The organism is Variovorax sp. 01N429, assembly GCF_056399425.1.
This window is the reverse complement of record NZ_JBFTRG010000017.1, coordinates 1-115,343: the sequence shown is the minus strand read 5'-3', so window position 1 is coordinate 115,343 and position 115,343 is coordinate 1. Positions and strand designations below refer to the sequence as shown.

The 115,343-nt window shown below is 64.6% G+C and carries 91 protein-coding genes and 3 pseudogenes (1 of these 94 running past the window's edge); 38 read left to right on the top strand and 56 right to left on the bottom strand.

All coding sequences use genetic code 11. The features are described 5' to 3' along the window. The 3 genes from AC1DSF_RS24610 to AC1DSF_RS24600 form a co-directional block, all read left to right on the top strand. Window positions 1-6,578, top strand: partial view of an autotransporter-associated beta strand repeat-containing protein gene (locus AC1DSF_RS24610; RefSeq protein WP_478183607.1) — the 3' portion only. Its footprint begins 328 nt before the window's first position; 6,578 of the gene's 6,906 nt are visible here — the last part of the coding sequence; the start codon falls outside the window, past its left edge; its stop codon occupies window positions 6,576-6,578. A 101-nt stretch (window positions 6,579-6,679) separates the two neighbouring features. Next, window positions 6,680-8,023, top strand: a complete 1,344-nt coding sequence (gene gdhA, locus AC1DSF_RS24605; RefSeq protein WP_478183606.1) for an NADP-specific glutamate dehydrogenase — start codon at window positions 6,680-6,682, stop codon at window positions 8,021-8,023. Window positions 8,024-8,085: 62 nt separating this feature from the next. After that, on the top strand, window positions 8,086-8,979 hold the full coding sequence (locus tag AC1DSF_RS24600; protein WP_478143631.1) for a DMT family transporter: 894 nt from the start codon (window positions 8,086-8,088) through the stop codon (window positions 8,977-8,979). 14 nt (window positions 8,980-8,993) lie between these two features. Here AC1DSF_RS24600 and AC1DSF_RS24595 read toward each other — a convergent pair whose 3' ends face one another. Then, the gene (locus AC1DSF_RS24595) at window positions 8,994-10,505 is read right to left on the bottom strand and encodes a nitronate monooxygenase (protein ID WP_478183605.1); all 1,512 of its coding nucleotides are present in this window, start codon (window positions 10,503-10,505) and stop codon (window positions 8,994-8,996) included. Window positions 10,506-10,544: 39 nt separating this feature from the next. After that, on the bottom strand, window positions 10,545-11,249 hold the full coding sequence (locus AC1DSF_RS24590) for a CBS domain-containing protein (RefSeq protein WP_478124277.1): 705 nt from the start codon (window positions 11,247-11,249) through the stop codon (window positions 10,545-10,547). A gap of 138 nt (window positions 11,250-11,387) precedes the next feature. Between AC1DSF_RS24590 and AC1DSF_RS24585 the strand changes: the two genes are divergently transcribed. From AC1DSF_RS24585 to AC1DSF_RS24575, 3 genes are all read left to right on the top strand, one after another. Continuing rightward, window positions 11,388-12,299, top strand: coding sequence for a LysR family transcriptional regulator (locus tag AC1DSF_RS24585; protein WP_478124278.1), 912 nt, complete (start codon window positions 11,388-11,390; stop codon window positions 12,297-12,299). 78 nt (window positions 12,300-12,377) lie between these two features. Beyond that, the gene (locus AC1DSF_RS24580) at window positions 12,378-13,352 is read left to right on the top strand and encodes a DUF2272 domain-containing protein (protein ID WP_478183604.1); all 975 of its coding nucleotides are present in this window, start codon (window positions 12,378-12,380) and stop codon (window positions 13,350-13,352) included. Between the two features lie 171 nt (window positions 13,353-13,523). Next, the gene (locus AC1DSF_RS24575; protein WP_478183603.1) at window positions 13,524-15,233 is read left to right on the top strand and encodes a uracil-xanthine permease family protein; all 1,710 of its coding nucleotides are present in this window, start codon (window positions 13,524-13,526) and stop codon (window positions 15,231-15,233) included. 35 nt (window positions 15,234-15,268) lie between these two features. Here AC1DSF_RS24575 and AC1DSF_RS24570 read toward each other — a convergent pair whose 3' ends face one another. Continuing rightward, window positions 15,269-15,952, bottom strand: a complete 684-nt coding sequence (locus AC1DSF_RS24570; protein WP_478183602.1) for a TetR/AcrR family transcriptional regulator — start codon at window positions 15,950-15,952, stop codon at window positions 15,269-15,271. Between the two features lie 149 nt (window positions 15,953-16,101). On the opposite strand from AC1DSF_RS24570, the gene AC1DSF_RS24565 reads away from it, so the two are divergent. From AC1DSF_RS24565 to AC1DSF_RS24555, 3 genes are read left to right on the top strand one after another with little or no spacing between them, the layout of a single operon-like run. After that, on the top strand, window positions 16,102-16,905 hold the full coding sequence (locus AC1DSF_RS24565) for an SDR family NAD(P)-dependent oxidoreductase (RefSeq protein WP_478143636.1): 804 nt from the start codon (window positions 16,102-16,104) through the stop codon (window positions 16,903-16,905). A 40-nt stretch (window positions 16,906-16,945) separates the two neighbouring features. Beyond that, window positions 16,946-18,079: a DUF5938 domain-containing protein gene (locus tag AC1DSF_RS24560; RefSeq protein ID WP_478124283.1), complete on the top strand. Its 1,134-nt coding sequence runs from the start codon at window positions 16,946-16,948 to the stop codon at window positions 18,077-18,079. 12 nt (window positions 18,080-18,091) lie between these two features. Then, window positions 18,092-19,651, top strand: coding sequence for an AMP-binding protein (locus AC1DSF_RS24555; protein WP_478183601.1), 1,560 nt, complete (start codon window positions 18,092-18,094; stop codon window positions 19,649-19,651). 7 nt (window positions 19,652-19,658) lie between these two features. Here AC1DSF_RS24555 and AC1DSF_RS24550 read toward each other — a convergent pair whose 3' ends face one another. Beyond that, window positions 19,659-20,957: an MFS transporter gene (locus AC1DSF_RS24550; RefSeq protein ID WP_478183600.1), complete on the bottom strand. Its 1,299-nt coding sequence runs from the start codon at window positions 20,955-20,957 to the stop codon at window positions 19,659-19,661. A gap of 69 nt (window positions 20,958-21,026) precedes the next feature. After that, on the bottom strand, window positions 21,027-22,349 hold the full coding sequence (locus tag AC1DSF_RS24545) for an amidohydrolase (RefSeq protein ID WP_478143638.1): 1,323 nt from the start codon (window positions 22,347-22,349) through the stop codon (window positions 21,027-21,029). Between the two features lie 359 nt (window positions 22,350-22,708). Between AC1DSF_RS24545 and AC1DSF_RS24540 the strand changes: the two genes are divergently transcribed. From AC1DSF_RS24540 to AC1DSF_RS24520, 5 genes are read left to right on the top strand one after another with little or no spacing between them, the layout of a single operon-like run. Then, window positions 22,709-23,827 carry an ABC transporter substrate-binding protein gene (locus tag AC1DSF_RS24540; RefSeq protein WP_478183599.1) on the top strand — a complete coding sequence of 373 codons (1,119 nt, stop codon included), beginning with the start codon at window positions 22,709-22,711 and terminating at the stop codon, window positions 23,825-23,827. Continuing rightward, complete coding sequence (locus AC1DSF_RS24535; protein ID WP_478183598.1) at window positions 23,817-24,872, top strand: adenosine deaminase; 1,056 nt, start codon at window positions 23,817-23,819, stop codon at window positions 24,870-24,872. Before AC1DSF_RS24540 ends, AC1DSF_RS24535 begins: the two co-directional genes overlap by 11 nt. Continuing rightward, window positions 24,869-25,669, top strand: coding sequence for an ABC transporter ATP-binding protein (locus tag AC1DSF_RS24530; protein ID WP_478183597.1), 801 nt, complete (start codon window positions 24,869-24,871; stop codon window positions 25,667-25,669). The genes AC1DSF_RS24535 and AC1DSF_RS24530 overlap by 4 nt, the downstream gene beginning before the upstream one ends. Beyond that, window positions 25,669-26,490 (top strand): ABC transporter permease, encoded by an 822-nt coding sequence (locus AC1DSF_RS24525; protein WP_478183596.1) that lies wholly within the window; start codon window positions 25,669-25,671, stop codon window positions 26,488-26,490. The genes AC1DSF_RS24530 and AC1DSF_RS24525 overlap by 1 nt, the downstream gene beginning before the upstream one ends. A 34-nt stretch (window positions 26,491-26,524) precedes the next feature. Further along, window positions 26,525-27,532 (top strand): isopenicillin N synthase family dioxygenase, encoded by a 1,008-nt coding sequence (locus tag AC1DSF_RS24520; RefSeq protein ID WP_478143642.1) that lies wholly within the window; start codon window positions 26,525-26,527, stop codon window positions 27,530-27,532. Window positions 27,533-27,536: 4 nt separating this feature from the next. On the opposite strand, the gene AC1DSF_RS24515 is transcribed toward AC1DSF_RS24520, so the two are convergent. The 4 genes from AC1DSF_RS24515 to AC1DSF_RS24500 all read right to left on the bottom strand — a co-directional run bounded on the left by AC1DSF_RS24515 (window position 27,537) and on the right by AC1DSF_RS24500 (window position 31,930). After that, on the bottom strand, window positions 27,537-28,478 hold the full coding sequence (locus AC1DSF_RS24515; RefSeq protein WP_478124292.1) for a LysR family transcriptional regulator: 942 nt from the start codon (window positions 28,476-28,478) through the stop codon (window positions 27,537-27,539). 74 nt (window positions 28,479-28,552) lie between these two features. Beyond that, a complete protein-coding gene (locus AC1DSF_RS24510) occupies window positions 28,553-29,734 on the bottom strand; it encodes an ABC transporter substrate-binding protein (RefSeq protein ID WP_478183595.1) in 1,182 nt (393 codons plus the stop codon). 168 nt (window positions 29,735-29,902) lie between these two features. Further along, a complete protein-coding gene (locus AC1DSF_RS24505; protein WP_478124294.1) occupies window positions 29,903-31,423 on the bottom strand; it encodes a tripartite tricarboxylate transporter permease in 1,521 nt (506 codons plus the stop codon). A 15-nt stretch (window positions 31,424-31,438) separates the two neighbouring features. Further along, the gene (locus AC1DSF_RS24500; protein WP_478124295.1) at window positions 31,439-31,930 is read right to left on the bottom strand and encodes a tripartite tricarboxylate transporter TctB family protein; all 492 of its coding nucleotides are present in this window, start codon (window positions 31,928-31,930) and stop codon (window positions 31,439-31,441) included. Between the two features lie 229 nt (window positions 31,931-32,159). On the opposite strand from AC1DSF_RS24500, the gene AC1DSF_RS24495 reads away from it, so the two are divergent. The 8 genes from AC1DSF_RS24495 (at window position 32,160) to AC1DSF_RS24460 (ending at window position 43,807) form a co-directional block, all read left to right on the top strand. After that, window positions 32,160-32,579 (top strand): MarR family winged helix-turn-helix transcriptional regulator, encoded by a 420-nt coding sequence (locus AC1DSF_RS24495; protein ID WP_478124296.1) that lies wholly within the window; start codon window positions 32,160-32,162, stop codon window positions 32,577-32,579. A 237-nt stretch (window positions 32,580-32,816) separates the two neighbouring features. After that, window positions 32,817-34,511, top strand: a complete 1,695-nt coding sequence (gene dacB, locus AC1DSF_RS24490) for a D-alanyl-D-alanine carboxypeptidase/D-alanyl-D-alanine endopeptidase (protein ID WP_478183594.1) — start codon at window positions 32,817-32,819, stop codon at window positions 34,509-34,511. Between the two features lie 17 nt (window positions 34,512-34,528). Then, on the top strand, window positions 34,529-36,622 hold the full coding sequence (locus AC1DSF_RS24485) for a hypothetical protein (RefSeq protein ID WP_478124298.1): 2,094 nt from the start codon (window positions 34,529-34,531) through the stop codon (window positions 36,620-36,622). A 64-nt stretch (window positions 36,623-36,686) separates the two neighbouring features. Further along, entirely contained in the window at window positions 36,687-38,372 is a 1,686-nt protein-coding gene (locus AC1DSF_RS24480) for a sensor histidine kinase (protein WP_478124299.1), read from the top strand. After that, window positions 38,345-39,010 (top strand): LuxR C-terminal-related transcriptional regulator, encoded by a 666-nt coding sequence (locus AC1DSF_RS24475; RefSeq protein ID WP_478124300.1) that lies wholly within the window; start codon window positions 38,345-38,347, stop codon window positions 39,008-39,010. The genes AC1DSF_RS24480 and AC1DSF_RS24475 overlap by 28 nt, the downstream gene beginning before the upstream one ends. Before the next feature lie 106 nt (window positions 39,011-39,116). Continuing rightward, window positions 39,117-40,997 carry a serine hydrolase domain-containing protein gene (locus tag AC1DSF_RS24470; protein WP_478124301.1) on the top strand — a complete coding sequence of 627 codons (1,881 nt, stop codon included), beginning with the start codon at window positions 39,117-39,119 and terminating at the stop codon, window positions 40,995-40,997. 40 nt (window positions 40,998-41,037) lie between these two features. Continuing rightward, entirely contained in the window at window positions 41,038-42,624 is a 1,587-nt protein-coding gene (locus AC1DSF_RS24465; RefSeq protein ID WP_478124302.1) for a serine hydrolase, read from the top strand. A 4-nt stretch (window positions 42,625-42,628) separates the two neighbouring features. Beyond that, on the top strand, window positions 42,629-43,807 hold the full coding sequence (locus AC1DSF_RS24460) for a serine hydrolase domain-containing protein (RefSeq protein WP_478124303.1): 1,179 nt from the start codon (window positions 42,629-42,631) through the stop codon (window positions 43,805-43,807). A 258-nt stretch (window positions 43,808-44,065) separates the two neighbouring features. On the opposite strand, the gene AC1DSF_RS24455 is transcribed toward AC1DSF_RS24460, so the two are convergent. From AC1DSF_RS24455 to AC1DSF_RS24440, 4 genes are all read right to left on the bottom strand, one after another. Further along, entirely contained in the window at window positions 44,066-45,409 is a 1,344-nt protein-coding gene (locus AC1DSF_RS24455) for a sigma-54-dependent transcriptional regulator (protein ID WP_478124304.1), read from the bottom strand. Next, window positions 45,402-47,354, bottom strand: coding sequence for a sensor histidine kinase (locus AC1DSF_RS24450; RefSeq protein WP_478124305.1), 1,953 nt, complete (start codon window positions 47,352-47,354; stop codon window positions 45,402-45,404). Before AC1DSF_RS24450 ends, AC1DSF_RS24455 begins: the two co-directional genes overlap by 8 nt. A 155-nt stretch (window positions 47,355-47,509) precedes the next feature. Then, window positions 47,510-48,466 (bottom strand): tripartite tricarboxylate transporter substrate-binding protein, encoded by a 957-nt coding sequence (locus AC1DSF_RS24445; RefSeq protein WP_478143973.1) that lies wholly within the window; start codon window positions 48,464-48,466, stop codon window positions 47,510-47,512. A gap of 131 nt (window positions 48,467-48,597) precedes the next feature. After that, on the bottom strand, window positions 48,598-50,895 hold the full coding sequence (locus tag AC1DSF_RS24440) for a DUF6351 family protein (protein ID WP_478183593.1): 2,298 nt from the start codon (window positions 50,893-50,895) through the stop codon (window positions 48,598-48,600). Between the two features lie 240 nt (window positions 50,896-51,135). Between AC1DSF_RS24440 and AC1DSF_RS24435 the strand changes: the two are divergent. After that, window positions 51,136-51,231 (top strand): annotated as a pseudogene (locus AC1DSF_RS24435) (nitronate monooxygenase); the annotation flags it as partial. Window positions 51,232-51,262: 31 nt separating this feature from the next. Here the strand turns inward: AC1DSF_RS24435 and AC1DSF_RS24430 are convergent. The 30 genes and pseudogenes from AC1DSF_RS24430 to AC1DSF_RS24285 all read right to left on the bottom strand — a co-directional run bounded on the left by AC1DSF_RS24430 (window position 51,263) and on the right by AC1DSF_RS24285 (window position 87,041). Further along, window positions 51,263-51,598, bottom strand: a complete 336-nt coding sequence (locus tag AC1DSF_RS24430; protein ID WP_478183592.1) for an IclR family transcriptional regulator domain-containing protein — start codon at window positions 51,596-51,598, stop codon at window positions 51,263-51,265. After that, window positions 51,510-51,854 (bottom strand): hypothetical protein, encoded by a 345-nt coding sequence (locus AC1DSF_RS24425; RefSeq protein ID WP_478183612.1) that lies wholly within the window; start codon window positions 51,852-51,854, stop codon window positions 51,510-51,512. Before AC1DSF_RS24425 ends, AC1DSF_RS24430 begins: the two co-directional genes overlap by 89 nt. Window positions 51,855-52,018: 164 nt before the next feature. Then, window positions 52,019-52,066 (bottom strand): annotated as a pseudogene (locus tag AC1DSF_RS24420) (hypothetical protein); the annotation flags it as partial. Between the two features lie 405 nt (window positions 52,067-52,471). Continuing rightward, window positions 52,472-53,971 carry a hypothetical protein gene (locus AC1DSF_RS24415; protein WP_478183591.1) on the bottom strand — a complete coding sequence of 500 codons (1,500 nt, stop codon included), beginning with the start codon at window positions 53,969-53,971 and terminating at the stop codon, window positions 52,472-52,474. Continuing rightward, window positions 53,968-57,627 carry a BadF/BadG/BcrA/BcrD ATPase family protein gene (locus AC1DSF_RS24410; RefSeq protein ID WP_478183590.1) on the bottom strand — a complete coding sequence of 1,220 codons (3,660 nt, stop codon included), beginning with the start codon at window positions 57,625-57,627 and terminating at the stop codon, window positions 53,968-53,970. The genes AC1DSF_RS24415 and AC1DSF_RS24410 overlap by 4 nt, the downstream gene beginning before the upstream one ends. Before the next feature lies 1 nt (window position 57,628). Continuing rightward, window positions 57,629-57,877 (bottom strand): hypothetical protein, encoded by a 249-nt coding sequence (locus AC1DSF_RS24405; protein WP_478183589.1) that lies wholly within the window; start codon window positions 57,875-57,877, stop codon window positions 57,629-57,631. A gap of 12 nt (window positions 57,878-57,889) precedes the next feature. Continuing rightward, window positions 57,890-59,014, bottom strand: a complete 1,125-nt coding sequence (locus AC1DSF_RS24400) for a prolipoprotein diacylglyceryl transferase family protein (RefSeq protein ID WP_478183588.1) — start codon at window positions 59,012-59,014, stop codon at window positions 57,890-57,892. After that, window positions 59,011-59,598 carry a HEAT repeat domain-containing protein gene (locus tag AC1DSF_RS24395; RefSeq protein ID WP_478183587.1) on the bottom strand — a complete coding sequence of 196 codons (588 nt, stop codon included), beginning with the start codon at window positions 59,596-59,598 and terminating at the stop codon, window positions 59,011-59,013. Before AC1DSF_RS24395 ends, AC1DSF_RS24400 begins: the two co-directional genes overlap by 4 nt. Further along, a complete protein-coding gene (locus tag AC1DSF_RS24390) occupies window positions 59,595-61,688 on the bottom strand; it encodes an eCIS core domain-containing protein (RefSeq protein WP_478183586.1) in 2,094 nt (697 codons plus the stop codon). Before AC1DSF_RS24390 ends, AC1DSF_RS24395 begins: the two co-directional genes overlap by 4 nt. A 2-nt stretch (window positions 61,689-61,690) precedes the next feature. After that, window positions 61,691-64,318 carry an eCIS core domain-containing protein gene (locus AC1DSF_RS24385; protein ID WP_478183585.1) on the bottom strand — a complete coding sequence of 876 codons (2,628 nt, stop codon included), beginning with the start codon at window positions 64,316-64,318 and terminating at the stop codon, window positions 61,691-61,693. Between the two features lie 35 nt (window positions 64,319-64,353). Beyond that, on the bottom strand, window positions 64,354-65,271 hold the full coding sequence (locus AC1DSF_RS24380) for a hypothetical protein (RefSeq protein WP_478183584.1): 918 nt from the start codon (window positions 65,269-65,271) through the stop codon (window positions 64,354-64,356). 11 nt (window positions 65,272-65,282) lie between these two features. Continuing rightward, window positions 65,283-66,068: a hypothetical protein gene (locus tag AC1DSF_RS24375; RefSeq protein ID WP_478183583.1), complete on the bottom strand. Its 786-nt coding sequence runs from the start codon at window positions 66,066-66,068 to the stop codon at window positions 65,283-65,285. A gap of 20 nt (window positions 66,069-66,088) precedes the next feature. Continuing rightward, window positions 66,089-68,194, bottom strand: coding sequence for a phage tail protein (locus AC1DSF_RS24370; RefSeq protein ID WP_478183582.1), 2,106 nt, complete (start codon window positions 68,192-68,194; stop codon window positions 66,089-66,091). Between the two features lie 5 nt (window positions 68,195-68,199). Further along, entirely contained in the window at window positions 68,200-69,192 is a 993-nt protein-coding gene (locus tag AC1DSF_RS24365) for a hypothetical protein (RefSeq protein WP_478183581.1), read from the bottom strand. After that, entirely contained in the window at window positions 69,189-72,017 is a 2,829-nt protein-coding gene (locus tag AC1DSF_RS24360; protein WP_478183580.1) for a hypothetical protein, read from the bottom strand. The genes AC1DSF_RS24365 and AC1DSF_RS24360 overlap by 4 nt, the downstream gene beginning before the upstream one ends. Window positions 72,018-72,019: 2 nt before the next feature. Continuing rightward, window positions 72,020-74,155, bottom strand: a complete 2,136-nt coding sequence (locus AC1DSF_RS24355; protein WP_478183579.1) for a putative baseplate assembly protein — start codon at window positions 74,153-74,155, stop codon at window positions 72,020-72,022. A 5-nt stretch (window positions 74,156-74,160) separates the two neighbouring features. Further along, complete coding sequence (locus AC1DSF_RS24350) at window positions 74,161-77,625, bottom strand: putative baseplate assembly protein (RefSeq protein ID WP_478183578.1); 3,465 nt, start codon at window positions 77,623-77,625, stop codon at window positions 74,161-74,163. Beyond that, entirely contained in the window at window positions 77,622-78,035 is a 414-nt protein-coding gene (locus tag AC1DSF_RS24345) for a GPW/gp25 family protein (RefSeq protein ID WP_478124323.1), read from the bottom strand. Before AC1DSF_RS24345 ends, AC1DSF_RS24350 begins: the two co-directional genes overlap by 4 nt. 4 nt (window positions 78,036-78,039) lie before the next feature. Beyond that, window positions 78,040-78,321 carry a PAAR domain-containing protein gene (locus AC1DSF_RS24340; protein WP_478124324.1) on the bottom strand — a complete coding sequence of 94 codons (282 nt, stop codon included), beginning with the start codon at window positions 78,319-78,321 and terminating at the stop codon, window positions 78,040-78,042. A 13-nt stretch (window positions 78,322-78,334) separates the two neighbouring features. Continuing rightward, entirely contained in the window at window positions 78,335-79,000 is a 666-nt protein-coding gene (locus AC1DSF_RS24335; RefSeq protein WP_478183577.1) for a phage baseplate assembly protein V, read from the bottom strand. 15 nt (window positions 79,001-79,015) lie between these two features. Next, window positions 79,016-80,209 (bottom strand): phage late control D family protein, encoded by a 1,194-nt coding sequence (locus AC1DSF_RS24330; RefSeq protein WP_478183576.1) that lies wholly within the window; start codon window positions 80,207-80,209, stop codon window positions 79,016-79,018. Next, complete coding sequence (locus tag AC1DSF_RS24325) at window positions 80,209-80,862, bottom strand: CIS tube protein (RefSeq protein WP_478183575.1); 654 nt, start codon at window positions 80,860-80,862, stop codon at window positions 80,209-80,211. The genes AC1DSF_RS24330 and AC1DSF_RS24325 overlap by 1 nt, the downstream gene beginning before the upstream one ends. Before the next feature lie 3 nt (window positions 80,863-80,865). Beyond that, window positions 80,866-81,606, bottom strand: a complete 741-nt coding sequence (locus AC1DSF_RS24320; protein ID WP_478124328.1) for a hypothetical protein — start codon at window positions 81,604-81,606, stop codon at window positions 80,866-80,868. 14 nt (window positions 81,607-81,620) lie between these two features. Further along, window positions 81,621-81,830 (bottom strand): DUF6760 family protein, encoded by a 210-nt coding sequence (locus AC1DSF_RS24315; RefSeq protein ID WP_478124329.1) that lies wholly within the window; start codon window positions 81,828-81,830, stop codon window positions 81,621-81,623. Next, on the bottom strand, window positions 81,782-82,153 hold the full coding sequence (locus tag AC1DSF_RS24310; RefSeq protein WP_478124330.1) for a phage tail assembly protein: 372 nt from the start codon (window positions 82,151-82,153) through the stop codon (window positions 81,782-81,784). The genes AC1DSF_RS24315 and AC1DSF_RS24310 overlap by 49 nt, the downstream gene beginning before the upstream one ends. A gap of 13 nt (window positions 82,154-82,166) precedes the next feature. Then, on the bottom strand, window positions 82,167-82,592 hold the full coding sequence (locus AC1DSF_RS24305) for a phage tail protein (RefSeq protein WP_431273008.1): 426 nt from the start codon (window positions 82,590-82,592) through the stop codon (window positions 82,167-82,169). Between the two features lie 9 nt (window positions 82,593-82,601). Continuing rightward, window positions 82,602-83,783 (bottom strand): phage tail sheath family protein, encoded by a 1,182-nt coding sequence (locus AC1DSF_RS24300; RefSeq protein WP_478124331.1) that lies wholly within the window; start codon window positions 83,781-83,783, stop codon window positions 82,602-82,604. Between the two features lie 39 nt (window positions 83,784-83,822). Next, window positions 83,823-84,653 carry a Pvc16 family protein gene (locus AC1DSF_RS24295; RefSeq protein ID WP_478124332.1) on the bottom strand — a complete coding sequence of 277 codons (831 nt, stop codon included), beginning with the start codon at window positions 84,651-84,653 and terminating at the stop codon, window positions 83,823-83,825. Next, window positions 84,643-86,805 carry an ATP-binding protein gene (locus AC1DSF_RS24290; protein WP_478124333.1) on the bottom strand — a complete coding sequence of 721 codons (2,163 nt, stop codon included), beginning with the start codon at window positions 86,803-86,805 and terminating at the stop codon, window positions 84,643-84,645. The genes AC1DSF_RS24295 and AC1DSF_RS24290 overlap by 11 nt, the downstream gene beginning before the upstream one ends. Next, entirely contained in the window at window positions 86,802-87,041 is a 240-nt protein-coding gene (locus AC1DSF_RS24285) for a hypothetical protein (RefSeq protein ID WP_478124334.1), read from the bottom strand. The genes AC1DSF_RS24290 and AC1DSF_RS24285 overlap by 4 nt, the downstream gene beginning before the upstream one ends. A gap of 322 nt (window positions 87,042-87,363) precedes the next feature. On the opposite strand from AC1DSF_RS24285, the gene AC1DSF_RS24280 reads away from it, so the two are divergent. Further along, window positions 87,364-88,395, top strand: coding sequence for a sigma 54-interacting transcriptional regulator (locus AC1DSF_RS24280; protein WP_478124335.1), 1,032 nt, complete (start codon window positions 87,364-87,366; stop codon window positions 88,393-88,395). A gap of 110 nt (window positions 88,396-88,505) precedes the next feature. Here AC1DSF_RS24280 and gcvA read toward each other — a convergent pair whose 3' ends face one another. After that, entirely contained in the window at window positions 88,506-89,411 is a 906-nt protein-coding gene (gene gcvA / locus AC1DSF_RS24275) for a transcriptional regulator GcvA (protein ID WP_478124336.1), read from the bottom strand. A gap of 93 nt (window positions 89,412-89,504) precedes the next feature. On the opposite strand from gcvA, the gene AC1DSF_RS24270 reads away from it, so the two are divergent. The 9 genes from AC1DSF_RS24270 to AC1DSF_RS24230 all read left to right on the top strand — a co-directional run bounded on the left by AC1DSF_RS24270 (window position 89,505) and on the right by AC1DSF_RS24230 (window position 98,092). Further along, the gene (locus tag AC1DSF_RS24270) at window positions 89,505-90,509 is read left to right on the top strand and encodes a Bug family tripartite tricarboxylate transporter substrate binding protein (protein WP_478183574.1); all 1,005 of its coding nucleotides are present in this window, start codon (window positions 89,505-89,507) and stop codon (window positions 90,507-90,509) included. A gap of 36 nt (window positions 90,510-90,545) precedes the next feature. Next, on the top strand, window positions 90,546-91,967 hold the full coding sequence (leuC, locus tag AC1DSF_RS24265) for a 3-isopropylmalate dehydratase large subunit (protein ID WP_478183573.1): 1,422 nt from the start codon (window positions 90,546-90,548) through the stop codon (window positions 91,965-91,967). 21 nt (window positions 91,968-91,988) lie between these two features. Continuing rightward, window positions 91,989-92,594 (top strand): 3-isopropylmalate dehydratase small subunit, encoded by a 606-nt coding sequence (leuD, locus tag AC1DSF_RS24260; RefSeq protein ID WP_478124339.1) that lies wholly within the window; start codon window positions 91,989-91,991, stop codon window positions 92,592-92,594. A 28-nt stretch (window positions 92,595-92,622) separates the two neighbouring features. After that, the gene (leuB, locus tag AC1DSF_RS24255; protein WP_478183572.1) at window positions 92,623-93,687 is read left to right on the top strand and encodes a 3-isopropylmalate dehydrogenase; all 1,065 of its coding nucleotides are present in this window, start codon (window positions 92,623-92,625) and stop codon (window positions 93,685-93,687) included. Between the two features lie 38 nt (window positions 93,688-93,725). Further along, the gene (locus tag AC1DSF_RS24250; protein WP_478183571.1) at window positions 93,726-94,631 is read left to right on the top strand and encodes an SMP-30/gluconolactonase/LRE family protein; all 906 of its coding nucleotides are present in this window, start codon (window positions 93,726-93,728) and stop codon (window positions 94,629-94,631) included. Window positions 94,632-94,649: 18 nt separating this feature from the next. Next, on the top strand, window positions 94,650-95,615 hold the full coding sequence (locus AC1DSF_RS24245; protein WP_478143675.1) for a Bug family tripartite tricarboxylate transporter substrate binding protein: 966 nt from the start codon (window positions 94,650-94,652) through the stop codon (window positions 95,613-95,615). Window positions 95,616-95,634: 19 nt separating this feature from the next. Beyond that, the gene (locus tag AC1DSF_RS24240) at window positions 95,635-95,928 is read left to right on the top strand and encodes a YciI family protein (RefSeq protein WP_478124343.1); all 294 of its coding nucleotides are present in this window, start codon (window positions 95,635-95,637) and stop codon (window positions 95,926-95,928) included. A gap of 173 nt (window positions 95,929-96,101) precedes the next feature. Beyond that, window positions 96,102-97,103 (top strand): Bug family tripartite tricarboxylate transporter substrate binding protein, encoded by a 1,002-nt coding sequence (locus AC1DSF_RS24235; protein WP_478124344.1) that lies wholly within the window; start codon window positions 96,102-96,104, stop codon window positions 97,101-97,103. Window positions 97,104-97,114: 11 nt separating this feature from the next. Then, window positions 97,115-98,092: a D-2-hydroxyacid dehydrogenase family protein gene (locus AC1DSF_RS24230; protein ID WP_478183570.1), complete on the top strand. Its 978-nt coding sequence runs from the start codon at window positions 97,115-97,117 to the stop codon at window positions 98,090-98,092. Window positions 98,093-98,124: 32 nt separating this feature from the next. Here the strand turns inward: AC1DSF_RS24230 and AC1DSF_RS24225 are convergent. After that, a pseudogene (locus AC1DSF_RS24225) lies at window positions 98,125-98,476 on the bottom strand (IS30 family transposase); the annotation flags it as partial. A 250-nt stretch (window positions 98,477-98,726) separates the two neighbouring features. On the opposite strand from AC1DSF_RS24225, the gene AC1DSF_RS24220 reads away from it, so the two are divergent. Then, window positions 98,727-98,915, top strand: a complete 189-nt coding sequence (locus AC1DSF_RS24220) for a hypothetical protein (RefSeq protein WP_478124346.1) — start codon at window positions 98,727-98,729, stop codon at window positions 98,913-98,915. Here the strand turns inward: AC1DSF_RS24220 and AC1DSF_RS24215 are convergent. The 3 genes from AC1DSF_RS24215 to AC1DSF_RS24205 all read right to left on the bottom strand — a co-directional run bounded on the left by AC1DSF_RS24215 (window position 98,912) and on the right by AC1DSF_RS24205 (window position 102,316). Next, the gene (locus AC1DSF_RS24215; protein WP_478124347.1) at window positions 98,912-100,870 is read right to left on the bottom strand and encodes a hybrid sensor histidine kinase/response regulator; all 1,959 of its coding nucleotides are present in this window, start codon (window positions 100,868-100,870) and stop codon (window positions 98,912-98,914) included. The genes AC1DSF_RS24220 and AC1DSF_RS24215 overlap by 4 nt on opposite strands. A gap of 532 nt (window positions 100,871-101,402) precedes the next feature. Then, complete coding sequence (locus tag AC1DSF_RS24210) at window positions 101,403-101,864, bottom strand: AAC(3)-I family aminoglycoside N-acetyltransferase (protein WP_478183569.1); 462 nt, start codon at window positions 101,862-101,864, stop codon at window positions 101,403-101,405. 128 nt (window positions 101,865-101,992) lie between these two features. Further along, window positions 101,993-102,316: a winged helix-turn-helix transcriptional regulator gene (locus tag AC1DSF_RS24205; RefSeq protein ID WP_478183568.1), complete on the bottom strand. Its 324-nt coding sequence runs from the start codon at window positions 102,314-102,316 to the stop codon at window positions 101,993-101,995. A gap of 72 nt (window positions 102,317-102,388) precedes the next feature. Between AC1DSF_RS24205 and AC1DSF_RS24200 the strand changes: the two genes are divergently transcribed. Together AC1DSF_RS24200 and AC1DSF_RS24195 are read left to right on the top strand one after the other, a co-directional pair. After that, window positions 102,389-102,943 carry a carboxymuconolactone decarboxylase family protein gene (locus AC1DSF_RS24200; RefSeq protein WP_478183567.1) on the top strand — a complete coding sequence of 185 codons (555 nt, stop codon included), beginning with the start codon at window positions 102,389-102,391 and terminating at the stop codon, window positions 102,941-102,943. A 105-nt stretch (window positions 102,944-103,048) separates the two neighbouring features. Further along, complete coding sequence (locus AC1DSF_RS24195; protein ID WP_478124351.1) at window positions 103,049-103,375, top strand: EthD family reductase; 327 nt, start codon at window positions 103,049-103,051, stop codon at window positions 103,373-103,375. A 667-nt stretch (window positions 103,376-104,042) separates the two neighbouring features. On the opposite strand, the gene AC1DSF_RS24190 is transcribed toward AC1DSF_RS24195, so the two are convergent. From AC1DSF_RS24190 to AC1DSF_RS24155, 8 genes are all read right to left on the bottom strand, one after another. Further along, complete coding sequence (locus AC1DSF_RS24190; RefSeq protein WP_478124352.1) at window positions 104,043-104,195, bottom strand: hypothetical protein; 153 nt, start codon at window positions 104,193-104,195, stop codon at window positions 104,043-104,045. Between the two features lie 723 nt (window positions 104,196-104,918). After that, window positions 104,919-105,407, bottom strand: coding sequence for a hypothetical protein (locus AC1DSF_RS24185; RefSeq protein WP_478183566.1), 489 nt, complete (start codon window positions 105,405-105,407; stop codon window positions 104,919-104,921). After that, window positions 105,400-105,750, bottom strand: a complete 351-nt coding sequence (locus tag AC1DSF_RS24180) for a hypothetical protein (protein WP_478183565.1) — start codon at window positions 105,748-105,750, stop codon at window positions 105,400-105,402. Before AC1DSF_RS24180 ends, AC1DSF_RS24185 begins: the two co-directional genes overlap by 8 nt. Before the next feature lie 386 nt (window positions 105,751-106,136). Beyond that, window positions 106,137-107,027 carry a TniB family NTP-binding protein gene (locus tag AC1DSF_RS24175; protein WP_478183564.1) on the bottom strand — a complete coding sequence of 297 codons (891 nt, stop codon included), beginning with the start codon at window positions 107,025-107,027 and terminating at the stop codon, window positions 106,137-106,139. Window positions 107,028-107,039: 12 nt separating this feature from the next. Next, on the bottom strand, window positions 107,040-108,959 hold the full coding sequence (locus tag AC1DSF_RS24170) for a Mu transposase C-terminal domain-containing protein (protein WP_478183563.1): 1,920 nt from the start codon (window positions 108,957-108,959) through the stop codon (window positions 107,040-107,042). Window positions 108,960-109,194: 235 nt separating this feature from the next. Beyond that, complete coding sequence (locus tag AC1DSF_RS24165; protein WP_478183562.1) at window positions 109,195-109,860, bottom strand: hypothetical protein; 666 nt, start codon at window positions 109,858-109,860, stop codon at window positions 109,195-109,197. 283 nt (window positions 109,861-110,143) lie between these two features. Then, complete coding sequence (locus AC1DSF_RS24160; protein ID WP_478183561.1) at window positions 110,144-110,665, bottom strand: hypothetical protein; 522 nt, start codon at window positions 110,663-110,665, stop codon at window positions 110,144-110,146. A 314-nt stretch (window positions 110,666-110,979) separates the two neighbouring features. Continuing rightward, the gene (locus tag AC1DSF_RS24155) at window positions 110,980-111,645 is read right to left on the bottom strand and encodes a hypothetical protein (protein ID WP_478183560.1); all 666 of its coding nucleotides are present in this window, start codon (window positions 111,643-111,645) and stop codon (window positions 110,980-110,982) included. 2,024 nt (window positions 111,646-113,669) lie between these two features. Between AC1DSF_RS24155 and AC1DSF_RS24150 the strand changes: the two genes are divergently transcribed. Then, a complete protein-coding gene (locus AC1DSF_RS24150) occupies window positions 113,670-114,503 on the top strand; it encodes a DNA adenine methylase (protein WP_478183559.1) in 834 nt (277 codons plus the stop codon). A 287-nt stretch (window positions 114,504-114,790) separates the two neighbouring features. After that, the gene (locus AC1DSF_RS24145; RefSeq protein ID WP_478183558.1) at window positions 114,791-115,339 is read left to right on the top strand and encodes an HAD domain-containing protein; all 549 of its coding nucleotides are present in this window, start codon (window positions 114,791-114,793) and stop codon (window positions 115,337-115,339) included. Window positions 115,340-115,343 lie beyond the last annotated feature (4 nt).

The following is a 115,343-nucleotide window of genomic DNA, read 5'->3' as shown; positions in this document are numbered from 1 at the left end:
TCGCGGGGAGCGCTGGCACCGTGATCCTTACCCAGCCGATCAGCGTAGGTAACGTTAGCTTCAGCACCAGCGGTTATGTCCTCAATGCTGGTCAATTGACGCTTGCTGGCACTGGCGGTTCCACCTTCACCACTGCGACCGGGATTACGGCCACCATCAATTCCGCCATAACAGGGACTGCTCCCCTCGTCAAATCAGGGGCCGGCACACTGAACATCTCCAATATCGGCAACAACTATTCCGGCGGCACCGTTGTCTCGCAGGGCACGGTCGTTTCCGGGGCAGGTGTGAACCCGTCGAGTGCGAACAACTATCTCGGGTCCGGCACGATTACCCTTGGCGATGCGAATACCGGATCCGGCAACGTCGCATTGCTGATGAACTACGGTAACTTTTTCACCAATCAAACGGTTTTCGGCAACAACATTGTTGTGAGCAGTCTGGCGGGTGGCCAAGTCACCATCGGCACAACGTTCTTCAGTCCGGGCACCAATGGATCTCAATACAGCGGAACCATCACATTAGGACGTGATGTGACACTGCAGGGAGGCAATGCCGACCGGACAACGTACATAGGAAAGATTACCGGCACCGGAAACCTCACTGTCACCGGGGGCCGCACGACCTTCCAAAACAGCATCAACGATTTTCTGGGTACCGTCACCGTGACGTCTGGCGCGACGTTACAGCTCAGCGCATTGAATGCCGTACCCAGTACATCTGATGTCACGATCAACGCGGGAGGCGTTCTGGACACGGCCGCTGCAGGAGCCCACCAGACCATCAAGTCGCTGAACGGGGCTGGTACCTTCTTGGGGTCGGTCACGGGACACGCGACGACGCTGACCCTGGGTGCCAACAATGGCTCGGGTGTGTTTTCTGGAGCGATTCAGAATGGAGGCGTGGTAAGCCTCGTAAAGACGGGCTCCGGCACGCAGAGCCTCTCAGGAACGGGCAACAGCTATACGGGCAGTACCACGCTCAGCGGCGGCACTCTCAGCGTCACGCGACTGGTTGATGGCGGTGCTGCCAGCAGCATCGGTCAATCGACAAATGCAGCGGGCAACTTGGTGCTCAACGGGGGCGCCTTGAGCTATGTTGGCGCGGCTACGAGTACCAATCGCCTGTTCACCATCAACGGAAGCGGCACGCTGGATGCCTCCGGCAGCGGAGCGTTGACGTTCAGCAACGCGGGCGCCATCGTGGGCAACGGCGTCCTCACGCTCAGCGGCAGCAGCACCAGCAATAACAGTCTGGCGCCAACGCTTGGCGGAACATCGTCGCTCGTCAAAGGCGGAAGTGGAACGTGGATAGTCTCCGGGAACAATTCGTATACCGGCGGCACCGCGTTTAATGGCGGCACTTTGCAGGTGTCCAGTGATGGCAATCTGGGTGCTGCCAGTGGCGCGATACGTTTCGACGGTGGAACTTTGCGCTTGGGCAGTAGCTTCGATCTTGCGATCGGTCGCGCTGTCGTTCTAGGCGCCGGAGGCGGCACGATTGACGTCCAGGGCTTTGATTCCGTGTGGGGCCAGGGCGCCAGTGGCAGCGGCGCACTCACGAAGGCCGGTGCGGGAACACTTGTTCTCACCGGTAGCAACACCTATGGCGGAGGCACGACCATCGCTGGCGGTACCTTGCAGATCGGCGCTGGCGGCACCTCGGGCGCCATCGTCGGCGATGTGACGGACAACGGCGCTCTCATCTTCAATCGCAGCAATGCGTTGACTCTCGAAGGCGCCATCTCAGGAGCCGGAAGCCTCTCGCAGATAGGCGGAGGAGTCACCACCCTGAGCGGCAACAGCAGCACCTTCTCAGGCAGCACCAGCGTCACGAACGGCACCCTGCTGGTCGATGGCGTCCTGGGTGGCTCCGGTAGCGCCATGAGCGTCTCCAATGGCGGCGCCCTTGGCGGCAATGGCACCGTTGGCGGAAGCGTCGCGATCAGCGACGGCATCCTCGCGCCTGGCACCATGCCCGGCAACGTGCCCGGGACGCTGACGATCAACGGCAATCTGTCGCTGACAGGCGCGTCACGGCTCAACTATAAATTCGGGCAGGTCGGCGTCGTCGGCGGTCCTCTCAATGACCTGACGGTGGTGGGCGGCAATCTGACGCTGGACGGCACCCTCAACGTCGCCACCTCGGCAGGCGGCAGCTTCGGCCCTGGCCTGTACCGCGTGATCAGCTATGCCGGCACGCTGACCGACAACGGCCTTGTCCTCGGCACGCAGCCCGTCGGCAGCACGAGCTTCGTGCAGACCGCCGTCGCCAACCAGGTCAACCTGGTCAACACGGCGGGCCTGACGCTGAACTACTGGGACGGCCCCGCCGTGCCGCGCAATAACGGTGTCGTCAACGGCGGCAATGGCACTTGGCAGACCTCAGCCGGCAACGACAACTGGACCGAGGCGACCGGCGCCATCAATGCGCCTTATGCGAACGGCGCCTTCGCGATCTTCTCCGCTGTGCCCGGTACGGTCCAGGTCGACAACAGCTTAGGTGCAGTGGTTTCCGGCGGCATGCAGTTCGCCAGCAGCGGGTATCGTGTGCAGGGCCAGCCCATCACACTGGCGGCCGGCAGCAACACGCTTCGAGTCGGTGATGGCTCGGGGCCGAGCGCGGGTTACGTCGCGACGATTGCGTCCGCGCTGACCGGTGCCGGCGGCATCGACAAGACCGACCTCGGCACCCTCGTGCTCACCGGCACCAACAGCTACACCGGCGGCACCACTGTCAGTGCGGGGACGCTGCAACTGGGCGCTGGTGGCGCGTCCGGGGCGATCGTCGGCAACGTACTCAACAACGGCACACTCGCCTTCAATCGTCCCGATGACGTCATCTTCGATCCCGTCATTTCGGGCGGCGGTGGTGTGATTCAGCGCGGTGCCGGCGCCCTCACCTTCACGGCTGACCAGAGCTATACGGGCGGAACGACCATCAGCAGCGGCGCGCTGAGCCTGGGCAACGGCGGCACGAGCGGGACCGTCGTGGGCAATGTGGTCAACAACGCGGCGCTGGTTTTCAACCGCTCGGACGATCTCAGTTTCGGCGGCGCCATCTCCGGTGCGGGCATGGTCGCGAAGGTCGGCGCCAACAAGCTGGTCCTGACGGGAGACAGTACGTTCACAGGCGGCACAACCATCGCGGGAGGAGGCACGCTTCAACTGGGTAATGGCGGAACCTCGGGCAGCATTGTGGGCGATGTCGTGAACAGCGGCACGCTTGTCTTCAACCGCAGCAACGACCTGAGCTTCGCCGGTTCCATCAGCGGCGCCGGAGCGCTGTCCCACATTGGCAGCAGCAGCACAACGCTCACTGGTGACAGCGGAGCCTTCGCAGGCAGCGCCAGTGTCACGAATGGGGCCTTGTGGATCGAAGGCTTACTGGGCAACGCCGCTAGCACGCTCAACGTGGCGACCGGCGGAACATTGGGAGGTACTGGCACTTTCGGCGGCAGCATGACCATCGCGGATGGCACCCTGGCGCCGGGCAACCCGCTAGGTACGCTGACCATAGGCGGCAATCTTTCGCTGGCCGCGCCGTCGGTACTGGCGTACGAGTTCGGACGGTCGAACGTTGTCGGCGGCGCGCTCAACGACCTCACCGTGGTCGGTGGCAACCTGACCCTGGACGGCACGATCAATGTCAGCGCACCAGGCGGAGGGGCGGCCGGTCCAGGCTTGTACCGCGTGATCAGCTATGGCGGCACGCTGACCAACAATGGCTTGGCGATCGGAACCCAGCCGGCAGGCAGCTCGCTGTTCGTTCAGACGTCCGTGCCGCAGCAAGTCAACCTCGTCAATACCGCGGGTCTCGCTCTGAATTTCTGGGATGCAGGCAACACAACCCGCAACAACGGTGTCATCAACGGCGGCAACGGGGTGTGGCAGGCGACGGGCGGGAATGACAACTGGACCGAGTCGACCGGCGCCATCAATGCGCCCTATGCGACAGGCGCCTTCGGGATCTTCTCGGCCACGCCCGGCACCGTGACAGTGGACAACAGCCTGGGCGACGTCGTATCGGGCGGCATGCAGTTCGCCAGCAGCGGCTATCGCGTGCAGGGGCAGCCCATCACGCTGGCTGCCGGCAGTAACACGCTTCGCGTGGGTGACGGTTCGGGACCGGGCGCCAGCTACCTCGCGACGATTGCATCCTCGCTAAACGGTGCCGGAGGAATCGACAAGACGGACCTGGGCACCCTCGTGCTCACCGGCGCCAACGGTTACACCGGCGGGACCACCATCAGCGCCGGCACTCTGCAAGTCTCGCTGGACACAAACCTCGGTGCCGCAACCGGTGCGCTCAATCTTGCGGGCGGCACGCTCCGGACCACAGGCGACATCGCCACGGCGCGGCCCACCACCATCAGCGCTGCGGTCGGTTCGATCGACACCGCCGCCGGCACAACCCTGACGCACACGGGCAACGTGGCAGGCGGCGGCGCCTTGCTGAAGCTCGGCGCCGGCACGCTCGTGCTGGGTGCCGATGCCACCTACCGCGGCGGCACCACCATCGCTGGCGGCACGCTGCGATTGGGCAACGGCGGCACGATGGGCAGCATCGTGGGCAATGTCTTGAACAACGGTGCGCTGGTATTCAACCGCAGTGATTCGCTGACCTTCGCGGCGGCCATCAGCGGCAGCGGCACGGTCACCAAACTCAACGGCGCGAATCTCACTCTCGCAGGTGCGAACAGCTACAGCGGCGGCACTGCACTAAAGGGCGGGCAGATCACTGTCGGCAACGACAACGCGCTCGGCAGCGGCGCGCTGTCGATGGACGAAGGAACGACGCTGGGCTTCGCGGCGGACAGACTGAAGTTGGGCAATGCCGTAGTGCTGACCGGCACGAACGATCCGGTCATCGACACAGGCTCCTTCACCGAAACGCTGTCGGGCGTCATCTCGGGCGGCGGCGCACTCACGAAGAACGGAAGCGGTACGTTGGTGGTGTCGGGTGCCAACACCTACAGCGGTGCCACCAACGTGGCTTTCGGAAGCCTGCAAGCGGGCGCCGCCAACAGTTTCAGCGCGGCATCTGCCCACACGGTCGCTGCCGGTGCCACGCTCGATACCGGCGGATTCAATCAGCGCGTGGCCGCGTTGACGAACAGCGGCACGGTCAATCTGGCAAGTGGCGTCGCGGGCAGCGCACTGACCGTTGCAGGACCCTACGTGGGCAAAGGCGGCCTCCTGCGTCTGGGCACGACTCTGAACGGCAGCGCCAGCGCGAGCGACAGGCTGGTACTCGACGGACCGACTGCCGTGGCGAGTGGCAGCACCAGCGTGCAGATCGTGAATCTCGGCGGCCTCGGCGGCTTGACCACGGGCAATGGCATCGAGGTCGTCAGCGCGACCAACGGTGCCACCACGACCGCGCAGACCACCCGCAACGCATTCAGCCTCGCAGGCGGTCACGTGGATGCGGGCGCCTATGAATACCGCCTCATCGCCGCGGACGCGCTGGGTGCCGGCGAGAACTGGTACTTGCGTTCAACCACCACGCTCGTCATTCCGCCACCCGTCGATGAAGTGCTGCCTCCCGGACAGCCAACGCCACCTGCGACGCCGCCCGTTCAGCTCCCGACATACCGCGCGGAGGTTCCATTGGTGGCCGCTTTGCCTTCGCAGCTCAGGCAGGCAGATCTGGCGATGCTCGGTAACCTGCACCGGCGCGTGGGCGACGAAGATCCAGCGACCCTCGCCAGCACCGCCGTCGGCACCGCCCCAGACTCGGCGAGCACAGGCGCGCGCCGCACGTGGGGCCGCCTCGTCTATGCCGACCTGGACATCCAGCAGCAAGGCATCGCTCAGCCGCACAGCGATGGCAGGCTGAGCGGCCTGCAGGTCGGCACCGACCTGTTCGCCACCGATGCATGGAAGGCCGGCATCTACGTCGGCTATCTCGACGGCAGCGTCGATGTCAGCGGGAATGCGCGCGGCCTCACGGCACGAGTCGGCAACAACGACCTGCGCTCGCGCTTCCTTGGTGGGTACGCGACATGGATGGATGCGAGCGGCTGGTACGTCGACAGCGTGCTGCAGGGCGCAAGCCAGCGCTATAACGTGAACCCCGACATCAACCCCCACGCCTCGGGCAAGGCCAGCAGCTTCTCGGCCTCGGTCGAAAGCGGCAAGGCCTTTACGCTGAACGAGCGCTGGAGCATCGAGCCGCAGGCGCAGCTTGCGTGGCAGCACAGCAGCTTCGATGACCTGGTGCTCGGTGGCGCGCGCGTGCGGCAGGACGCCGGCGACGGCTGGATCGGACGGCTTGGCGTGCGCGTCAAGGGCGATCTCGCAACGGGTGCGGGAAGGCTACAGCCCTATGGCCGCGTGAATGTCTACTACGCGAGCTTCGGCGATGACGTCGCCAGCTTTATCGGCCCTGCGGGCGTGACTGCCATCGTCAGCCCGGGCGGCTACAGCGCTGCCGAAGTGGCCGCGGGCGCGACGCTGTCGCTCACAAGAGCGACCAGTCTCTACGGGGAAATCGGCCACATGTGGAGCATCGGCGGCAATGCCAGCGTCAAGGCATCCGTGCAGGCATCGGCAGGGCTCAAAGTGCGTTGGTAGCGAAGCGCCATTGATAAGATTCGGTGGCGTCTCGTTGCGCGTGAGTTCGCAAGCTCAGGGCCGCATTCGGCCCTCTCACCACCCTCTGATCAACCCTCAAGATGAAATACCGATCGCCAGAAGATTTCCTGAACTGCGTTGCGACACGCAATCCCGACCAGCCGGAGTTTCTGCAGGCTGTCGGGGAAGTGATCGAAAGCTTGTGGCCGTATGTTCAGAAGCATCCCAAGTATGCGGACAACGGACTGCTCGATCGCCTTGTCGAACCTGAGCGGATCATCATTTTTCGCGTGTCCTGGGTGGACGACCACGGCGATGTCCAAGTGAACCGCGGCTACCGTGTCCAGCACAGTTCGGCCATCGGACCCTTCAAGGGCGGATTGCGTTTTCATCCCTCGGTGAACCTGTCGATCCTGAAGTTCCTCGCGTTCGAGCAGACTCTGAAGAATGCGTTGACGACGCTCCCCATGGGCGGTGGCAAAGGCGGATCCGACTTTGATCCCAAGGGGCGCAGCCCGGGCGAGATCATGCGGTTCTGCCAGGCATTCGTGAGCGAGCTTTTCCGCCACCTGGGCGCGGACCGGGATGTACCCGCGGGCGACATCGGTGTTGGCGCGCGTGAGATCGGATTCATGGCGGGCATGATGAAGAAGCTCAGCAACAGCGCAGACTGCGTCTTCACCGGCAAGGCATTGAGCTATGGCGGATCACTGATTCGACCGGAAGCAACAGGTTATGGCGTTGTTTACTTCGTCGAGGAAATGCTCCGGCAAGAGGGTCGCTCGCTTGAAGGGCTGCGGATCAGCGTCTCCGGGTCAGGAAACGTGGCGCAGTTCGCGATCGAAAAGGCCATGGCGCTTGGCGCCCGTGTGGTCACAGTGTCTGATTCGAGCGGCACGGTGTACGACGAGACGGGTTTCACGTCGGACAAGCTGGCTCAACTGATGGAAGTGAAGAACCATCTCTATGGCCGGGTGGACGAGTACGCCCGCCGGGTTGGCGCCGAGTTTCATGCAGGAAAGCGTCCCTGGATCTTGCCTGTCGACGTTGCGCTGCCCTGCGCCACGCAGAATGAACTCGGCGGCGAAGACGCGGATACATTGGTCCGCAATGGCGTGCGCTGTGTCGCCGAGGGCGCGAACATGCCCTCAACCATGGACGCCATTCGAACGTTCGAAAGCAGCGGCGTTCTGTTCGCGCCCGGCAAAGCCAGCAACGCTGGTGGCGTAGCCACCTCGGGACTTGAAATGAGTCAGAACGCGATGCGCATCTCGTGGCCGCGTGAGGAAGTCGACACGCGCCTGCACGGCATCATGCGCAGCATTCACGAGGCTTGCCGCCACCACGGGCGACGGGAAGACGGAACGATCAGCTACGTGAGCGGCGCCAATGTCGCCGGATTTGTGAAGGTCGCGGACGCGATGCTGGCGCAAGGGGTCATCTAACCGAAGCCCCGGTCATCAACTTCGACGGGTGGCACTACGCACTACCACGAGAGAAGTCTCCCTTGCACTCAACCGGAACCCTGCGCGGCATCGCCGCCATGCTGCTTGCTTGCGCCTTCTTCGCCTGCATGGACGCGCTGCTCAAGAACCTCGCCGGGCACTACCCGCCGGTGCAAGTGATGGCACTGCGCGGCCTCACGGCGCTGCCCCTGGTGTGCGCGTACATCGTGTGGCGGCGCGAGGCTTCCGGCGTGTTCAACCGCCGCCTGCGTTGGCGCCTGCATCTGTTGCGCGTCGCGCTGAACATGACGATGCTCGTGCTCTTCGTCAACGGCCTGAAGATCCTGGGTCTGGCGCAGGCCTACACGCTCAGTTTCATTGCTCCATTTCTGATGGTGCTCATTGCGGTGCCGATGCTGGGCGAACCAGTCCAACCTCGGCATTGGATCGCTATCGGGCTGGGCTTCATTGGCGTTGTGATCGCACTGCGGCCGGACCAGAGCGCCTTTCTTTCGATCGGTGCGTTGTCGGTGCTGGCAGCCGCGGTCTGCTATGCGCTGTCGAACATGCTGGGTCGGCTCATCAGCCGCACCGAATCGAGTTCAGCCCTGGTCTTCTGGACCACGGCAGGCATGGCAGTGGGAGGCAGCCTTTTGTCGGCACCTGGTTGGGTCCCGCTTGAGCCTGAGCACACGTGGGTGCTTGCAGGCCTGGCGATCAGCGGCTTTCTCGGACAAATGTGCATTGCAGAGGCCTTCCGGCACGGCCAAGCCGCCGCCATCGCCCCGTTCGAATACAGCGCGTTGGCGTGGGGGCTCGTGCTGGACTGGCTTTTCTGGCGGGCCACGCCCGACGCATGGACGTTGGGCGGCGGCGCACTCATCATTGCAAGCGGACTCTGGCTTGCGCGAAGCGAAGCGTCGAGGTCCGGGCCGCCGAACCGGCAGACCGCCTGAGCAGCGCGGCGCGGTCAGCCTCGAAGATAGTCATCCAGGCCCGCGATGTTCAGCCTGTGCGAGCGCAGCATTTCCGCCAGTTCATTTTGAAGGCGCTCTTCGCGCAATCGAGGCGTCAGGCTCTCCAGCTTTCTCACCACCCAGGACTGGCCGCGATTGAGAAATTCCAGCCGCTTTCTCCTATCGGGAATGGCCATCAGTTTGTTGTAGAACTCGCCGGTGCGCGTGCTGGGCACCGCATTGCAAGCCTGTATTCCCCGGATCAGGACGCCGCACCACTTCACTTCGTCTTTCCATATGCCGCGCGCGATTGTCCTGAGTGCGTCATCGTCGGTCTCGCGGGCAAGCTCCATGGACACGCGGGCGCCGGCGCGTTCTGCCTCCAGCAGCTCGTTCAATGCGCCAATCACCTCATCGTCGTCTGCGAGGTCCACATACGCCGCTTCCAACTCGTTGGCGTAGCAAACGGGCGAGGCGAATTCAATCTTCTCAGTCACCGAGTCCGTCCGCACAAACAGCGCTGCCGCAGCCTCAGCCGCAATTTTCTCGATGCGTTCGCCCGCAGCCAGAACGTGCCGGATGCGCGCCGCACCTTCCCCTGCATACAAGGCCATGGCCTCCAGGTCGCCAGTCGTGGTTCGCAGCGGTGAGTCGGTACTGAAAAGGTAGATCGGTCGATCTGCTTCGCGGCCTATCGGCGTCAGTTCATGTCCAAACGGGTCGCCTCGCTCACCTCGAGTGACGCTGTTTTGCAGCACCCGAACCTGTGCATCGGGTGGCCAGTTGATGTGAAAGGCATGCGTCAAGATCGTGTCCCCGTCACGCGAGTCGACAATCGCGTCCTTGTGGAAGTCATGGGCGAACGACTCTTGGGTTGCCAGCAAGGCCGTACCGAGCACCGCGCCTTGTGCGCCCAACGACAGCATGTTCGCGACGTCCTGACCATCCGCCATGCCGCCCGCCGCGAGGACCGGAATGTCGACCTTGGCAAGCACGTCCGCGAGCAAATCGGCCAACGGCTGGTTGCCGCGCACATGACCACCAGCCTCCCTCCCCTGCGCGATCAGCACCTGGGCTCCGGATCGCTCCGCCAACACTGCCTCTTCGGCACTGCCGATCTGGCACATGACGAGCGTGCCCGCTTCGCGAAAGCGGCCGATGATGGCTTGTGAAAGATCCCAGAACAAACTTACGACGGGCACCTTCAGTTGAATGCAGGTCGTTACTTGTTCGTCGAGCAGCTTCCTTGGAGTGGCCGCGGGGATGATGCTCACGCCGAAAGGGCGGCTGGTGAACGAGCGAACCTTCTCGACCTCGCGCCGGATCAGATCCACTGGCTCCCTCACCATGCCGAGCAGTCCGAAGCCGCCCGCCTCGCTTACTGCGCAGACGAGTTCAGAGCGCGAGACTCCGCCCATCCCCGCGAGGACCAGCGGGTAGCGGCATTCCAGCAGATCGCACACAGGGCGATACAGCGCGCCCGAGCGCAGAGGCTCGCGAGCATTGGACTCATCAGTGATCGTCATGGGCAGGCAGCTTGCAGGGTACGTTGGAACATGAGGGACTCAGAACATCACGCCATAGTCCCCGTATTGCAGCCTGCGGTCGTTCACGCCGCAGACACCCGGAATGTTTTCCGCGGCGATTCGCGCGGCATCACGATCGGCGGCTCGCTGGACAATTCCGACGAAGCTCACGACCCCTTCGTGAACGAAAACGTTCGACCATCCGCCGGACCACCACGAGTGTGAGCTCAATTCGGCCAGCAGACGCTTGCGGATGGAATCATCATCGAGGCTCTGTGCGTCGGAATGCGCCGCGAAGTCATGACTCGTTGCAATAGCGCGCATCAGATCGGCACGCGTCACCAATCCGCGCAATTCGCCTTCCTCGAGTACCGGGACACGGCGGATGTGGCGCGCCTCGAAGATCGAAGCGATCTGACCGAGTGGCGCATCGACATTCACGCTCACGAAGTTGCCACTCATGACATCCCTGACGTGCCCGCCATAGGCCCTGACATAGGCGCGAGGACTCGGATCGACTCCCACGAGCCGCTGCCACCATGTGCGGCCATCGGCACAGCGATCCGTTCCGATCTCGTGCCGATGCACAAGATCGCCGTCACCGACCACGCCTACGACCTTGTTGTCCTCCATCACCAGCACGCCGCTGATGCGACGCGCCAGAAGGATGCCGATCACTTCGTGCAGGGCCGTATCGGGCGTCACGGTGATGACCGGGGTGGTCATGATGTCGCCAGCCTTCATGTCGTTCTCCTCTTCAGGGGCAGAAGCGCAAAAGCGTCCGCGTCGAAGCTATTGTTGTGCCAGCGTACGCTCCTTGTAAAACGAGTTTTATTGCTTGTTGAATGCAATAATTCCTCATCGATATTGGAAGGCCGGACCATGGATCTGACGCTCGCAGAGACCTTCTTGCGGATCGCTCAGGTCCGAAGCTTTCTGCGCGCGGCAGAGCAGTTGCATGTCACGCCTACTTCAGTCAGCGCCAGGGTCAGGACTCTCGAGCAGTTGCTCGGACGCAGTCTCTTCGTGCGAAACAAGTCCGGCGCTGTCCTGACACCGGCGGGCGAACAGTTCCTTCCGCATGCGACCAGCCTGATGCAGGTGTGGGAGCGCGCTCGGCACCAGGTCGCCGTGCCCGCGGGACGCCGCGCCGTCATGACGATCGGCTGCGAGGTCAGCCTGTGGGACCCGCTTGTGCTTCAGTGGCTACTCTGGATGCGCTCGGCCGCGCCGCATCTCGCGATTCGCGCGGAAGTGGGGCTTCCTTCGGAGCTTCTTGAAAAGATCGTCAGCGGCGTCCTGGACATTGCCATCGTCTACGCACCGCAGCGGCGGCCCAATCTTCGGATCGAACTCCTGATTGAAGAGAAGTTGATCATGGTGACCACGTCCAAGCGGCTGCGCGCGCCACGCCCCGAAGACTATGTCTACGTCGACTGGGGCCCTGAGTTCGCGGCGCAACATGGCCTGGCGTTTCCAGAACTTTCCAACGCGGCGGTGAAAGTGGGGCTTGGGCCGCTAGGGCGCGAGTATTTGCTCAGCGCCGGCGGCACTGGGTATTTTCGACAGGACGTGATCCGCGAGCACCTCGACAACGGCCGGCTGCACAAGGTGCCTGGCATGCCCGAATTCCTCTATCCAGCCTATGCCGTCTATGCGGCCGGTGCCGACGCGAACATCGTCAAACCCGCACTGGTCGGGTTGAGAAATGTGGCACGGTCCGGCCGAGAGGGAGCGAGCGCGCCGGCTTCGAAGTCGCGGCAACCCAAGAGGCGGCCAAAGTCGTCCCGATAGGCAGAGCGGCTATGGCTATGCTCAGTGCGCATGTGCACCTTCTTTCGATCGCAGCGGTTGGTTTCGAAGTGCGCGTCCGTGCTTTTGCTCGCGCTCCCGTTGGCCGCCCAAGCTGCCTCCTTCTGCCTCGACAGCGCCAGGCATCCGCCGCCGCCGCGGGCGCTCGCCATGGCCGCCGCCGCGCAGCGCGAACACCTGGCTTTTGGCGGCCAAGCCATGGACGCCGAGGGCCGGCTTACTGAATCGGGCCTCTCCGAGGCCGAGGACGTGCGCGCAACGCGCTTCTCGCCGGCGCCCTGGCAGCGCGTGCTCGGCTACTGGGAAGCTGTCCAGTTCAAAAAAGGCGAAGAAGGGCGCCTGCCGTCGCTGGTGCGATTCGGCGCCCTTCTGCCGGCCGATCGGCGGCTGCTCATCCAAGCGCTGAATCAGGCGAGCACGGACCATCTGCAGGGCCTGGGCGTGGGGCCGGATCAAGGCCTGCAGTCGCACGAGCTGCGGGCCGCCAGGACCGCGATCGATCGCGTGGCGGTGATCGACACACCCTGGTCCGCGGCCTTCGTGAGCTGGCTTGCACGCGAAGCCGGACTGTCGCCGCAGGAGTTCGAATTCTCGAATGCGCATGCCGACTACGCAGGCGCCGCTTGGCAGGCCGGCAGCGCCGAGGCATCGGGCCGCCCGACGTCCTACGCGATGCGGGCCTGCGACATCACGCTCACCACGCCGAGAGTCGGAGACCTGATCTGCCAGGCGCGCGGCACCCAGGCCGGCCTCGACAGCTTCGAGAAGATCGGCGAAGCCCTGGCCGCTCGCACAAGCAGCGGCGGTGCGCTGCCGATGCATTGCGACGTGGTGGTCGCGGTGGATGCGGGCGGCTTCGATGCCATCGGCGGCAACGTTCTGCAGTCCGTCACTCTGCGCCGGATGGCCTTTGCGCCCGGCAGCTCGCTGATCGATTCGAGTTATCTGCCCGGCGGCTGCAGTGCCGCGCAAACGGGTTGCGTGGATCGCCACATGAGTCGGCAGCCGTGGTCATTGCTGCTGCAATGGCGCTGAGCGATCCGATCGCGAACAGCGCAGAACCGCTTTGCGCCCTGCGAGCCCGCGGTCGCCAAGTTCTCCATGTGACCGCTTCTCCTCTCAACGGGCTATGATCCGCGCGGCCAAGCGACCGCACTGCGGCTTCGTCGCTCGCAAGCGCCTCAAACCAAGAAGGAACGCAAGCCGATGTCGCAAAAGCCTGTGGGGCTGATCTATGGGGTCGACGAGACTCCGCCCGTCGGCGTCAACATCCTCGCCGGACTGCAGCAGGTTGGGCTGATGTCGATTTTCCTGGTCTACCCAGTGTTGATCGCGCAGGCGGCCGGCAGCACGGCAGAGGTGGCAGCGGCGATGGTCAGCGCCACAATGATCGCGATGGCCGTCGGCACCATTCTTCAGGTCATCAGGGTCGGGCCGATCGGCTCCGGCTTCCTGTGCCAGCCATCGCCCAGCGTGGTCTATCTCGTGCCCTCGCTGATCGCTGTACGCGGCGGCGATCTGTCGGCGCTGTTCGGCATGACGATCCTCGCCGGCCTCTTCGAGGTGGCCTTGGCACGCGCGCTGCCGCGCCTGCGCCCACTGTTCACGCCGGAGATCACGGGGCTGGTCGTGCTGATGTCCGGGATCTCCGTCGGCGTTGTGGGCCTGCGCACCGCGCTAGGTGGTTCGCAGCCAGACGCGCAGCCCGCGGAGATGGACGTCTTGCTGGGACTCGGCACGCTCGCTCTCATGGCCGCCCTCAACGTCTGGGGCCGTGGCGGCCTGCGCGTCTTCAGCGTGCTGATCGGCCTCGGCCTCGGTAGCCTCGTCGGCGCAGCGCTCGGCCGGCTGGACGCCCACGACATGGCGCGTGTCGCAACGGCGCCGGTGTTGTCCGTACCTTCCTTGGGGGCGATCGGCTTGTCTTTCGACGCGTCGCTGGTGTTGCCCTTTGTGATCGCATCGGTGGCTGCAGTGCTGAAGGTGATCGGCAATGTGACGACCGCGCAGAAGGCCAGCCAGACGGGCTGGGTGCGCGCCGACATGCGTTCCATCAGCCGCGGCGTGATGGCCGACGGACTGGCGTCGGTGGCCGCCGGCGTTCTGGGCGCGCCAGGCATCAACTCGTCCACGGGTGCGGTCGGCCTCGCGACGGCGACCGGCGTGGTCAGCCGCCGCATCGGATGGTCTGTGGCGGCGATCCTGCTGCTGTTCGCCTTCGTACCGAAGCTGGGCCTTCTGTTCAACCTCATACCGCGACCGGTGCTCGGTGCGGCGCTGGTGTTCTCGTCCACTTTCATCGTCATCAACGGACTGATGATCATGACCTCGCGCCTGCTCGATGCGCGCAAGACGCTGGTGATCGGATTGGCGATTGTCTTCGGCCTGGCGGTGGAAATTTTCCCCGGACTGCTGGTGGTCCTGCCGGTGGCGCTACGGCCGTCATTGGGCAATTCGCTGGTGCTGGGCACGCTCGTGGGGCTCGGCTTGAACCTGCTCTTTCGAATCGGCCTGCGGCGCAGCGTATCGATGACGATAGGACCGGCGGCCATCGACCCGTCGGCGCTGGAGCAGTTCCTCGATCTGCACGGGGCGACCTGGGGTGCTCGCAGCGACGTCATCGTGCGCGCCAAGTTCAACCTGGTGCAGTCCATCGAGACGCTGGTGTCGAGTGGCGTCGCCGCCGGTCCGTTGGTCATCGAGGCCTCGTTCGACGAGTTCAACCTCGATCTGCAGGTGTCATACGAAGGTCTCGAACTGGAGTTGCCGCAGCAGCGTCCGACGATCGACGAGATCATTGATTCGGAATACGGCGAACGGCGGCTGTCCGGCTTTCTGCTGCGCAGCTTTGCCGATCGCGTGACGTCGCGGCGTTCAGGCTCGCAGGCGTCGGTCGCGTTCCACTTCGATCACTAGCCAGGATACGAGAGGCATCGCCTCTTCTCCGCACTTCAGGCTGCGCGGGGCCGAGCGTTGACCAAACTGCCGCGAGAGGCACGCCGCGCACGACGGACGGGCGCATCAGCCCCAGCACCAAACCATTGCCCCACGACCAGTCTGACCTGCGATTTCATGGCAGCCACGGCCCGGCGATCGCCCGCCAGGTGCTTGAGCAAGCATTGCTGGAACAGGCCGTCGAACATCGCATAGGCCACGCTGCTGGGGACGGGCACCGGCGTTCCGGACAGTTCGGCGAAACGAGTGAGGACGCGCCAGATCATGCGCTCCAGGCTCTTGTCGATTTCGGCGACGTCGGCGCGGAACGCCTGCTCGAAGAGCGACTGCGCGCGCAGGTCGTACCACAGCCGATGCATGCTCGTGTCCTTTCGCAAGGTCTCGGCCAGGCTCTCGGTGAAGCCCTCCATCAGCGCGTTGAACGAACCGGCATCGGCGGTGACCTCGTCGTAGCGCGTCACGCAGCGCGCCTTGTACTGGCGCACGCTGCACAGGATCAGGTCGAGCTTGTCGGTGAAGTAGTAGTGCAGCACCCCGTGCGAGAAAGCGGAGTTCTGCGCGATTTCGCGCAGGCTGGTGCGGGCATAGCCGAGTTCGGCAAGGGTTTGCATGGCTGCCTCGCCGAGCTCGGCGCGGCGCTCGGCGAACTTGGGATCGGATGCGCGGGGCGTCTTGAGCATGTGCCGATTGTAGAGAGCGATCCGGCCTTGCGCCCGTGCAAACCCTCGCTTCTTGACAACTGTCCAGATTCATCTTGACAGCCGTCAAGACGACTCCTAGCATCGACTCGCGTTCCTTGACAGTCGTCCAAAAATCAACAGGAGACATCGTGCAGAAGTTCAACTTGACGGGCCGCAAGGCCCTGGTGACGGGCGGGGCGCGCGGCCTCGGCGAAGGCATGGCGCAAGCGCTCGCAGCCGCAGGCGCCTCGGTGATGATCGGCGACGTGCTTGCGCCCCTGGGTCGTGAAACTGCAGGCAAGCTCTCTGCCAGCGGCGCGAAGGCCGGCTTCGTCGCATTGGACGTCACCAAGGAAGAGGACTGGGCAGCAGCCGTACAGGCCACCATCGAAACGCTCGGCGGCTTCGACATCCTCGTCAACAACGCCGGCATCGAGATCACCGCGCTGGTGGCCGATGTCGACGCGGCCGACCTGCGCCGCATGCTCGACGTGAACATCGTCGGCACCGCGCTCGGCATGAAGCACGCTTTTCGCGCGATGCGCCCCGGCGGCGCCGCCGGCAAAGGTGGCGCGGTGGTCAACATCTCCTCGGTTGCGGCGACCATTGCCTTTCCGGCCATCGCGGGCTACTCGGCCACCAAGTCGGCGGTGGACCGTCTGACGCGCGTCGGTGCCATGGAGGCCGGCAAGCTCGGCTACGGCGTGCGCGTGAACTGCATCTACCCCGGACTCGTGGCCACCGAGATGGGGATGAGACTCGCCGGTGACGTGGTCGCGGCGGGACTCTTCCCATCTCCCGACGCAGCGGTAGGCGCAATCGTCGAACTGACCCCGGCCGGACGCTTGGGCGAAGTCAGCGACATGGCCGATGCGGTGGTGTTCCTGTGCTCCGACGCCGCTCGCTTCATCACGGGCGCAGGCTTGCCGGTGGACGGCGGCATGGGCATGTGAACTGCGCGTTCCATTCACCACCACCGACAAGGGCGACACAATGAGCAGCAGCAAGAAACCCGTCGTGGTCTACGGCGCGTCCGGCTACACCGGCCGACTCGTGTGCGAGTACCTGCGCGAGTACAACATCCCCTTCATCGCCGCGGGCCGCAGCAAGGAAAAGATCGACGCCGCGATGAAGTCCAATGTCGCGGGCATAGAGACCGCGAGCTTCGAAGTGATCGAGGTGGCGCACACGGTCGATGCGCTCACCGAGCTCTTCAATGGCGCTTCGGTCGTGCTGAACACCGTCGGCCCGTTCGCGAAATTCGGACCGGAAGTCGTGCAGGCGTGCCTTGCCGCGAAGTGCCACTACACCGACACCACGGGCGAGCAGGACTGGCTGATCACTCTCGAAGAGCAATACGGCGCGAAGTTCGCGGCCGCCGGCCTGCTACTGTCTCCGGGCCTTGCGCAGATGTACACCACGGGCGAGATCGCCGCACAGTTGTGCCTGGAGACGCCCGGGCTCGACACGCTCGACATCGCGGTGTTCTGGGGTGGGAGTCCGACCATCGCATCGACGCAGACGATTCTGGTCAACGCCGCGACGTCCAAGGCCTACTACCTCGAGCAGAACCAGTACGTCGAATGGCAGGCTGACGCAGGCTTGTACAGTCTCTCGATCCCCGGCCAGCATGAGGCGGCGTTGGCGCTTCCATGGGGCGGCACTTCGCATCCTGTGTGGTTCAGGAAAGACCCTCGCGTGTCCAACGTGAAGGTGCTCGGCGGCGTGTTCAACAAGCCGTTGATGCAGGGCGTGCCGCACATTGTTGCCGCAGCCCTCAAAGCAACCGAAGGCATGAACCCCGACGACCGCTACGCCGCACTGGCCCAGACGGCCGCCGGTGTGATGAACACGATGCCCCCGCGCGAGAACCCGCGCATCAACAAGTCGGTCGATTCCGTTCACGCCTCTGGCCCGCTGGCGCGGGCGCACTGCGTCATCTTCGGCAACTGCAACTACAAGCAGACCGGCTTGCTGCAAGCCTATGCCGCCGCGTCGCTGTTGCAGCAGGCGCCCAAGCGCGTCGGCTTTGCGTCGGGCTGCCAGGCCTTCGGCCACCACGAGCTGCTGGGCACCTTGCGCAGCTTCGGACTGGTGCAGGCGCCGCTGTTGACAGTGCATCGCTGATCGGCGCGCGCCGTGCGGTTGATCGACTATCTCGACAAGGGCGCCCAGCTCGGCGACGGGGCACCGTGCCTGACGATGGGTGACCTGGACCTGTCGTATGCGCAGGTGCAGCGGATCAGCCATCGCGTGGCACGCGCACTGCAGCGCTCCGGGCTTCGCCCCGGACACAAGGTGGCAGTGCTCTCGGGCAACGACGCAGTGGCGTTCGCCTGTGTGTTCGGCATCTCGCGCGCGGGCGCCGTCTGGTGTCCAATCAATCCGCGCAACGAGGCGGTCGAGAACCGGTATGTGCTCGACGCCTTCGACTGCGCATGCCTTATCTTCCACAACAACTACGCGGCGATGGTCGACCAGATCCGTGCCGAGTGCCCCAAGCTCACGACGCTCGTGTGCCTGGACAAGGCGCTGCCTTTTGCGCCTTCATGGGCGCAGTGGGTCGAGGAAGCGGGTGAGGAAGCGCTTCACCTCGAGCCGCCGGACGACCTCGCCATGATCGCCGGCACCGGCGGCACCACGGGTCAGCCCAAGGGCGTCATGCTGTCGGGCCGAAATCTCGAGACGATGTCGGCCTTGACCTTGATGGGCTACCCGTTCGATGGCCGTCCCACGTACCTGGCGCTCGCTCCACTGACACACGCGGCGGGCGTGCTGTGCTTGCCCGTAATGGCATTGGGTGGGCGCATCGTCATCATGCCCAGCCCCGATCTCGGTGACTTCCTCGGGTTGATCGAGCGTCACCGCGTCACTCACACCTTCTTGCCGCCCACGTTGATCTACATGCTGCTGCAGCATGAGCAGCTGGCATCGACCCGGCTCGATTCGCTGCAGTGCTTCTGGTACGGCGCAGCGCCGATCTCATCGGCGCGGCTGGAAGAGGCCCTCACAAAGATCGGCCCCGTCATGGCGCAGCTGTTCGGCCAGACCGAAGCGCCGATGATGATCTCGATGATGGCGCCACGCGACCATTTCCACGCCGACGGCACGGTGGCGCGCCAACGCCTCGCCTCCGCAGGGCGCCCGGGCCCGCTGGTGCAGGTTGCGACCATGGCCACGGATGGCGCATTGCTGCCCACCGGTGAGACTGGCGAGATCGTGATTCGCAGTTCGCTGGTGATGATGGGCTACTACAAAGACCCGGCCGCCACGCAAGAGGCGTGGCGCCACGGATGGCATCACACCGGCGACATCGGCCGACTCGACGCCGATGGCTACCTGTACATCGTCGATCGTGCGAAGGACATGATCATCACGGGCGGCTTCAACGTCTATTCGGTCGAGGTCGAGCAGGCACTGATGCAGCACCCCGACGTGCAGGACAGCGCCGTCATCGGACTGCCCGATGACAAGTGGGGCGAGCGCGTGGTGGCCGTGCTGCAGCTACGTTCGGGCCGCAGCAGCGACAGCGACAAGACAGTCGACGAGATTCAGGCCTTCGTGAAGGCGCGCATCGGCAGCGTCAAGACGCCCAAGCAGATCGAGATCTGGCCAGACCTGCCGCGCTCGAAGGTCGGCAAGGTGCTCAAGAAGGACATTCGATCGGTGCTTCTCGAACGGCTCTTGGCGCCCCCTTGAATCCTCGTCACGGTGCTGGCTCGCAGTGTCTCGACGATGTCCTCGGGCGCCATCGCGCCGTGCGCAGCAGCAGCGTCGCGACAATCGTGAGGTTCAGCAGGTTCCATGCGATGCCGTTGAGGAAGGCCGCGTGATAGCTTCCCGTGAGATCGAAGACCTTGCCCGACATCCAGCCGCCCAGCGCCATGCCGAACAGCGTGCACATCAGCACCGTGCCGACGCGCGCACCGGCTTCGGCGGGCGGGAAATGCTCACGCACGATGATGGCGTAGGAAGGCACGATGCCGCCCTGAAAAAGTCCGAACAGGGCCGACACCACGTACAGCGACACAAGCCCGTCGAAGGGGAGGAAGAGCAGCAGCGCAAGCCCCTGCAACGCAGACCCCAGCAGCAAGGTGCGCAGCCCGCCGATCCGGTCACAGATCGCCCCGGAGACCAACCGGCTGATGATGCCGAAGCCCAGCATGATCGACAGCATCTGCGCGCCGCGCGCGGCGCCATAGCCGAGATCGCCGCAGTAGGCCACGATGTGCACCTGCGGCATGGCCATGGCGACGCAACAAGCTGTCGCCGCGACGCACAGCAGGCCCTGTGCCGTGCCAATGCTGAGACCGAATGGGCGCAGCGCAGCCGAAGACGACGCGGCCGTCGCGCCGCTGGCCGCGACGGCCGGCGCGACGGCCGGCGCGGCAGCCAGCGCCGGCGGGCGGGGTCGCATGAACAACGCGAGCACCGCCATGGTCACACCGCAGAACACGCCCATGCCGAAGTAAGTCTGCCGCCAGCCGACCGTCTCGACGAAATGCTGCACGATCGGTGGCCAGACCGCGCCGGCAACGTAGTTGCCACTCGCGCACAGCGCGACGGCAATGCCGCGTCGTCGCACGAACCACAGCGAGGTGTCGGCCACCAATGGCGCAAAGACCGCCGCACTGCCGAACAAGCCGACCAGCACGGCCTGCGCGGCAGTGAAGGCCACGATGCCACGGGAGAAACTACAGGCGATGTAGCCAAGCCCCACGCCCACTGCGCCAAGCAGCAGCGGCCACATCACCCCGAACCGATCCGCCAGGCGGCCCATCAGCACGCCGCCGGCGCCGAAGCCGATCATCAGCAAGGTGTACGGAAGCGATGCGTCCGAACGCGCGATGCCAAAGTCGGCCTGCACGGCGGGCAGCACCACTGACACCACGTACATGCCGCTGCTGCCCACTGTCATGAGCAGGATCGTCACCACGAGGCGCAGCGCCGCGTAACGCGAGTCCGGCAGGTGGCGAGACGGCGCAAGCAAGGTGTTGGAAGTCATGAAGCGAGCATATCCAACCGGCCGCAGACGACCGCCTCTGCGGTCGCCCACGATTCAACACAAAAGACACTACTTGGGTGCCATCGTTGTCAGCACCGCGACGCTCATCGCCTCCACGCTTGTCTTGATCGATGGCTCGGGCACCGGCGCGAAGAAGGGCGAATGGTTGAAGGCCAGCGGCTTGCCCCCGGGCTTCATCGACGCGGCAACGTCTTCGGGCGAGAGCACGCCGACAAAGAAGAACATCGACGGCACGCCGGCATTGACGAATTCCGAGAAGTCTTCGCTCGCGGTGATGGGCGGCACCGCCACTACCTTCGGGTCGCCGAACGCTGCCTTGAGCGCGGTGACGGTGCGACCGACCACGGCCTCGTCGTTGACGACGGCCGCACCGCCGGGCACCAGTTCAACCACCGGCTCGGGCGCACCACCCATCATCGCTGCCGCATTGGCGGTCCGACGAATGCCTGCGAGCAGCTTCTCTCGCACCTCGGGCTTGTACGAACGGATGGTGCCGCGCAGCACCACTGAATCGGGAATGATGTTGCCTACAGTGCCGCCCTGGATCGCACCGACGGTGACGACTCCGAACTCCGCCGGATCCTTTTCGCGGCTCACCACCGTTTGCACATCGGTCACGAAGCGCGCTGCAATCGCGATGGGGTCGATGGTCTTGTCAGGCGCCGAGCCATGGCCGCCGCGGCCCTTGAAGGTGATTTCGAGCGAATCGGAATTCGAGCTGACCGGGCCGACCTTGTAGCCGACGAAGCCGTAAGGTGACGGCGACGTGTGCAGCGCAAATGCATAGTCGGGCTTGGGGAATCGCTTGAACAGACCGTCCGCAATCATCGCCTTGGCGCCGGAGACGGTTTCTTCGGCGGGCTGCGCCACGAACATCAAGGTGCCTTTCCACTGATCCTTCATCGCGAGCAGCGTGCGCGCGGTGCCGACCCAGCTCGCCATGTGGATGTCGTGTCCGCAACTGTGCGCAACGAAAGTCTCCCGGCCGTTGGATTGCGTTTTCACCTTGCTCGCATATGGCAGTCCGGTCTTCTCTTCCATCGGCAGGGCATCGAGTTCGGTACGAACCAGCACCGTCGGACCTGCGCCATTCTTGTAAATCGCGACGAGGCCGGTGCCCCCGACTTTCTCGGTGACGTCGAAGCCGAGCTTGCGCATTTCATCGGCCAGTTTTGCGGCGGTGCGCACCTCCTGGAACGCGATCTCGGGATTGGCATGCAGGTCCTTGTAGAGCGTCTCCAGCGAAGGGTACATGCCGCCGACGATGGGCGTGATCTGCGCATGCAGGGCCGATTGGGTTTGGGCGCCGACGGACGCGGCGAAAAGAACGGCAGCGACCATCGCGCCGCTGCGGAACAGAACAGATCCCATTGCGAAGACTCCAGTGAAAAATTGGATGACGGAACCAAAGGCCCTCGTGCATTGTGAGGGCGTTTTTGGGACGGTCCCGTGGGACGCTACTTCGCAGGCACGGCGACCACCGACGCAAGCTGTGGCGCGCCGATTAGTCAGTGTGGCTTCCGTCGAACGCACCAAGCGTGTGCCGCATTCGGCGCGCACGGCCTCCCTGCCTGTATAGCGCCCGCCCGGGGTGCGGATTGCCCCAATCTTGAGCACAAAACACCCAAATCAATGATCTAACTATTCGCACATTACTGTCTAAATATTGATCCCACGATAGGCATTCCAACCGATAACCTTCATCGCACGTCACCCCTTCAAAGACCTCGATGAAGCTCACATTCCTCTCAAGATTCAAGCGCCCGGCCGTGCGGGCCATTGGCGCCGCGCTCGGCCTGCTGGCCCTGAGCGCTCAAGCCCAGCAGCTGGGCACAAAGCCGCTGAAGCCAGTCACCATTGCACTGGGTACTCAGGTGGTCAATGTGACCTACCCCTGGCTCACGCTTCCGATTGCCTTGGGCTACTGGAAGGAAGAGGGCTATGACGTCAAGATCGTTACCACCGGCGGCTCGCTCCAGGGCATTCAGCAGATGGTGGCCGGCGGAGTGGACTTTGCACAGGTGAATTCCACGGGCCTTATCCAGGCCAACACCGAGAACAACGTGGCGGTGCGGGGTCTCATGGGCACTGGCGTCATCGACTGGGGCATTGGCATCCTCGAGGGCAGTGCAATCAAGTCTGTGGCCGACCTGAAGGGCAAGAAGATCGGCATCTTCAGCTTGGGCACGGGCGGCATGCCTCTACTCAAAGGCTACCTGCGCGCCAACGGCATCAACCCGGATTCGGACGTACAGATCATCGCCACCGGTGCCGGTGCCCCCGCACTCGAGGCTCTCAAGTCCGATCGCGTGCAAGCTCTGATGTTCTGGGGTTCTGCACTCACTGGATTCCAAAATGCAGGAACGAAGATGCGCGTGATCTTCGACCCGGCTTGGCGCGCCCTGCCGGACTTCACCTTCGCCGCGATGCAGAAGACCATCGATTCGGACCCCGCGATGGTGGAGGCCATCTCGCGCGGCGCGGCCAAGGCGACGCTCTTCGCGCAGACCAACCCCGAATGCACGCGCAAGATCCACTGGAAGAACTTCCCGAGCACCAAGCCCACCGGCGCCGATGAAGCAACACTTGCCAAGTGGGATCTGGCGCTGCTGGAATCGCAGCTCGAATCCATGTCCGCCGCCTACACCATGAACGGCGGCAAACTGATCGGCGCGATGAACCCAGCCGCCTATGGCCGTATGCAGGACCTGATGCTCAAGGACGGTCTCATCAAGCGCACCCTGCCGCCCGAATCCATGCTCTACCTCAAGCCCGGTTTCGTGGAGGCGATCAACCGCTTCGACCACGCCGCCGTGATCGATGCCGCCGAGTCCTGCAATGGCGCCTGAATCCGTTCAGATGACGCCTGAAGAATTCGTCGCCGGCCTGCCCAAGGCCGAGCTGCACATGCACATCGAAGGCTCGATCGAGCCCGATCTGTTCCTGCGGCTGGCAAGCCGGAACGGCGTGGCCATCCGCTGGCAGTCCGAGGCGCAACTGCGCGCCGCCTACCGCTTCACTGACCTGCAGGACTTTCTGGACCTCTACTACGACGGCTGCCGGGTGCTTGTGCAGGCGCAGGACTATTTCGATGTGACGCGCGATTACCTCCGGCGCGCCCACGCGGACGGCGTCTTGCACGCGGAGATGTTCCTCGGCCCCCAGGGCCACACCATGCGCGGCGTACCCATTGCCACCGTGATGCAAGGCGTCTTCGCGGCGATGGACGCGGCACAGGCCGAGGACGGCATCACCAGCGGCCTCATCCCGGTGGCGCAGCGCCATCGCAGCGAGACGGAGGCGCTCGCCATGCTGGAAGAACTGGAGCCTTGGTACGGCCGCCTTCCGGGCTTTGGCCTCGGGGGCGCCGAAGTGGGCAATCCGCCGGCCAAGTTCGCCGAGTTCTTCCGCCGTTGCCGCGCTCTGGGCTTCAAGGTCGTGGCCCATGCAGGCGAGGAAGGTCCCGCAGCGTATGTGCGCGAGTCGGTCGAACTGCTGCAGGTGGACCGCGTTGACCATGGCAACGCGTGCATCGACGACACCGCGCTCGTCGAGATGCTCGCGCAGCGGCGCACGCCGCTCACGATGTGTCCGCTGTCCAACCTCAAGCTGCAGGTGATCGACTCGTTGGCTGCGCATCCGCTCAAGCGCCTCCTTCAAGCGGGCCTGTGCGTCACCGTGAATTCCGATGACCCCTCCTACTTCGGCGGCTACGTCAATGACAACTACCTGGCCTGCCAGCGCGAACTCGGCCTTGGGCACAACGAGCTGGCCCAGCTCGCGCGCAACAGCTTCGAGGCGGCGTTCATCCCGGACGCACAGCGTCGAGACGCAAACGCTCGCATTGACGACTGGATGGCGCGGGCCGCCCTATTCAAGAAAGACCACCGATGAGTTCGCTTTTGGCGTCTGAACCGAAGGCGCCTGCATTCAGATTCGACCGCCTGCACAAGACCTTCCGCTCCAAGGATGGCGGCAACGTCGTCGCGCTCCAGGACATCGACTTCCGTGTCCGGCACGGCGAGTTCGTGACCGTCGTCGGTCCCAGCGGCTGCGGCAAGAGTACGCTGCTTCGCATCCTTGCGGGCCTGGAGCGCGCCAGCAGCGGCAACGTCGAACTCGGCGGACGCGAGCATGTCGGCCCGAGCAGGGACGTGGGCGTCGTCTTCCAGGCGCCCGTGTTGCTGCCCTGGCGCAACGTTCTTCAGAACGTGCTGGTACCCGCGCAGATCCAGGGCCGCGATGCCAAGGCCGCGCGTGAGCGGGCCATGCATTACCTGAACCTCGTGGGCCTGTCCGGCTTCGAGACCAAGTACCCGAACGAGTTGTCCGGCGGCATGCAGCAGCGCGTGGGCATCGCCCGTGCGCTGGTCAACGATCCGATGCTTCTGCTCATGGACGAGCCCTTCGGGGCACTGGATGCCATGACACGCGAGACCATGAACGTGGAGCTGCTCAAGCTGCGCGAACGCACCGGCGCGACCATCATGCTCGTGACTCACAGCATTCCCGAGGCGGTTTTCCTCGGCGATCGGGTGATCGTCATGTCCCCGAGGCCAGGACGCGTCACCCAGGTGATCGACGTCGAGCTCCCATCGCCGCGCACCTTGGACTTGATCAACACCGAGGGCTTCGGTAGGTACGTGTCCTCCATCCGCGCCAACCTGAACGCCAGCGGAGGCCTGGACTGATGAGCACAACCACCCCCAACCCGGAAAGCCCGGCCAACAAACTCACGCCCGGGCGGCGCCGCGCACTTATTGCGATGTTCTTCGTCGCAGTGATCGCTGGCTGGCATGTCGCGGTGACCGCACTGAATGTCTCGCACCTGATCTTCCCCGGGCCGGCTGGCGTTGCGCGTGCGGTCTACGATGCGCTCGCCTCTGGCGAGATCTGGCCGCATCTCGGCGTGACCCTCTACGAGATCCTTGCGGGCTTTGCGGTGGGGGCGCTTTCCGGCTTCGTGCTGGGTGCCCTCATTGGGCAGAGCGCAGTGCTCGAAGCTGTGCTCTATCCCTACGTGGTCGCCTTCCAGACCGTGCCCAAGGTGGCGGTTGCGCCGCTCTTCGTGCTCTGGTTCGGCTTCGGGACCACCTCCAAGGTGGTGATCACGGCCACCATCGTGTTCTTTCCGGTGCTGGCCAATACCATCGTCGGACTGCGCTCTGCGCCGCGCGATCAGATCGACCTGATGCGCGCCTTCACCGCCTCCGGCTGGCATGTGTTCCGCATGGTGCGACTGCCGCATGCCCTGCCCTACGTCTTCGCGGGGCTGGACATCGGGATCGTGCTGGCCGTCATCGGCGCGATCGTCGGCGAATTCGTGGGCGCCCAGGCGGGGCTGGGCTACCTGATTCTGCAGCGCAACTTCTCGATGGATGCCGCCGGCATGTTCGCCATCCTCATTGTCCTGTCCCTCATCGGAATCGTGCTGCATGCGATCGTGAAGACCATCGCACGGCGCGTCATCTTCTGGGCCGACGCCTTCACCGACCTGTCGCGCGGCACCTGATCAATCCCTCTTAGCCAACCAAGGAGCCCATCCAATGCACTCGTCCTCCGAACACGCGGTGGACGCACCGCGCCGTGCGTCCGCCGAAGAAATGCCAGTCCTCGACCTCGGAGCCTGGCTCGCGGGCGGCCCGATCGAGCCGCTCGTCGAGCAGTTCAAGGCTGCCTGCACCAACACCGGCTTCTTCTATGTGAAGAACCACGGCATACCGCAGGAAACCATCGATGGGGTCTTCGAGGCCACCCGGCGCTACATGTCGCTGCCGATGGAAGAACGCCTGCGCGACAAGATCGACGAGCGCTTCCGCCGTGGCTTCATGCCCATGGGAGTGACGCAGCATCCGGGCCACAAACCCGACCTCAAGGAAAGCTACGAACTGGGCCTGGACCTGCCGCTGACCGACTCCGACGTGGCCTCGGGGCGCCCGCTTCACGGCCCCAACCACTGGCCGGCAGACAAGCCCTGGCTCGAACAGGCAGCCATGAGCTACTTCAACGCGAGCATCGAGCTGGGCCGCAATCTGCTGAAGGTGTTTGCCGCGGCCGTGGGCAAGGAAGAAGGCTTCTTCTTGCAATATGCGAAGAAGCCGATGGTGCAGGCTCGCCTCTTCCACTACCCGCCCCAGCAGTCGTTTACCAATCTGGAACTGGGTGCGGCCGCGCACACCGACTACGGCATGCTGACGCTGCTGGCGCAGGACCCGATCGGCGGGCTCGAACTCCGCACCCGAAGCGGCGAATGGGTGGCAGCGCCCTATATCGAGGGAACGCTCGTCATCAACCTCGGAGACCTTGTGAAGGTTTGGACCAACGACGTGTACGTGTCCAATCCACACCGGGTGGCGAACCGCACTGGCAAGGAGCGCTATTCAATCCCCACCTTCTTCAACCTGGACTACGACACGCCCGTGGCCTGCCTGCCCGAGTTCGCGCCGGCCTCCGGTGCCCCCCGGCATGCACCGATCAAGTCGGGCGAGTATCTGGTGAGCCGCTTCGCCGCCGTGCAGAAGTACAAGACCCCGGCCGAACTGGCGGCCGGGTAGCGTCTCAGACGGGCGCGCGGCCGGCCTTGGCGCGGCGCTCGATGTCCTCGAGGACCGCCGTCAGGTCACCGAGGAAGGTGTCGACCGCGAGCGGGAGGTTTCTCCCCTTGTGCACGCTGAGCGCAAAGCGCTGCGGCCTGGCACGCGGATCCTTGAGCGGGATATAGGAGCCCGCGCGCGGGTTGCCGAAGGGATCGTCCAGTGGGCGGGTGGTGAAGGTCAGACACATGCCTTCCGCCGCGACGTTGCGCATGAGCTCGTACGAGTTCGTCTCCAGCGCCACCCGAGGCCGCACCTTGGCCTTGGCAAGCATCTCGTCATACTGCTGCTTGGCCCACAGCGACGCATCCAGAGTGGACATGCTGTGCTCGGCGCAGTCGCTTAGACGCAGGGTCTCGCGATGCTCCAGCGGATGGCCCTTGGGCACGAGCACGAACAGCGGCAGCAGACGCGAGTACAGCACCGAAAGGTCCTGCAGTGCGACGTCTCCGAACGTGAAGCAGGCATCCAACTCGTCTTCGAGAACCATCTGCGCCAGTCGCGGGCTGCCGGCCACATGCACATTGAAAGACAAGCCCGGATAGCGATTGGAAAAGCGGGACAGGAACTTGGGCATGAGATCGCGCACCAGCGACTCGGGCATGCCGAAATTGATGCCGCCCCGCTTCAGGCCCTGAAGAGATTCGATCTCGGAGTGAAGTCGGCGTGTCTCGTTGCCCACGTTCTTGTAGTAGCGCATGAGGGCTTCGCCCGCGGCGGTGAGCTTGACTTTTCCTCGCCCCTGCCGCCGCTCCAGCACCGGAGCGCCAAGCGCGTCCTCAAGCAGCGCAAGCTGCCGACTGATTGCCGACGAGGCGACGAACAGCGTCTCCGACGCCGCTCTGATCGACCCGGTGCGGACGACTTCCGCGAAGTAGCGAAGCGAAGTGGTCGAGACGGGATTCAAAAGGCGGCTCCGCGGCGCGATTGCCCAACAAGATCAGGGAAGCCGCGATGATGCCTGACACGGACATGCGTCGCTCACTTCGCCTTCCCCGGATCCTTGACGGCCGTCTGGGTGTCGAACTCCACGTTGTACAGCTTGCCCCCGACGCGTTCGACCTTGCGGATGTACACGTTCTGGACGATGTCGCGGGTCTGCGGATCGATCAGCACTGGGCCTCGGGGGCTATCGAATTGCTGCCCCTTCATTGCATTGACCAGTGCTTCGCCGCCTGCGCCATTCGTCGTCTTCAGGCCCTCCATGATGACGCGCATGCCATCGTAGCCACCGACGGCCATGAAGCTGGGCCGCATGCCCTTGTTGGCTTTTTCGATCGACTCGACGAACTTCTTGTTCAACGCGGAAGGATGCGCGGCGGAATAGTGGTGTGACGTGATCGTCCCGAGCGCGACGTCGCCCATTTGTCCGAGTACATCGTCATCCACGATGTCGCCCGTCCCAATCAGTTTGATCCCCGCCTTGTCCAGTCCGCGTTCCGCGAACTGCTTCATGAAGATGGCCGCCGAATCGCCCGCCGGCAGGAACAGGAAAATCGCATCCGGATTGGCGTCCCTGGCGCGCTGCAGGTACGGCGAGAAATCAGTGGTGATCATCGGCATCCGCAAGGCCTCGATCACCTGACCGCCTTTCCCGACGAACTGCTCCCTGAAGGTGGTTTCGGCATCGACGCCGGGTGCGAAGTCCGAGACCAGCGATACGACCTTCTTGATCTTGTTGTTGGCCGCCCAATCCGCCACGCCGACAGTCACCTGCGGCAGCGTCATGCTGGTACGCACGATAAAGGGAGACTTCTCTGTCACCGAGGACGTCGCTGCCTGCATCACGACCATGGGCGTCTTGCTCAGTGTCGCGACGGGGGCCGCGGCAAAGGCTTGCGGGGTCAACCCAAAACCAGCCAGAACCGCGACCTTGTCGTTCAATACAAGTTCTTGCGCCAGTCTTTTGGTGGTCGCAGGCACGCCAGCGTCGTCCTTGAGCACGATCTCCACTTTGCGGCCCGCGACGGTGTCACCGTGCTCCGCCAGATACAGCGATACCCCGGCCTCGATCTGGCGGCCCATGTACGCGAATGGCCCTGTCACGGGCACGACCAGGCCGACCTTGATCGGATCTGCCGCAGCGGCCTGCCCGGAGGTAAGGGCCGCTGCGGCCAAGAGCGCGATCGCGGCGACACGAGCCGCGATTTTCCTGAAGATCATGATGTTCTGTTCCTTTAACCTTTGCGCCATTCGGTTCAGTATTGCATGCACGGCGACGCCGCGTTCGCAGACCGGGCAGCACCGATTGTCACGCTCGGTTTGTTCGGAACAGGAACATCCACGCCAGGGGATCAAGCAAGCGTCCGCCGGCGCTTGAAGGTCAAGAGGCTAGCCCACCTCCTCGACGAACGCCTCCTCGCGCTTGGAACGGATGGAGGGCAACAACACGATCACCAGCAGCAGCATCGCCGCGATCAGCAATCCCATCGAGATCGGCCGGGTGACGAACACGCTCCAGTCGCCGCGCGAGAGCAGGAGGGCACGCCGCAGGTTCTCCTCCATCATCGGTCCAAGGATCAGACCCAGCAGCAAAGGAGCCGGCTCGCACCCGAGCTTGATGAACGTATAGCCAACGATCCCGAAGATCGCCACCAGCCAGATGTCGAACACGTTGTTGTTCGTCGAGTACACGCCGATGGCGCAGAACAGAACGATCGCGGGAAACAGCCAGCGATAGGGGATCGTGAGCAGCTTGACCCAGAGGCCGATGAGCGGCAGGTTCAGGACCACGAGCATCAGATTGCCGATCCACATCGACGCGATCAGGCCCCAGAACAGTTCCGGATTGCTGGTCATCACCTGCGGTCCGGGTTGGATGTTGTGGATCGTCATGGCGCCGACCATCAGCGCCATTACCGGGTTCGGTGGAATGCCCAGGGTCAGCATCGGAATGAACGAGGTTTGCGCGCCCGCGTTGTTGGCTGCCTCGGGGCCCGCCACGCCGCGGATGTTGCCCTTTCCGAAGGGAACCTCGCCGGCCTTGAGCTTGATCTTCTTTTCGATCGTGTAGGCGGCGAAGGCCGACAGCAGCGCGCCCCCTCCCGGCAGGATGCCCAGGGAGGAGCCCAGCGCGGTGCCGCGCAGCACCGCAGGCACCATGTGCTTGAAGTCTTCCCTGGTCGGGAACAGCCCCGTCACCTTCGAGGTGAACACCTCTCGCTCATCTTCGGGACGAGCAAGGTTCGCGATGATCTCGCCATAGCCGAACACGCCCATGGCGATCGCGATGAAGCCGAGCCCGTCGGTGAGTTCCGGAATGTCGAAGGTGAAGCGCGCCACGCCGGAGTTGACGTCCGTTCCCACCAGGCCCAGGAGCAGTCCCAGCAGGATCATGCAGATCGCCTTGATCAACGACCCCGATGCCAGGACGACCGCACCAATCAGCCCCAGGATCATCAGCGAGAAGTACTCGGCAGGGCCGAACTTGAACGCGATTTCCGTCAACGGTGGCGCAAAGGCCGCCAGGATCAAGGTGCCGACGCAGCCCGCGAAGAAGGACCCGAGGCCTGCCGCCGCAAGCGCCGCCCCTCCTCTCCCCTGCTTGGCCATCTGATGCCCATCGATGACCGTCACGACGGACGATGACTCGCCCGGGAGGTTCACGAGAATGGCCGTCGTCGAGCCACCGTACTGCGACCCATAGTAGATGCCCGCCAGCATGATCAGTGCGGCCACTGGCGGCAGCGCATAGGTGGCCGGCAGGAGCATGGCGATCGTGGCCGTCGGGCCGATCCCGGGCAACACCCCGATCAGCGTGCCCAGGAGGCAGCCGATGAAGGCGTACATGAGGTTCTGCAGGCTGACGGCGGTCGCAAAACCGATCGAAAGGTTGTTGATCAGATCATTCATGGTGTCGGCTCTTGCTCAACCGCTGATGAAGGTCGGCCATACCTGAAACTGCAGCTTCAGGCCGACAATGAAAGTGAGATAGCTGCCGATTGCCAGCACGGTCGCGAGCATGACGGCCAGCTTCATCCTGAAGTCGGCCCCGGCCATGCACGCGACGATGACGAGCGCATAAATGGCGATGACCAACCCCATGGCGGGAAGCCCGATGCTCCCAATGCCCGCGAGCAGGATGCCGAAGAGCACGTTGGCGCCGATCACGAACCCCAGCGGCTTCCAGGCAATCCTGCCGATCGGGTCTCCGTCGCCCACGCGCCTGGACGTGAGGGAGCCCGCGACCACGACCAGCCCCAGCAGAGTCAGCAAGACGCCGATCATCAGCGGGAAGTAGCCCGGCCCCATGCGGGCCGCACTGCCGACGTTGTAGCCGGTGGCGCCCAGCGCGAACGCCGCCCCGACGGAAGCGAACAGGAGCCCGGAGGCGAAATTCTTCTTGCTCTTGATTTGCATAGGCAGATTACTTTTGGATCAAGGAGGTTGAAACGGAAACGGACAGGCGCCGGCCGTTGAAAGCCGTGGCTTGTGGGAATGGCTCCCACCTCGGCGCGGGGACTGCGACCTTGGTCAGGTCGCATTCAGGTAGGTCATGTTATGAGGTTTAATACCTCACGCTGTGAGCAATTACCCTTGCTGCCGGCCCGCTGTTACATTCAGCTCCCCTCCCCTTTCAACGCCGTCCATGCCCGCCGTTCGAGGATCCGTCGACAAGCAGCGCCTCGAAGCGCTGTCCGAGTTCAGGTACAGGCTGCGCAGCTTTCTTCGCTTCAGCGAAGACGCCGCCCGCGCCGAGCGCATCACCGTGCTCCAGTACCAGGTGCTGTTGCACACTCAAGGTTTCCCAGGTCGCGAATGGGCATCGATCAGTGAGATCGCAGAGCGATTGCAAGCGCAGCCGCATGGCGTCGTGGCACTCGTCTCGCGCTGTGAGGAAGCCAAACTGGTCAAGCGCCAGCCGAGCACCACCGACCGAAGACAGGTGGAGGTGCACTTGCTTCCGGCAGGACGAAGAAAGCTTGAGGCACTCGCCAAACAGTTCGAGACCCATGTGGCCGATCTGGCTGAGGTCGTGGCGTTCGCGGGCGGTTCGCGGTTGCCTTAGAGCGACGCGTTCTGGTTTAGGCGCCGCCACCAAGCGGCTTCATGCCTGCAAGTTCGTGTCTCCACCTGCGGCCAGCCGGATGACCTTCCGGCTGTTCGGCGGCACGAGATGGCCATGGCGTTCCATCGCATCGACCAACATCGGGATCAACGCCTAGGCGTTTGCCGCAGACCCGATCGGCAGCCTCCCACAGCACCGTCAGCGATTGGGAGCCAGGTCCGATGCGCAGGACCGGGGATGAATGTTTCACTCGACGGATCGACCACGAACATCACCCATGCCGCAGCACCTGTCGAGGGCCCCATGACACCCCAACCCCTGCTCTTACGCGCGCTGTGTACCGCAGTCTTCGCCAGCGCCTTCGCGCTCACGGGCTGCGGTGGCGGTGGTTCCGCCCCTGTGTCGATTACCGTTCCCATCGAAGAAGGTGCTCCCGCCGGAGGAGGGTCCGGCCGTGTGCCTCCCTCCGTTCGCGACGCCATCACGGCAGTCCAGGCCAAACCGGCATTCGCCTCCGCCACATGGGGCATTCACGTGATCGATCTCGCCACGGGCGGGGTGCTGCTCAACCAGGCCGGAGGAACCTCGCTGGTGCCTGCCTCGACGATGAAGGTCTTCAGCGTCGCGACGGCGCTTGAAAGATATGGCGCGGACTACCGGTTCCACACGCCGGTCTACCGCGTCGGAGAGGTCTCGAACGGCGTGCTCGCCGGAGACCTGGTTCTCGTCGCCTCCGGCGACTTCAGCTTCGGGCTGCGCGAACAGGCGGATGGCACGCTGGCCTTCAACAACCTGCCCGAGGTTGACCACAATTCCACCTACACCGGCTTTCCGGGCGGTGCCTTCGTCAAGAACAGCAATCCGCTTGCGGCGCTTGACGCGCTGGCCGCGCAGGTCAAGGCGGCAGGCATTGGCGCCATCACCGGCGATGTTCTGATCGACGATCGCCTGTTCGAGACTTACCGCAACTTTCCATCCGGAACCATCGCGCCGATCTGGGTCAACGAGAACGTCATCGACATCACGGTGACGCCCGGCCGGAACGGCGAGAAGCCGGCCATCGACTGGCGTCCGAAGAGCGCGGCCATCACGATCGAGAACGATGTCACCACGGTCGCCGGTCCGGCCGGGGCGCTGAGCGTGACGACGCCCAGCCCGGGCGTGGTCCGGGTCAGCGGGTCCATTGCGGCGGACAGCACCCCGGTGCTGACGATGTCCCAGATCGCCGATCCGTCGGCCTTCGCGCGGACGGCCTTCATCGAGGCGTTGGCGCGGGCCGGGGTCACGGTCGCGGCCCAGCCCCTGGCCGCTGCCGGCGCACTGCCCGATGCGAGCGCCTATCTCGACGCTGCCCGGGTGGCGGAACGCGTGTCCCCGCCGCTGTCGGAATACGTCAGGGTCATCCTGAAGGTCAGCTACAACCGCGGCGCCGATCTGATGCTCTGCCTGGCGGCGGTCAAGGCCGGAAGCCGGGATTGCAGCGATGGCCTGGCCGAGGAACTGAAAGTCCTCGGCAGTCACGGCATTGCCAGCACCTATCCCTTCGACGGCGCAGGCTCGAACGGCAACAATCGGACGACCGCGTCGGATATCGCGGGCTTCCTCGGCGCGATCGCACAGACCCCCACGGGCATCGCAATCCGCAACGGCATGGCGGTCCTGGGCGTCGACGGCTCGCAGGCGCAGAACGGCCTCGGCACACCGGCGGCCGGGCATGTCCGAATCAAGGACGGCGACCTCATCGCGGGAACCGCAGCCGGGCAGCTTATCGCCATCGCCATGACTCAGGCCGGCTTCATCGACGCCAGGAGCGGACGCCGGCTCGTCTACAGCGTGTTCGTCAACAACGCCGCCTTCTGGTCGTTCGAGGATTGCGCCGCCGCTCGCGCGGAGTTGGCGAACATCGTCGTGGCGTTCCAGCAAGCCTATTGAGAACGGAGGAGAAATTCATGACACGCAACGCACTGATTTCACGCGCGCTGCGCGCCGTCGCCCTGGCGGGCGCTTTCGCGCTGGCGGGCTGCGGCGGCGGCTCCGGTTCGGATGTCGGCGCCATCCCTTCGACCGCCCCCAACCCGGCGCTTCCCCCGGGCCCTCCCGCGAGCGCCCCGGGCGCGGTGACGTGCCTGGACCATGACAACAAGCCCATGGCGGTCGCGCCCAAGACCATCACCATCAACAACGATTCCGATGGCGCGATCTATCCGATTCTGGCCATCGGCAAGAACGAGGAAGACCAGTGGGTTCAAGGATGTCTGCGCACGCAGGATCCGAATCCCTCCAACTACATCTACAGGCTGTATGTCAACGAGGGCCAGGGCATACCGCCGAATTCGTCGGTGACGATCACGCTCCCCCTGTTCAGCGAACTTCCGGCGGGGACCCTGCCGAACGCGAAATACATCACCTGGTGGAATGGCGGGCGCGTCGTGCTGGCCGACAGAAATGAGAGGCTGCGCCTGGACTCGGACCAGCGATTGACAACACCGGCCAGCGTGACGTGCATCGGGGAAGGCGCTCAGTGCGCGCTCAGTATCTATGCCGGCACGGAGGGGCTTCCGGAAGACATCTATGCGCAACTGTCGGAATTCACCTTGGGAGATTCCCTCGATCCTCCGGCTGGACAGACAACGCGGTGGCTTAGGCCGGACAACGTGGGATACAACATCTCGTACGTGGACCATGTCTATCTGCCCGTGGCGATCGGGCCGAAGAACAATCCCTATATCGGATACAGCGGATCGACAAGGTCCTTGCCGTCGTTCAGAAGCGCCCTGAATGCGTTTTTGCAGGCCGGCGCCGTCGGCGAGGGCTGGCCCGTCTACAACCTGTACGAACGGAAATTGCCGGGCGGCTACAACATCCTTGCCCAGCGCACCGGCACCTTGAACGACCACGACGTGCCCGTGAAACCCGTCAACCCGCCTGATCTTCCGCCGGTGTTGACCGTGATGAAGTGCATCGAGGGCGGATGCGACAACAACGAGAAGAAGGCCGGCAATTTCGGCGCAGCGGTCCAGAACATCCAGAATCTGTGGGGTTCCTGCGTCGCATGGACAGCGGAAGAACAAGCGAGCGGCTACATCACCGAACAGATCCCCTGCCCGGATGAACTGAAAGTCAAGATGGAAGCGGTCAAGGCTTTCTTCAAGAAGAGCCACGATCAGTACCTGGCGCTGCATGCCGGCAATCGATGCCCTCAGGCGATGCCGCAAAGGCTGGCGACCTTCACCTACTGGGAGGCCCTCCTGCACATCTATGGCTGGGTGCCTTTCAACGAAGGCTGCGGCTCAGGGGCGAACAAATTGGTCGACACGGTGATTCCAGGCTGGACGCATGCGACCATCCAGCCCATGTACATCCATGACCTGCAATACAACCACTTGCAGCAGTACGTCAAAAACGACACCCGGTTGACGTTCAACCCTTACGTCAAATTGATCCATGACGATCTCGGGATGAGCGCCTATGGGTTCTCCGTGGATGACGCCGTCGGGTTCATGAGCGAACTGGGTGACGGCCTGATCTTTGCCGTGGGCGGAGATCGCGGCCTGGAAACCAAGGGGCAGTTCACCTATTCGGGCGGTTTTTCCCTGGCGCTCGGCGTGCCTCAAAGCCAGGCTCCCCTTGTGACCCAGCCCTTGCTCAAGAAATACGGCGTATGCGCCTTCGGCAGGGAGGCCGGCGATCCGAATTGCGAGCAGGACAAGCAGGACGTCACCATGCCCAGCCATAGCCAGATCGCGGGGTTCAGGGTGGGCACGGTGCCTTCTTATCCCATCAAGGTGCGCTTCACCGACGCGAAGGACAACCGCTACACCCTGGTCATCAAAGCGCCGTTCCCCGAATGCGCGGCAGCGCAGTGCGACCCGAACAAGGCGCTGATCATCGATCCGGCGGATTGCAGCGTCGTCAACAGCAACGGCATGCCGCATCCCAAATCGAGCGCCTGGTGCCAAGCCGCCTATCCACACCAGACGAGGGAAGATCAAGTGACCAAGAACAGCCTGCAGGCCACGGTCGCGGTTGACTATTTGCCGTGACTCGATGAACCGCCCCGCCTCGCCACGGGGTGCGTTGTCGTCCCCTTTTGGGCTGGCGTTGTGGATGCTGGGCGGGCTGGGCGTCGTGCTCGGCCTGATGCTGTTTCCGCTGTTCACCTTCGAGGGCCTGCCGCCGCTGGCGGTCGCGACGGTCTGGGCCTTGCCGGTGGTGTTCTGGATCTACCTCGCGGCGGGCTTGATCGCCTGGTGGCGCCGCCCCCGCAACGGCGTCGGGATGCTGCTGGTGTGGACCGGCGTGGGGGTCTGGATCGTCGGCCTCAACAACACCACGGTGCCGGCGTTCCTGATGGTGAACGCGGTGGTCCCGACGCTCTATGGGGCGCTCGTCCATCTGTTGGTGGCGTTCCCGACCGGGCGGCTCTCCTCGCCGGGGGAACGCGCGCTCGTGGCCGGCGGGTACTTCGCGGGAACCGGGTTGCAAGTGCTGCGCTACTTCTTCGATCCGCCGGCGCCGACCGCCGTTTGGAGTCTTGCCGGCATGTTCAGCATGGCGCAATCGTTCGCCACCACAGCGCTCAGCGTGGCCGTCGCGATCGTCCTGATCGCGCGATTGCTCCGGGCCAGGCCCGAGCATCGCCGGCCGCTGGGCGTGGTCTATGGCTACGGAATCTTCGTGATGGTGTTCGTGCCCTTGATGGCGTGGGTGTTTCGCATCGGGTCGTCCGAGTACGGCGCCGAGGGGGAAATACGCGATTCGCTTCAGATCATCGCGGTCGCGGCACTGCCGCTGGTGGTGCTGATCGCGTTCCTGCGCGGCGGCTTTCTCCGCACCGCCGACCTGGAGACGCTGGGCGCGTGGCTGGGCGATTCAGAAGCGTCGCGCATTCCGATCCGCGATGCACTGGTCGCCGCGCTGGGCGACCCGACCCTCGCGATGCGCTACTGGTCGACGGAGTTGCGTCACTGGGTGAACGCGGAGGGCCTGATTGCCGCCGAGGCGGAGGGCGGGATCGGACGCGCCCGCCACCAGATCGACCTGGGCGGCGCGCCAGTGGCGGTGATCGAGTACGACGGCGATCTGCTGCGCGACCCGCACGAGGTCGAGCGTGCCGCCAACTTCGTCGCGCTGGCGCTCGAGCGCGAACGGCTCACCGTCGAACTGCGCGCCTCACGGCAAGCGGTCGTTGAGTCGCGCGAACGGCTGTTCAGCGCCGCCGATGCCGAACGACGGCGCATCGGCCGCGATTTGCACGACGGGCTGCAGGCCCGACTGGTGCTCATCGGCATCGAGGCGCAACGCATCGCCACCACACCGGCGCACCAAGTGGCGCAACGCGCGACTGCGCTGCGCGACACCATCGACCAGGCCGCGGCCGAGCTGCGCGCCATCGTCCATGATCTGGTGCCGCCGGCGCTGGTCGAACTGGGCGTCGCCGGGGCGGTGGAAGAACTGGTCCAGTCGATGCCGATCCCGACCCGCCTCGATGCGGCAGTGCCGGGACGGGTCGGCGACAGCGCCGAAACCGCAGCCTATCTGGTGGTGGCCGAGGCGCTGACCAACGTCATCAAGCACGCTGGCGCGACGCGCTGCACCGTGTCGCTCCATGCCGATGGCGCACACCTGCGCGTCGCCGTCACCGACAACGGCAACGCCCGCATCGATCCGCGACTCGGCACCGGCCTGGCCGGCATCGCCGACCGGGTCGCGGCGCTCGGCGGTGCGAGCGGCGTGGACATGCCACCAGAAGGAGGGACGAAGGTATGGGCGCAAATCCCCTGCGGGTCGTGATTGCCGAAGACGAGGCGCTGATCCGCCGCGGCCTCGAAGTGGTGCTCGCGGACGGCGACTTCGAGATCGTCCGCATGGTCGGCACCGCCGACGAACTGATCGCTGCCGTGCGCGACGAGTCGCCCGCGCTCGTCATCACCGACATCCGAATGCCGCCAGGCTTCACCAACGAGGGACTCGCCGCCGCGCTGGAGATCCGCCGCACCTGGCCCGCCATTCCGGTCTGCGTGCTGTCTCAATACGTGCTGGCGCATTCCGCGCGTGCGCTGCTCGACGCCGATGGGGGTGGGATCGGGTATCTGCTCAAGCAACGCATCACGCACATCGACGACTTCCTGTCGGACCTGCGCCGGATCATCGCCGGCGAAATCGTGCTCGACCCCTCTGTCGTCGAACAACTGCTCGCACGCGCCGACCAGGCCGGCACACCCGCGGCCCAACTCACGCCCCGCCAGCGCGGCGTGCTCGCCCTGGTCGCCGAAGGCCGCTCGAACGCCGCCATTGCCGCGCGCCTGTTCATCTCCGAGAAGACCGTGGTCAATCACCTCACGAGCATCTATATGACGCTCGGGCTGGAGATCGACGACGACGCCCACCGGCGAGTCCAAGCCGTGCTGGCCTATCTCTCCAGCCGCTAGCTTCAAGGATGCGCTTGGGAGCCAGGTCCGATGTGTGCGCCGGAGGGCGGTGTTCAACTCGCCACCGAGCCAATCCAACGTCTGCCAATCCATGACTGATTCGCCATTGACCGCTTCCCGCACCCTCATCGAGCCTTCCGCGTTCTCCACTCCCGGCATTTCGCGTCGCGCCTACCTGGGTTCGGCCGTGGCCGGGCTTGCCGCCCCGCTGCTGCAGGCCTGCGGCGGCGGCAGCAGTGGTTCCGGCACGCCAATCGCTCTGGCCGACCGTGAATCGGTGCGGTGGTGCCGCGAGGCCATCCAGGCCGCGCTCGGCCGACCTCAATCCGCCACCACCGCCGTGTCCGTGGCGCTGTTTGATGAAGACCGCGTAGTCTGGCGCGAGGCCTTTGGCTACGCCAACCGCGATACCGGGCAATTGGCGACCCCCGACACGCGCGTCTACATCGGCTCGGTCGCCAAGGTAATCGCCACGCTGGTCGTGATGATCCTGCGCGACCGCGGCCAGTTGGCGCTCGACCAGCCGCTGGTCGAACTGCTGCCCGGGTTCACCATGCTCTCCCCGGGCTACGAGCGGGTGACCGTGCGCCACCTGGTGTCCCACAGTTCCGGCTTCCCGGGTACCAACATGCACAACGCGTTCATGTTCGTGCCTTATCTGGACTATGCGCAGGACACCCTGCAGGAGCTGGCGAACTCGCACCTGAAGCACGAACCGGGGGAACTCGCGGTGTACTGCAACGACGGCTTCACCATGGTCGAACCGCTGGTGCGCGCGCTGACCGGGCTGCCCTTCTACGAATTCGTCCAGCGCGAAATCTTCGCCCCCCTGGGCATGACCCTGTCGGGCTATCCGGTGACGCCTGCCGCCGAAGGCACTTATGTACACCCGTACGCCGAAGGCCGCAGCCTTCCCCAGGAAATGCCCGCGCCCTATGCGACCGGCGGCGTTCTCACCACCCCCACCGACATGTTGAAGCTGGCGCAAATGTTCCTGGACCAGGGCGTCTACCAAGGCCGACGCATCGTCTCGGCCGACGCGGTGCGCGAGATGGGCGTCGAACAGGGCGCCCGCACGCGCATCAACCCCTCGGCTTCGTCATGGCGCTGGGGCCTGGGGTGGGACTCCGTGCGGCAGCCGGGCCTGGATGCTGCGGGGCTGCTGGCCTGGAACAAAAACGGTGGCACCGCCTTCTTTAATGCCGACTTCTTCGTGCTACCCGAAGCCCGGCTGGCCATGTTGATCAGCGGCAACGGCTTCGACTACGGCATGCGCCAGTTGGCCGAGGGCCTGCTGCTGCGCGCAGCCCAAGAGCGCGGCGCCATCAAAACGCTGCCGCCGGCGATTGCCGGGGCAGTACCTCCCGCGGCGTCGCCTGCTCCAGATCTCGATGTCTTGACAGGCGTCTATGCAAACTACACCGCCCCCTTCCAAGTCCTCGCGGCGGCCGACGGCTCGCTGACCCTGCGCCGCTGGAGCGAAGCTGGCTGGACTCTCGTGCAGGCCAATCTGCGCGCCCGCACCGATGGCCGCTGGTGGGCGGATGGACAAACTTCCACCTGCTACCGCTTCCAGACCGTGGAAGGGCATCTCTACCTGATCACCCGCACGCTCTCGGCCAACGCGCTGTACTGGGGCGAGGGCCCCCTGGGCGAACGACTTCTGCCGCTGGACACGCCGCTGCCGCCCGCGTGGCGCGCGCGCGTGGGGAGCCAATGGCGTCTTGCCAACGAGTCCCCCGATTCGACCCAGAGCCGCCTGCACTCGCCAGTGATCTATCGCATGGGCGAGTTGGCGGAGAGGCCGGGCTACGTCATGCTGAACAATGAGCAGTTGCTGCGCGTGGTGAGCGACAACGAAGCCGGCATGACCGTCAAGATCCCGGGCAACGAAGGCCGCGACCTGTACGAACTTTTCATGGTGACGGTGGACGGCCAGGAGGAGATGCACACCGGAACGACGGTCTGGCAGCGAGCGGCGGCATGACGAACAACGAGCAGCATTTGCGCGTGAATAAGGAAAGTGCATGAGACACGAATCCCCGGTTTTGCGCGCGCTGCACGGCATCGCATTCGTGAGTGCTTTCGCGCTCGCGGGCTGCGGCGGTGGTGGCGGTGGCGCGGGTGGCGCCAATGTCTCGGCGACGGAGCTTCCGGCCATCCCGCCGGCTCAGATCGACGCGGCCATCGCCCAGATCGACCCATTGGCAGCCGATCTGATGCGCCGCTCGGGCATTCCGGGCATGGCCGTGGCCGTGGTGAAGGACGGCAAAACCGTTTACGCCAAGGGTTTCGGGGTGCGCCGCTTGGGTTCGCCTGAAACGGTCGACACGGACACGGTCTTTCAACTGGCTTCGGTGTCGAAGTCGGTTGGCGCAACCGCGATGGCCACGCTGGTGAGCGGCGGAACCGTCAACTGGGACACGCGGGTTGCCAGTGTGATGCCTGACTTCAAGCTGGCCAGCGACGCGGTCACGCAGCAAGTGGCGATAGGCGACTTCTACGCCCTCCGTTCGGGCCTGCCGGCCGGCGCGGGCGACATGCTCGAAGTGCTGGGCTACGACCGGGGGCAAATCCTCGAGCGCCTGCGTTACGTTTCGAACCAGGGCTTCCGGACGCAATATGGCTACGCGAACTTCAGCATCACGGCCGGGGCGCAGGCCGCGGCCACGGCCGCCGGCATGGATTGGGAAACGATCAGCGAGCAGAACCTCTATCGGCCGCTGGGAATGGCGTCCACCAGTTCCCGCAACGCCGACTTCATGCAGCGGAGCAACCGCGCTTCGCTGCACGTCAAGCGGGGTGGCAACTATCAGCCGCTGTATCTGCGTCAGCCAGACGCCCAATCTCCCGCGGGCGGCGTGAGTTCCAGCGTCAAGGACATGGCGCGCTGGCTGGCCATGGTTCTGCAAAACGGCGTCTACGAGGGTCGGCAGGTGGTCAAGGCCGATGCCTTGTTGCCCGCCTTGAACGTGCAGATCGACCGGGGCCCGGCCGATGGTGTCTCCGCGCGTTCGAGCGGCTATGGCTATGGCTTCGTCGTCACTGTCGCGCCGTCTGGCCGCGTCAAGCTGGGGCATTCAGGGGCGTTCACGGCAGGCGCAAGCACGTCCTTCTCGATCATGCAATCGGCTGGCTTGGCGATTGTCACGCTGACGAACGCGATGCCCGTGGGGGTTCCGGAGGCGTTGAACTCGTCTTTCGATGATCTGGTCGAGTACGGCAAGGTCACGCGTGATTGGTATTCCATCACGCGAGCCGCATTCGAGCCGATCAACGATCCCTTGGGTTCGCTGGCTGGCCAAACGCCGCCGGCCCCGCCGGTTCCAGCCCTCGCCGCCACGGCTTATGCCGGCACCTATGCCAACAGCTACTTCGGCGACGCGGTGGTCGAAGCCAGCGCCGGCAATTTGACCTTGAAGATGGGCCCCGGCGGCGTGACGGTCTACCCCTTGCGCCACTGGAGCGGAAATACTTTCATCTTCGACTGGAGCGAAGGCGAAGGCAGCGTGATGAGAGTCGATTTCAATGAAGCTTCAGGCGTGGTGAATGGTGTGCAGATCGAGGCCTTTGTGGAAGATCAGACGGGCGGCGTGTTCACAAGGAAGCGATAGCCACATGAAAAAACCCAAATTTCGGGGCTTTACGTGGTCGCTGCCATTCCTGCTGAGTCTGGCCGCGTGCGGCGGCGGTGGCGGTGGCAATCTGATGGCGGTCTGTCGAGCCGGGCAGGTCGAGCTCGAATCCAACTGCGTCGACGCGACACAGACCGCCGATCTGGTGCGCGAGGTCGTGCGCGAGACGATGGCCGAACTCGACCTGCGCTCGGCCATCGTGGGTGTGAGCGTGGGCGACACACCGGTCCTCAGCCAGGCCTGGGGCGAATCCGCGCACGGCCAGGCGGCCACCGTGGACATGCATTGGCGCAATGGCGCAATCGGCATCTCCTACCTGACCACCGCCTTGCTCCAATTGCAAGACCAAGGCGTGCTCAGCATCGACGACAAGCTGTCGAAATGGCTGCCCGACTACCCGCGAGCCGGCGAGATCACGCTTGCCATGCTGGCAAGCAGCACGTCGGGCTATGCGGAATACGTGGACCCGGACGTCATTCCGCTGAAAGGCGACGTTGATCGGCAATGGACCCAGGACGAACTGATCCAGATCAGCCTGGCGCAGGGGATGAAGTGCGAGCCCGGCACGTGCTTTTTGTATTCGCACGCGAACTTCGTCATCCTCGGGCGTGTCATGGCGATGGCCAGCGGCAAGCCGGTCGCCGATTTGATCCGCACCGGCATTCTGGAACCGCTGAACCTGCGCGAGACACGCAGCGACTCGACGCCCTTCATCCCCGAGCCCGTGCTGCACGCCTTCTTGAATGTTCGGGGAAGCTATGAGGACAGCACCGGTTGGAACCCCTCGTGGTCTACCGCCGAAGGCGCAATCATGACCAGCACCATCCCCGACGTCATGCGCTCGGCGGAGGCAATCGCCACGGGCCGCTTGATCTCGCCCGAGAGCCACGCGCAGTTTCTGGAACCACGCACCGCCGCGTTCGCGCCGTGGACGCGCTCGCGCTACTACGGCCTGGGTATCTTTGTATCCAACGGATGGCTCATGCAGAACCCGGCTTTCTACGGCTATGCGGGCACGATGGCCTACCTGCCGGCGCAGAAGATCACGATCGCGGTCAGCACCACCCTGGGGCCTGATGCTTCCCCTGACGGCAATGCGTCGTCCACGATGTTTGAGCGGATCGCGCGGCGCCTGACGCCATCCAGCGCACCCGCATCATGACGCAACGGTGACTCAGCAGACACTTCCGGCTCAAATGCAAGACAGAGAGTGGCGCACTGCACTAGCTTCCAGCGTCTGCATACCGCTCGACCTGACAGGCATAGCTGCCGGGCCCCGATGAGCACGCCGAGTACGGATTGGGCGGAAGGGAGCAGCCGCCGAGGACACACAACAGCACGAAGCTGATCGCAATTTTGAACACTTTGGCCTCCTGAATCTTTGCTGTGACGTAGCGCCCATTCCCTGGGCGAGCTCGGTTCAAGCCGCTGCCCGCATGGGCCCCAAGCGTCGCATCTTGTCGTACAGCGTCTTGCGCGGCAGGCCCAGGCGCTCGGCTGCTGCGGCCGCGCTGCCGTTGCACGCTTCAAGGGCCTCGTTGATCAGGTAGCGCTCGAACTGCGCCAGTTGCTCGTCGAGCGTGCGTTCGATGTGAGTGAGCTCGCGCACGCCGGCCTCGCCGTCCCACAGGCCGAGCACGAAGCGGTCGGCGACATTGCGCAGCTCTCGCACGTTGCCCGGCCATGCATGCGCCACCAGTGCCTCCAGGTGGCGCGGCGCCACGGTGGGCAGTTCGCGCTCGTGCCGCAAGGCGGCCTGAGTTGCGAAGTGGGTGAAGAGCAGCGGGATGTCCTCGCGCCGGTCGCGCAGCGGCGGCAACTGCAGCAGCACCACGCCAAGACGCCAGTACAGGTCGTCACGGAACTTGCCCTCGCGCGCTGCGGCCAGCAGGTCGGCCTTGGTGGCAGCAACCACCCGGCAATCCATGGGCCGCAGCTCGTTGGTGCCCAGCCGCTCGAACTGCCGCTCCTGCAGCGTGCGCAGCATCTTCACCTGCAGGTTCATGGGCATGGTTTCGATTTCATCGAGAAACAGAGTGCCTCCGCGGGCATGCTCGATCTTGCCGATGCGCCGCTTGGCCGCTCCCGTGAAGGCGCCGGCCTCGTGGCCGAACATCTCGCTTTCGAACAGCGTCTCGGGCATGCCGCCGCAGTTGATGGCGGCAAAGTGCCCTGCGCGGCGGCGGCTTCCTTCGTGCAGGCAGCGAGCCACCAGCTCCTTGCCGGTGCCGGTCTCGCCCAGGATCAGAACATCGGCGTCCGAACTTGCAACGTCGCGCACCAGGCGCCGCAGCTGTTGCATGACTGAAGAGCGGCCAATGAGGCGGGCCTCGATCGATTCGAACCCAGCCAGCTTTGAACGCAGCTGCTCCACCTCCAGGCTCAGCGCGCGCCTTTCCATTGCGCGACGGACCACATCGGTGAGCTGCTCGGGTGAAAAAGGCTTTTCGAGAAAGTCGTAGGCGCCCAGGCGCATGGCCTGCACGGCCATGGTGATGTCGCCATGGCCGGTGACCAGAATCACCGGCAGCGCTGGGTCGATCTTCAGTGCGCGCGAGAGCAACTCCAGTCCGTCGATGCCCGGGAGCTTTACGTCCGTGACCAGCACGCCCCGCAGGCCAGGTGCAAGCCGCTCCAGCACTTTCTCGGCCGAGCCAAAGCCGGACACGTTCAAGCCAGCGAGCTGCAGAGACTGCGTGCTGCCCAAGCGCACGGCCGGGTCGTCTTCCACGAAGAGCACTTCCATTGCATTCGATTCAGGCATGTGATGTTTCCCGTTGTCCATGGCGCAGCACTGCGATGAAAACCGCACCGCCCAGTTCGCTGCGACCCGCCCGCAAAAGGCCGCCGAAGTCGCGAACGATGCCGGCAGAGATAGCCAGCCCCAGCCCCAGGCCAAGGCCTTGGTCCTTGGTGGTGAAGAAGGGCTCGAACACGCGCTGCGCCACTTCAGGCGCAATGCCCGGGCCGTTGTCGTGCACCTCCACCACCACGTTGGCGCCCGAGCGGAACACAACGATGCGCACGCGGCGCCGGCCCTGCGGCTTCGTCAGCGCGGTTGCGTCGAACGCGTTGACCAGAAGGTTCACCAGCACCTGCTCGAGCCGGTTGCCCTCGCACAGCGCATGCAGGCCTGGCTGCACCCGCTGCTCGAGCTCAATGTGCTCCTGCCTGATGCGCTGCTCCAGCAGGAACAGCGCATCACTGATCACGTCCGCCAGCGGCACCGGCTGCAGTTCGACGCCCGAGCGGCGCGCAAACTTCTTGAGCTGCGCGGTGATCTGCCCCATCCGGTCGGTCAGCTGGCAGATGGTGCGCAAGTTCAGGTCCACCTGCTCCGCCTGCCCGCGCTGCAGGAACACCACAGCGTTGGCCGACAGCGTGCGCAGCGCCGCCAGCGGCTGGTTCAGCTCATGCGTGATGCCTGCAGACATCTGGCCCAACACGGCCATCTTGCCGGTCTGCACCAAGTCTTCCAGCGTGTTCTTCAGGATCTCCTCGGCCCTCTTGCGTTCGGCCACCTCGGTCTGCAGATGCTGGTTGGCTTCGCTCAGCGCCTCGGTGCGCAGCTGCACCTTGTGTTCCAGCTCGTCGTAGGCGCGCTGGAGCGCTTCGCGTGCAGCCAGTCGCTGGTGCACGATGCGGCGGCGCTGCTGGAAGAACAGCACCAGCAGCGTGAGGAACACCAGCGCGAACATGGTCAGTACCGCCGCTGTGCGCGCAGACGCATGCACAGGACCCATGTCCGACAGCATGATCAGCTTCCAGTCGGTGCCTTCCACAGCCCGCGCGTCCAGTAGCAGGTCGGGCCCGAAGCGGACGGCGGCCGACCGGCCGGGCGCACTGTCGGCGCCGATCTGCACCACTTTTGCCGCACCGCCCGACATGGGCTGGTGCTCGCGCATGGCCAGCGGCGTGAGCGTGCCTGCCTCTGTGTACTGGCGCGTCTGCGCCAGCTGCGCCTGCGTCTGGGTGGAAAGCGGGTGCAGCGTGCGGAACTTCCACCCCGGCACGGACGACAGCACCACCACGCCGTTGCTGTCGATGGCCAGCACCTTGTCGGCCGAACTCGACCACGCCGCATCGAGCTTGTCCAAGCCCACCTTCACGGTTGCCACGCCAATCTGCCGCCCGCCGTCCGAAACGGCAAACGAGAAGTAGTAGCCGGCCTCTCGGCTCACGGTGCCGATGCCATAGAAGCGGCCCGGAACGCCGCGCATCGCGTCGTGGAAATACGGCCTGTACGAAAAATTCATGTGCACGAAGCTGCCCGGTTGATCCCAGTTGCTGGCGGCCAGCGTCAGGCCAGTGGCGTCCATCACGTAGCTTGCACTCGCCTGTGCGTGGGCGTTCACGGTTTCAAGATAGCGGTTGGCGTCTTGCCGCAGGCTGTCGTCGCCGGGCGAGCGCAGCAGGTCCAGAACATCAGGACTCAACGACAGGACCTGCGGCAGGTACTCGTAGCGGCTGAGTTCGCTGCGCAGGCTGGTTGCATAGATGTCGAGCCGATGCAACGTGCCCTGCTGAAGCGAGCGGATGCCGCTGCGCTCGGCCGCAAGATAGGCCAGCGCACCTGACGCCGCGGCCAGGCAAACCCACGCGCCGACGGCGAGCCAGCGCCACCATCGCGTGTGCGGCGCGGGATGTTCCCGAAGCTCGTCCAGGGAGCCGGTCAGGCTGGCACGGTAAGGCTCGGCGAGCCTCAACACGGTACGCCCAGCCGAAAGGAGCAATGACACAGGAGCGGGAAGCGGTGCCGCTTGGGTTGGCAACAATGGGAAGCGATCATAGGGACGCGCTTCGCCAAGCGGGAGGTCGGAATTACCCTGCTTGCGCTCTGCGGCCGCTTCACCGCACCGGGCTCCTAGTCCGCGTAGATGCCCGCGGCCCTGATGACCGGCCCGAAGCGCTCCACTTCGGCCTGCACGAACTTCTTGTGCTCGGCCGGTTCCTCGCGCTTGTCAGCCATCACCACCGCGCCCAGGCCTTCCTGCTTCTTGATGAAGTCCGGGTCTTTCAGAGCCACCCTGAGCGCATCGTTGAGCTTCTTGAGCACTGGCGCTGGCGTGCCCTTGGGCGCGTACATGCCGTGCCAGATCGTCACCTGGAAGTTCTTCAGGCCCGACTCGTCCAGGGTCGGAATGTCCTTGAGCGCGGGCGTGCTGAGGCGCTTCAAGGTGGTCACCGCGTAGGGCTTGACCTTCTTCGCCTCGATCTGTCCGGTGGTGTTGGTGGTCTGGTCGCACAGCAGGTCGATCTGCCCGCCGATCAGGTCGGCAATGGCCGGTGCCGTGCCCTTGTACGGCACGGTGGTCATCTCGGCCTTGAGCTCGCTTTGAAACAGCAGCCCGCACAAGTGCGAGGCCGAACCAATGCCTGCATTGCCGAGGTTCACCTTGCCGGAACTCTTGGCGATCCACTCGCGCAGTTCCTTGAAGTTGTTGGCCGGCAGGTCGGGCTTGCCGATGAGCGTCATGGGCACGTCGTTGATCATGCCCAGGTACTCGAAATCGGTGTCGTATTTGTAGGGGAGCTTGCGATACAGAACGGGGGTGGTGGCCATGCCCACGTGGGTGATCAGCAGCGTGTGGCCATCTGGCTTGGCGCGCGCCACCTTGGCGTTGCCGATGGTGCTGCCTGCACCGACGGTGTTGTCCACCACGATGCTCACACCGTCCAGCGGCGTGCGCAGGGCCTCGGCAAGGTCGCGCGCGACGCGATCGGTGGGCCCGCCGGCGGCAAAGGGCACCACCAGCGTGATGGGCTTGCCATCGGGGAAATTCTGGGCATGGGCGCTCATCGATGCAGCGGTGGCTGCCATCAGCGCGATGGCTGGAAGGATCTTTTTGTAGGCGTTCAAGTTTCACTCCGCATGGCGGCAGGTGGTTGGAAGGAGAAGTGGAAGGAAAAGCCGGAAAGATCGGCCGCCGGGCGCACCCGGCGGCCGACCGATCATTGCGGCAGGCTTGGCGTCAGCTGGCCCGTGATGTCGAACAGGAGATTCACCGTCGAGGGCCCGAACGACAGCCACGTACCGGCTAGCGGCTGCTGGCCAACGCCCGGCTTCGTCCAGTCGCACACGCCTTCGGGGAATGCGGCGTTGAGCCGCGCCCATTGCGGGCCGCTGAAGATCACGCCGTAGTCCGACGGGTTGAGCGGCTTGAGCTGGCACTTGGCAATGTCGTCAACCAGCGGCCCCCCGGCTGCCATGCGTGGTGTGGTGCCTGCCGGGTAGAAGGTGTTGCAGGCGCCCGGGCCGAATGCGGTCTGCTCTTCCTCGTACTTCAGGCCATTGGCCCAGCAGGCATCCTTCAGGTCGGCCGGGCGATCTGCGCGAACCTTCTGCGCCAACGTGCGATCCGAAGCGTCGGCCTTCACGGCGCGCAGCCAGCGGTCCATGGCATCGAACGCCTCGGCGCTGCTTGCGCCCTTGGTCCACATCACGTGGTTGCCGATATCGCCATTGGCTCGGCGCAGGCGCTCGCGCATGGAGAACGAGTGGATCTTGGTGTGAATGTCGCCGCCGACCGTCTGATCGTTGTAGTCGCGCAGGTCGATCACGGCGGTAGAGGCGAGCCCCCCGGCGCCGTTGACGATGCGACCCGACTGGTAGGCCCGGCGCAGCGCTTCGATGTCTCCGACCGTGCGCGTTGCGGTACGTTTCATGTCGCGGTCCACACCGCCGACCCGCTCGTTGAGGTCCAGAAACTTCTCGAGGCTCAGCTTGCCCTCGTTGAGCGCGTTCAGGCCGTACTGAATGCCCACGTTGTCGATGGGTCGCAGCGCAAAGCCTCCCTGCGCCGTCTTGCCATAGACGTTGATCGTGTGGTCCCACACGGTGGCGCGCGCTCCGGTCGGGTTGTTGATCGGGTGGTAGCGCTGCGCCGCCGGCACGCCCGCGGGGAAGGACACCACCGGGTCCAGCCGGCCGGCGCTGTTGCTCATGTTTGAGATGTTGCCGATCTGCAGGTAGCCCGAGATGGCCTGCTTTTCCGCGACCGTGTAGCTCAACGCGCTCGTGGCCGGATCGTTGAAGTAGTTGTTCAACACCCGCGAGTCGTGCAGCTTGAAGATGGTCGACGAGGTCACGTCGGCAAACACCTGGCTCACCACCACACCGTCGAAAAGGCCCGGATAGTTGTCGCTGGTCTGGTGGCTCTGGTACGAACCCCCAGAGCCGCCGGTGCCGATTGTGTAGTCGGGTACGCCGAAGTTCTCGATAAAGCGTTCCTTCACCATCGCAATCGTCTCGGACGAAAGTTGGTCGTTGCAGTTGGTGCCGAACACGTTGAGTGTGGACGTGGTCACCGCCAGCCCGCGGCTCTGGTAGGTGGGATTGATCAGCGTGCCGAAATCATTGCCCTGCTGGAACCACCCGCCCTGGCAGCCGCCCCCTAGCGGATAGATCACGCCGCCGGTCCAGCCGGCCGGTCGCGACGTGGGCGACGGCGCAGGCTCGTTGAGCACGTCATGCAAGATGGCCGACTGGTACAGCGCGCGATTGATGGTGCCGCTTTCCAACCGCACCACATAGGGCACCGACTTGCCGTTCACGGTCAGATAGCTCATGTTGGCCGGGTACGAGGTGATTTCTTCCGGCACGAACCGCGTGTTGCCGCCGGCGGTGTTGCGGTAGTAGTAGTCGACTCGGGTCACGACAGAGCACTTGTCGTCGCCCGTGGGCGTGAGCTTCTGGCCGCCCATGCGGGTGAAGGTTTCGTAGCCACACACGAAGGGCTGTTCGTGCGGGCCAGAGATCATCGGCCCGGTCACCGGGTACGCGGTGAGCACCTGGTGCGCGCGGTAGCCGCGGAACTTGGCCACCAGGTCGTTGGCCCCCAGCTTCAGACCCGTGAGCTTGCCGATCAGCCGGCCGGTCACGGGGTGCGTCTGAAACACATCGGTCACGTCAGTGCCATTGAGCGTGACGGAGAAATCCTGACTCGGTTGCGGCGCCAGCTTTTCCAGTTCGACCAGCGCGTCGTCGCCCGACACCAGGTGGGGCTTGGACGACAGCACGTTGATGCGGATGGTGGGCGCGCTATTGCGCGGCTCGCCGGGAACATCGTTGCCAGGCTTGGCCGCCGAAAATGCGCTAGCGGTTCTCGTGCCGATAGCGCCGCCGCCACCGCCAGCGCCATCGCTCCCTCCCCCGCAGGCTGCCACGATGAGTGCGGCGCCAAGCGCAGTGATTGCGCTCGGGTGCCCAGGCACGCGAGCGCGCGCCAGGACTTTGTCGGTTCTGTTCATTGATCTGTCTCCTTCTTGGACTTGCAAAAAGCACGGACCCGGCGCCGAATGCAATTGCCACTTCTCTTCGCGGCGCGTGGCGGCCAGGGCAAATCGTGAATAGCAACGCACATGCCAATCGGCACATGGCTTGCAAGTCGTTGAATTCAAAGGAGCGCGCCCGTGATGCTCAGGGTTTTCCCCGGCGCTTGCGGATGGAGATCCGCACAGCTGGAATCAGCTTTGTCTGGAAAATGGCACGCGAGCATCGTCGGGACCTTCCCCGCGCTGAATGCGCGACCAGCAAACGAACTGGAACGCTGGATCGATGAAATCGAGCGGCACCTCGCCGAACACGGGACAAGGTGCCATGCCCAAGACGGCAGCGCTACCGAATCGCGCGAATCGAACCAGCCCCCTTGCGCCCCGCCATCGCACTCGAGATTTCAGCCCCGCGCTCGCGCAGATCCTCGCCAAGCGCCTTGATGTCGGTCTTCGTCATCTGCGCGCCGATGCCCACGGCACTGATGGCCATCAACGGCTTCTTGAGTTCGTCCAGCACGGCCGTCGAGACTGTGGTGACACCTTTCGCGTAGTGCCCGTGGTCAACGGCGTAGCCGCGCTTGCGTGCCTCTTCAACTTCCGTTGTGACGCAGAGCGACCTCCCGCAGATGCGGCTTGACCATTGCGATATAGCTGGCTTGCTCGAGAGTCCCCTTGGCAAGGGCAAGCAAGCCCAGGCCCACCGAATAGGTCTTGAGCTGCTTTCCAAGGCTGTCCATGGCGGGATCCGTGTTTCGAGCGCGGCGCATGGCTGCTAGGCCTGCACGCCGCTCAACATAGTCGGCCACGCGTGCGCGCGCCGCGTCGGCGAAGCCGTCGACCGAAAGCACCTCCGTGGCAAGACCAAAACCCAGTGCCTGCCTTGCAGCGAGTTCCCTGGCACCGACGCACAACTGCGCCACGACCGCCGAAGGCAAGCGCGACTGCAGCACGGCCGGGTACAGAGAACCGCGCGCTCATTTCCTTCAGCCGGACTGCCTGGTTGTCGCAGAGTGTGCGCACCAGTACGCGACAAGCGATTTCCGAACGAGCAAAGGCCATGAAGAATCGGTCGCGGAAAGCCGGCGGCGAGCGCTACAGGGGGATCGACGTGCAGTCGGTTGGAGTCGCCGTTGAGCCGGTACAGCAAGGCAGAGTGCTGCCATGTCCGAGGCAGCGACCTTTTGTCTAATGGCCGACCTTGATTGCGATCTTTCCTACAGCCTTGCGATTTTCCACCGCCGCGATCGCCGCAGGCGCATCCTCAAATGAAAAAGCGGTTGCACTTCCGGCTGTATCAACTGCTCGTACCAAAGCGCGACAAGCGACGCAATGTTGCGATCATTGCCGGCAGGGTTCTCCAATAAAAAGCCGCGCCAGTGCACACCGAGAACCTTGCAACGCTTCAAGAGGACCAGGTTCAGGGGCAAACGTGGAATGCCAGCGGCAAAGCCGACCACCAGATGCCGGCCACCGGCGCAGCGAGCGCAGCGCCGCCTCACTGTAGTTGCCACCAACGTCCGCTTCAAAGCAGATTGTCCGCAATTCGGCGGCGTCAGAAATCACTAGAGCGGCGCCCTCGGGCTTCATCCCGCGCCGCCCGCTTCGCCTTGAACAGATCCCGAAGCACCCGGCTGTATGCATTGGCGGGGCCGTCTCCTGTCGTCTCGATGGCGCAAAAGATCGCCTGCGGATACTTCTCGGTCACCAGCGACTGAACGCCGTCCGACACCCCCGAGGACGGCATGCAGCCGAAGGGCTTGACGCTGACCACCATATGCGCCTTGCGGTGGCGAACGCTCTGGATGAGCTTGCCGACTTCCATGTGGCCTTCGCCGCCGCGCAGATGGTTGTCGTAGTAAGGATGCGAAAGCGTCGCGATCTCGTCGAAGTCCGACAAATGGGCTTTCTTCAGCCCCAGCAGCGCCGCACAGACACCGAATGCGGCTCGCAATGCAGACTCCGCCGCCATCATCGAGAGCCGCCTGCGCACCGGGCGCTTTCCGGCCAACCCGTGCCGCGCATCGTCATCCGAGGGCAAGGCCATGCGCCGCCGCGTGTCCCACTTCACCTGCCATAGGTTGTAGAGCAACCAGGCCGTGACCGGCTGCACGTCGACCTCCGCACCCTCGGCTTCGAGAAATCGCTGCAGTCGATAGTTGCCGTCGCCCTCCGTGGTCATGGCCCAGAACTCGCCGATGACCGAGACCTTGGGCTTGACTTGCGAGCGGTCGAGCGCAACCGCGGCAAGCAGGCGGCGGCATTTCCACAGCGCGGCAAGCATGCTGCTTCGATCCCCGAGCGCGTCGTGCAACAAGGCCTTGCAGCGATCCAGCGCGGCATCTGTTGCGCCGGGCACCTGTTCGTAGGGTCGCATGCGATAGCCCATCGCATTCAGGACGTCGCCGGCAACGACCGCTCGCAGCACCGCCAGGAAGAACCTGCGGTCGAGTTCCAGCCCGTCGCCCTCGCCGCAAGCCTGCCTGAGGCCGCCCTGCTGCTGGAACAGCAGCACGCGAAAGCCCTCGAAGCCCGCATCGCGCAAAGCCTTGCGGTATTCGGTGGCGTAGGTACCAAAGCGGCACGGGCCGCATGCGCCCGCGGTGAGAAAAACATGGCGCTCGACGATCTCGCGTGTGCTCAAGCCCTGCACATCGCGCAACGCAACCAGGTGCTTGACCAGATTGCCCACGGTGAAATACGTCGGATTGCACTGCCCCCGGTTGCCGAACTCGCGACCGAAGCGCAGTGCTTCGTTGTCTGGCACATCGAGCACTCGAACCCGATAGCCGATGCCTGCGAGCGCGCCCTGAATGAGCAGGTCCTGCGCCTGTGTCAAGCCGCCGCACAGCAGCGTGGTGTGCTCGCGTTGGGCGCGCGTGAAGCGTGTCGGTGCGGCATCGCGCCAATGAACCGGCGGTTTTCCGTCCAGCCCGAGCCGGGCGCGCTCTTCGCGTTCGAAGCGGCGCAGTTCTTCCTCGATGTCGGCGGCGCGTGCCGCTTCGTCGCGCAGCCAGACGACGGTGCGGGGCGCCGCGTTTGAAACATTGTTCATGCCAGCCTCCGTGGGTGTTCGGAGTCGGTCGCGGATTGAGGCCGCGACCGGTGGATGGTGATCGGATGCACGTTCGAAGGCGGCGGCGCGCCGCAGGCGCGGTCATGCACCGGCTCGGGCCGTGCGAACACCATCGGCTTTTCTTCGGCCAGGTACGACGCGTAAGCCATGTCGAGGGCGTCGGGCACTTCCGAAACTCCGCCGCCCTGGCGCGCCCTCAGTTCCCGCCGTTTTTCGCCGATTCGCCGCTCGAGTTCGGTGCGCGCCTGGCGCAAGTCCTGCAGCTTCTCCGCATGCCGCTGAAGCGCATGCGCATAGGTCCGCACCCTGATCTTGATCGAGCCGGACGGCTTGTTGGCGTCGATGTCGTGCAGCGCCGCGTAAGGCGTGGCGCTCGCACCGATGATGTTGTCGATCATCCCGTAGGTCGGCGCATCATGGCCGCACTTGAAGCTGGAGAAATCGAGCACGACCAGGTTGGGATGGCGCGCTGCGAACTTTGCGGCCCAGACCTTTTCCGCGCTGTTGGTCGAGTAGGCCTCGGGCCACACGTCGGCGATGCGAAGCGCATCGCCCTCTTCCGCTTCCTCGTCGGCAAAGAAGCGCGCCAGCCATCGTGGATCCTTCGGGATGGAGCGAATCGAAAGCACCGGATAACCAAGCGCCTGGAACTCGTCCAGCACGCCATGGTTCAGGCCCGGATCGTTGTGATAGGGCCGCCCCAGCATCAGGATGCCGACCTTGTTCTCCTCCTCGAGCCGCTCCAGCAGCAGCAAACCGCGCCGTTGCATCTCGCTCTCGAAGGCCTGCATCGCAGCAAGTCCCTGCTCCACCGCGAAGTCGCTCTCGTCGCGCGTGATGCGCAGGCGCGTGCCCCAGGCCTCGAACATCTGCATCTTCATGTAGTGCTGCTCGTTCAAGGTGATCGCCGGATCGACATACGCCACGCCGGCTTGCCCGAAGTAGTCCACCTCTTTCGTGAAGGCGGCGCGCACGACCTTCGGAACCCCCGCCACGATCGGGCACGCGGTCGTGTCGGGCATGCCCCGCACGAAGCTCGGCAGATGGGTGAGGCAGGGGAAGAAGATGAAGTCCAGCGGCCGGGACTTGTGCTTGACCATCAACAGGTCGTGGACGTGTGCCTGCGCCACCTTGGACGGAAAGCACGGGTCGATGGAGCCGTATCGACTGCCCGCTTCCCACAGAGCCTCGCTCGTGAAGTCGGAGAACACGATCTGACGACTGTCGACGCCAAGCGCTTCGAAATACGCGCGAAACAGCGGCGCGGTCGAATACATGTTGAGCACGCGCGGCATGCCAATGCGCAGACGTGCGCGGTGCGCCGCGCTGTCGTCGCACGAGCGCTCGAAGCCTCGCTCGAATGGCCGGCGCGTCATGCCCAGGTAGAAGGACTTCCATGACCTGCGTACGCGCACGTCCTCGACCGGTGTGCCTGCATCAGGCAACGGCTCCGCCTGATGGAATGACTTGAAAGCAAGCTCCGCCTCGTAGTCGACCAGATTGGGAAACTGCGACTTGAGCGACTTGCGCTGCGTGACCAGCGCCTTGAGCGCCTCCTTCGACTCCACCGTGCCGTTCTCGCAAGAGAAGCCGGCGATGTAGCGGCTCTTACTGCCGCTCTGCGTTGCGGCATCGATGAAGGTGCGCTTGCAGGCGTTGGCGCAGAAGTGGCAGACGGTGCTCTCGTCGTTGCGCGTGGTGTACCCGAGCCCGATCGCCGCTTCGAGCCCGACGAACCGACTGGCGCCACGCCGCATGACGACACGCCTCGCCTCCAGGGCCGCGCCGATCGCGCCCGCTTCTCCGCAGTGCGGGTGCACGCGCACCACGGCGCCCGGCACGCGGTCCACGATGTAGTCATGTTGCGCCTTGACAGCCGCGAGGTTGTGTTGCGTGCCGCCCTGGAGCACGAAGACGCGGCCGAGTTGCGCCAGCCTCGGCATCTGCACCACGTACTGCCAGATGTTCTTCGGCAGCACGAGCGCCAGGCCGGCCATGAGTTCTTCCTTGGCGTAGCCCTCTTTCTGGAAGGTCACGCGGTCGGTGTCGAGAAACACCGCGCAGCCGTAGTTGAACTGCGGGCTGAGCCTCGCCTTGAATGCCGTCGCGGCATAGTCTTCCATCGCGACGCCGAACTGGCTCGCCATGGCCTGCAGCAGCATGCCGTTGCCGGCGGAGCATTGGTTGGAAAGCCGGAAGTTGCGGATTTCCCCCTGCGCCATGAAAAGCACCTTGATGTCCTGCCCGCCGACATCGCACACTACGTCCACATCGCCGAAGCTGCGCGTGGCCGACATCATGTGCGCGACTGTCTCGACGATGTTCGCGTCCGCGCCGATGGTTTCTTCCAGGATGTCGGCCGCATAGCCGGTCGCGCCGAGGCCGAGCACTTGCAAGGTGGCGCCCTGCGCCGTGACGAAATCGCGCAGTCGCGCCAGGATCTGCTTCGCATCCGCGATCGGGTTGCCTTGCGAGAGCTGGTAGTGCTTGAACAGAAGCTCGCCGGCCGGATCGAGCAGCACGGCCTTCGACGACGTCGAGCCGCCGTCGATGCCGACATAGGCCTCCACCAGCCGGCCCGGAGAGAACGCCGCTGGCACGAAGGCAGGCACACGAAAGCGGTCGATGAATGCGTCGCGCTCTTCATCGCTCGCCACCAGCGCCGGGCCTTGCGCAAGCATTGCGCGAGCGCCTTTGTCTACCGCAAGGGAGGCACGCAGCGCAGCGCTGCCCAGGTAGCGTCCCGTCTCGGCCGGTTCCTCCAGTCCGTAGACCGCCGCGCCATAGGCGGCGTACAGCGCAGCGTTGTCCGGAACGAAGACGAGTTCCTCGGGACGCGCGTCGCGCACGCATGAATGGCCGCGCGCCCGCCACAGCTCGACGATGCGCTGCCGCCAGCAGGCCTGCAGAAACGGCAGGTAGGTATTCGGCCCGCCGAGCAGGAGCACGCGCGGCTGCAAGGTGTGGCCGCGCGTGAGCACGGACAGGTTCTGCGCCACGATCGCATCCGCGAGCGAGCACATGACCTCTTGCGCCGGAATGCCCGACTTCACGAGGCCCACGATGTCGGTCTCGGCGAACACGCCGCACTTGGCGGCCACGGGATGCAGCTTGTCGGCATTCCACGCGAGCGTCGCGAGCGCCTCGGCTGGCAGGCCCACCTTCATCACGCACTTGTCGATGGTCGCGCCGGTGCCCGAGGCGCACTTGTCGTTCATCGAGGCGACCACGCGCCGGTCGGAAGCCGCCGCACCGGGCGGCGCGGGCTTGTAGATGATGATCTTCGCGTCCTGCCCGCCGAGCTCGATCACGCTGCCGACATCCGGATGCAGCGCATCGACGGCGATGGTCACCGCATTCACCTCCTGCACGAACTTCGCGCCGATGAGCGGGGCCAACGGCGGCGCACCGGAGCCGGTGACGAAGGCGCGCATCGATGAAGGCGGTACATCGCCGAAGTGCGATTCGATCGCCGACAACTGCACGTCGAGTGCCGCAGCCTGGCGCGTCTCGTGGCGGCGATAGTCGGACCAAAGGACGGCGCGCGTCGCTGCATCGACGACCACGGTCTTGACGGTGGTCGAGCCGATGTCGATGCCCAGGACGCGTTCCGACGCCGCAGATCGTCTTTCCACGTCAGTCCTTCTCGGCTTTGTCGCCTGTCATCCGTCCCCAGGCGATCGCGAGGCGGGCTCTCAGCGGCACGCGGGGCACCACGGCCGGCGCGCACAACGCCTGTGGTGTCGCGCTCGCGCATGTCGTCGAGGACGGAGAAACCGCCAGCAGGCGCGCGACCTCGCGATTGCCCAGCGTTTGCTGAAGACGCAGGACCGTGCGGGGTGGCAAGGGCCGGCCCCCACTCCCGGCTCTCAACGGGTCATCCATCCAAGTCTCCCTTCAGCGCGACTCGCCGCGCAGGATCAAATGGAACACGCCGCGTCGGCTGTCCAGCAGTTCTCGACGGCGGCTGGTGCCGGCAAAGGCCAGGCGCGCAATCAGCCGCGCGAGCGTACGTGCTTCATCCGCCGTGAGCCGCCTGTCGGCCCGGGACAAGGAAACCAGGAGGGCTTGGGAGTCTTCCAGCGTTTGCGTGGAAAGGCAGATCGCCAACGAGGTGCGCCTGACATCGATGGACCGCGCCGAAGATGGCGCCGCCTGCACGATGTCGGCGATCTCGCCCGCGTGGCCGGCCAGCCCAAGCATGCGGAGAGGAGACCGTCCGATAGCGAGCCAGGCCATCGACAACACAGCAAACACGAGCATGGCGAGATGCCATGGCGACATCGGCAGGCGCCCCTGCCACTCGCCGATCACGACGCCGGAGAGAATGAGCATCGAGGTCCATTGCGCTTCGGAGAGCCTGTGCCAGTAAGGCCGCAGCGCGTCGCCGCGCAGTTCCTCCAGCCAGATGCGCAGGGTCGAGTACGTGGCGACATACCACGACAGTGCCGTCCCGGGCGCCCAGCCTTGCAGCACGAGCAGCGTGCCGCCGCAGACGATGGCCAGCACCAGCAGCGATTCGAGGGCCTGCACCGGAAACAGGCGAACACCGACATAGCGATGCGGAAAGCCTTCGTCGGCATGGGCCTCGCTGTAGGCGACGCCGAACGCATGCGGCTTGCCATGGCAGCAACCCACCATCAGGCAGCCCTGGCGCCCGCACGCCAGGAACACGCCCAGGCCGAGTGCCGTGAGGTCAAGGTACGGCAACACCGGCAGCCCACGGGTACGGAGGACCAAGGCGCAGCACGCGAGGATCGCTATTTCGTGGTGGTAATAGACGAGCGACTCCCTCCCGGTGAGCACCTTGGTCGCCATCGCCAGCGTGAGGAACACGATCGCCGCCACGCCAAGCAGGCCGCACAGCACGGTACGCGACAGACCCGTCTGCCCCGCCAGCCACATCGCCAGCGAGGCGCCGAGCACGAGACCCGTCATCCCGCACACCTGGAAGCTGCTCCAGTCGCGGCCCAGCAGCCGCATGCGCGGTCGCGGCCAGCCGGACGGTGGACGGCGGTTCACCGGGCCCCCTTCAGCAATTCAAGCACCTGGGGATCGGGCTCGGTCGCGCGGTGTCGTCGCAGTGCGTCGATCGCGAGCGGCGTGCCGGCACGAAGCAGGCCGCGCACCGCGCTTGCGCGCGACGCCGCCACAGGACTTGCAAGCAGGCCCATGATCGCCGACTGCGCGGTCGCCGCGCCACTGCCCTGCCCGGCCACCCGATCGCCCAGCAGCACGGCGGCGTGATTCACGAAATCCGCGTTGCCGCAATCCAGCACCTCGACCAGCGCGGAGATCGCCTCCTCCGTGTCGATGGCGGCCACGGCTTCCATCGCGCCCGGGAGCACGACCGGATCGCGTTGGGCCAAGGCCTCGCGGAAGGCGTCCAGCACTCCCGGCAGGGTCGAAGGCAAGGCAAGCTCCCGCAGCAACAGCAGGATGCGCCAGCGCCCGGTCGGCCCCAAGGTGCGATCGCCCAGCCCCCGCAGCAGCAACGGTGCAGCCGCAGGCCCCTGCGCCCGGAACCACCGGAACGCATCCTCGTAGATCGACGCGGCATCGCTCGCAAGACGATCGAGTTGCGCGTCACCCTGTTCGGCGGTCATAAGCTGATCCCCATGATTTCCTTGACCTTCAGCACGAAGAAGTCCTTGTCGCGCTGGAGGATCTCGTCGTTGGCATCGACGCGTCGCTTCAGCTCCTTGAGCACGGCCCTCGCGACATCGGGGTGCAGGACGTCCTTCATGACTTTCAGCCTCTTCACGATGTTGTCATCCGGATGGATCCCGCCGGACGGAAGCTCCTTGCCGCCGCCTGGCGGTACACGATATCGGCGCTGCCAGAGCGACGCGTAAATTTCGGTTTCGGGGTATTTGTACGCTTCGAAGAACTTCTGCGGGTCGCCGATCACTCGCTTGCGCTCATCGGCGGACAGCGGCGAAAGTGCTGCGTCCATGATTTCGCTCGAATAGGTCGTGCCGTATTGCAGGTGCCCCGCCATCTCATGGGCAAGGTTTTCCCATACGTTCTTCGGGTCCAGTTCGGCGATCTGAACCCACGACATGCCCACCGTCAGCGTATTGCCGTTCTGCGAGGCATAGAAGCCGCCCTTGAGCGCTGCCGCCGGATCGAAGTTGAACGTGACGCCCTTTGCAACTTTTTCAAGCTCGGTGCCCTTCACGCTCGCCACCACGCTGGCCCATGCGGCAGCGGCACGCTTCTTCCATGCCGGCTGGTCGGCGGTGTCCCAGGACGTGGTCGGACTCGCCTTGAGGCTGTGTTCATCCACGTCCTTCTTGACGACGTCCTCGAGTTCCACCTTCGGCGCCTTGGCCGGCGGTGGCAAGCCCTTCTTCTTCGCTTCGTCCTCCGCTTCCTTCTTGAGGCGAGCCTCCTCGGCCTTGCGCTTGTCCTCCATGTAGCCGCCCTGGAGCTTGCCCAGGCGCTCGATCTCCTTTTGTCGTTCGCTCTTGCCGCACCGACTCAGGCGCAGTCCGGTCCGGATGCGCGGCACGGCGTTCCTGCGCACATCACCCGTGGACGTGCGCGTCCGGTCCCAGAGCGACTCGACCGCTGCGGCGGCCGAGCGATCGGCGTCCGCTTCAAGCCTGCCCGCGCCGTCGTTCGATTTCGTCATCGGGCTCGATGCCGTGCTGCTTCCTTGCTGGACCACATGGGCCAGTTCGTGCGCGATCAGGGCGTCCCCCGCGACCGTGCCGGGCCGAAATTCCCCGGCACCGAAGGCGACATGGCGGCCGACCGTGAACGCGTGCGCATTCAGTTGGTCCGACAACCGCGCGCCCTTTTCGTCCGCATGCAGCCGCACATCCGCGAAGCTCGTGCCGAACACCGGCTCCATGCGGCCGCGCACGTCTGCCGGCAACTGCCGTCCTTCGCCCAGTTCCTCGTGAATCGATCCGGGCGGCGTCGCCGCACGCGGCCCGCCGGGACGTGCCTTGAAGAACATGCCGCCGAAGGCATCGAGCATCTCGCCGCCGGGCATGACGCCAGCGGGCAGGTCCTGCGGAATGCCGACCACCTGCCCGGTGCGGGCAAAGGTCACCGCGCTTCGATGCACTCTTGCGGCAACGATACCGATGTAAGCGTCGGCGCTTGTCGCGTTGCGTGCCTCGGGGGCATAGCGGCGAAGCGAGACCTCGATTTGCGACGCGTTGCGCTCCGCGTAGTAGTCGAGCCAGTGGTCGATCCACGGACAACCCTGCGAGTCCCGGCCAGTGCCGCTCAGACCCTCGTCGACGGCATTGCAAACGGACTCGCGCAGGCGGGCCAGGAATTCGCTCTTTCGCATCTGTCCGCGCACGACGGTCGCATCGTCCTCTGCCAGCAGGTGCGAAGCCTGGTCGGCGGCCGGCTGCTGCCCCTTTTCCTGCCCTTTTTCTTGCGACAGGTCCTGCACAGCGGCAGGGGGTGGCGCGGGTGCCTTTGCGGGCGGTGGCTCGTCCTTGGGCGCGCGCCTGATCGTCGGCACACCGGCCCCGGAAGCTGCCGACCATCCTGTCTCGGGCAAGCCGTGGAAGTCGCTGCGCCCCACCGCGTCGGCAATGCGGTGTGCTTGCACTTCGGCCGCATCGTCGACCCGTCCCACGGGCTCGACGAAGCTGCGATGTGGCAGGCCGCGCGCCGCCGTCGAACGGTTCGCGGCCTTCGAATCGGCGGGTGCTCTCTTCGTGGCCATGCCTACCTCCTTCGCCCGCCCGGCTGGGCAGGTCGTCGCCCGCCGCCGGCCAGCGCATCCGCCAGGGCCTGGTTCGCGGCCTTCAGCGTCGGGCCGCTGTGCTTGTGCAGCGGCGCATCCTTCTTTTCCCAGGCCACGGCATTCGGTCCGATACCGTCGTTCTCGGTCATCACGATCAGGTGGTTCGATACCCAGAAGTGCTTTCCCTGCCGCGTCAGGTGGGCCAGGGCGTGGCCTTCATCGATCTTGTTCGCGGCAATGTCCGTGTCGGTCGCGCGCACGGCCACCACGAACTCCCTGAGCGAAGCGCCAGCTTCCACCATCAGGTGTGCGCCGAGCAGCGCGTAGCCCGTACAGACCAGTCTTCGCACACCGAACACCGAGAGCTGGGTCTTGTAGAGCTCCGACACATCGACCACGTCCATGTCGGCGAGCGTTGCCACCTGTCCATGGAAGAAGAAGGCACTTGCATAGTCCGTGTAGGCCGCGAACACTTCGTCGTTCTTCTTGCCTTTGAGTGACTTGAAATAGTCCTCTGCGTTGCCTTGTGTCGGTATCGGCTTGGCAGCAACCTTGGCCTGCGCCATCTTTGCGCGCACCGCGAGTTGCTTCTCGAGCAGGTCCGCGTAGAGCAGGAACGCATCGAAGCCCTGCACCACCTTGCCTTCGCCGAAGACGACGCCGAAGTCGTGCTGCAGGTTGTGCGCTTCGCTCGTGAAGGTCTTGATCTCTTCCTCGCTCGGCGCCTTTCCGCGCGCGGGCGCATTGAGCGCGAGAAAGCTGCGCAGCACGAAGATCACGTGCTCCATGGCCTTGGGCGTCTCGGTGTCGCGCGACTGGATTTCCGTGATCTGCTTGCCGATCGACTTGACGCGCTTCTCGACCTCGTCCTTCGCGTCCGCAATGGTGCCGGGATTGGACTGGGCCCCTGCGAGCGCCGTGGCGATGGCGTCGGAGTCCTTCTTGATGTCCTTCACGTCCACGAAGGCGCTGGCCTTCACGACCAGCTCGTCGAGTTCATTCGATGCGGTGATCGCTAGGTTCAGTGCGTGCTTGCTCGCCAATGCGTCGTCCTGCGGTCCGTACCCGGTCTTCGGGTTGTTGGCGACCTTAGTCTGGTCGAGCACGTCCTTGAGCTTGGGCCGCAACGGGTCCAGGGCCTTTGCCCCGGAGAGCGCACTGGCCTTCGTCAACAGCTGGATGGCCGTCGCGACGTTGGTGGCTTGTTCGTTGTCGAGCTTGCTCACTCCCTTGATGTCAGGGACCTTCTGCACCTTTTGCTGCAACGAGACCCACTTGTCGACGTCGCGCAGCCGCTCGCTGGCACCGGCAATCGAATCCTGGCGCTCTTGCGCCGGTGACAGCTTGACCTTCACTTGCGGACCTGCCGCGGCCTTTTGGCCACCGCCACAGCGCTGCAGGCTGAGCCCCGAGCGCATGCGCGGCCTGGCCTGGCTGCGCAACTCGGAGAACGATCCCGCGCCCCAAAGCGCCGCCGCCGCACCAGCCGCCGAGCGGTCCGCGTCCTGCTCCAGCGCTTCGGTCGAGGCAGCCGCTCCACGCGCATCGGCGCGCCCATCGAGCGCCGTCGCCGCATGCCCCTGCTGCACCACATGCGCCAGCTCATGCGCAATGAGTGCATCGCCTGCCAGCGTGCCCGGCTGGAACTCGCCGGCCCCAAAGGCCACGTGCGGGCCCACCGCGAAGGCACGCGCATTGAGCCGGTTCGACATTCGCGCGGCCGCGCCATCCGTATGCAGCCGCACGGCGGCGAAGCTGGTGCCGAACGCGCCTTCCATGCGCGAGCGCAAGCCGCTGCCAAGCGACTCTCCGCGCCCGAGTTCCTCGCGCACGGAGACCGGGTCGGCGGCCTGTGCGCCACCCGAGCGCGCCTTGAAGAACATCGCGCCGACACCCGCGAGCAGGCCGCCAGCAGCGCCTCCGGCCGGCGCTTCCTCGGGCAGCCCGGTGACTTCTCCCGTATTCGCCCATCGCCGTGCGCTGACGCTGACGCGGGCGGAGACGACCCGGATGTATTGCGAGGCGCTCGATGCGCCGGCTGCCTCGGGTGCATAGCGCAGCAGCGCGCGCTCGATGTCAGCGGCGCCGCGTGCTTCGTAGTAGCCGAGCCAGTGGTCGATCCACGGACAACCCTGCGAGTCGCGTCCGGTGCCGGCCAGCGCCGCGTCGACGGAGGCGCAGATGCCGGCGCGCAAGGCCTTCATGAATTCGCTCTTGCGCATTTGTCCCCGCGTGACCTCGGCATCGTCCGCCACCAGCAGCACAGGTGCCGCATCGGTCACGGCGGCTGCGGGCTGGGGTGCACGCGCAGGCGCGGCCGGTTCCGGCGCGGCAATCGGCGCTTGTTCCGCGACCGCCTTCGGTGCGCGACGGATCGGCGCACCCTGGCCGTCGGGCCCACTGGCCGCGGACCATCCTCCCTGCCTCGGCGGATGCCAGCGCCCGCCGTGCAGAACTGCGTCCGCGATTCGATCGGCCTCCTGCTCGAATGCATCGTTGGCAGGACCGACGGCCTCGCTGAATTGCGACACGCGAGCGCCCGGCACGCCACCCAACGCACCGCGCTGCGGGCTTGCTGCCTGGACTGCGGTTCTATGGGACTGGCTCATCGTGGCGCATTTCTCTCCGCCGTATCGCCTGGGCTTCAGCCGGGAGGACGACCGGGCGTGTTGTTCGTTCCCGGCACCGGCACCGGCACCGGCGCGGGTGCCGGTGCCGGCACTGGCGCAGGCGTTGGCGCAGGCGCCTGCACCACCGGATCCGAGCACTGCCACCAGTATGGTGCGAGCGTGCGCACCATGCGGCGGCACCCGCAATTGTCGATCGAGACTACTCTGCCCTGGCCGTCGACCGTCGCGATCGCGAGCACCACCCACGGCTCGGTCGGACACGGCGGACATTCCGGGATGGTCGTCGGCTTCGCGAATTGGTCGAGGCTCGGCGGCTTGGCGTGCGAGTCGGGGCAGGCATCGAGCACGCATATTTCATAGCCGTCCTGCCAGCGCGAAAACTCGCAGCTCGTGTCGTCGCAGCCGCAACCCACTGGCGCCACGCGAACCGGCCGTGCAGGCACTTCCTTGTAGCGAAGCGCAATGTAGAGCGGCGCGTTCCCGGTGCGACCCGTGTCGACGGTGCGATCGGGGCACAGGGGATCGATCACGACGTCGTCGCAGGCGTCTGCGCCACCGGACGTGCAGCGCGTGCGAAGGTCGAAGCAGACGTCCTGCTCGATCACGATCTCGTCGCCATACGGACCCAGGATGTAGCCGGGATGCACGATCACCATCCACGGCTTGCTGCTTATCTCGACCTTCGCGCCGCACACCACGCCCCAGCCGTGCAGATAGCGATTCATGCGGCGCAGCTTGTTGCGGAAGTACTCCTGGCCGAGCGTCAGGTCGTCGGGCGTGACAAGCTGGCGCGGAAAGAAGCGCGGCCGCTCGATGCTTCCACGGCCGGTGATGCCGCCCGCCGATGAGGTGGACGTGCATCCGCACCCGCCTCCGCACCCTCCGCCGCATCCGCAGCCGCCGATCGACTTGGTTGCCGTCATGGTGGACATGTTGCTTCCTTTCAGTTCTTGCCGGAGCGGCGGTTGGGAGCGTCGTGGCTGAGCGCCAGCACCAGTTCCCAGAGCAGATCGAGGCTGTAGACGATCGGCCGCACCGAGATGTCGATGTCCGAGGGCTCCAGCGTCTTGTCCGTCGCGGGAAGATGAATGTTGGCGAGCGTGATGCAGCCCGGCCCGCTGTCGCAATCGCAGGGCGCGCTGACCCATTCGACCAGCGCGCGGTAGTTGATGTTGTTGCCCTTGACGAGCCCCTGGATGACGGAATCGAGCGGGATGTCGGGCGCCTTGCCAGCTTGCAGCGACAACGAGTAGCCCTCGCGGATCGCGCCCGGTGAACAGCGCGAGGTGGTGTCGCAGCCGCCCGACATCACGGGTTCGGGGTCGGCCTTGCATTCCTCGTAGCAGACGACGAGGTGCACCCAGTCATCGTCGCAATGGTCCTCGTTGCCGTAGTTGCTGCCCCCGTTGTTGCCGGATGGCGCGCCTTCGGGTGCTGCGCGCGCAGGAATCGCGAGCGGCTTGCTGCGCGTCGGCACGACGATCTCGCGCCCTTGCCTGTCGAGCGCGAGCCCGGGCAGCACGACCACGCTGTGCTCGTCGTCGCCCACCTGCACGTCGAGCCCGCACACGACGCCGAAGCCGTCGATCAGCCGGTTGCGCATCCATTGCTTGCGCTTGAAGTAGGCCTGCTCGGATTCGAAATGACGAACGTCGAGCAGTTGACCGTAGAAGTAGCGCGGGCGAGAAAAGCTTCTCAGCGCATCGCATTCGACCGAATCGTCTTGCATGTCGTTTCTCCTGGTGTCCATCAAAGTTGTGCGCCTTCGCCCACGCGGCTGTCCATGCCGAGCCGCGCGCGCGGCTGCCCGCCCAGTACCAGGGCGCCATCGCCCAGCAGGCCCGGCTCGGCCGGACCGCCACCGAGCAGGGTGTCGATGCCCAGGCAGGCCTGGTAGCCCACGCGCAGGCCCGACTCGATCACGCACAGGTCGTAGAGCGTGTGCGCCGGCTTCTCGCGTTCGACGATGGCGCGCACCTCTTCGAGCTTGCCGGCGCAATGCAGGTCGCCCGGATAGAGCCGCACAAGGAAGCGGTAGGCGGCCGCCTCGAAGAGCGGCGTTCCGAAGTCGTCCTGAGTGATGAGTTGCGAGCGGTCGAACGTGGCCGTGGTGCCGACCACCGCGCCCTGCGGCTCGGCGTCTGCGAGCACGGTGTTGAAGCCGAGGATGGAGTCGCCTCCGTCCGTCCAGGTGCCGGCCTCGCCGGGTTTGCACGACGTGGACGGCGCGGGCAATCCCCACCAGGCCATGGCCTGTAGCGGCTCGTCGATCAGCGCGCGCACGCCCGCCTCTTCGCGCAGGGTCTCGCGCAGCCCCGCGACCGTGCCGCGCCTGGCGTAGCGTGCAAAGGCACTTGCGATGGATTCGCGCTGTGTTTTTTCCGCCTGCACTTCGGGCAGCGGCAGCGCGAGGAAGCCGGCCAGCCAGGGCAGCGCATCGGGCGGTGCCGCGGCCGGGTCGAGTAGCGCCGGCAGCCCGTCGACCTTTGCTTCGAGCTCGTCAAAGAAGCTCTCGAAGAGGCTCAGATAGCGCTGCAGGAAATTCCCGCATTCGCGGGATTCGCGGTAGATCGCAGGCAGCGCCAGAAGGTAGCTCGTCTGGTCGAAGTCGACCCGCGCCTGCGACAGCACCGGCGTCGAATGCAGTTCGTTGGCGAAGCGCGCGCCCAGCCAGAGCGCCTCCTGCTTCGAATCCCCGGCGAGGTCGATGAAGAAGTCGGTCACATCGCTGCCGACTGCGCGCCACGGTGCGCCGAAGATGCCTTCCGGCGATGGCGGCGGCGGTGGCGTTCCGCGAGCGCCGGTGAAGGCGAAAAACTGCACATGGCTGCCGTCAGGGAGGTCGATGTCGGCATGCAGGCGGTTCCAGTCATGCGTGAGCGTGTCGAAGTAGATGGCATCGCTCCAGAGCCAGCCTTCGGTCGCATGGCTGGCGTCGAGTCGCAACCGGAAGGGCGCGACGCAGCCGCCGGGCGACACCAGCAGTCCGCCCGCGCCGTCAGACGCAAGGGCTGCCACCGGCCCGTCGTAGTCGGCCGCGTCGCCCACGTACCGGTACTTGCCGGCCTGGTCGCGTTGCCACACGGCAATGCGCCGACGGTTCGGGTCGCCCAGGTAGATCGCGCCGTCGATCACGGTGAAGACGCTCGCCGCCGCGATGCCGGTGACCACGACCTCCACCAGGGCGTCCTGCGAGAAGACGCACAGCTCGTGCGTGGACCCGTCGAGCACGTACACCCACTTCCTTTCGCAGGCGACCGCGCAAGGGTCGCCCGCATGGCCGCTCGCTGCGACCATGTCGCCGAAGGCAGGCTGCTTGTCGGCCGAAGTGCTGAACAGGTCGACGCGTTTCGCTCCGGTATCGACCACGTACAGGCGGCCTTCCTCGTCCAGCGCCAACGAAAGAGGCGTCACGAATCCATCCAGCACTTCCGACAGTGCCATCGAGTCCAGGTCGAAGATCTGCACGCGGCCATTGCCGGCGTCCGCCACATACAGCGCATGCCGCTTCGGCGCGATCGCCAGGCCCGAGGGACGGTCGAACTGCGCGTCGCCCGATCCGTGGCCGCCGATGCAGGGCGCGGGGTCGACTTCTCCGAAGCAGCCGTCGAGGCGGCAGATGTCGTCGTTCGCCGGATCGCTGATGTAGACCGAGCCGTCCGCGTCGACCGCGAGGCCTGCGGCCGGTGGCTGCGTGTTCGATGCTTGCGGCATCGCCGGTGGTACGCCGTCGAAGGCGGGCAGTCCCGGGAGGCGCAACGCACCGTCCTCGCCGAGCGTGAGTCCTTGCCAGTGAAAGCGCGGCCAGAGGCCGTCGTCGTTCAGGTGGCGGAAAGGATGGGTGTCCTGGTCCATGGCATTCATCCCTCGACGCCGATCCAGTCGATGGTCCACAAGTCACTGGCCTGCTTGGCCAACTGCGCTTCGAAATCGGAGGCATTCGTCGGATCGGGGTCGTCCGCGGATGGCGGCAAGGTCGAAAGCAGCGCATCCGGGACCAGCAGCGAAAAGCGGAAGCCCGACTTGTCCGCAGCCAGCAGCATCACGAAGCCATCGACCAGCCGCATCACCTTCTTGCCCTTCACATCGAACGTGAACTCGCGGCTGCCCATCACTTGCGCCGAATAGCAGGGTGCGGTGCGGAAGGCGGCCTCCGTGGTGTCGACGGCAGCGACGAGCTGCACCCCGAAGCCCGAGGCGCCGCCGCCCGACACCGTCCAGTCGAGCTTGTCGGTGGCCCCGCTGGCGACATAGGGCTGGGCCGCAGGCCGCGCGTTGCGGCGCTGGGCCAGCGAAAGCGGCTGCTCCAGCTTGCAGTTGAGCACCTGGGCGCGGGCGAGCCGCAGTTGCGTGCCGTCTTGCACCGCGTCCCGGAGGATCGGGTCCTTGGGCAATCGATCCGGCGCCGGCCCCAGGCGAACCCAGCAGAACACCGGTGTCTCGCGCAGGCGAATCGCCCCGGTCGGCGCGCCGCAGACGCCTTCGCGCGTCTCCGCCACGTTGAGCGCGCGTTCGTCCGGGTACGACACGGTCAGGTCGAAGAACACCGGCGCGCCGAATTCGTCGCCCGCAACCGGCGGCACGGCCAGCACCATGGCATCGGTCAGCACGATCTCCCGCCCGGCCGAATCGATCGCATAGCCGGGTTGGATCGACACCTCTCGATCCCCCTTGGCGCCGCTGACCGCGAAGCCGGCGCCGATGCCCGGCTGGTGCAGGCTCTGGTTGTGCAGCCAGCGCATCTGGCGATTGAATTCCTCCACGCCCTGCAGATCCGAGGCGAACAGGCGCTGGCCGTTGAAGAAGGTGCTGCGCTCGACGAAGCGGGTGTCACCGATGATGGATAGGGTCATGAGTTCTCCGGGGAAGTCGCCGGCGCAGCGGACACGCAAACGTCGTAGGGCGCCTGCGCCGGACAGCCGCGAGCGGGGGAAAACTCCTCCTGGCAGCCGATCCAGCGCACCACGAGTTGCTGCTTCTGCGCGAAGGTGGCAAACGCGCGCGGAAAGTCGGTGTTGAAGCGTGTGATCAGGGAGAGCGTCTCGGGACGGAAGCGGTAAGGCTCCGTGCTCTGGATGAAGAAGATCAAGTGGGCGCCCGCAGGGTCCAGGATGAGCGGCAACACGCTGCGCGACTGGAACTGGCCGGTGAGCAGGTCGAGGCCATAGGCGGTCGCGGGCGAGCGACCATCGAGCCCCTCGAGCGTCTCCATGCGCACCAGCGGCTGCCAGAGTGACGGGAAAGACAACTGCACGGGCGAGGGCAGGCTCACCGCGGCGGGGCCGACGATGCCGCCGTCGATCCAGCCCTGGTCCACGATGCCGTCGCCGTGCTCCAGTCCCGGCAGCAACGTCAACAGGTTGCCTTCGATCTTCTCGACATAGCCCGGGTTGGAAGCGTCGGCATGGTGCGTGAACACCCCGACCACGTCGCCTTCCCGGAAGGCCACGGTGCCGTCGACCTCGACGTGCGTCGCGTCGGCCGGGTCCACGGTCTTGACGCCCGCGAGATCGCGCCAGTGCACCGTCGCCAGCCTGTCGCCGGGCGCGAGCGCTCCAGGCGATTCGGACAGCACGACCTGCGTGCCACTGATGCTCACGACCTGCACGACCGCACCCTCGTCGACCGACGCATCGCCGGACGGCACGCGCATCACGCAATCGCCGGCGTTCAAGGCACCGGCCTCGGCAATGGCGACATTGGCCGGGTCCGTGTCCTGCGAAACGACGGTCGCGATGCGCGGAAAGCGGCCGACCGCAAGGGTGTCGAGCCGTGCCGCGCCGACGAGCGACCCGTCCAGCGTGAGGACCTTGTCGGCGACGCTCGCAACCGGCACTGCCGTTGCGAACTCGTCCGCTGCACGCAGCGCCACGAAGTCGCCTGGCAGCGCCGCCTTTGCGCGACCCACGGTCACCTTGTTCGGAATCTTCGAATCGAAGACATCGACCGTGGTTGCTGTCTGCCAGTTCACGCCGACGATCACGGAGCCCGCCTTGACCGCGAGCGCCGTGCTCAGCTCCAGTTGCTTCTTGCCCTTGTTCACCTGCTCCACGACCGCGACGTGCGCCGGATCGTCCGACGCGGCCACGAAATCGCCGACATCGAAAGGTCCGACGCTGTCGACCCCGACAGTGCTGCGGTTCTTGGGCTGCAGACTCTGGATCGTGATGCCGGCGGCCAGCGGCGCGACGCGCGCGAGGCCCGCGATCTCGGCGGCGCTCGGCACCGGCTGCACTTCGATGATGGCCCCGCCATGGCTGGTGACCTTCGGCGTGCTCGCGAGCGGAAGCGGGAGCTTGTCGCCATCCAGCAGCACGAGGGACATGCCGAGTTCGACACCGTGCGTCGCGGGCTTGAGCTCCAGCACGAGACTGGCGCCGTCGGCCGATGTCGAGACGGTCTTCACATCGGCGGCACCGGTCATGCGGGCGACCATCAGTGGGTCTGTGGCCTTCCAGCCGGCGAAGGGCTTGCCGATGGTGAGCTTGCCTTGCGACACGCGATCCACGACGGCCAGCGCACTGTCGGCGGTGCGTTGCAGCACGTCGCCCTTCTTCACCGGCAGCGTGGCCGTGAAGGCCGCCAGCACGGCGGGGTCCTCGGGCAGCACTTCGAGCACGGAGGCCATGCGCGGCAGATTGGCCACTGCGAGCGTCGTGACGCCCGCTTCCACCGGCAGCGTCGCGGCGAGCGTGAGCTTGTTGCCGGCGAAAGTGTCGATGCGAACGACGGAGCCTGCCCGCGGCCGCAACTGCGCGACCACGTCACCGACCTTGAACGTGGCCTGCGGGTCCACTTCCACCAGCAGTCGATCTCCGACGCCGCGGGCGATCGAAGCGACCCTTCCCGTACCGAACCACGCGCTGTTGCGACGCCGCGCGATTTCGGTCATCAGCAGCCGGAAGGTGAAGCCGTCCGCCGCCGGATCGGCCAGGCTCGGAAAGAAGGTCGGCGCGAACTCGGCAGTGGCCAAATCCCAGTCCTGCGCCTGCAGGTTGGCAACGTAGCGCGGCGTCTGCGTGAAGCCGCTCGCCGAGGTGTCGATGTGCGTCTGCACCCCGACCACCTGGCTCTGGATGCCGCCCTTGCCGTCCGGCCGCTCGACCACCCAAGGCTCCCAGGGCGTGTCGCCCTTCACAGTCTCGCCGCGCGCAAGTCGTGGGCGGGCGATCGGCCTGGCCTGCGTCGGCACAAATTTGTCGTCGAGCACGCCGTCGCCGAAGATCGCCAGCATCACACCGTTGGCGGGGGCGAAGGATGAACGCGGAGCCCAGGCCAGTTCGACATCCTGCTCCAGCAGCTGCGTGTCGGCGGATGGACATCCGGCGTCGAAGGGCACGCAGCATGTGGACGCGCGCGACGGGGCGGCGTTCTTCATGCGAAGTACCAGCCAACTCGGCGCCGTAGGCACGGCGATGCGGCGCGCACGCTGCAGGATCAGCTCGCGTCCGCGCGCGTCGTAGGCCAAGCCGCAAGCGACCTCGACCGTCTGGCGGTCGCTGTCGGAAAACTTGACTGCGAGCCCGAAGGCCACCCCGCCGGTGGAATGCAGCGCGCGGTTGTGCAACTGGCGGCGCAGCGCATCGAAGCGCTCCTGGTCGCGTGCATCGACGCTGCGCAAGGTCTGGCCCTGCCAATAGCGCAGCCTTTCCAGATCGCGGCGGTAGGGAGTCGACATGGTCAGGCCACCTCGATGTTGTGCGGCCCCGCATCGACCAGCCAGGTCGGGCGCAGGCAGACGTTGCCGCAGGTGGGCGCGCAGCCCTCGGCGATGAGTTCGAGCGACAGGACGTGATCGACACCGGGCGTCTGGTCGATGACCTGCATCACCTCGGCGCGGTAGACGTCTCGGCCCAGCGGCCAGCCGGTGCCATCGGGTCCGCCGCCCAGGGGGTCGAAGAAGGCATCGAGCGCCTGCGCCACTTGCGCGGCAAGCCGCTTTGAGTCGGTGCCCTCGAAGGCCTTGAGCGTGGCGTGCACTGCCACTTCCAGATAGCGAGGGCCCGCGACCACCACCCGCGTTCCGATGGTGCGCCGCGCCTCGATGCGCACTGCGATGCGCTCGATGAAGCCCATGCCCGGAACCGGGCGGGACAGCGGCAGCGTCGGCATCACGATCACCGTGACCATGCCGGGCGCGTTCACGCATTGCAGCGCCGGGTAGAGGTTGGGCCGGGCGATGGCACGCGCCACGCGCAAGCCGGGGGTCTCCGTGGCGATGGCCTCGAAGTCTTCGACCGTCACGGCACGCAGCCGGGCTTCACGAGATGCGATCGCGCGTCCGATGGCATGCGTGAGCGTCTCGGCATCGGCAGCGGCTTCGACTGCAATCGGCGCGTCGGCGGCGACGCGCCCCATGGCGCTCGCATCGGTGATGAAGGCACGGTTGTGCGGCGTATCGGCCAGCCCGGTGAGTTGCGACAGCGCGGGAGCCGGCTGCGTCGCTTCGTAGCTAGCGAACACCTGGCAGCCTTTCGGAAACACCCTGCCCTTCTCGCCATCGCCGGACACCACCTCACCGCGGGTCGAATCGAGATGGAAATGCGCGTCGGCGCGGGTGGACGCCGCGAAGTCATCCACCTGATTCCATTCGCGGTATTGGTCGTTCTCGACACTGAAAAGACGCAAACTCGATTCGACCAATGGTCGTTGCCTCAAGGTGATGCGCTGGCCGGGCTCGCCGGTGCCGGTGCCCGCGAGCGAGCCTTCGATGACGAGCAGGCCCGGCAGGGCCGCGGTCGCGGCCTGGTAGGCCAGCAGGACGAAGGCAGGAGCGTCGGGCGCAGTGTCCACGGACAGCGCGACGATCTGTCCCTTCTGCACGGTCAGTCGCAGGCCGGTGGACTGGCCGGGCGTCAGGCTGCCCGTGACCACGGTGCCCATCGCGATGGGCCACGAAGTCGTCACTGGCACCGACTGCACGAGTTCCACGCCGTTGGACATCAGCCGGGTGGCGCGCGGCGCGTCGTCGAATGCGCCTTGATCGAAACGACAGCGCACCCAGCAAAGCGCCTCGGCGATGCGCCCGAGCGCCGCCGATTTCATGCCCTGCGTCGGGCGCAGTCGCACCGAACCGGTGAGGCTGAAGCTGCGCGTGTCGTCGACGGCCTCCAGCGCAAGCCAGGTGCCTGAAGCGCCGACGTCCGCAAGGTATTCCCACGCCACGCGCGCGCCGTGATGCACGAGCGGTCCCGTGGCGTTCTCATCGGCCGCGATGCGCGCCCGCTCGGCGAGGCTCGCTTGCGCACCATCGATGCAGAAGTAGAGCTGCGCCCAGGCGCCGACGGGCAGGGCCTGGTCGAAGCCCAGATAGAGCTCGGCGCCAGGCACCGCGTCGTCGCCGAACAGCGCGATGCTCTCCTGGCGCGTCCATGCCGCGGTGAGATTCTGGAAGCCTCCGGCGTCCTTGCGTTGAACGGCGCGCAGGCCGGCGGCGACCACGTCGATCGCGGCTTTCGAGCGCAGCAGCACGGGCGTTCCGTCAAGCCGCGTGCCCGCGAATTCACTCCCTGCAGGCAGCGACACCGGACTCGCGCCCGCGGTGATGCGCAGCGCACTCGCCACGGTGGCAGGACGCGGTGGTTCAGGGCGCACACCCATCAGCGCGAGCAGCCGCAGCTTCTGGGCGTCGGTCAAGCGGTTCAGCCGGTAGATGTCCATCTCCGCCACCCAGGCGAAGAGTTCCATCAACGTGATGCCAGGGTCGGATGCGTTGTGGTCCGTCCATTCCGGCGCATAGAGCGGCACGAGCGCGCGGCCCTGCTCCACGAGGTCGGACCAGCGGCGATCGTCGAGGTTGGGCAATGCGATCGACATGATGCTCAGGCTCCCGATTCGTCGATGCGCAGCACGATGGGCCCGGCCGCGACCACTTCGTCGTCCGCCACCCGCACCGACTCGCCCTGCGGCACGCCGCCGATCACGAGGTCGAGCGATTCGATGTAGTCGACGCCCGGCACGCGTTCGAGTTCGGCTGCGACATCGGACATGTAGACATCGCGCCCCAGGTCCCACCCCGTTCCGTTCGGGCCGCCGAAGACCGGATGCAGGAAGCGTCCGAGCGCATTGCGCACGCTCTGCTCCACCGCGCCGGCCTGGCTCGGGTCGACCGGCGTGATGCTCGCCGTGACGCCCACCGGCAGGTAGGTCGGGCCGGTGACGTGAATGCGACGCAGCGCCGCCAGATCGGCCGGCGCGCGCGCCTCGATGTACTTGCGCACCTGCTCGCGCAGACCGAAAGAGGGATAGGGCTGCGCATCGAGACTGCCGGGCACGATGAGCACGGTGACCCATCCCGCGAGCGTCTGCCCGGAGGGGCTTCGGCCGGGGATGGCGTGCACCATCTTCACCGCCGGCGAAGCCTGCACGGCGAGCGTCTCGTAGTCGGCCGGCGCCACCGCGCGGCCGCGATGCCGCACCGTGCGCGGACCGCGATCGAGCACCGCCGACGCGGGCTCGCCATCGGCGCCACCTTCGGCTGCGCGCGGATTGAAGACATCCTGGATGCCGGGCACCACGCCCAGCAACTGCTTGATCGCGCCGGCCGCCACGTTGCCCTTGGAGCCGCCGCCCACGCTCACCTCGCGCACGAGGATGGCCGCGCTCGCCGGCGGCACGCGGCCGTTCTCGCCGTCGCCGAAATCCACACGCCCGCTGCTCGCATCCAGCGCGTAGTGCCGGTCGGTCGGCGCGGAAAAGAAGAGCTGTTCGCGCCGAACCCACTGGACCCAGGCTTCGGTCACTTGCTTCTGCCGGTTTCGCACGAGCCGCAGCGGCCCGATCGCAACCTGCGTGTCGGTGGACTCGCGCGCCAGCAACTGCTCGAACTGCGCCAGCACGCTGCCGTCGCCGTTCCACAGCTCCATGGCGAGGATGCGCCATTCGACATTCGCGCGGGGCCCGCCGAGCTCGCGCACCTCGATGCGCTCGCCGTCGAGTACCGGCGTCTGGGTGAGCGCAAAGCGCTGGTTGGGCGTGCCGTTGCTGGTGCCGAGCGGCAGGTCGTGCAATGTGTGCCGCTCCGAAGCCCACACCGCGTTCGGAAAGAGCGAGGTGAACGCCGGCTCGCCGGGCGGCCCGTCTTCCTTCAGCCGCGCACGCAGCCAATGGTGGGGCGCGTCGAAGCGTGCAAGTTCGCTGTCGTCCGATTGCGCGAGCACGTTCACGATGCCGGGGCGACGCAGGTAGCCGGTCTCGTCGTCGGCTGGCGTGCGCGTCCATTCCAGTCCGTCCCAGTATTCCCACACCAGCGCAGGACCCAGCGGTGCATCTGGCGCTTCCACCACGTCGAAGAAGAGACCGAGCTGGTCGACGGGCGGCTGCTTGTCGAACCCAAGATAGAGCGCCGGCGTGAGATCGCGCACGCGTTCGAAGGGCGCGAAGGTGCTCCCCGGCCACATCGCCTCGGCGGTGCGCTCGACGTAGGCAAAGTCGTTGTACGCCAGCACGCCCTCGGCATGGAAAGGCCCGTACTGCCACGTGTAACCGATGGCGAAGGACGCGAGCACCGGCGGCTGCGCAGCGACGTAGGTGAAGGTGTTGCTGGTACCGACACCCGCCGCGTCGGTCTTGAAGCTGATGGTCTGCTTGAAGCCATAGGAGCCGCTCTGCAGGCGCACACGCACCCAGCGCGCCTCCTGTTCGTTGACCTTGACCGGCGTCATGTCGATCGGCACGGTGAAGTCGATCACCTCGGTGCGATCGAGGTCGAGCTTCGAGTCCGCGAAGTTCGACGTCACCGCGAGTGGCGCCCACATGCGGCTGTTCCAGTATTCCCAGTCCACCTGGTGCGCGAGCGCCGTCGAGCCCGACACTGCCCCTTCGTCCTGGGGCGACAGCGTGCGCGCGATGTAGATGCGAACCTTGGCCAGCGGCTTGCCGAAGGCTTCCTCGTTGGCGAAATAGAAGGCGGAGCCAGGTTGCGGTTGTTGGCCGAGCGGATAGAAAGGCTTGCTGAGGTCGAGCGCCGTCGCATCGGCGAAGGCCTTGTCCGCCGCGAGCCCTTCGACGGAAAGCGTCAGGTCGACCTTGGGCCGCACCGTCGATGCGGCCTGCGCGGGACTCCGAAGCTCGTCGGGCGCCGAGAAGGTGATGCCGGCGAAGGTCGCATCGAACAGATACGTGCGGCTGAAATTGACATTGGGGATCTGATAGATGCCGTCCGCCCCGGTCGGTGAGGAGGTGTACGCCGCGCGCGTCGGGTCGGCGGGGTCGGTCAGTCGCACGATGGCGCCCTCGACGGGCCGACCCGCTGCGTTGCTCACCACTCCGCCAAGGCTGCTCGGTGGGTTCGGCGTCGGCGCTGCCTTGCTGTAGGCGAGCAGGAGCGACGCCTCACTTGCCACGGCGGGCGCAGCGACCGCCTTGCCCACGGCGATGCGTCCGCGCAGCGCGCCGTTGACCGTGCTCGACAGGCGGATGGTGTCGACCTCGGGCAGCGACTGCCCCGGGTCGGGCGGCAGCGGTTCAGTCAGCCGCGCGCGCAGCCAATAGCCGTCGCTGCCGTTCACCTTCGTCTTTGCGGCCGATGCGCAATCGGTCTCGAGAACGAAGCTCCCGCTTTGCGTGAGTCCGTCCGTGCTGTCGAAATCCGCGGCGGCCGCCCCACCGCACTCGGTGCTGGTCGCAATGAAGCCGCGCCAAGTGGCGCCGTCCCAGTACTCCCAGACGATGTCGAGCCCCGAGGTCGCGCCGTGCTGCAGTTCGAATTCGACTGAAAGCCGTACCTTGCCCGACAGCGCAAGCAACACCGGATGCGACAGATACAGCTGATGCGGCGTCGGCCCGCGCAGGCGCGCAGCGAAAGGCTCGACCGGATCGCCGCGCAGGAAGGCCGCGGTGTGGTCGATGTATTCGTCGCGGCCCGGCCAGAGGCTCACGATCTGCACGATCTTCCCTGCCGTGACGCCGACCGCGCGTTCGGTCTCGTAGAGGATCTGCTCGCTGCTGCCGGGCGGAGGTGCGGCACCGACGGGTGTTCGGGCCGGGGCCGAGCCGCCGGTCGCCTGATCGTTCAGCTTGAACACGACGGGCGCGCGCGCCGCCTGCGCAGGCACCAGGCTCAGGCCGGCGATGTCGAGGAAGCCGAGCTTGAGCTTGGGCGGCACCTGTTCGAGCCGCTGGGCCACCGCTTCGAGGTAGCGCGCAACGATGGCGGCCAGGCCGACACCGGCGCTCTTGTCGGCCGCGAGCCACTCGGGCGTATAGCCGACGCGGCGGGCGAGGAGGGCCGCGAGCAGCGCCTGCGCGTCGCGGCGGTCCAGGTCGACGGTAGGCTTCGTGTTCACTGCGCGGACCCTTCCTCGAGGTAGAAGGGATAGACCAGGTTGGCATGCGAGTTGGTCGCACGAACCCGGTAGCTCATCTCGATCAGCACCTTGCCCACGCTCGCCACATCGGCCGTGGCAACGACGCTGTCGACATCGATGCGCGGCTCCCAGTCGATGAGCGCTTCCATCACACGCTGGCGCAGCGCCTCCAGCGTGGAAGGATTGAGCGGCTCGAAGACGAACGCGCGCAGCCCCGCGCCGAAGTCCGGCCGCATCACGCGCTCGCCGGGGTCGGTGCCGAGGATGATGAGAATGGCCTGCCGCACGTCTTCGTCATAGGCGGCCGTGGCCGTCTGGCCGGCATCGACGCACACCGGAAAGCTCCAGCCCTTGCCAAGGAACGACGACGTGAGATCGATCCGGGCCATCGCATCAGCCTCCGATTTCCACGAGCGGGCAGCCCATGACGATCGGCGCGCCACAGCCGCTCATGTCGCCCATGCGTGCGGCCGGCCGGCCGCCGATCAGCACCGTCAGGCTGCCCTTCACGATGGGCGTCGGCGGGTGCGGGCCGGCGAGCGGCGGCATGGAACACGCATGCATGTCGCCCATCACGGCGGCCGGCATGCCGCCGATGAGCACCATCGGTACGCCCGGGCCGGTGATGACGCCGGGATGAGCGGTGGGGTCGCCGACGCGGGCTGCGAAAGGCATGGCGTTTCCTTCCTCAGTTGAGCTTGATCGGCAGGCCCTGGACGGTGCAGGGTCCGGAGGACTGGATGTTCACCATCGTGCCCTTGATGTCTACCTGCGTGCCTTCGAGCGAGATCTGCAGGGCCTTGAGTTCGATCTTCACGGCCGCCTGCACCGTGACGGTCTGCGTCGTGTTGTCGAGCGTGATCGAAAGCGTGCCGGCGGTGTTCTCCAGCTTGATCTGCAAGGGGTCGATGGTCACCTTCTGCATCGTGCTGGTCGTGATGGTGATCGACTGCTCCAGATCGTCGAACTCGATCTCGTGGCCGAGACCGCCGGCCATGCCGGTCTTGATGACGCGCTTGGTGAGGAAGTCGGTGGGCAAGGTGAGCGGCGGCCGGTCGGCCGTGCTCCACAGGCCGCCCAGCACATAGGCCGCACTCGCGTCGTTCTGCGCGAAGGCGACCAGCACCTCGTCGTCAATCTGCGGCACCCACACGAAGCCACGACCCGAGCCGCCACCGACAGAAGGCAGGCGGCACCACGGCTCTATCGCGGGGATCGACGGAATACGCACCTGCACCCGTCCCTCGGCGACCGCGTCGAGGTTGTTGGTCACCACGCCTGGCGCGATCGCAAAGCCATCGGGCTGCGATTCGACGCCGAGCTGGTCGAGCCGTTCGAAGAGTTGGTCATCCATGGTGGCCGCCTTTGCTCATACGGTGAACTGGCCCTGCAGCCGCACCAGCCCGCCGCGGCCCTTGGGCAAGGGAATGGACCCGAACCAGACTTCCTTGCGCGCCTGAAAGCTCGTGCGGTAGCCGCCGCCGTCGATGGTGTGCGTGGCCGAAGTGATGCGGTAGAGCCCCCCGAACTGGTCGCCAAGCCCTTCCAGGTTGATCACACGGCTGGCCTTGATGCGCGGATCGCCGACCGTGCTGCCGGAACCCGTCAGCCGGTTGTTGAGCTTGGGCAGCAGCTCGGTGAGGATCTTGCGCGGCGCGGTCGCGTAGCTGGTCGGCTTCAGCGTCGTGACCTTGCCCGGCGCGAGCAGCTCGCCGATCTCGCCACCGGGCGTGATCGAGAGCTTGAACATCGCGCGGTCGTAGTCCCAGTTCAGGGCGATGACGAAATCCATCTTGATGCTGTCGACCCACACGCGCGCGGCCACGCCTTCGATGTCGCCCACTGTCGTGAGGCGCGGCGTGAACTCCATCAGCGAGGCACCCCATTTCAGCGTGAGGCTCGGCGCGTAGTCCTGGATCAGGAATTGGAACTTGAGCACCCGCCCGTGCGGCTCGGCCGTGTGGTCGATGTACATCTGCCAGCCGTTGTCCTTGGCGACTTCGGTGAGGAACTGGAAGTCGTCCACGCCGCTCTGTTTGCGCACTGCCATTTGCGCAAACTGCGGAAAGGCCAGGAAGGTGGCCAGTCCGATCAGCGTCGACAGCGTGCCGCCGACCGGGTCGAGTTCAGGGATCAGGGCATTGGTGCCGGCCACGAGCGCGGCCACCGCGGAATCCGGCAGCGGGAAATTGCCGACCGACGGAATCTTGATGCGGAAGGCGCGGTCCTTGGTGCCGATCTGCAGGCGCTGCAGGTAGTCCTGCGCGGTGAGCCGGATCATCGGGATGCCGCTCGATGGGAAAGAGGGCTCGATGCCGGTGATCTCGCCCACGAACACTTCTTCGAGCGGGCCGGGCGCATAGCCCATCGAAAGGCGGAACTCGTTGTTGACCTGCAGCAGCGGATGGTCGAGCCACTGCAGCGATGTGTTGGCGATGCTCACTTCGACACGGTCCGCACCCTCCATGCCGTCGGTGTGGGTGACGGAGACGATCGACGCGCGCAAGGCCGCCGGAATGGCGTTGCCGTCGATGCTGATCGCGAATTCAGGAGCGAGGCGCATCAGGATGTCACCTCCCCGGTGGCCGGATCGGTAAAGGGCAGGGCCGGCACCTTGAGCGCCTGTCCCGGTTCGATGGCACGCGGATCGTTGATGTCGTTGGCCGCGGCGATGGGCCGCCACAGCGCCGGGTCTTCGTAGAAGCGGAAGGCAATGGCCGAGAGCGTGTCGCCGCGCTGCACTGTGTAGCCCTTGCTGAAGTCCGCGGTCTGTCGATTGACCTCCTTGGCCTCGCGTTCCGGGTCGATGAACTCGCTGAAGCTCACCGTGACGCGCGCCCGCGTGGGCCGCCCGTCTTCGAGGAACTTGATGAACTTCTGGTTGGCACGCGCGAGCACGCAGCGCAGTTGCAGCGACCCCCAGGCCACGCGCAGCACCGGCGGCGCATGCAGTTCGGAATCGATCTTGAGCAGGTCCACCACCTTCTGCGTCTCGGCGCGCACATCCGTGCGGGTGTCGGTGGTGTCGAAGAAAAGCTCCATCTCCAACGTGCGCAGGTTGCCATGCACGAACTGCAGAATCGGCGAGCCCAGGCCGGGGATGGCCTGCGACGCGTAGTTGTTGTCCTTGTTGAGGCCGTACTCCTCGGGGTTGAACATCACGTCGAAGCGCGCGCCCGTGTGTTCGACCGCGATGCTTGCCTTGGCGAGTGCCATGGTTCAGGCCCTCCCCATGCGTTCGCGGTAGGCCAGGAGGCGGCGATCGATCTGCTGGATCACCAGGCCGGTGAGCGCCTCGACGTTGAAGGCTGGCGCGGCGTGCGGCGCCCTCGCCTCTTCCAACCGCGTGCGCGACAGCGCAGACCCTTCGATGCCGTCGACCGCGCTTCCGGCCGGCTGCGCTGCTGCGCGTCGCGGCACAGCCAGCACTGCGGGCTGCATTGCGGGCCTGACCTCGTCGCGATGGGCGTTGAGCCGGAGGCGCACTGCCATGTCGCCGGCATGCGTCGCGATGGTCGAGACTTCTTCGCCGCGCCGCATCGACAGGCGAATGGGTTGGTGCCCAGCCGGCGCCGCGTGTGCGGGTCTGACCTTTCGGAACGCGGGAACAAAGGCCGGCGACGCCACGTGCGCGACAGGCTCACGGTGCTCATCCGATTGCGCGACATGCCGTGGCGCGTGCGCGACGAACATCCCCGGCTCGCGCCAAGCGCTGCCTGTGGGTAGCGCACTGCGCAGGATCAAGGGCCGCGCCATCGCCGGCCGCATGCTCACGGTGACCAATGGCGAGACAGCGAAGTGCGTGTGGAGATGGAGGCTCGGCCGCAGGTGAACGTGCCGAGTCTGCGCGGCGGCGCCGAGCCCTCGCTGCTGCAGCACCATCGCGCCCGGCGCGCGCCACGCTTCGATGCGGCCGTGCCGCGCGCGCAGGCGCTGAGCCCATGCTTGCCATCTGTTCACGTCGTCCACTCCTCTTACTGAAGGGCTTCGCTGTTGGCTCTTTCGTTGATCGCGGAGATCTCTTCCATCCAACGCTGCCGCTCCTTGTGTTCGAGCGACATCACGACTTCCTGCGACCAGTGAAAGTGATAGGCGATGAAGGCTACTTCCCTGTACAGCGCGGGCAGGGGGTAGCCTACGATCCCCCCGGGCTGTTCATCTCCAGCGCGAACTCGTGCGCGCACTTCGGGCAGGCCGCCTCGATCACGGCCTTGCCGCTGCGGTTGATGCGGTTGTAGAACTCCTGCAGATAGGCCAGGTCGGCGGCGTAGACGCCCTCGACCACCTTGGGCGTGACCTGCGCCACCGAGCCCAGGCGCACGATCACGCGCGACAGCAGGATCACGGTGAGGTAGGCCTCGTTGCTCTGCACACGCGGGTCCTTCAGCGGCAGGATCTCGTCGGCCGCGGTGGCGAGCCGCATCACGCCTTCGCGGTGCAGGTCGCCTTCGGCGTCGACGAAGCCCAGCGGCAACGTGAACTCGTATTCGGTCTGGAACGACGTCATGAGAGGCTCCGTCTCACGCACGCTCGACGCGCTCGCAGCTCACCGTCATGCTGTCGAGCGAGACGTCGTTGCCCTTGGCGTTGAAGTCCGGCCCGTCATATTTGCTGGGCCACGCGCTGAAGAAATTCCATCGCACCTTCTCCTGGCCCGAATCGTCCTGAAGAATGATCGAGCCATTGCGCCGGTCGATGGTGCCGTTGACCGCTGCGAGATGCCAGTCGTAGAGCTCGCGCGAATCGGTGACGCCCCACTTGAGCGTGATGTCGGGGTAGGAGATCTTTCCGGGCAGCTTGCGCACTGTCGCGGCTTCACCGCCTTCGCGGTACTCCACCACCTCGATGTTGGAGCCGAAGCCGCTGCACTCCGAGAAGCCGGCCTGCACGATGCCGTCGATCTCGACCAGAAAGCGGAAATTCCTGTAGGGGTCTTTTCTTGCCATGACTGCTCCTCAAGCGCCGGTGTTTTGCTGAATACGGAAGATGACGAACTCGGCCGGCTTGGTAACGGCCACGCCGATCTCGGTGATCACCTGCCCCGCCTCGCGCGTGCTCGCCGGGTTGGTCTCCGCGTCGCACTTGACGAAGAACGCGTCCTTGGGCGTCGCACCGAAGAGCGCGCCGTCGCGCCACTGGTTGTAGAGAAAGTCGCTGACCGAACGGATGATCCGTTGCCACAAGGCGGGCGTGTTCGGTTCGAACACGACGAACTGCGTGCCCTGGTCGATCGACTCCTTCAGGAAGTTCATGAAGCGGCGCACGTTGAGGTAGCGGTATTCGCCGTTGCGGTCCCCGCCCAGCGTGCGTGCGCCGTAGACCATCGGCGAGCCGCCGAAGGGCCGGATCACGTTGATGCCCGGCGGGTTGAGGCTGATCTGTTTGTTCTTGTCCATCGGCCTCTCAAGGTCGACGATGCCCACCACGCCTTCGTTGGCAGGCGCCTTGAACACGCCGCGCGTCGCATCCACCCGGGCCCAGATGCCGGCGACATGGCCGCTCGGCGGCACATCGAGCAATTCGGGTTCCGCGCCGCCATCGGTGAACAGCGGATTGAAGACCTTGAGCCACGGGAAGTAGATGGCCCCGTAGCTGAACTTGTCCGGCGTGGTGGGCCCGCCGCCGGGCATCGGTCCGCCGTAGATGTCGTCGGGCGTACTGTCCGACGCAGGCGCCTTCTCGCCGTCGAGCACCGCGACGCGGTCCTGCATCTCGAAGCAGTGATCCATGATCTGCACCTTCGGCGCGGTGCCCTGTGCGCCCGGTGCAGCGACGATGGCGATCTCGTCGATGGGCTTGAGCGTGTCCAGCGGTGCCTGCAGGTTGCCCATGCCGCCCGCCGCGATGGGTACGACGTAGCAAGTGGTCCCGCCGTTGGCGAAGAAGCCGAACACTGCCAGCGCCAGTGTGCGATTGACCGTGGTGTAGATCGGCGTGTCCGGCGTCGCGCCCGCGCCCTTGATGAAGGCCGAGAATTCGCTCCAGTTGGTGAACTTCTTCGGCTTTCCGACATCCGCGCCGGCGAGCCGGTCGGCCTCACCGATGAAGGCGGCGGTGCTGGTGCCCACGCCCGCGATCGGCCTGGCGAGCGGAGGAATCTCTTCGACGTAGACGCCGGGTGCGAAATAGTTTGCCATCCTTGCCCTCTCCTTCTTGCGGTGTAGGGATGAAACCGTTCAGGTCAACTGCACGTCGTAGCCCGCGAGCGCAGGTGCCGGGACGACGACGGCCCGGTCTTGCGTCACGGCGCCCGCCGTCACGCGCAAGGTGAAATTGCCGGCCGGAATGGCCGACAGCGAAAACTTTCCTTCGGCATCGGTGAGCGTGCTGCGCCCGCGCTCGACGATGCGCACGCCCGCATTCGCGACCGGCGCGGAGGCCGCGTCCACCACGACCCCACCGATCTGGAAGAACGGCGCATCCAGCGCCGCGCCACCGGGCTGTGTCTTCAGGCGGATTTCGCTGGTGATCACGGTCGGATAGGTCGCGGTATCAAAGGCCTTCAGCGACACAGTCACCGACAGCAGCACCGAGGCCTTGATGCGATTGCCGATCGCCGCCCAGAACTCCGCCGGGTTGCGCACGCCGTCCGGCTGCAGCATCAACATTGGCAGCGGCGGTTCCTGCAATTGCAGGTTCGGCGTCAGGAAGGCGTGCGGCAGCAGCGGCGATCCGGCGATCAACTGGAGCACCTGGCCCAGCAACTGATGCTCCTGCTTGGGCAGGTCGGTGCCGCCCACGGGCCACGCGGTGACGAGGTACAGGCAGGTCGCGCGAAAGGCAGGCGGCTCGACGAGCGACTGGCCACCCACGCGACGAGTGACGCTCTCGTTGTTTCGTAGCTCCAGGTTCTCGTGCACCTCGAAGAGGAACAGGTTGACCGTGGTCTGGTCGAGCGCGTAGGGGTCGGTCGGCCGATCGAACCGGATCGCCGCATCGCGCAGCGGCGGCGCGAGACCGGGCTGCTTGAAGAAGGCCTCCAGGCTTTCGGTCACTTCATTGAGCATGAAGGCCTCCGTTGCCCATGGCCTCGACGCGCGGCGCGTAGGCGCCGAATTCCGAGCCTGCGACACGACGCCCGGATTTCTCGATCTCACGCCGCGCCGCCCACAGCAAGTGCTCTGTCTTAACGTCGCCGCCTTGCTCGGCCGCGAGGAAGGCCGCGGCGACGGCGATGTTCTTGACCGCGCCGCCGGGCAGCTTGAATTGCGTCGCCATGAATTCGAGATCCAGGTCCTTGCTGCGCGGCAGCTTCGCCGGCCAGATCGACTGCCACAGCCGCCGCCGGCTCTCTTCGTCGGGAAAGGGGAAGTCCACGATGAATCCCAGGCGGCGCGTGAAGGCCACATCGAGGTTCTGTCGCAGATTGGTCGCGAGGATGCACACGCCGTCGTGCTCGTCGAGCTTTTGCAGCAGGTAGGCCACTTCGATGTTGGCGTAGCGGTCGTGCGCGTCCTGCACGGTGGTCCGCTTGCCGAAGAGCGCATCGCATTCGTCGAAGAACAGGATCGCGTTGCCGGCGCGGGCTTCCGCGAACAGGCGATCGATGCTCTTCTCGGTTTCGCCGATGTACTTGCTGACCACTTGCGAGAGGTCGATCTTGTAGAGCTCCAGCCCGAGATCGTTGGCGATGACTTCGACCGCCATCGTCTTGCCGGTGCCGGGCGGTCCGCTGAAGAGTGCGCTCAGTCCCTTGCCGAGCGAGAGCTTCCGGCCGAAGCCCCAGTCGTCGTAGACCACATGCTGATGGCGGGCCTGACGGCAGATTTCCTTCAGTTGAGAAATCGAGTCCGCCGGCAGCACGAGATCGCTCCACACGTACAAGGGCGAGAGCTTGCGCGCAAGCGCGCCAGGATCGCGCGCGACTTGCAGGCGAGCGGCGCTGGCCAATTCGGCACCGTCGGGCTTGCCCTGCTCGAGCGCGGCCTGCCGCTCGGCATGCACGACCGCGCCGGCGATCTGGGTGTCATTGAGCCGATAGCGCGCCGCGAGTTCGTCGATGCTGCGTGCGTCGATGTCGAGCCGGCGATCGCGGAGCTCGGATGCCCAGAGCGCGCGGCGTTCGACAAAGCTTGGCGGCGCGACCTCGAGCGTCGCCATGCCGCAAAGGGCGGGGCCGCAAGGCCGCGTTCCGGAGAGCACCACGACATTGCCGAAGGCTTGCGTCGATTGACGCGGCTGCAGCGCATCCGCGAGCGCTGCGCGGTCCTGCGGCGACAGCGCATCGAAGCCCTTCAGGTGCAGAACTGCGGACAGCAACTGGGCCTCGCGCAACAACAGGGCGACGGTATCCCCGAAATCGCCGACAGGCTCGGCCGCCTTTCCGAGATCCGCGGTGATGAGGGGTTGACGCAGCTTCGCAGCCAGGCTTGCCACGGCGGCTTCTTTCTCGCCACCGTCCGCGCCTTGCAGATACACGTGCGATCCTTCGCCGGCGGCCAACGCCTTGGCGATGGTCTTGCCCAGCGCCTCGGCGCGCGTACCCACGCCTGCCTCGGGTTGCATGTCGAATCGGGCGGCTGCAAGCAGGCGAGCATCGAGCGACGTCTGTCCGAGCAGGAAGCGCACGACCGGCTCCTCCAGCTGGAGCGTTTGCGCCAGCAGCGGCGGGGGAAGTCCGACGTTGTCCGCCGCAAGGTGCAGCAGGCGATGCCGCAACAGAGGCGCATCGGGCGCGAAACGGGCTCGCGCAGCGATCTTCGCGTCACGCGACGCGCACAGCAGGTTGAGCACCAGATCCACCGTGGGCCGCCGGCGCGTCACGTCGTCCTGCAGATAGGCAAAGAGCCTCTCGTAGCGCAGGTCGACCTCGGGCGCCAGCGCGATCAGCACGATGTCGAGATCGATCGTGTCAAGGCCGAAAGCCTGCTGGAGCCATGGAAAGCGCGATCCGTCAGGCATCTGCGTGCCGCCTGCGGCATCCACGCCTGCGAGGAAGGGCTCGCCCGCGCCGCGCCGCACGAGCCGCTGCACGTCCTGCGATGTCACATAGAGCCCCCTATAGGGCTCGGTCTGAACGCTCGCGCCGGTTCCGCTGGCCGCGGCATCGGCGGCCGTCGTGGCGCGCTCCAGCATCCGATCAAGGCGGCCAAGGGCGTTCCACAAACCCTCCATCTGGAAGGCGGGAGCCTGGGACTGCGAAGCAATGGCGTTGATCATCGTTGCACTGATCGATAGACAGTGAGGCCGTCGGCACCGGTCGACGCTTCCATCCGGCCTGCGGCCACGAGGCCCTGCAGCGCTGCAGCAACCGCCTTGCGCGTGTCATCGCGTCGCTGGCGCACGAGCCACCAGTCGCAAATGCCCTCGATGGAATCGCAGGCATCCGGATGCGCAGTGACGTAGCGCAGGATCGTTTCCGCGACGTCGTGGGTCAGGAGCGAATCGGTTGTCACACTTCACTCATCGCTTGAATCGTGCCAACGCGGCGGCGCGTCTAAGTCGTTGATTCCATTGACCTTGTCCGCAAGCGCTTCGCGGGGGCCGAGTCGATGCCGACACGGGCGCCCCGGGCAAGCCGCACTGCCGCGTCCTCTTGATCACGCTCGATTTGCGCTGGTGTGTCGCCACCGACACGGCCCGTGCGCAAACAACACAGCCGCGAACCACGAGAGAGGCTTGCTTAGTCGGTACGTCGTTTGGTGGATGTGCGCACGCGCTTCGCTTCCTAGAATGCGCCCCGAGACGAACGATCCCTGGACGGGAAGGAGGTCCTTGATGCACGGAATCACGGAAAGCCGTGACGCACCGCTCGATTCGAGAATCGTCGGCACGTCCCCGATATTCATCGCCGCCATCGAGCTGATGGCCCGCTATGCCGAGTGCACTGCGCCGGTCCTGATCGTCGGAGAGAGCGGGACTGGAAAGGAACTGGTGGCGCGCGCCACGCACTACATCGGGCCTCGACGAGACGGCGCCTTCATTCCGGTGAACTGCGGCGCCCTGCCCGAGTCGCTCGTAGAAAGCGAATTGTTCGGCCACGCCCGCGGTGCATTCACGGACGCAGGCCGCGCTCGGCTCGGTCTTGTGCGCAAGGCCGAGGGTGGCACCTTGTTCCTTGACGAGATCGAAGCGCTGTCCCCGCGCGGACAGGTCGCGCTGCTTCGTTTCCTGCAGGATGCGTCGTTCCGCTCGGTGGGCGATGACCACGTGCAGCATGCCGACGTGCGCATCGTCGCTGCATGCAACGTCGACCTGCGAGAGTTGTCACACCGCGGCGAGTTCAGGGCCGACCTCTTCTTCCGACTGGACGTGCTCCGCGTTCGGCTACCGCCCCTTCGCGATCGTCCGGAAGACCTGGACCTGCTGGTGCCGCACCTGCTGCGCAGTGCCGCACGCGCCACGACCGGAGAGCCCAAGGAGATCAGCGATGACGCGCTCGCACTGCTGCGATCCTTCGACTGGCCGGGCAATGTGCGCGAGCTCGAACACACGCTGCTGCGCGCCCATCTCATCTCGACCGACAACTGCATCAATGTTGATGCGCTGCTCGCGAGTGCCCCTGCCCTCGCGAAATCGTCCGCGCAAGTGCACCCCGCGCGAGACCTTGCCTCGCTGCGCGAAGCCAAGCGCTCGGCTGTCTGCAACGTCGAGCGCCAGTTCGTCGAAGACGCTCTGGCCATGACCAACGGCAACATCAGCGAAGCCGCACGCTTGTGCGACATGCAGCGCGCGTCGCTGAGCAAGCTGGCAAAGAAGCACGCGATCCTCGCCGAGAGCGTTCGATTCGGAGGGGTGAGCGGCCGCTGATATTGCGGCACATCGTGTCGCCCCCTGCTGCGGCAGAGAATGTTGCCTTCCCTGTTCGCTCGGAGTGAGCCATGCAGAGTGGCACATACGGCCGCGTCTGGACGTGGCCATCAGGCCTCCGCCAATGCCGCCTCCCTTGCCAGCCAGTCCTCGAAGTCCCGCACCCTCTGTGGCACAGCCCGGTCGGTGCGCCAAGCCATGAAGTACCCGCCATCGGTTGGCACCCGCAGATCGAAGGGCGCAACCAACCGCCCCGCCGCAAGGTCATCGCGCACGAAGGCGAGCAATCCAACCATGACTCCGAGCCCTTCGGCCGCCGCTTGATAGGCCATGGCAGCGTTCTCGAACTTGAGCCCGCGCCGCGTGTCGGTGTCCGGTACGCCTGCGGCGGTGAGCCATGCACGCCAGTCGTGTGGCCGGTTCAGTGAACTCAGCAAAGCTTGTTGAGCCAGGTCGGCGGGCTCTTTGAGCGGCGGGCCGGCGCCCAGCAGCGAAGGCGCGCAGACAGGGAGCAGCGTTTCGCGAAACAGGAGGCGGTAGCCAGGACCTTCAGGCGGGCTCGGCTGTGAATGAATGCTCACGTCGATCTCGTCGCGCTCGAAATCCGCCGGCCTGTGAGACGTGGTGATTTGCACATCGATGCGTGGATGCAGCGCATGAAAGCGAGCCAGCCGCGGAATAAGCCAGCGAATGGCGAAGGTCGGTGGCAGCTTGACGCGCAGCAGCCATTCGTCGGGGCTTTGATGCTGCAACTGCCGCGTGCCAAGCTCGATCTGGTCGAACGCCACGCTCATGCTGGCGAAGTAGCGCTGTCCCGCCGGTGTGAGACTGATACCGTGCCGTCCGCGCTCGAACAGTTGAACGCCAAGCCAGCCCTCGAGCGTCGCGATGTGCCGGCTGACGGCCCCCTGCGTGACGAAGAGTTCCTGCGCCGCTCGCGTGAAGTTGCCGCAGCGCGCGGCGGCGTCGAAGGCCCGCAGGGCGTTGAGGGGGGGAAGGCGGCGTGTCATAGGCATGAAGTTTACTCATGCATGCATGTTTTTATTGTGATTGCGATACGCCATTCCTCCGGCATAGCATGGCCCCACTAGAAGATCAGGAGACAAGCTATGACGATGAAGAAATTGCATGCCCGAGTGAGTGCGGCACTGATGGCCCTCATGGCCGCGGCGATCTTGGGCTCGCCCCTTGCCGCGCGCGCCGAAGACGCGGCCAAGAACTACCCCTCCCAGCCGATCAAGCTCATGGTCCCGTGGCCTCCGGGCGGCGGCGTAGACACCACTGCGCGCATCCTTGCCGAGCTGCTGGGCCAGCGCATGGGTCAGCCCATCATCGTCGACAACCGCTCGGGCGCGGGCGGCAACATCGGCACCGAGTTGCTCGCTCGCCAGCGGCCCGATGGCTACAACCTCCTGATGTCTTCGATCAGCCCGAACGCGGTGAACATCAGCCTCTACAACAAGCTGGGCTTTGATCCGGTGAAGGATTTCGAGCCGATCATCTACGTCTCGGCCGTGCCCAACATCCTCGTAGTGCCGGCCGACTCGCCCTTCAAGACGGTGAAGGACGTGATCGAGGCGGCGCGTGCCAAGCCCGGTTCGCTGAACTACGGCTCCGCCGGGATTGGCTCGTCGCAGCACTTGGCGGCGATCCAGTTTGCGACCGCGGCCAAGATCGACATCGTGCACGTGCCGTACAAGGGCACGGCCCCGGCCGAGGCCGACCTGGCCGCCGGCCATGTGTCGCTGATGCTCGATACGACCACGTGCCTTCCCTTCATCTCAGGCGGCCGCATGCGCGCATTGGCGGTGGCCTCCAAGCAACGCAATCCTGCCTTGCCCGACGTGCCCACCTTCGACGAAGTGGGCCTGAAGGGCATCTATGCCTCCTCGTGGTACGGGCTCTCGGCGCCGGCGGGCACGCCGCGCGCCATCATCGCCAAGCTCAATGTCGAGGCCAACGCGGTGCTCAAGTCGCCCGAGTTCCACAAGCGCATGGCTGCGTTCGGCGCCGAGATCGGCGGCGGTTCGCCCGAAGACTTCGGCCGCTTCATGGCCAGCGAGACCCAGCGCTACGCCGAGATCGTGCGCATCTCGGGCGTCAAGCTCGACTGAGCCTTTCCTCTCTTCGTTCTCCACAGCGGTTCCTCAATGCCCCCCCAAACGCCCCACACGCTGTTCGACAAGATCTGGCAGTCCCACGTCGTCACGCAGCGCGAAGACGGTCAGAGCCTGCTGTACGTCGATCGCCACCTGGTGCAGGACGGCTCGGCGCCGGCCTTCGAGATGCTGCGCCAGCGCGGCCTCCCCGTGCGTCGGCCTGAACGCGCCTTCGCCACGCCCGACCACTACGTGCCGACCAGTTCGCGCTCTTTTGCCGATATCGCCGACCCCGAGAAGCGCGCGATGGCGCAGGCGCTGAAGGACGACAGCGCCTCCGCGGGCATCCGCTTCTTCGGACTGGACGACCTGCGCCAGGGCATCGTGCATGTGGTCGGCCCCGAGCAGGGTCTGAGCCTGCCGGGCCAGGTGATCGTTTGCGGCGACAGCCACACGGCCACGCACGGGGCGCTCGGCGCACTGGCCTTCGGCATCGGCGCGTCCGAAGTGGCGCACGTGCTGGCCACGCAGACGCTTTGGCAGCGCAAGCCGCGCACTCTGCGCGTGAACATCGACGGACGGCTGGGCGAAGGGGTGTCGGCCAAAGACATCATCCTGGCCGTGATTGCGCGCATCGGCGCTGGCGGCGGCACCGGGCACGTCATCGAATACGCGGGCGAGGCGATCCGCGCGCTGTCGATGGCGGGGCGCATGACCGTGTGCAACATGTCGATCGAGGCCGGCGCACGCGCAGGCATGGTCGCGCCCGACGACACCACTTTCGAATGGCTGGCCGGCCGGCCCGAGGCGCCCAGCGGCGCCGCATGGGATGAGGCGCTGGCGCTATGGCGCACGCTGCCCGGCGACGAAGGCGCGGTGTTCGATCGCGAAGTGCAACTGCACGCCGGCGACATCGCACCCATGGTGACCTGGGGCAACAGCCCCGAAGACGCGCTACCCATCACTGGCCGCGTGCCAGACCCCGCACAGGCCGCGAGTGCCGAGCGCCGCGAAACCCTGCAGCGCACGCTGGCCTACATGGGCCTGCAGCCGGGCCAGGCGCTGACCGACGTGAGCGTCGACCGCGTCTTCATCGGCTCTTGCACCAACGGCCGCATCGAGGACATGCGCAGCGCCGCCGACGTGGTACGCGGGCGCCGCGTGGCGACGGGTGTCGAGGCCTGGGTCGTGCCCGGCTCCGGGCTGGTGAAACAGCAAGCTGAAGCCGAAGGGCTCGACGCCGTCTTCCTGGCGGCGGGCCTGCAATGGCGCCATGCGGGCTGCTCGATGTGCCTGGGCACCAACGGCGACCAGGTGGCCGCCGGACAGCGCTGCGCCTCCACGTCGAATCGCAATTTCGTCGGCCGTCAGGGACCCGGATCACGCACTCATCTCATGAGCCCGGCCATGGCCGCCGCCGCGGCCATCACCGGCCGCCTGACCGATGTGCGCCGCTTGCTGGCCGCGCACTGAAAAAGAGGAAAAGCCAACACCATGGAAGCCTTCGCGCAACTCGACGCCGTGGCCGTGCCGCTGGACCGCGCCAACGTCGACACCGATCAGATCGTGCCGGCGCTATACCTGCAGAAGCCGCGCTCCGACAATTTCGGTGACTATCTTTTTCGCGACGTGCGCCACGATGCGAACGGCGTGCGGCGGCCCGGCTTCGTTCTCAACGACCCGGCCTATGTGCGTGCGCGCATCCTCGTCGCGGGTGCCAACTTCGGCTGCGGCTCGTCGCGCGAACACGCGGTGTGGGCGTTGCATGACGGCGGCTTTCGCGCGGTGATCGCGCCGAGCTTCGGTGACATCTTCCATAGCAATGCGCTGAAGAACGGCCTGCTGCCCGTGCGCCTGCCCGCGCCCGTCGTGCAGCGCCTGCTGGGCGAACTGCAGGCCGCCCCCGGGGCGCACATGCAGGTCGACCTGCTGGCGCAGACCGTCACCGGCCCTTCGGGCGATGCAGAGCCTTTCGCCATCGACCCGTTCCCGCGTCGCTGCCTGCTCGAAGGGCTCGACGAAATCGACTACACGCTGACCCAGCGCGGCGCCATAGACGCCTTCGAGCAAGCCCGCGCACGCGAAGCTGCTCATGCCTGATTGAACTCAACACCAGAGGTTTGTGAATATGAAAATTGCAGTGATGCCCGGAGACGGCATTGGCCATGAAGTGACGGCGCAGGCCGTGAAAGTGCTGAAGGCCGTCGTGGGCCCGACCCAATCGCTGGAACTGGTCGAGGCCGCCATCGGCCAAGCCGGCATCGAAGCCGCGGGCGACCCCTTGCCGGCAGCCACCAGCGAGATCGCGCGCAAGGCCGACGCCATCCTGTTCGGTTCGGCCGGCATGCCGGGCGACGAAGCCATCCCCTTCATGATGCGTCCGGGCGCCAGCCTGCTGCGCCTGCGCAAGGAACTGGGCCTGTTTGCGAACTTCCGCCCCGCCTTCCTGTTCCCCGAACTCATCGGCGCATCGACGCTGCGCCCCGAAGTCGTCGAAGGCCTGGACATCCTCATCCTGCGAGAACTCACGGGTGATGTGTATTTCGGCGAGCCACGCGGCACCGGCATCAATGCGGCCGGCGAACGCGAGGCCTTCAACACGATGCGTTACTCGGAGCCTGAAATCGAGCGCATCGCGCACGTCGCTTTTCGCACGGCGCGTGCGCGTGGCCACCGGCTGTGCTCCGTGGACAAGGCCAACGTGCTGGAGGTGATGCAGCTGTGGCGCGAAGTGGTCACGCGTGTGGGCAAGGAGTATCCCGACGTCGAACTCACGCACCTGTTCGTCGACGCCGCCGCCATGCAGCTGATGCGCGCGCCCAAGCAGTTCGACGTGATCGTCACCGGCAACATCTTCGGCGACATCCTGTCCGACGCCGCGGCCATGCTCACGGGCTCGATCGGCATGCTGCCCTCGGCCTCGATGGCCGCGGGCACTTTCGGGCTGTACGAGCCGGTGCACGGCACTGCACCCGATATCGCGGGCAAGAACCTCGCGAACCCGCTGGCGTCCATCCTGTCGATGGCCATGATGCTGCGCTTCTCCTTCAAACAGACCGCCAACGCTGCGCGCGTGGAGCGTGCCGTGCGCCGCGTGCTGGCTGAAGGCTTGCGCACTGGAGACATCTTTCAGGAAGGCTGCACACGCGTCGGCACTGAAGAAATGGGCGCAGCGGTCGCGGCATCCCTTTGAGGCATCCCTTTGAATTTTTGCTAACACGACCTAGCGATATGAAGATCCTGGCTGAAGGTTTGCAATTTCCTGAAGGTCCGGTCGCCTTGAGCGACGGCTCAGTGGTGCTGGTGGAAATGCGGGCGGGCAGGATTGTGCGCGTGACGTCGGACGGCAAGGTGCACGTCATTTCGGACTGCGGCGGCGGACCCAACGGCGCGGCTATGGGTCCTGACGGCGCGCTCTACATCTGCGACAACGGCGGCAGCGCCTATGTGCCCGGCCAATTCACCTCGACCGGCCCGGCGCCCGACTATGCGGGCGGCAGCATCCGCCGCGTGACGCTCGAAGGGGGCGCATGCACCACGCTGTACACCCACTGCGATGGCCAGCGGCTCTCGTCGCCCAACGACATCGTGTTCGATGCGCAAGGCGGCTTCTATTTCACCGACTTCGGCAAGAAGCATCCCCGCTCGCGGGACATGGGCGGCATCTACTACGCGCTGCCCGATGGCTCCAGCATCAGGGAGGTCGCCTACGGTCTGCTGTCGCCCAATGGCATTGGCCTGTCCCCCGATGACAGCGTGCTCTACATCGCAGAGACCGAAACCGCGCGGCTGTGGGCCTTCGACATTGTCGAGCCTGGCATCATGACGAAGCTGCCCTTTCCGTCGCCGCATGGCGGCCGGCTGGTGTGTGGGCTGCCGGGCTTTCAGCGCTTCGACAGTCTGGCCGTGCAGGCGCAAGGCGACATCTGCGTTGCCACGCTCGTCACCGGCGCCGTATCGGTCATCACGCCGCTGGGCGAACTGCGGCGCCAGTTGGTCTTGCCCGACATCTACGTCACCAACCTCTGCTTCGGCGGACCGGACCTCAAGACGGCCTGGCTCACGTTGTCGGCCACCGGACAGCTCGTGTCCATGCCGTGGCCCGAAGCGGGGCTGCGCCTTCATTTCAACGCCTGAGTGGCACCCGGAGACACCATGAATCGTCGAGAACTGATGAGCGCCCTGGCCGGAGGCTGCCTCTATGGCGCCCTGCCCGCACATGCCGCGAGCCCCTACCCGCAACACCAGGTGCGCGTGGTCGTGCCGTTCACGGCAGGTGGCGGCACCGATGTGGTGGCGCGCGCCATCACCACCAGCATGTCCGGCTCGATGGGCCAGACCTTCTATGTCGAGAACAAGCCGGGCGCCAGCACACTGATCGGCTCGGAGTACGTAGCCAAGTCGGCGCCCGATGGCTACACGCTGCTGGTGGCCAGCGTCCCGCACGCCACCAATCCGTCGATGATGAAAAGCCTGCCTTTCGACACGGTCAAGGCGTTCGCGCCCGTCAGCCTTGCCACGCAGTCACCCTTCATCATGGTGGCCGCGGCAAGTTCGTCGGTGCAATCGATGAGCGACGCGCTCGCCCTGGCCAAGGCGCAGCCGCTGTCGTTCGCGTCCACGGGCAGTGGAACGGCCGACCATCTCTCGATGGAACTGCTGGCGCTGCAGTCGGGCGTCAAGATGACTCACGTGCCCTATAAGGGCACCGGGCCAGCCCTCGCCGATGTGATGGGCGGCCACGTCGACCTGATGTTCGCCAACGTCGTGGCGGCGGCGCCGCTGGTGAAATCAGGCAAGCTGCGCGCGCTGGCCGTGTCAACGGCGCGCCGCTCGACCTCGCTGCCAGACGTGCGTACTGTGGCCGAACTCAGCGGAAAGCCCTTCGACGTGAGCGCATGGACTGGCGTGCTTGCGCCCGGCGGCACTGACTCGGCCCTGGTCGAGCGGCTGAGTGCCGAGGTGCGCAAGGCACTTCAGACGCCGCTCACGCGCGAGGCGCTGGTGACCAATGGCGCGGAACCCGTGGGCAGCACACCTGCCGAGTTCCAGGCCTTCATCTCGCGTGAGATGCAGACCTGGAGCGGCATCATCGCCAAGGCGGGCATCACGCCGAGCTGAGCGGGGACGCGGCCAAGCCATGCCCTACGCAATCGTCTCGCACGACAAGCCCGGTGCGCATGCGCTGCGCGCGTCGCTCAAGCCGGCGCACCTCGACTACCTCGTCGCGCGGCAGCATCTACTGCTGGCCGGCGGCGCCATCCTTGACGACCAGGGCCGGGCTATCGGCGCGCTGGTGGTGGTCGACACGGATGACGCACGCGAAGCGAAGGCCTTCATCGCGGAAGACCCGTTCACCACGGGCGGGCTGTTCGAGTCGTCGCAGGTAATGCCTTGGCGACAGGCATTTTTTGATCGCCGGCGCACCCGTTGAAGGGGTTCGCGCGCGAACGCGGGCAAGCAGGGCGCCCTGCGATACGTTGCCATCCACCGGATTCGAGCACGGTCCTGTAATTCCAAGGAGTGGAATTGGAGGGCTGCGCCGCGGGAGTATGGGGGCTAAGCTTTGAACGCAGCTCCAACCCAAGTCAAGAGAAAGAGACATCCATGCGTGCATCCACTCGCCTTTCCATCGACCGACGCGGCTTCCATCAGCTCGCCGCGTCGGCCACCCTCATGGCGTTGGGCTTGGCAAGCCCCCTCGCACACGCAGCCTTCCCTGACAAGCCGCTGCGCATCGTCGTGCCCTTTGCCCCCGGCGGACCCACCGACCTGATGGCGCGCGCGATCGGCAAGAGCATGACGGCGAGCCTTGGCCAGCCGGTCATCGTGGACAACAAGCCCGGCGGTGGTGGCGTGATCGGCATGAGCGAGGTGGCGCGCGGTCCGGCCGACGGCTACACGATGGTGTTCCCCTCGATCCTTGCGGTTACCAATCCCGCGCTGATGGCCAACTACCCTTTCGACACGCTGCGCGATTTCGCGCCGCTCACCGTGGTGGGCTTTATCCCGCATGCAGTGGTGGTGCGGCCGGACTTTCCTGCGAAGACGCTGCAGGAGTTGGTGGCGATGGGCAAGGCCAAGCCCGAAAGCCTGTCCTATGGCTCCTCGGGCAACGGCACCTCGGCGCACCTGGGCGCCATGATGTTCGTGCAGCGCGCCGGCATTCAAGCCGTCCACGTCCCCTACCGCGGCGCCGGTCCGGCGGTGCAGGACCTGCTGGGCGGCCAGATCCAGTTCATGTTCCTCGACATGAGCTCGGCGCTGGGGCAGATCAAGGCCGGCAAGCTGCGCGCACTCGCCGTGGCACCGAAGACGCGCTTCGCGGGCCTTCCAGAGGTGCCGACCGTGGCCGAGCAGGGCTACCCGGGCTTCGATGTGCATGGCTGGTATGGCTTGCTGCTGCGCGCGGGCACGCCAGCGCCCGCGATGCAGCGGCTGTACGCGGAGGTGAAGCGCGCGCTCGAGACGCAGGAGGTGCGCGAGGTCTTCAGGGCGCAGGGCATCGAACCGGGCGGCATGCCGCCGGCCGAGTTCACGGCACTGGTGCGCGACGACCTGGCGCTCTGGAAGCGCACCGTCGAGCAATTGCACATCCCCATGCAGTGAGAAACCAGCCGATGCGCATCGCCATCCCCGACGACTACCAGGACTGCGTGCGAACGCTGGACTGCTTCGCCCGGCTCGCAGGTCACGAAGTCCGCATCTTCAACGACACGGTGAAAGGCACCGACGCGCTCGCCGCGCGCTTCGCCAATGCCGAGGCGATCGTGCTGACGCGCGAGCGCACGCGCATCGATGCGGCACTGCTCGATCGCCTGCCGAAGCTGCGCCTCATTAGCCAGACCGGCAAGCTCGCGGGGCACGTGGACCTAGAGGCCTGCACCGCGCGCGGCGTGGTGGTGGCCGAGGGCCGCGGCGCAGGCTCGTCGACGGCGGAACTCACTTGGGCACTGACGCTGGCAAGCCGCCGTCATCTTGTGCAGGAAGCCAACCGTCTGCAGCAAGGCAAGTGGCAAGGCCACCTGGGCCAACAGCTCGGCGGGCAGCGCTTGGGCGTGTGGAGCTACGGCCGCATCGGTCGCCAAGTGGCCGCCTACGGGCGCGTGTTCGGCATGCAAGTCTGGGTCTGGGGTCGAGAGGCCTCGACGCAGGCTGCGCGCGCCGATGGCTTCGAGGTCGCTCCCACGCGCGAAGCCTTCTTCGCCGATAGTGACGTGATCAGCCTGCACGTGCGGCTCAGCGAGCACACCACCGGCATCGTGCGCGGAACGGATCTCGATCGCATGAAGCCCACCGCCCTGCTGGTGAACACCAGCCGCGCCGAGCTGGTCGAGGCCGGTGCGCTCGAACGTGCGCTGCGACACGGCCGGCCGGGCTTCGCGGCCGTGGACGTGTTCGAGGAAGAGCCTCCGCAGGGCGCCGCGCATCCCCTGCTGGCCTTGCCCAATGCGCTGTGCACGCCCCATATCGGCTATGTCGAGCGCGACAACTACGAGCGCTACTTCGGCATTGCGTTCGACAACATCAACCGCTTTGCGGAAGGCACGCTGACCGACGCCGTCAACCCACAGGCCCTGGCAACCATCACCCGCTGAAATTGCTCCAGTTCTGCGGGCGCCGCGCAATCCGCGATCTGGCTGTTGGAACTTCCGAACAGCAAGTCACCTTCCCAATGGCCAGGCACTGCTCGATCTTCTGCCGTGGCCGGGCGCTCGCTGATCGAGACCGCGTCAACGATTCTTCCGTGGGTGTCGGTCTTCTGCGGTGTGGTGGCGCGAGCGACGCATGCCTCGCGTGCGCCTGAGATGCTGCAGCAGTTCCTTCTTCAAGGCCCCGCGGGCTTGAATGAACAGGCTGCGGTAGATGGTCTCGTGTGACACGTGGCAGTTCTCGTCGCAAGGGTAAGTGCGTTTGAGCCACCCCGCAATCTGCTCCGGAGACCATTGCAGGCGAAGTTTGTCCGTGACGATGCCCGCCAAGCCGGGTTCGACCACATCTGGGACTACTTGGCCATTCAGTGCCAGAGTGATCTGGTCAATAGGGCAAGGTCAATGATGCCAGCGAAGCCATGAACACCTTTTCTCGCCCGTGGACACTGGGCCTCTCAGCCGCGAGTCACTACAGCGGCAGCACCGATGCGAATGACCAATCCGGCACACGGATGCGCGCGAGGGGGTCACGCTGGACGGTGCGTGTGCGTGCCGTCTCTCGCGCTCATTCCGGTTTGACATGACCTCGTTCGGGAATGTCGCTGGTCTTCGTCGGTCGACCGCCTTGTCGGCGGCATCGGACCACACTGAAAACAACGGCGGCACGGCGGTGATCGGGAAGAAGCCGACGAAACTGCCGATGATGCCGCCACCGACCTGCGTCACCTCGGTGCGCGTCGGCGACGACGTCCAAACCGCCGCCGACTAAGCCCTCTGACCTAGCGTGAAGCGAATCCTCCGCGCCAGATCCTCGCGGGAGTACGGCTTGCTCAACAACTCCACCCCGGCATCGAGGCGACCACCATGGACGATCGCATTTTGTGTGTAGCCCGACGTGAATAGCACCGCGATGTTCGGCAGGTAGCCGCGAGCCATTCGGGCCAAGTCCAGGCTGCGCAAGGGGCCGGGCATGACGACATCAGTAAACAGCAGGTCGATCTTGATGCCGCTCCTGATGATGGCCAGCGCGCTCTCGGCATCACTCGCTGCAAGCACCTGGTAGCCAAGCTCTTGGAGCGTGTCCATAACCGTTCCACGCACTTGATCATCGTCCTCCGCAACGAGGATGGTCTCGGTCCCACCTACGGCTGGGGTTGATCCTGTCGGCGTGATCGACTGTTCCAAGTCCTTGGATCGTGGCAGGTACAGCTTGACCGTGGTTCCATGACCGAGCTCGCTGTAGATTTTGACGTGCCCCCCGGACTGCTTGACGAATCCATAGACCATGGACAAGCCCAACCCCGTGCCTTTTCCCTCGGGTTTGGTCGTATAGAACGGCTCGAAAGCTTGTGCGATTACCTCTGGGGACATTCCGCTGCCGGTGTCAGAAACTGCGAGCATGACGTATTCGCCCGGATTCACCTCCGCATGGACGAGTGCGTAGGCCTCGTCCAGCAGAGCATTCCCAATTTCAATCGTCAGCTTGCCGACTCCCTCCATGGCATCGCGTGCGTTGATGGCCAGATTGAGCACGGCGTTCTCGACCTGGGCGAGATCAGCGCACGTGTTCCAGAGACCCTCGGCTACAAGCGTCTGCACCTCGACAGTTTCGCCCAAGGCCCGCTGGAGCATGTCGTCCAAAGTGAATAGGAATCTCCCAAGATTCACCACCTTAGGCTCAAGGGCCTGGCGCCTGCCATACGCGAGGAGGTGCCCGGCAAGTCGCGCTCCCCCACGAACAGCCTCGAGCGCGTTCTGGACCCGCCGCTCCGCGCGCTCGTTACCGACCACCTCTCGGGCAAGCAACTGCAAGTTGCCAGCGATGACCTGTAGCAGATTGTTGAAGTCATGCGCCACGCCGCCCGTGAGCTTGCCGATGGTCTCCATCTTTTGTGCTTGTAGCAGGGCTCGCTCCGTCCGTTTCAGCGTTTCCGCAGCAGCCTGACGCTCAGTGACGTCCCGCGTGATCTTGGCGTACCCGACGAAGTTGCCATGGGAGTCGTGGATCGGGTCGATGACCACATGCGCAAGGAAGCGGGACCCATCCTTTCGTACGCGCCATCCTCCTTCCTGTTCAAAACGGCCCTCAACCAGAGCCGTCGCAAGAGCTCGCTTGGGCAACTCAGACTCTTGATCTTCAGGCGTATAGAACTTGGAAAAATGAGTCCCGATGACTTCAGCTCGGGTGTACCCTTTGATTCTTTCCGCGCCCGCGTTCCAAGTGGTGATCAGCCCCGAGGGATCGAGCATGTAGATCGCATAGTCGGTGACGCCCTCGACCAATAGGCGGAACTCCTGCTCTCGCTTGCGAAGTGCCTCTTCGGCGGCCTTTCGCTCGCCGACGTCGCGGGTTATCTTGGCGAAACCGAGCAAGCGCCGGTCGGGCGTATAGATCGGATCGATGACCACGTTTGCCCAGAATCGGGAGCCATCCTTTCGAACCCTCCAACCCTCGGCCTGGAACGTACCTTCAGCTTCTGCGGTTTTCAGCGCGCGGTCTGGAACTCCGGCCTCTCGGTCCTCAGGCAAATAAAAGCGCGAAAAATGCTGACCTATGATTTCTTCAGCGGCGTATCCCTTGAATCGAGCCGCACCTGTATTCCAGCTGACGACATTTCCGTTCGCATCCAGCATGTAGATGGCGTAATCATGGATCGCAGAGACGAGCAGTTCGAACCTCTGTAGTTCCATCATCCTGCGATCATCTGGAAGCTGGTTGTTCATGTCGTTGCACTGATGTGGAAACCCCGCATTTTGCTGGTTCGTGACGCTCAGGGTGTCCAACCCAAACGGCCCAACAAACGAAAACGATTTTGGCCCAAGCAGCGCTCGAATTCGACACCTCTCTAGCGTCGCTGGAGCGGCGTCTGCCTTTCGACATCGTCGACGCATGGTGCACTGCACAAAGGACAATATCCAGAACTCCTGGTCGGGACTAGGTTCGAGCCTTTGGGACGCCAGAGCAAGTGCGCGGCAACACGCTCGCCTACTTTGCTGGGGATCAGGCTGGACCTTGAGCGAACCCACTGTATTCATCGTCGACGACGCTTGTCGCGATTTGGTTCGCGAGTTGGTCGCGTCCGTTGGACTCGCGGCAGGGGTCTTCAGCTCTGCGGCTGCATTTCTGGTCGTCTTTGAACATGGGTGCTTGCTTGGTGCTCGACCTATTCATGCCGCGCTAAAGGGCTCGCACTCCAGGAGCGCCTTCGATAGCTGCGCGTCAACCTGCCCATAGTTTTTATCAAAGTCATTGCTTTCAGTGTGGAGGCCGTCGGACCGGGATGTCGAAGTGCAGCACCTCTTCTCGCACACCAAGCTTTTCGTAGAGGCGTATGGCCGGAGTGTCGGGCGGATCGGCCTGCACAAAGACCACCCAAGCACCGCGCTCAGCGCCGATCTCCTGGAGGCGGCGGATGAGCCCGGTTGCAACCCCCTGGCGACGATGCGCTGCCATGACGGCAAGGTCGTAGATGTAGATCTCCGCACGCTCCTGCTCGAACTTCTGCAGGACATAAGCGGCAAGTCCCCCGATGACCTGTTCGCCCACGCGGGCGACAAGCCCAATAAAGCTATCGCCGCCTAGAAGGCGCTGAAGATAGGCGGCACTGGGACGACGGGCGGCGTAGATTTCAGGATCTTCAAAGGCCTCCGCGAATACGTCGAGCATGCCCGACATCCAGGCACCGTCGGCCGCGGTCAATTGATGGAACGTGTGCATTGTTCTTTCTGGCATCTGCGTCACAGAACGAAAGTGGATCTTGCCAATGACTACAGCGAGCCACGGAGGGCCTAGGCCCGCTTCTGGCCGAATTTTGCCCGGGATGCCGAGCATCGAAGGCGCGCGACTCAGCGGGCCGTGGGCTTCCACTGACGCGCCCAATCGCTCAGAGGCGTCAGCGCTGCACTCAACTTTCGCCCCTCTTCGGTGAGTCCGTAGCCGCCTTCGTCGTGCTCAACCAAACCAAGCGCTCGTAGCTCTGCGAGCCTCGTGTTCAACAGGCTGGAGTTTGTGTCGCAGGCCTCCTGAAGCGCGCGAAACGTCAGCTGCTCCTTGCGGAGCTCCCAAAGAATCCGAAGCGTGGACCTTCGACCCAGTAGGTCCAGAGCCACCATGATGGGGCGGCCGGTCCGTGAACCGCGCACAGGGGCGCCAACCTTTAGAACAGCCATGCTTTACTTTTCAAAGCAACGTGGATAGAGTTCAATGCTTTAGAAAATGTAGCAGATGCTCGAGGTCAATCCATGACTGTTCGTATCGCTCCCGCGGAGCCACCTTTCCCCGCCGGTATCCAATCTTCGCTTGACGGCTTCATGCGTGGAAAGTCGCCCCTAGTGCTCTTTACCACGCTCGCGAGGGACCCTCGCCTTTTCCAGAAGTTCTTCGCGGGCGGGCTGCTTGACCGTGGAAACCTAACATTGCGGCAGCGCGAACTCGTTATCGCGCGCACCACGGCGCTGTGTAGGTCGGAATACGAATGGGGCGTCCACATCGCACTGTTCGCATCGCGCGCCGGAGTCGATGAAGCGCAGATCCTTTCGCTCGCCTCCGGACAACCGCGAGATACCTGCTGGCAGGATGAGGACAGGCTGCTGTTAGAGCTTTGCGACATGCTTCACGCCAACTGCACTGTCGACGACGCTCTATGGCAGTCGCTGAAGACAGCGTTCAGCGACGAGGGCATTCTCGAGTTGCTCATGCTGGCAGGCTTCTATCGCACCGTCAGCTATCTGACAAACGCTCTGCGCTTGCCGGCCGAGCCAGGCTCGGCAACCTTTCCCTCGACTTACGGCGGCTAAGCCCCCTTCGTGCCCTGTCGCTTGAAACAAGTGGGAGGTCGCCAGCCAAGCCTTCGAAGTTCGTCGCGAGTGGCGGACGACGGCAATCATGACAAGGAGAACCGAATGATCAAAGTCACTGTGATGTACCCGTACGCCGAAGGCGCGCGCTTCGACCACGCCTACTACCGCGACCGGCACATGCCGATGGTGAAGGCCAGGCTGGGCAGTGCCTGCGCCTACTACACCGTCGAAAAAGGCCTGGCCGGCCGAGCACCAGGTTCACCGCCCGCCTTCGTGGCGACGTGCGCGTTCATCTGTAATTCGGCCGAAGGCTACCTTGCCGCAAGCCAGGAGAACGGCGCCGAGATCAGGGGCGATATCGCCAACTACACCGACATCGTGCCGGTGATCCAGATAAGCGAGGTCGTCGTCGAGCGGTCGGATCGTTGAACGGACCAGGTCGATCAAGGCCAGCTGGACTGATTTTCAATCTGGCTCCGAGGCTTGTCGCAATATGGGCGCCTAGCTTGAGTTAGACCTGCCGCTTGAAGCAGTAGTGTCGCGCGCGTTCATTGCCGACCTCGTCGTCGTCAATTCGAAGAGGTTGGGCCGTGTCGGGTGCGCGCGGTTCCTTGTCGATGAACGGAAGCAGTAACTGTCATTGATTCCTCGATCGAATCCAAGGCAACCCAGCCTTCGCAACCAGCGTTCGTGATCTCGGCTGCGTAACATGGGCGCAACGTGCCAACGCTTGGCGCCGGGTTTTGCTCGGTCGCTTTGAACTCGGCCAAGCGAATCACGTCGTGGCCACCATCGGCATCATGTGAGCAAGAACATGCGAGCCTCAATCGCCGGGCTGAGGCGCTGGGGCTCGCCCTCCCCGCCCCCGCAAGCTACGCGGCCCTATCGCTTCTCTGCTTCGCTTCGGAACGCCTTCAGCGCGTCGTTGGACACTGCCAGGCAGCGCCTGCGGCGGCGAAAGACACCCACTTCGGATCGGCCGTGCGCTCTTCTTGCTTGAAGAATCCGCCCTCCTTGGCAGCTCACAAGAACTTTCACGACGGTTTAACGGGCGCAATCGTTGCAGCGGTTCTAGCTGCTGCAACTCGCTCTCTCGCTAGGCGCCTTCGGCGTTCGACTTCGAAACACGCGCACTGCTCAACGGGTTTTTGTCGCCCCGCAGCGCCTGCGCGCGCCAAGCGGCGGCGAGTTGTTTCCGGCGCTCCCCGTCGAGACTGGCGATCTCGCGCGACGTGGGCAGACTGGCCATTCGGAAAATGATACCGATTAAAACCTGGACAGTTGAGCTGCCGCTTGTCAGTACGCTGTCTGGGCAGAGACTTCGGCATCCGCGCTAGGAAAGTCTTTCGTTTGGCGCCAGGTTAAAAGTGCCACGCCTGTTCTATTCGCCCGGTTCGAGCCCCTGAGTTCACCATCTAGTCAGATTTGCGGCATTGGGACCTGATGCCCCTTGGGCCGTCTGTACGAGGCACCGGACTCGTCAGTCCAAAGGATTCAAGTCGCCGAATCGGGGATTCTTTGATGTTCGTGGTTGCTTTAGTGTTTGGGGATCGCCATTCACGCGATCGAGCCCTGTGGGGAACGCCACTCTGCGGCGATTTCGCTTCGTGAAAAAATGAGGTGAAATGTTGGCCGACTCGCACGGGAATGATGTCGCACGACACGATTAGAAGCTTGTCACGCGACAGCATTTCCTGCCCGCCAACGCTTACGTGACAAGGTCTTACGCACTAATCCTGTCGCACTCGCAGCCCGCATCGGCCAAGTTTTCCTATGCTTTCCGCGATTCGCGCCAAGTTTTCCTGCATGAACCGAGAACAGTCCCAGAAGTGGCAGTTCCGGCCCAAGCGGCCTGGCATTCTGGGCAAAAAAAATGCACCCGTGGCTTACGCCGAGGGCGCTAGCAGTCGACAAAGTCAGGTGCCAACGAGGCTACGCCTTGCAGGCGCAGATCGAGGCGGGTTTCGACTGATTACGACAGGTTATTCAGACGCCGCCACATCTGCTCGTCGCGTTCTCCGTCCAAGTCACCCGCTGTATTCGCCGGCACTGAGAGACCAGGTTCCTTCTCCGCGCTTGGCCTGAGTAGATCGATCAGGTGGCGACTGCGCTCCAAGTCCAGGTCCAACCATTGATGGACGCGCCGCGCCTGGTACTCAAGGCGGCATGCAAGAACTTCTGGCCCTAGGTATTCATCAAGTTCACCCACATCCACCTCTCCCCGCTCCTTATCTTTGAGCATCGCGCCCCAGTTGTCATACCCGTAGATGAAGGCCACCAGAGCTTGGGCACGCATCAAGCACAGTCCGTCCACCAGTTTTTTAAGGCGCCAGGCGGCATGCTTCGCCCGATCGCCTGTCGGGACAAACCTCCAAGCTCTGTCGCCATGCGCACCTTCTCGGCGCTGTGCCTTTTCTTCTTTTGAGAGCTCTCTGACCGCGATCTTCTCGATGTCAAGCATGGTGCCCTCCACTGGTCGCAATGTTGTCGACGGTCTGTTTGGGACCAAAGAGAGCCCGCCGATGTTGGCCGATGATGGTTTGCGCCGGAATAACTCCGAATATGGGATGTCGTTCGAAACCGCACCTCAAGATTCGGCAGATCCGCAACTCCAGCGCTAGTCGCGCGCGCAGCGCCTCGGGGCTAAGCGGGCCGATCCTGCGGCGGCTCTTGGCGAGGATCTCGTCCCACGACTGCCCATCGAGGTGTTCCAGCAACGCCCCCTTGCTAGGCAATACCAGCGAGACGGCGTGGAGCGGACAGAGGGTCACGAACGAGAATCGGAATTCCGATCGGTAATGCATGACCCGCTTCTCCAGGACGCACTTTCGGCACAAGGCGAATCTGGGCCACCGCCCGTCCCCCATTACTACGCCGGGCGGTCGAGCCTGTGCAACGTGACTGGTGCACCAGGAAAACGCATTGGCGACTTCTTGTTGGGGCGTCGCCAGCAGACGTGAAGACGAGGGCAGATCCCAGGGCCAATTGAAGTCGGGATCTGCGAAGCAGCCGAGTCTGAGAAACGCGTGCATGCCCGACCAGTTGCGGGCATGAAACATCGCGATCCTTTGCAGCCATGAGCTGGCCGCCTCGCACGGCTCACGACGAGGTACCAGAAAAAGGCTCCCAGGATGGGGGAACGACCGGCGAATCATGGTTGCACCCAATGAAGGTCAAGATGGGGGGACATTCAGCCCTCCGACTTCAGCAGGACGATGCCAATCGCGTGCCGAACATGCGCGACGTCGATGATCGGAGACTTGGTCAAGGCGGCGACCAGGACGGACTCGCGCACAATCTTGGACAGCAGCCGAGTCGTCGCGTCCTCGCGTGTCGAAAGCAAATCCAGGACGGCCTCAATCGCTTTGGGCGTGAACTCTGTTCCGGGCGTGCCCTTGATGAGCTTCGAAGCGAAGGCTTGGGCTTCCTTGCGTTGGAAGTCGAACTTCAGTCTGATCTCCCCCGGCATGCGAGACGCGAGTTGAGCGTCCGCGTCCTTCAGCTTCTGGGCGGACTCAGTGCCGATGAGCACCAAGCAAACATTTGCCACATCAAAGAGTCGCTTGAAGAGGTCCAAAATCTCCCGAAGAATGGTCGGTCGGTTCCCCTCGCAGATGTGCTGCACTTCATCGATCAGGATCACGCGCACGCCCAGGGAGCGCAGCGCCCCGAAGAGAATGGGTACGAGTTCATCAAACCTGGTCGAGGGAGCGAAAGGGTACTGGAGAATCGTTAGGAGTCCACGTACTATTGAATACATGGTCGGATGCGGCAGTAGGGAGAGGTACAGCGTCGGGCGAACGGACTTCGACAGGAGCTCTGCACAGTCCAAACGCCGCCTCACCTCCATTGCGGCCGTTGTCTTGCCAGATCCGGGTGACCCGAACAGCCAAACACCCTCGGTGGGGATACCGAAGGCCGCGCTTATTGCGGAGGTCTCCACGCGTTTGAAGAACAAGGTGAGCGCTGGGGTCTCGCACAGACCGCCCGAGAGCCTGCGAACCTGCATTGCCGCCAGACTCCAATCTGCTTCCGAAAACTTACCCCTCGATGCTGGATTCCATAGTGCAACGTTATTCATGATCGACTCCGTTTAGAACAGCAATGCCTCAAGTACGCCCTGCGCTCCGGGAGTTGCCTCGATTGCCAAAGCGGGCCTCGCGCCGTCGAAGTTGGCACTCGACTTCTGCATGCGCTCAGCCTTCAGCGCCACGGTCGAGGCCTTCTTACCCATCCGGGCCGCGTCCAACTCGGTAGCGATGGCACGCTGAAACCGGATGAGGGTTTCGAGCTTGATGACTTCCCTGCGGGCGTTCAGGCCGCGAACCAAAAGCTGGTGCTCAGGCAGGGAGAGCCCGTGGGCATAGCCTGCCCATGTGCAGTACGCCTTGACGAGGGCGTTGCTGCAAGGATCCAGGACTGATACCTCGCCCAAGTTGGCAGGGTTCACGTAGACGGTCACGCTCGCGCGGTGACCAATGCGCCGCATCATGTCCCTGAGCTCTTCGCTGACGAAATGCAGGTTCTCCCAACGAATCCCCTCCTGATTCACGACCCGTTCAACGGGCATTGCTGTGATCAGGTCGATCTCCTTTGGATCGCATGGGATCGGAGGCGGGTAGTCGGCCAACCACGCTCCCATCTCCTCCGCAGGCGTCGCTCGATGTCCAGGGCGCGGAATTCCATTTATGACCTCCATACAGAAACGAACCAAAATGCGAATCAACGCACTCAGGGGAACGACTGCCTTGACTTTCGCCTTGTACGAGCGGAAGAACTCCACATCGTCAAAGATCCGACCCTGCATCTCCTTCACCACGTATTCGAGGACGAGGCCGTGAAAGCGCTCGATGAAAGGCTTGAGCCATGGACTTCTCCGTGGCAAGAACTGCACAGCCGAACCCATGGCGGTGGCAGCGCGCACAAAGGCCTGAGAGTTCAGATTCGACCCTCTGTCTGTGGCTATCGTCGCGAACGGCCCTGTGTAGTGCCAGCAAGTTGCAGGCAGGCTCGCATGGTTCAGCAGCCCTGTCTTGTCGGCCAAAAGGTTTCGCAGCGTCGCCAGGCTCGTGAAAGTTGAGACCTCCCCGCACCACAAGAAAAGCGAAGCCAGGTAGCCCGTACCGCGGTCACGCAGTGCGGTCATGCGCGGCATACCGAGAGCGTGCGAATAATCGTCACTGACGACCATGATCGGCAGGTAGCAGTCGTCCATCTCGCCGATTTCCATCGGATCGACATTCGAGTAGACCCCTCGAACCATACGGTGCTTGCTTCGCGCTGCATCGAAGCCCTCACGACGTTCGGTTCGATGGAAGCTATCGATTCGCGAAACGCGCCGCTGGAAGGTGCGCATCGATGCAGGAGGCTCCTCCCATTTCCCTTGCTCGGCTTCAGCGTCTTGCCGCAAACGCCGGTAGTGGCGGTACGCAGACGCCGCAGACGGTTGCTCAAGCTTCAGATAGTGCTGATCGATCGCGGCCTCGACCAGCTTCTCGTCACGCTGACTCAAAGTCTTCGAGCCATAAGGCGCCCCTCTGCGCTCGGGGGTGCACGCGTAGAACAAGTCGCGACACGAACGCAGTCGGCGCACGACCTTCTTCAGCGCCATGAGGGTGACGTGCTGAAGGCCTCCCGCACTACATGCGTCAGCTATCAGAGCCTGAACGCGTTCTGCGTCCCTGCGCAGGCTCAGCTTCGACGCTTCAAAGGTCTTGAAAGCATGCAGCAGGCTGGCCTGGACCCGACTCTCATGGTCGGTCAGCCCGACCAACATGCTTTTGAAGCTTCGCTTCCCCGACTCAATCGGAACGATCTGGGCGGCGCTCGCCGTCGTGGCCATCGGCAAGATCTCTTTGTCATCGACCAGTTGCTTGAAGTGCTCGGGAGTCCACTTGTGAATCTCACCCGTAGCAACGTCGTCGTATTGAACCAGGCCCACGGGGGCCGAGTGGAAGATGAGCCGCTGACCTTTCCAGACGATCATGGCTCCCTGGACATGCTGATGAAACATGATTCCTCTCCTTTAACAAGTGGAAGTCGGGCGTGCAAGGCGTTGAGCGCTTGCGCGGTCATTTCCGAGAAGCGTCCTGGCCGAGGGGCCAGCACAAGGGCTTGATGGCCGGCGAGCAGCAGGCGTAGCGCGTGGCAGGAGAGGCACCGAATCCGACCGTCGGTAAGTCGTCGCAATCGGAGTAGCGGCCCAACGGCCAGGGCGACGTGGTAGATGCCGTCGTCCAGGGCAACGATCACGCCCACCATGTGGTCACCAGGTCGTCAAGCCGCATAGGTGGGCGTTCAGCACTGGGAATCCAAACGCGGGACCTCTTGGTCAGCGCTGTTTTGCGCAGGTCGGTGACCAACTCTTGGTGGACCAGGGCTGCGTAGATGTGCTTGCGTTGCGTCGCGTCGACGAGATCAAAAAGCTGCCCCAGCTCCGCGGTCGTCCGTCCAATGCGAGCAAATGCCTCCTTCGCGACGTCTCCGGAATCCACGCACCAATAGCGCAGCAATTTAGCTATGTTGCGCGCGAAAGTTGACCACGGATCCCATTCCACTAGGCAGAAACGCGAACGCTCAGTCATGCCCAAATCCGCGCCGATTTCTTCGTACCTCCGCCGCAAACGGCTATCCATGAATTTGCCGGCGGGCTTGATTTCAACGAGAACCGGCAGACCACTGTTCATCAGTGCTTTGGCGTCCGCTGTATAGCTGTGCCGCTCTCCAGTCGAATCAACCCATGTAATAGGTTTCGGGTTCGAAATCAGCGTATGCACGTCCGCAGCCATTCGAATCACCTCCAAGGACCGTCTTTCAGTGACGCTTTGGAAGCTGCCAGTCTCATTGCCGATCAATCGCAAGACACCGGTGGTCATCCAGGACGACTTGCGAGCCTCTTTCAATGCTTCTTTCATGATTTGCCTCAAAAAATTAGAGCTAGAGTCGATACAAGGCTTCCCCTGCTTGGAGCGACCGGGCGCCAGCACATGTTCAGGACTTACCCGCCTTTATGGCAAAGCAACTCCGTGCGCTTAGGGGGCGCAGGCCATTCCATCGGGTGGAAATTTACGCAAACCGCTTGGTTCACCTAAACAGGTAAAGGCGCGTCGAGGTCAGCTTTGCCGCCTGGCTTTTCGCCCGCGGCCCGAGTGCGCGTCCTTCGGGCTGTCTTGAGACGCCGCTTAGCGATGCCTTAATTCAACGGCTGAGAGAAGTGCGCCGTCGCGTTGCGCCGAATCGCCATGCTTCGTTTTTTGCGGGCCACGATGCACCCGCCAGCCATTGATCCAAATTCTTTCCAGAGCGATTGCGCCACTTCCAAAGCGCGAGCGGAATCAGCTTTCGCTCCTGCGCCGAAAAATCAGAATTTGGCTGCGAAAACCGTCCCTGCTCCGCTTCAACTACTTTAATAATTGAAGCGATCTCCAATGCCGTGTAGATTTTCTTCAACAAAAGACGAGAATTAGCGCAAAGCTGGTCTTCGTTCGCTTTGACTCGCGCCAGTGGAAGAAGCAAAACTACGCCTCGTGGGCCTGATTTCACGGGAATCAATACCTGCTCGTCGACATAATGTCGAGAGTCAACCGTGGTGGCTAATCTTTTAATTCGAAAATCGTTGCGGGGGTGGGACTGTGAAGCGACGGGCCGTAAATGTCGCATCGCGCGCAGCAGTTGAATCGTCGCTTGCTTTGGCGACGATGATTCAAGCGGATCTGACATGGCTGATCTCCTGAACAAATGGACAAAAAACGTCCCTTGACGCCATTGAGCCTTTGGGAGATACTGTCTCTAGGGTGAGCAACCTGAGACTTTCTCCAAAGGACGTCGGGCGCGCCGGTTTTTCGAAAGAAGGATCGGCGTTTGCTTTTGGTGCTTTCTGAGTGGCTGATACCTCCATGGCTGAGGGTTAAAGCATGAAGCGTGCGTCCGGTTGCATTGCAAACGCGCGACGCGCAAATGAGCGATAAAGCCTATTCCTGGATTTCAGGACACGCAAACTCAATTACATGTGCTTTCAATATTATTCCCGGGCACTAGTCGGGAAGATTTGGGCGCAACGACTCGAGAAATGCGGACCATAGGACGGCATCCGCTTGTTCAGCGGCTGGTCCAATTCCAAACGCCTTCTGAAAGCGGCGCCGAGGTATCGGTGGAACGTCATTCAACTGCACGTAAGCCCCAGATTGGGTGCTTCTGCGGATAGGAACGCGCGTGAGGGGAGGAGGCATCAAAGGGATGAGCCGCCGCCATCCCAAAGCGTTTCTTAGAGCGCGATAAATGGCGGCCGCTATGGTAAGGGGGTGGTTTGTTGGAATGCGATGCCCCGCCGCAATACAAACTGGCGACAGCAGATGGATCGACATTCCATCCCTACATCGCGCGAGATGAAGAACGTCAGTTGCCAGGAGGAGATTTTGCTTCGGGCGAAGATTCAACGTGAGCACCATCCCCTCAGCAAAAGGGTCCGCAAGGAATGCTCTGGGCGGTGCGGCGCAAATTAGTCGAACGAACAAGGTCAGTGTCGGCTCAATCGAACGCGGATAGTGCAGCAGTTGAGAAATCGTCCCCGCAGACGTCAGGTCCACAAGAAGTTCACGACCAACCAACCCTGATCCAGTAGATCGAATTTCACCGTCAAACAAGAGCTCCGCTTCCAGACCTCGCGCCGTCGAACCTGTAATCTGGACGAATGTGCTCATATCGACACTCCTTCAAGAGGAGCGCGATCTTGAACTTCGCAGGGTGAGTCGTCTCTCGGTATACGTCCGCTCGATCTACTCCACCAAGCGATATCTTCCCGCCTCTTGAGATAAATCGCTTTACGCCACGGATTTTAAATTCGATATGACTCATCTTTAAACCGGATCAGTCTCAATCGCTGTCGAAGTTAAAATGCAACGCTCTGCCGGCAATCCATGTCAATTTAAATCGAAGAGGGCAAGCTAACTTAAAGCCATCTCTCATCTAAACAATTTAAACAGATTGACCTTTCCTAAATACGTTAGACACCTCTTGACCGTCTCTTCGACGAAGTCAATTTAAGTTCATCCATGCTTGAGAAGTTGGCCTACCGTGGGCCACTGGAAGGCATTCGTCGACAACGTACCGTTCGTCGTCGGCGAGGTTTTGCGGCCCCGCATACGCACGGCAGCGCTTGGAGCACTGAACGGGCGATGGCGTTGTTCCTGCGCCTGCTCCTCGAAGCCGGCGCGGATTTTCTCCGGCAGGAGTTCAGGAAGCATCGCTGGTCAATCAGTTAATCGGTCCACAACTTCCGAAACCGCTCGCGTGCGGGATCCTCTTTGCTCGACATAAGGGGCCAACGTTGCCGCAACGCAGTCGTTTGCGGTCCCTCGCGAGGTAAGAAGAAGGCCAGCCGAAGGCTGGCCTGTGAATCGGTGTCGATGGCGTGAACAACTAGCGCCTCTGCGCTCGAGCCCTCTCTGCGCGCAGCGCAGTGAAAAGTTCTGCCATCAGAACCTGATGGTCCCGTGGCGCCTGGAATAGCGACGTGACTAGTCCCGCTCCGTAGGCACTCTTCTCAAGTTGTCCGATGGTGTCAGACACTATCTTCTCTCCCCCAAACTGGATGACCTCGAAATCGACTTGGTCAATGACTCCGCTGGCCAATAGCACGCGGCCAAGGGGCCAGTTGACGTACGCCGCAATGCTCCTATGAGTGTGGCGTCCGCATTTTGACAGTAGATGTGGTGCTGCGCGAAGCCGATACCAGTGAGATGGATGTACGCCAAGCGCGAATGCAACGTCCCCCGCAGCATGGTGCCTCCGAATGGCTTCATTCTCCAAAGCCTCGACAAGTAGGACAGCTCCATGTTTTGCTCGTCCTTTATCGAGTTGCATGTCTGGTCCGCGCGCAGCGCTCTGTCCTTTTCCAGCAATTGACCTTTTTCTTTGCATGTGGTGACCCGTAGAACGCAGAGATACCCTCTGCATCGGGTCTAGCGAACGCTGATCGAACCACCCGCAAGAACAACCGCAGGCCCACCGCAAGGCGTGCACCGCAGCGTTTGGAGTTCATCGCACCCAGCCTTCAAAGCTCGTTGCTCATGCGCCCGCGCCACCGATTTCACGCGAGAAGCGCGCTCAATGGCTGGAGGGGAGCCACTGCCCGCTAGAAAGAGGTTGCATAGATTTGGTGAAAGCGTTGACCTTGGGTCCCAATTTTTCTTCATTGGGTCAGCATAGGCCACAGCTATCATGACTTGGCATCGCACTACTCCTCTCCGTGATGCGCGGCAGGAGTGACCTCGGTGCGCGAGAGGATTGGTGGACGTCGGAAAGAGCTGGAAACAGTTTCGATACGGGGCGGCGCACCGAGCAATTTTCTCTGCGAGCGTTTTGCGCAAAGTTCTTTCGGTTAAAGCAGAGCGCAATGAGGTCTTGGCGCAAAGGCAGGTGTGCGTTGGCCCAACATTTCCGTTCCCACACGACTTTAAGCGAGGACGGATGCAGTGTCTATTGCAGCTGCACTTTAAGTTCCGCAACGTCGTTCTCTCTCGCTAATGACATGACCGAAGCAGCGTGCTGCAGCTTCGGCACTTCTCTGCCCTGAAAGAATGACTTGTTCGCAGGCGCTTTCTTTTCCGGAACCAGGAAGCCTCGACTGGAGGGAGCTTCCGCATCAGCCGAGGTTGACCCTGCTCCCATCGCGCGAGCCGCCAGCTCAAACGAGCGAGGATAAACAGCATCCGCTAGACGGCGGATGCACAAGCATCCAACCACCAGTACCCGTCCGTTCCTCAAGTGGGCCGGCGGCAAGCAGCGATTGCTCAAGTCTCTCCTTCCCCTTCTTCCGGCGGGCGCGCGTCTCATCGAGCCGTTCGTCGGTGCGGGCTCTGTCTTTCTGGCGTCCGACYACCCTGCGTACATCCTCAATGACGCCAATGCCGACCTCGTCGCGGTTTGGACGGCGCTGAAGCGGAGCCCCTGCGACTATGTGCGGGACGCTGCCGCGTACTTTTGCGAGRCCAACCACAACCAGAGTAGCTATCTGRCTTTGCGCGAAACGTTCAACGCTTCGTCGGACCCGCATTTCCGCGCAACCTTGCTGCCGTATCTGAACCGTTTTGGATTCAACGGGTTGTACCGAGTGAACCGGGCCGGCGCATTCAACGTCCCCTACGGCAAGCCAGCCCARCTACCTGTTTTCCCGATGGATGCCGCGCTGCAGGCCGCCAACCGTTTGCAGCGCGCGGYGGTCCAAGCGGGGGATTTTCAAGCTGCAATCGACCTCGCTGTGGCGGGGGACATCGTCTACTGCGACCCGCCCTATCACCGGTCAGCCCGCGGTGCCTCGTTTGCGGCGTATACGAGCGACGGATTCGRTGACGCGGATCACCTCCGCCTTGTCGACAGCGCCAGGGCCGCGGCGGCTCGAGGTGCGCGCGTCTTCATCTCGAACCACGACACCCCCGTCACCCGGGCTCTCTACAAGGACTTCAGAATTCACGAACTGCGTGTCAACAGGAGCATCGCATCGACGAARGCCGGGCGGGGCACCTGCGGTGAGCTCCTCGCGGTACTCGAACGAAGCTGAGCGCGCCGTTCGGGCACACCCGGGCTTTCARGTGATGTTTCTCCTTCGGGGCACTSGTTGCTCGCATGCCATGCATCAGGTAGCGTGCTTTCACTGCGTTTTTTYGAKCGGCGCGCATCTATGCTGGGGTGCATGCCGATAGCGCGTGGCAAGCCTCCAGACCTCGCATCTGCGAAATKGCGTGCCTTGAGAAGTTTGAGACCRTGTCTCGGGGRACTCTGTACGGATGCCACTTTGCGGTGGCGCCGCTGGGCCCAGGAGCGCCCGTACTGAAGACAGAAGACAGTATGGGGTCGATGATCACGACAGCCAGTGCCCAAGACACAACGGAAAGGTGCGGGCCGGTTGTGTACCTTGACTTTGACGGTGTACTGCACAACGAAGAAGTGCTGTGGAGCCCAAAGCGAGGACCCTACCTSAAGACGCCGGCGAGCTACCGGCTTTTCCAGCATGTCGGATTGCTTGAATCGCTGCTGATGCCTTATCCCGACGTTCGCATCRTCCTGAGTACCTCCTGGGTCTTGCGATATGGCTGTTTGCGAACCGCGCGCAGGCTTCCCATTGGATTGCGGGAGCGGGTTGTGGGCGCAACATTTCACAGCGCCATGGATTCGATCGACTTYCAGTCTCTGCCCCGCGGGTTGCAGGTTTGGGCGGACGTGCTTCGGCGCCAACCTCGGGACTGGCTCGCTCTGGATGACGACTACATGAATTGGCCAGCGTGGTGCAGAGACCAGTACGTCCGCACCGATCCTCTCGAAGGAATCAGTCACCCGAGCGTGCTGGGCGCCGTCCGGGAAGGACTGCGTCGGATCGCGGGGCCGGGCATACCTTAGGCCA

Excerpts from the sequence above, each read along its gene's own strand:
- gdhA (WP_478183606.1), top strand. The coding sequence starts at position 6,680 with ATGAAATACCGATCGCCAGAAGATTTCCTGAACTGCGTTGCGACACGC.
- AC1DSF_RS24595 (WP_478183605.1), bottom strand. The coding sequence starts at position 10,505 with ATGACGATCACTGATGAGTCCAATGCTCGCGAGCCTCTGCGCTCGGGC.
- AC1DSF_RS24590 (WP_478124277.1), bottom strand. The coding sequence starts at position 11,249 with ATGAAGGCTGGCGACATCATGACCACCCCGGTCATCACCGTGACGCCC.
- AC1DSF_RS24585 (WP_478124278.1), top strand. The coding sequence starts at position 11,388 with ATGGATCTGACGCTCGCAGAGACCTTCTTGCGGATCGCTCAGGTCCGA.
- AC1DSF_RS24575 (WP_478183603.1), top strand. The coding sequence starts at position 13,524 with ATGTCGCAAAAGCCTGTGGGGCTGATCTATGGGGTCGACGAGACTCCG.
- AC1DSF_RS24570 (WP_478183602.1), bottom strand. The coding sequence starts at position 15,952 with ATGCTCAAGACGCCCCGCGCATCCGATCCCAAGTTCGCCGAGCGCCGC.
- AC1DSF_RS24560 (WP_478124283.1), top strand. The coding sequence starts at position 16,946 with ATGAGCAGCAGCAAGAAACCCGTCGTGGTCTACGGCGCGTCCGGCTAC.
- AC1DSF_RS24550 (WP_478183600.1), bottom strand. The coding sequence starts at position 20,957 with ATGACTTCCAACACCTTGCTTGCGCCGTCTCGCCACCTGCCGGACTCG.
- AC1DSF_RS24545 (WP_478143638.1), bottom strand. The coding sequence starts at position 22,349 with ATGGGATCTGTTCTGTTCCGCAGCGGCGCGATGGTCGCTGCCGTTCTT.
- AC1DSF_RS24540 (WP_478183599.1), top strand. The coding sequence starts at position 22,709 with ATGAAGCTCACATTCCTCTCAAGATTCAAGCGCCCGGCCGTGCGGGCC.
- AC1DSF_RS24535 (WP_478183598.1), top strand. The coding sequence starts at position 23,817 with ATGGCGCCTGAATCCGTTCAGATGACGCCTGAAGAATTCGTCGCCGGC.
- AC1DSF_RS24530 (WP_478183597.1), top strand. The coding sequence starts at position 24,869 with ATGAGTTCGCTTTTGGCGTCTGAACCGAAGGCGCCTGCATTCAGATTC.
- AC1DSF_RS24525 (WP_478183596.1), top strand. The coding sequence starts at position 25,669 with ATGAGCACAACCACCCCCAACCCGGAAAGCCCGGCCAACAAACTCACG.
- AC1DSF_RS24520 (WP_478143642.1), top strand. The coding sequence starts at position 26,525 with ATGCACTCGTCCTCCGAACACGCGGTGGACGCACCGCGCCGTGCGTCC.
- AC1DSF_RS24510 (WP_478183595.1), bottom strand. The coding sequence starts at position 29,734 with ATGATCTTCAGGAAAATCGCGGCTCGTGTCGCCGCGATCGCGCTCTTG.
- AC1DSF_RS24505 (WP_478124294.1), bottom strand. The coding sequence starts at position 31,423 with ATGAATGATCTGATCAACAACCTTTCGATCGGTTTTGCGACCGCCGTC.
- AC1DSF_RS24500 (WP_478124295.1), bottom strand. The coding sequence starts at position 31,930 with ATGCAAATCAAGAGCAAGAAGAATTTCGCCTCCGGGCTCCTGTTCGCT.
- AC1DSF_RS24495 (WP_478124296.1), top strand. The coding sequence starts at position 32,160 with ATGCCCGCCGTTCGAGGATCCGTCGACAAGCAGCGCCTCGAAGCGCTG.
- dacB (WP_478183594.1), top strand. The coding sequence starts at position 32,817 with ATGAATGTTTCACTCGACGGATCGACCACGAACATCACCCATGCCGCA.
- AC1DSF_RS24485 (WP_478124298.1), top strand. The coding sequence starts at position 34,529 with ATGACACGCAACGCACTGATTTCACGCGCGCTGCGCGCCGTCGCCCTG.
- AC1DSF_RS24480 (WP_478124299.1), top strand. The coding sequence starts at position 36,687 with ATGCTGGGCGGGCTGGGCGTCGTGCTCGGCCTGATGCTGTTTCCGCTG.
- AC1DSF_RS24475 (WP_478124300.1), top strand. The coding sequence starts at position 38,345 with ATGGGCGCAAATCCCCTGCGGGTCGTGATTGCCGAAGACGAGGCGCTG.
- AC1DSF_RS24465 (WP_478124302.1), top strand. The coding sequence starts at position 41,038 with ATGAGACACGAATCCCCGGTTTTGCGCGCGCTGCACGGCATCGCATTC.
- AC1DSF_RS24460 (WP_478124303.1), top strand. The coding sequence starts at position 42,629 with ATGAAAAAACCCAAATTTCGGGGCTTTACGTGGTCGCTGCCATTCCTG.
- AC1DSF_RS24455 (WP_478124304.1), bottom strand. The coding sequence starts at position 45,409 with ATGCCTGAATCGAATGCAATGGAAGTGCTCTTCGTGGAAGACGACCCG.
- AC1DSF_RS24445 (WP_478143973.1), bottom strand. The coding sequence starts at position 48,466 with ATGGCAGCCACCGCTGCATCGATGAGCGCCCATGCCCAGAATTTCCCC.
- AC1DSF_RS24440 (WP_478183593.1), bottom strand. The coding sequence starts at position 50,895 with ATGAACAGAACCGACAAAGTCCTGGCGCGCGCTCGCGTGCCTGGGCAC.
- AC1DSF_RS24415 (WP_478183591.1), bottom strand. The coding sequence starts at position 53,971 with ATGAACAATGTTTCAAACGCGGCGCCCCGCACCGTCGTCTGGCTGCGC.
- AC1DSF_RS24405 (WP_478183589.1), bottom strand. The coding sequence starts at position 57,877 with ATGGATGACCCGTTGAGAGCCGGGAGTGGGGGCCGGCCCTTGCCACCC.
- AC1DSF_RS24395 (WP_478183587.1), bottom strand. The coding sequence starts at position 59,598 with ATGACCGCCGAACAGGGTGACGCGCAACTCGATCGTCTTGCGAGCGAT.
- AC1DSF_RS24390 (WP_478183586.1), bottom strand. The coding sequence starts at position 61,688 with ATGGCCACGAAGAGAGCACCCGCCGATTCGAAGGCCGCGAACCGTTCG.
- AC1DSF_RS24385 (WP_478183585.1), bottom strand. The coding sequence starts at position 64,318 with ATGAGCCAGTCCCATAGAACCGCAGTCCAGGCAGCAAGCCCGCAGCGC.
- AC1DSF_RS24380 (WP_478183584.1), bottom strand. The coding sequence starts at position 65,271 with ATGTCCACCATGACGGCAACCAAGTCGATCGGCGGCTGCGGATGCGGC.
- AC1DSF_RS24375 (WP_478183583.1), bottom strand. The coding sequence starts at position 66,068 with ATGCAAGACGATTCGGTCGAATGCGATGCGCTGAGAAGCTTTTCTCGC.
- AC1DSF_RS24370 (WP_478183582.1), bottom strand. The coding sequence starts at position 68,194 with ATGGACCAGGACACCCATCCTTTCCGCCACCTGAACGACGACGGCCTC.
- AC1DSF_RS24365 (WP_478183581.1), bottom strand. The coding sequence starts at position 69,192 with ATGACCCTATCCATCATCGGTGACACCCGCTTCGTCGAGCGCAGCACC.
- AC1DSF_RS24360 (WP_478183580.1), bottom strand. The coding sequence starts at position 72,017 with ATGTCGACTCCCTACCGCCGCGATCTGGAAAGGCTGCGCTATTGGCAG.
- AC1DSF_RS24355 (WP_478183579.1), bottom strand. The coding sequence starts at position 74,155 with ATGTCGATCGCATTGCCCAACCTCGACGATCGCCGCTGGTCCGACCTC.
- AC1DSF_RS24345 (WP_478124323.1), bottom strand. The coding sequence starts at position 78,035 with ATGGCCCGGATCGATCTCACGTCGTCGTTCCTTGGCAAGGGCTGGAGC.
- AC1DSF_RS24340 (WP_478124324.1), bottom strand. The coding sequence starts at position 78,321 with ATGCCTTTCGCAGCCCGCGTCGGCGACCCCACCGCTCATCCCGGCGTC.
- AC1DSF_RS24335 (WP_478183577.1), bottom strand. The coding sequence starts at position 79,000 with ATGGATGACCAACTCTTCGAACGGCTCGACCAGCTCGGCGTCGAATCG.
- AC1DSF_RS24330 (WP_478183576.1), bottom strand. The coding sequence starts at position 80,209 with ATGCGCCTCGCTCCTGAATTCGCGATCAGCATCGACGGCAACGCCATT.
- AC1DSF_RS24325 (WP_478183575.1), bottom strand. The coding sequence starts at position 80,862 with ATGGCACTCGCCAAGGCAAGCATCGCGGTCGAACACACGGGCGCGCGC.
- AC1DSF_RS24310 (WP_478124330.1), bottom strand. The coding sequence starts at position 82,153 with ATGACGTCGTTCCAGACCGAATACGAGTTCACGTTGCCGCTGGGCTTC.
- AC1DSF_RS24305 (WP_431273008.1), bottom strand. The coding sequence starts at position 82,592 with ATGGCAAGAAAAGACCCCTACAGGAATTTCCGCTTTCTGGTCGAGATC.
- AC1DSF_RS24300 (WP_478124331.1), bottom strand. The coding sequence starts at position 83,783 with ATGGCAAACTATTTCGCACCCGGCGTCTACGTCGAAGAGATTCCTCCG.
- AC1DSF_RS24295 (WP_478124332.1), bottom strand. The coding sequence starts at position 84,653 with ATGCTCAATGAAGTGACCGAAAGCCTGGAGGCCTTCTTCAAGCAGCCC.
- AC1DSF_RS24290 (WP_478124333.1), bottom strand. The coding sequence starts at position 86,805 with ATGATCAACGCCATTGCTTCGCAGTCCCAGGCTCCCGCCTTCCAGATG.
- AC1DSF_RS24280 (WP_478124335.1), top strand. The coding sequence starts at position 87,364 with ATGCACGGAATCACGGAAAGCCGTGACGCACCGCTCGATTCGAGAATC.
- gcvA (WP_478124336.1), bottom strand. The coding sequence starts at position 89,411 with ATGCCTATGACACGCCGCCTTCCCCCCCTCAACGCCCTGCGGGCCTTC.
- AC1DSF_RS24270 (WP_478183574.1), top strand. The coding sequence starts at position 89,505 with ATGACGATGAAGAAATTGCATGCCCGAGTGAGTGCGGCACTGATGGCC.
- leuC (WP_478183573.1), top strand. The coding sequence starts at position 90,546 with ATGCCCCCCCAAACGCCCCACACGCTGTTCGACAAGATCTGGCAGTCC.
- leuD (WP_478124339.1), top strand. The coding sequence starts at position 91,989 with ATGGAAGCCTTCGCGCAACTCGACGCCGTGGCCGTGCCGCTGGACCGC.
- leuB (WP_478183572.1), top strand. The coding sequence starts at position 92,623 with ATGAAAATTGCAGTGATGCCCGGAGACGGCATTGGCCATGAAGTGACG.
- AC1DSF_RS24250 (WP_478183571.1), top strand. The coding sequence starts at position 93,726 with ATGAAGATCCTGGCTGAAGGTTTGCAATTTCCTGAAGGTCCGGTCGCC.
- AC1DSF_RS24245 (WP_478143675.1), top strand. The coding sequence starts at position 94,650 with ATGAATCGTCGAGAACTGATGAGCGCCCTGGCCGGAGGCTGCCTCTAT.
- AC1DSF_RS24240 (WP_478124343.1), top strand. The coding sequence starts at position 95,635 with ATGCCCTACGCAATCGTCTCGCACGACAAGCCCGGTGCGCATGCGCTG.
- AC1DSF_RS24235 (WP_478124344.1), top strand. The coding sequence starts at position 96,102 with ATGCGTGCATCCACTCGCCTTTCCATCGACCGACGCGGCTTCCATCAG.
- AC1DSF_RS24230 (WP_478183570.1), top strand. The coding sequence starts at position 97,115 with ATGCGCATCGCCATCCCCGACGACTACCAGGACTGCGTGCGAACGCTG.
- AC1DSF_RS24220 (WP_478124346.1), top strand. The coding sequence starts at position 98,727 with ATGACCTCGTTCGGGAATGTCGCTGGTCTTCGTCGGTCGACCGCCTTG.
- AC1DSF_RS24215 (WP_478124347.1), bottom strand. The coding sequence starts at position 100,870 with ATGAACAACCAGCTTCCAGATGATCGCAGGATGATGGAACTACAGAGG.
- AC1DSF_RS24210 (WP_478183569.1), bottom strand. The coding sequence starts at position 101,864 with ATGCACACGTTCCATCAATTGACCGCGGCCGACGGTGCCTGGATGTCG.
- AC1DSF_RS24205 (WP_478183568.1), bottom strand. The coding sequence starts at position 102,316 with ATGGCTGTTCTAAAGGTTGGCGCCCCTGTGCGCGGTTCACGGACCGGC.
- AC1DSF_RS24200 (WP_478183567.1), top strand. The coding sequence starts at position 102,389 with ATGACTGTTCGTATCGCTCCCGCGGAGCCACCTTTCCCCGCCGGTATC.
- AC1DSF_RS24195 (WP_478124351.1), top strand. The coding sequence starts at position 103,049 with ATGATCAAAGTCACTGTGATGTACCCGTACGCCGAAGGCGCGCGCTTC.
- AC1DSF_RS24190 (WP_478124352.1), bottom strand. The coding sequence starts at position 104,195 with ATGGCCAGTCTGCCCACGTCGCGCGAGATCGCCAGTCTCGACGGGGAG.
- AC1DSF_RS24185 (WP_478183566.1), bottom strand. The coding sequence starts at position 105,407 with ATGCTTGACATCGAGAAGATCGCGGTCAGAGAGCTCTCAAAAGAAGAA.
- AC1DSF_RS24180 (WP_478183565.1), bottom strand. The coding sequence starts at position 105,750 with ATGCATTACCGATCGGAATTCCGATTCTCGTTCGTGACCCTCTGTCCG.
- AC1DSF_RS24175 (WP_478183564.1), bottom strand. The coding sequence starts at position 107,027 with ATGAATAACGTTGCACTATGGAATCCAGCATCGAGGGGTAAGTTTTCG.
- AC1DSF_RS24170 (WP_478183563.1), bottom strand. The coding sequence starts at position 108,959 with ATGTTTCATCAGCATGTCCAGGGAGCCATGATCGTCTGGAAAGGTCAG.
- AC1DSF_RS24165 (WP_478183562.1), bottom strand. The coding sequence starts at position 109,860 with ATGAAAGAAGCATTGAAAGAGGCTCGCAAGTCGTCCTGGATGACCACC.
- AC1DSF_RS24160 (WP_478183561.1), bottom strand. The coding sequence starts at position 110,665 with ATGTCAGATCCGCTTGAATCATCGTCGCCAAAGCAAGCGACGATTCAA.
- AC1DSF_RS24155 (WP_478183560.1), bottom strand. The coding sequence starts at position 111,645 with ATGAGCACATTCGTCCAGATTACAGGTTCGACGGCGCGAGGTCTGGAA.